The sequence below is a fragment of the Limnobaculum eriocheiris genome (assembly GCF_021010575.1).
Taxonomy (GTDB): domain Bacteria; phylum Pseudomonadota; class Gammaproteobacteria; order Enterobacterales; family Enterobacteriaceae; genus Limnobaculum; species Limnobaculum eriocheiris.
In genome coordinates this window covers 1-115343 of the sequence record NZ_JAJNAG010000002.1, presented here as the reverse complement: position 1 = coordinate 115343, position 115343 = coordinate 1, and the positions used below count along the sequence as shown (strand labels likewise).

Genomic DNA, 115343 nt, shown 5'->3' with positions numbered 1-115343 from the left:
TTGCTGTTTGATGACTTGAAGGTCACTGTAATTAAGCCCAGTTGCTTGTTACGATCGTTGATCTTCATGCCCACACTTTCCAGCACCGTTGGCAGACGTTCCCAAACGTTAGTATAAGGCGCGCGTACAATCACGACCGGCAGACCGGTATCGTCATGAGCAGATTGCAGAACAATACTGCCACCCGCTTTTGCTGCCTGCCGGGAACTCAAATTGCTCTGAGTTTTATCTAATCCTTCAGTAATGGCATTCAACATACTGATGCTGTAACGCTGCATAGACGCCGCGTCAGACACTGTCTTATCGCCCGCTTTCAGTTCCAGCACTTTGACTGATAGCTGATTCTGATAGCCTTGAGGCTGAACCGCTATCTGATAACGAGCCGTGTGCGCAACGTTTTCATCACTACGCTGCCAGTTAACCCAGTCAGTCGTCAGCGTCTGATTGGCATCCTGGCGATCGGCAATGCGATAACCTTTCTGCTCAAGAACGGCAATAACCTGCGACCAAAGTGCCTGATTCTTGCTGCTGTTCTCTAATGAAAGCGTGGCGGTATTGGCGCTGTACTGTACTCGTGACCCGGTCATCAGAGCCAAAGGCTGAGATGGCGGACGAATATCCAGTGCTAAACCAACGTTGCCCGCTGAAACAGCGCGGTTACTTACCGCATATTGACCGTTCTGGACAGGCAATATCATTCCTGCCGGCGCGCGTAATTCCTTTAACGCAGGGGCTTTTAAATAGTCTTCATCGCCACTTACCTGATGCTTATATGTTTGATCGTTAGAACAAGCAGCCAGCAACACAACCAGCGAGACACCAACTATTTTCTGTAATGAATGAACCATTAATTTTTCCTAAAATTTATAGCAAACCAGCAGACTTTAACGCCTGTTCAACTATCGGCCGGGCACTTTGCGCCAGCGGAGTCATTGGTAACCGCATTGTATCATCAGCAATTAAACCCAAACGGTAACATGCCCACTTCACTGGAATTGGGTTGGATTCAACAAACAATTTCAGATGTAAAGGCATTATCCGTTCATTAAGACAACGGGCTTCAGCAAAGTTTCCTTGTGCAGCCAATTCACATAATTTCGCGATTTCACGCGCAGCAACGTTTGCCGTAACGGAAATCACACCGTGACCACCCAACTGCATAAACTCTAAAGAGGTCGCATCATCGCCGCTGAGTAATTTAAAATCATTTCCTACCAGTGCCTGAGTCTGGCTAACCCGGCTTAAGTTACCGGTTGCATCTTTCAATGCAACAATGTTTGGCACTTCCGCTAAACGGGCAACGGTTTCAGGTAACATATCACAACCGGTACGACCAGGAACATTATAAAGGATTTGAGGCAAATCAGTATGCTCGGCAATCGCTTTAAAATGCTGGAATAAACCTTCCTGAGTTGGCTTATTGTAATAGGGTGTTACGGACAAACAACCGATAACACCGGTATCGTTGAAATGCTGAGTCAAAGAAATGGCTTCTGCCGTCGCGTTAGCGCCCGTTCCGGCGATAACAGGAATACGACCATCGGCTAATTCTAACGTTAATTTCACCACATCAACATGCTCATTATGATTAAGCGTGGCTGATTCCCCGGTGGTGCCTACGGAAACTATTGCGACAGTGCCGCTAGCCACATGATAATCAATCAGTTTTTTCAAACTGGCGCGGTCAACTGAACCTGTTGAGTCCATTGGCGTAACCAGTGCAACCATACTTCCCGTAAACATAAGCGATTCCCCTTAATAGACATATCGAACATGGTACTTTTGACCAATAGCGAAAAGCAAGCAACAACATCACTCTAACTGCTTGTCTGGGTGATTTTTTTATGTTTACCATAGTATCACCATTTTCAGACAGGAAGTTTTAACGTGCCACAGCAATCTGAATATTACCTTGTCATTACCGCCTTGGGTACCGATCGCCCGGGAATAGTCAACACTATTACCCGGCACGTCAGTAGCTGCGGCTGTAATATAGAGGATAGCCGTCTGGCACTGTTGGGTGAAGAGTTTACTTTTATTATGCTGCTTTCCGGTGGATGGAGCGCCATGATGCTGCTCGAATCTACTTTGCCACAAAAAGGGGTGGAATTAGAGCTATTGATTGTGATGAAGCGCACAACTCAACATCCTCGCCCTCCCATGCCGGTTACGATGTGGGTAAAAGTAGAGGTAAAAGACTCCCCCCACTTAATTGAACGATTTACCAACTTATTTGATGCAGCAGAAACCAGCATTGCTGAACTTACTTCCAAAACCAGCATTTGCGAAATAACAAAAGAAGCTAAGCTTTATATTGAGATTACATTACACAGTGCCCTGACCGGCACGCATAAAAAGGTTGAACAAGATTTCTATTGCCTCTGTACAGAACTAAATGCACAAGGCAGTATTAACATCGTAATCAATCCACAAGCATGAAAAAAGGACGGAACTAGTGATAAACCCATTAAAAGCCGGTGATACCGCCCCTGAATTTACACTCCCGGATCAAGATGGTGAAGATATCAGCCTGAGTGATTTCCAAGGGCAGAGAGTTCTTATCTATTTTTATCCAAAAGCTATGACACCAGGCTGTACCGTACAAGCCTGCGGATTACGGGATAACATGGATGAACTGAAAAAACTTGGCGTGGACATTCTGGGTATCAGCACAGATAAACCAGAAAAGCTGTCCCGCTTTGTTGAAAGAGACCTGCTGAACTTTACGCTACTTTCTGACGAGGAACATCAAGTTTCCGAACTGTTTGGCGTTTGGGGTGAGAAAACCTTTATGGGTAAAACCTATGACGGTATTCATCGCATCAGTTTCTTAGTTGGCACTGACGGAAAAATTGAAAAAGTCTTTGATGATTTCAAAACCAACAACCACCACGAGATTGTACTTAACTATCTGAACGGTAAAGGTTGACGGATTTTTATAGCAACGGCTACCCCATCAGGGGAGGTAGCCGTTGTTTGTTTCGCCTTTATTAGCGCAGGTTCTCGGCAATCAGATCGTCGGGCCAGACATGAATGACCGCTTTAACCAGAGTGGCCAGAGGGATGGCAAAGAACACCCCCCAAAAACCCCACAGCCCACCAAAAATAACGACCGACAGAATAATCACCAACGGATGCAGGTTAACTGCCTCTGAGAATAAAAATGGCACCAGCAAGTTACTGTCCAGCCCCTGCACCACCAGATAGGCAATGACCAGCGTCCAGAAATCAGGCCCAATCCCCCACTGAAACAGTGCCACAATAAACACCGGTATGGTGATCAGTACCGCGCCAATGTAAGGAATTAACACCGATATCCCGACCAGCACTGCCAGCAACAGGGAATAACGCATATCCATAAACCAGAACACCAGATAAGTCGCCACACCCACGATCACAATCTCAACCACTTTACCGCGAATATAGTTAGTGATTTGCTGATTCATCTCCAGCCAGACCTTGCCAGCTAATCCACGGTTGTGGGGTAATATGCGGTGTACTGCATAAATCATCTGCCGCTTATCTTTCAGCAAAAAGAAGGTCATCAGCGGCACCAGGATCAAATAGATCGCCAGCGTTAACAGCCCCATGAGTGATGCCATAGAGTATTTCACTACCGAATCTGCCAACCCGGCCAGTTTGGTACGCAGATTCTCCGCAAACAAATCAATGATACCGGCATCAACCAATGCCGGATAACGGGCAGGAAGCGTTGCGGCAAAATCATGAAAGCGATTAAGCATCTTCGGCATATCCGCCACCAGATTAACCCCTTGCTGCCATGCTGCCGGCATCACCACCAGAATGGCGACACACATGATTCCACCAAACAGGATAATTACGCTGGTGGCGGCTAACCCACGAGAAAGCCCCATATCCTGTATTTTGGTGGTTGGCCATTCCAACAAATAGGCCAGTACAATCGCCACCAACAGCGGAGCCAAAATGCCATGGAAAAAATAGATAATACCGAAGCCTACGACTAAAATAATTAGCAATGCCACGGCCTGGGGGTCAGTGAAACGCCGGCGATACCAGCGAGACAACATCTCCAACATAACAACCTCCGGGGGAGAAAACCTTTCATTGAATCTGTTTCAGTGCTTCATATAGATTCAAATCAAAAAACCTATAGGAAGAACAGAAATAGACAGGACAAAATATGATATTCGTTGTCTACATAATCAGGCGAGTAAACCATCACTCGGAAATGCCTCAACATAAGCTTCAGTTATTCGGTGCAACCGCCGCATAACAGTGATAATTTATCATGTATTGCATACTGAAGAATGGTTAACCGGAGCTATCGCTATAATAGCAACAAACCGACTGTTAACACGATAAGATTTAAGGTAACCCGATGGTTTTCTCGGGAAAATACAGGCAAATGTAAATTTAGGGAAAACAGCTCTTACTGCACCAGCATCAGAGTGTGTTCTGTAGGTTAATATAACTTCTGGAATTGATATCGATATGTCTACCCGTTTTGGTAAATCCTTACTCGTCACCCTATTAGGTAGTACGCTGCTATGCAGCCCGGTCATTCCTGTTATTGCCGATACTACCAGCGACCTGCCGGACATTGGTACCACTGCCGGTGGTACCCTCAGTATTAATCAAGAACTGCTGATGGGTGACTTTTACCTGCGGCAGCTGCGTTCCGGTGCACCACTGATTTACGATCCCCTGTTGACGGATTACATTAACAGCCTGGGCCAGAAGCTGGTTGCCAAAGCCGATGCGGTAAGAACGCCCTTTCACTTTTATCTCATTCAAAATAATGAGATCAACGCCTTTGCTTTTTTTGGCGGTAATGTGGTGCTGCACTCTTCACTGTTTCGCGAAACGGATAACGAGAGCCAGCTGGCTTCAGTCATGGCTCACGAAATCTCCCACGTCACTCAACGCCATTTAGCTCGGGCCATGGAAGAGCAACAGCGTAATGCGCCGCTTACCTGGGTAGGCGCTTTAGGCTCTATTTTACTGGCCATGGCCAACCCTCAGGCGGGTATGGCGGCATTAAGCACCACCATTGCAGGAACCCAACAGGGCATGATTAGTTTTACCCAGTCCAATGAGCAGGAAGCCGACCGTATTGGCATCCGCGTACTGCAACGTGCCGGTTTTGACCCCATGGCCATGCCGGACTTTATGCAAAAACTGGCAGACAAATATCGCTATGCCAGCAAACCACCAGAAATGTTACTGACGCACCCCATGCCGGACAGCCGAATGTCAGATACTCGCACACGAGCCGAACAGCTGGGTCATAAAGTCGTTGCCTCCTCTCAGGATTATCTGTTTGCTAAACTGCGCGTATTGGGCATGTACGGCGATATGGATGGGTTAAGCCAGTTTATGCTGGACGACTATAAAAAAGGCAACGCCCGTGAACAAATGGCTGGAAAATATGGTCAGGCTATTCTCTATTACAAATCCAAGCAGTACGATGCAGCTCGCAACATTATTCAGCCACTGTTAACCCAACAACCCAATAATATTTGGTTTCTGGATCTGGCCACCGATATCGATCTGGAGCAAAACCGCGCCCCACAAGCCGTTAGTCGCTTAGAACAAGCGATTAAGAGCCAGCCAAACAGTGCGGTGTTACAGCTCAATCTGGGTAATGCCTATGTCGAAGCGCGTCAGGCCGCTAAAGCTACCACGCTGCTTAACCGTTATACCTATAGCCATCCGGAAGACCCTAACGGTTGGGACTTGCTGGCTAAAGCCGCGGCCGATCAGGGATTACGAGATGAAGAGCTGGCTGCCCGAGCTGAAAGCATGGCATTGGTAGGACGCCTCGATCAGGCAATTAATATGCTGACTACCGCCAGTTCCTCAGTTCAGGTTGGAAGCCTGAAGCAGGCACGTTATGATGCGCGTATCGACCAGCTGCGCCAGCTACAGCAGCGCTTTAAGCAGTTTGACCGCTCTTAAAAACGATCTCAGGAGAACAATAACAATGACTAAAAATATCACTATCTTTCATAACCCTCGTTGCAGTACCAGTAGAAAAACACTGGAACTGCTGGAAGAAAAAGGGATTAAACCTGATGTTGTTTTGTATATGGATACACCACCTGACAGCACACAGATTCACCGCCTGCTAAAACAGTTGAATTTCAGCTCCGCTCGTCAGCTTATCCGTACTAAAGAAGATTTGTATAAAGAGTTAAATCTGGCAGATACCTCAGAACAGGCGCTAATTGACAGCATGGTCGCTAACCCTAAGCTGATTGAACGACCCATTGTGGTTGTTGGTGAACAGGCTCGCTTAGGCCGACCACCAGAAAACGTTCTGGAAATTATCTGAATATACACCCGCGTTATTTAAGGATGAATAATGAAAAAGCCACATTTACACTCATTATTTATGGCTAGCCTGTTCTCTGCCGGGTTGATGATGTCCGGCAGCGCTTTCGCCGCAGAGTACATTCCTTCGCTGGAGAAAACCAGACTGTTTACCGAAATAACCCATGACTGTCGGGATGTTGTACTGAAAGACTGGAAGCCAGCAACCCGGGATGTTTTAGCCAAATATGGTATTGATGTCACCGCGGCTAAACTATGCAATAACAGCGATTACCCGATATTTTATGTCAGCCTCAAATACGATCCTCAGGGGCAAACCACTGATTTTTACCAGCCGTTTTATGAAGCGATGAAAAAAGCCAATAAAGATCTGCCCTATTCGATGGTCTCCGATCTTGATGAGCTGATTATTAATGTGACATATGGTCAGATGGGTGAAACCAGAACCGATTTCGAACGTTTTCAGCCCTGAGTACTCCAAAGTAGAGCATAAAGCTATAGCTGCAACGCTTCCTTAACAAAAGGAATGGTTAACTTACGCTGGGCCGCGATGGATGCCGAATCTAAACGATCCAGCGTTTCAAACAGGGTGCGCATATCCCGCTCAAGTCGCTTAAGCAAAAAACGCCCCACGTCCTCCGGTAGTTCAAAACCGCGTAGCTTTGCCCGCAAAATCAGCGTCTGAAGCTTATCTTCATCTGACAGTGGATGTAACCGATAGATTTGCCCCCAATCCAGACGTGAAGCCAAATCGGGCAGTGACAGATTAAGCTGGCGGGGTGGAACATCACCGCTAATCAACAACCGGGTAAATCCGGTTTCAAGGATACGGTTATACAGGTTGAAGATTGCCATCTCCCACTCGCTGTCACCGGCGATACATTCAATATTATCAATACAGACCAGCGCCAACTGCTCCATACCATCCAGCACTTCAGGTACAAAATAGGTTCGCTTATCCAACGGCACATAACCTACCGCCATCCCCTTTTGAGAGAGTGCTGAACAGGCGGCACTCAGCAAATGGCTCTTTCCGCTGGCATCACCAGACCAGAAATAGATATAAGTGCTGTGTTCCTGTTCCAGTGCAGAATGGATAGCAGAAAGCAGCGACGCATTTTCGCCGGGATAAAAACTGGCAAACGTCTCGTCATCAGAAAGATAGAGAGGAAACGATAGCTGCGTCGATGTATTCAGAAACACCTCAAACTAAAAAAATCGAAAACCGGATCAGTCTATCATACCGAGGTAAGAGGGAAAACCGACAACACAAGGTTGCCGGTAGCCAAATTAATGGGCTGATTTCTCTGAGTCGTGATGAACCGGCGCTTTAGGCAGAATCAGGTTTAACAGGATCGCAATCACACCACACAGGCTAATACCCTGTAGTGAATACTGACCAAAGTTAAACACCATACCTCCGATACCAAACACCAGAACGATAGAGACAATACACAGGTTGCGCGCAACGGACAGGTCCACGCGGTTTTTCACCAGGATATTGATGCCTACTGCGGCAATCGAACCAAACAGCAGAACCATAATGCCGCCCATAACCACCGATGGAATGGTATTCAGGAAGGCGCCAATCTTACCGATAAATGACATAAACACCGCCCAACAGGCGGCAAATGTCATGACGAGTGGATTAAAGTTACGTGTCAGCGTTACTGCACCAATAACCTCTGCATAAGTAATACATGGAGGACCACCAAAACAGGCTGCCGCCGAAGTAGCCAGGCCGTCACCCGCCAGAGTACGGTGCAAACCGGGATCTTTGGCATAATCTTTACCGGAAACCGAACTAATCGCCATAATATCACCAACGTGCTCAATAGTTGGTGCGATAACTACCGGCAACATAAACAGAATGGCCTGCCAGTGGAATTCCGGCGCGGTAAAGTTAGGAATAGCAAACCAGGGTGCATCTAATACCGGTTGAAAGTTAACAATCCCCATCATCAATGCGGTAACATAACCAACCACAATACCGGATAAAATAGGGATTAAACGGAAAATACCTTTAGCCCAAACCGCAACCAACAACGTGGTTAACAGTGACAGCATGGAAATAAACAGCGCGGTACGGTAATCCCCCAGAATGACTGAACCACCATCACCGCTTTTGCCTAATGCCATGTTTACTGCCGCAGGCGCCAGCGTCAGGCCGATGATAGCAATCATTGGGCCGGTAACAACCGGCGGCAGCAACCTTTCAATAATATTCGAGCCACGCAGCTTAATCAGGCCACCAAAAATCATGTACATCACGCCCGCAGCAAACAACCCACCCATGGTCGCCGGGATTCCCCAGGTTTGAACGCCGTAACTGATAGGAACAATAAAGGCGAAAGAGGACGCCAGAAACACCGGCACCTTACCTTTTGTACAGAGTTGAAACAGCAAGGTACCAAAGCCTGCGGTAAACAGCGCTACGTTGGTGTCTAACCCTGTGATCAGCGGTACCAGTACTAACGCACCAAATGCCACAAACAGCATTTGTGCTCCCACCAGAACGTTCTGCCAGGCAGGTGGCTGTGCGCCGGTCATTGACGGCTGTTGCATAAAATAAACCTCTAGTTTGAAATGATGATGTTGTTATCCGGCGCGGCTACACTTAATGCACAAACGCCGGTCGTCTTGCCTGTTACTAATTTCTTATGACTTATTTATTACTACTGCAGGCTAATTTTTTTAGCCTGATAACACTCGAATGCTTAGTAAAACCTGCATACTATTATCCAACTTGCAGCCATAAATATGGGCGATCCTGTCGCCCATATTTATCTGTTTATTGCTCAGTCATCCTGAGTTCCGCCACGATGGGGAGATGGTCACTGACCGATGGCCAGTTAATACCTGCCCATTCACCCGTCGCATTTGGAATAGTCAGATTATCCAGATGCCAGCGCTGCGCATTACCGGTAAAGATATAGTCTACCTTGATTTTGGCATTTTCCGCAGGCCAACTGCGGCCATCTTTGTCACCCGGTTGAATATCATTCCAGTAACGATTTAACTCCTGCCAGGTTACGCTCTGTGGTACATCATTCATATCACCGAATAACAGCTTGATACCGCGGATTTCAATGGTGCGATCGTTCAACTCTCGCACCTGATCCAAACGCATGGCTGGATCTTCTTTGGTATCCAGATGGGCATTCACTACGGTAACCGGTACCGCAAAATTAGGTACCTCTACCTTAGCAACAAACGCAATACGTTGTTCCCGCTGACCGGAAGGCAGTGGATAAATAACCTGATCTTTAATGGGGTATTTAGACAGATATGCCAGACCGTATTCGCCACCATCATAATCGATAGCCCGACCAAATACACCGTACATACCGGTTAGCTTCATTAACTCAGTCAGTTGATCCACTTTGCCGCTGCGAGCGGTGAGTTTGTCCACTTCCTGCAAAGCGACAATATCAACATTCATGGCTTTAATGGCTTTGGCTATCGCCGTCATATCGCTGACTTTACCGGCAGCCATATTGAAAGAAGCCACCTTGAGTACCGGTGCTTCTTTTAAGGAAAATGTCTTGTTGGTAATACCACCCAGCGCACTGGCCACTTCGCGGCTATTGGCATTGCTGTTGGCATGATTAACCGGGGCTGCACTACTCCATACCGGAGAGGCGAAAGACAGAGAGAATATTGCAGCTAAAAAATAATTGTAACGTGGCATACGACACACCTTATTTTTATTAATAACTAAACGGGTACCGGCTACTGATGCTCTGCCATAATTATCAGAGGTAGAGTGGGTAGCGCAATCAACACCGGCCCCGGCGCAACATCCTTGTTATATATCAGTAAAGTAGTCTGATGATTACTTAGTACCGAAAATCTTATCACCTGCATCACCCAGGCCCGGGATGATATAACCTTTCTCGTTTAAGCCCTGATCGATAGAAGCGGTATACAGTTCAACGTCCGGATGCGCTTTTTCTAATGCAGCAACACCTTCAGGCGCAGCAACCAGTACCAGAACCTTGATTGACTGACAGCCCGCTTTTTTCAGCAAGTCGATGGTTGCAATCATCGAGCCGCCCGTTGCCAGCATAGGATCAACCACCAACGCCATACGCTCTTCAATATTGGAAACCAGTTTTTGGAAATAAGGCACCGGTTGCAAGGTTTCTTCATCACGATACACACCCACTACGCTGATGCGCGCGCTTGGAACGTGCTCTAATACCCCTTCCATCATGCCCAGACCGGCACGCAGAATTGGCACTACGGTGATTTTTTTACCTTTGATTTGCTCGATTTCTACCGGGCCATTCCAGCCATTGATGGTAACTTTTTCAGTTTCTAAATCTGCGGTTGCTTCATAAGTCAGTAAACTACCAACTTCTGAAGCTAATTCACGAAAACGTTTAGTGCTGATATCTTCTTCGCGCATCAGGCCTAACTTATGTTTAACCAGTGGATGCTTAACTACAACGATCTTCATTTATTCCTCTCCCATATCGCGGATGGTGCACTGTCGCCCTCAAAAAAATCGGCAAATTATACCTGATAATGCGTGAGCCGTAACAAAGAAATGCATGATTCGGATCATGATAGGCTATAGATTGTGCTAATACTGTTAACAGAGCGCTGTTTTTTCAATTAATCGTTAACGGCAACTAAAAACTTTATGTCAGCCATCAGGGAGTTCAAATTCAGGGATATGAAGACACCATTTAATATCAACCCAAAGTGGCTACAGATTGCGATGACTTGTTTAGGTAAAAAGCCTGATGATGAGAGCTAGTGACTTACCGGTTTTACTCATTGAATGCCTCATCATTCATTCCCGGTATCGATTATTCTGACCATCTGCACTACTGGAAGCGGGGCTTTCCGGCGGTAATGAACCGATACGGCATTTTACCGAAATCACCACCATCACGAATCTAACGGAGATACCTGAGAGCAGTTGGATTATCAACGAATGGCAAAAGTAGTACAGGGCGTTTATGCCACGGTTCAGAACCTGGATTAACGTCAGATGCGCAAAGGTAAGCCGTGGGTTTATACGTCAGAGATAAAAACCATAGGCAAACGTTTGCTATAACTGATAGAATTACGTTGTTTCTGTTAAATATCACCTATCTCCATGGGGAACCCCGCAGTGACCGATAAAACTTCTCTAAACTACAAAGACGCTGGTGTTGACATTGATGCTGGTAACGCTTTAGTCGATAGAATCAAAGGTGTAGTAAAACAAACCCGTCGCCCAGAAGTTATGGGTGGGCTCGGTGGGTTTGGAGCACTTTGCGCGCTGCCGCAAAAATACCGCGAACCAATTCTGGTTTCCGGTACCGATGGTGTAGGCACTAAACTTCGGTTAGCCATGGACTTAAAACGCCACGATACCATTGGTATCGATCTGGTTGCCATGTGTGTTAACGACCTGATTGTGCAGGGTGCAGAGCCATTATTTTTCCTCGACTATTATGCCACCGGCAAACTGGATGTTGATACCGCCGCTCGCGTCGTCACCGGCATTGGCGAAGGCTGTAAACAGTCCGGCTGCGCACTGGTTGGTGGAGAAACTGCCGAAATGCCCGGCATGTACCACGGTGAAGATTATGACGTGGCCGGTTTCTGCGTTGGCGTGGTAGAGAAATCCGAAATCATTGACGGCAGTAAAGTCTCCGAAGGTGATACTCTTATCGCTCTGGCCTCCAGTGGCCCGCACTCCAACGGCTATTCGCTGGTGCGTAAAATTCTGGAAGTCAGCAAAACCGATCCGCAAGCGACGATACTGGCTGGTAAATCACTGGCGGATCACCTGCTGGCCCCCACTAAAATTTATGTGAAATCCATTTTGCAAATGCTGGAGCAAATAGAAGTTCATGCTATCGCTCATATCACCGGCGGCGGCTTCTGGGAAAATATTCCTCGCGTATTGCCGCAGGGCACTCAGGCGGTTATCGACGAGTCCAGTTGGCAATGGCCAGAAGTGTTTAACTGGTTGCAGCAGGCCGGTAACGTCAGTCGCCATGAAATGTACCGGACCTTTAACTGTGGTGTTGGTATGGTGATTGCTCTGCCAGAAGCTCAGGCCAATGCGGCCATCGCGCAATTACAATCCACCGGTGAAATTGCGTGGAAAATTGGCACCATCAAAACCTCCACGTCTGACGAGCAGGTGGTTATTGGCTAATGAAAAGTATTGTTGTACTCATCTCCGGTAGCGGCTCCAATCTTCAGGCCATTATTGATGCCTGTGATAGTGAGCAAATCAACGGAACTATCAGTGCGGTGTTCAGCAATGTTCCCGAAGCTTATGGTTTGGTACGGGCACAACAGTCTGGCCTTGTCAGTGAAGTTATCGAGCCTAAGTATTTTACCAGCCGTACCGATTATGACTTAGCGCTGGCAGATACCATCGATCGCTACAAGCCCGACCTGATTGTTCTGGCTGGCTATATGCGTATTCTGAGTCCGGTATTCGTTAATCGCTATGCGGGTAGATTATTGAATATTCACCCTTCTCTGCTGCCTAAATACCCGGGTCTGCATACCCACAGCCAGGCATTAAACAATGGCGATAAGCAACATGGCGCAACCATTCACTTTGTTACCGAAGAGCTGGATGGTGGTCCGATTATTCTGCAAGCGGCAGTACCCGTATTACCACAGGATAGCGAAGCCGAATTGATCAAGCGGGTACAGGTTGAAGAACATCGCATCTACCCGCTGGTTGTCAGTTGGTTTATGGATGGCCGACTGGCTATGCGCGATGGCAAAGCCTGGATGGATAATCAACCATTACCGCCTCAGGGCTACACCGAAGCCTGATAAATGGTGTGATGGCTACGATATTGATTACCGATATTGTAGCCTTATCGCCCGCCCTGAACCTGAAATAGTGCTTGCCCGCAACACATTAACCTGACTAAGCTAGTAGAGCTGTAACCATGTTACAGCTAATTATGTCCAAACAGATAGCTATCAGGAGTTCCCATGTCGGGTAAACCCAGCGTCAAGCTACGTCCGCTTGAACGTGAAGACCTCAGATTTGTCCACCAGCTTGATAACAATGCCAGCGTTATGCGCTATTGGTTTGAAGAACCCTACGAAGCCTTTGTTGAGCTGTCGGACCTGTACGATAAACATATCCATGACCAGAGCGAAAGGCGCTTTATTATTGAAGCGGACAATAACTCTGTAGGGCTGGTTGAACTGGTAGAAATTAACCATATACACCGCCGGGCTGAATTTCAGATCATTATCGATCCAGCCTGGCAGGGGCACGGCTATGCCAGCGCCGCAGCACAATCCGCAATGGAATACGGCTTTTCTGTGCTAAACCTGTATAAACTCTATTTAATTGTTGATAGAGAAAATGAAAAAGCCATTCATATTTACACCAAACTGGGGTTTGAAACCGAAGGTATTCTTAAGCATGAATTCTTCATTAACGGAGAATATCGCGACACCATCCGTATGTGTATTTTTCAGCCTCAATATTTGGCCAGATTAAAACCGCAAAATTAATCAATAAAGGAGAGCAATTTATTCCGTGCTCTCCTGCTTATTTATTCATCTTTAACCCCTTATTCCATTTGATAAAGATAATCCCCCTTTCCGGCTATTCTTATTTATAATGTGTCCAAAATAAAAATAGCGTCGGTTGTTATTCAACAAAATATTCAGCGCGATGTAACAGATTGAATATTTAACCAAAAAATAAGATAAACTGTATGAAAAATAACGGTATTCTTATAGCAGAAGCTCAGAGAGGTTCGACTATGCGCCCATCAACAAAACTAAAACAACAAAAAATTATTGAGGTAGCAACCCAACTCTTTCTCAAGCAGGGATATCACCAAACTAATCTCGATCAGATTATTGAGCAATGTGGGGGCTCCAAGCAGACTATTTACAGTTATTTTGGTGATAAAAGAGGCTTGCTGATCGCAGTTATTGGCCGTTGTATTGAAGAGGTTGAATCCATATTCAACTTTAAAAACGATGACAATAAAACGTTAGAACAGCAATTGATCCAATTTGGTACCAACTATCTGGATACTATCCTGTCGCCTACGTTGCTAAATACGTTTCGTATCTTACTTAGCGAATCTCAGCACGATCAGGAACTGGCTGATTTTTATTTAAATCAGGGCCTCTATCGTATAACCGATTATTTAAGACAGTTTTTACTCTCCCATATGGAACAAGGACATCTTAAACACGGCGATCCATCGGTCGCCTGCGGCCATCTGCTGAGTTTATTAAAAGGCTACATTCAACATGAAGTGCTGTTTGGCGTAAAAGTGCCACCTAAAACAGTAATCAGGCAACATGTACGGTCAGCAGTAGATTGCTTCCTTAACGGTTATCGCACGGTTTAACCTATTATTATCAAGACAGATAATAATGGCGATCCGGAAAAATGCTGAAGTTTACAATCTGGATGGACAACGGATACGCCACTTTACTTTAGGCGACGGCATTGAAGATATTAACATCACTGCTGACGGAGTCATCTGGGTTAGCTACTTTGACGAAGGCGTATTTGGCAATTACGGCTGGGGACAACCTCTCGGCCAATATGGTTTGGTGAAGTTTGATGCGGAAGGTAATATTCTCTGGCAGGCTGAGCAGTTTAATATTTGCGACTGCTACGCGGTGAATGCTGAAAGTGAACACTCATTCTGGTTTTATTACTATTCTGATTTCCATCTGGTTCATTTAAACAAGCTGCAAGCAACCTCTTATCGGGTTCCCGTTCAGGGCAGCCACGCCTTTGCGCTATGCCATCCTTATCTGGTAATGGGTGGAGGCTATGGGAAAAATGATAATTTCCACGTATTTAAATTCAACGCATCTACATTAAAGGAGACGGCGGAACTGATATTTACCGATTCCGACAGCAACCCCCTGAAACAGTGCGTTTATAACATGCGCGGCAATCAGGTTATCGCCTTTAACCAAAGCGGAATTTATTACACCCAGCTGACGCCGGAATGCTGCCAGTAACCGAGTGTTGAATGCCGGTTACCAGCCAAATATGCTCCCCTGATCGGTAGATTTATCCGCCGTGCCCTGATCCCGGACCCGTTCCATACGGCGGTCCCGCTTCATGCTATCTGAGTCGGGATCATAGTTATAAATCGGTCGCGCCCGATCGTTAACAATACAGCCTGAACCTCGCGGGCAAGGCTCAGTGTAAGACTCGGTAGTACATCCCAGTAAAAACAGGGCAAGACAAGAGATTAACGATAGTCTAATCATAAAGGCTCCAACATCATCGCTACGGTATAATTACTACAGTTAATTATAATTTATAGCATTATACAAGGATGATATTAGCACGCTTTACACCAGCACCTTAAGTCTGTCATCTTGTTGATTATCTCCTGGCATCAGCAGCGCTATTATCTCCGGACTGACTATTGATATTGTGATCTCACAACACTCACATTTCTTTGCATTACATTATGCTAATCATCCGGCATGATAACGAACAATAAAGGTATAACATGACCATCCGAGTAGCTATTAATGGCTTTGGCCGTATTGGCCGCAGCGTTTTACGCGCTTTGTATGAATCAGAACATCATAAAAAAATCAGCGTGGTGGCAATTAATGAACTGGCCGACCCCAACGGTATGGCGCACTTATTGAAATACGATTCAACCCACGGACGCTTTGCCCGTCGCGTTCGTCAGGAAGGAAGGATGCTTTGGGTGGATGATGATGCCATACAGTTATTCCACCAAAAAGAGATTGTCAACCTGCCATGGAAATCATTAAACGTTGATATCGTACTGGATTGCAGCGGCGTTTACGGTAGTCGTGCAGATGGTGAAGCGCATATTGCAGCCGGTGCCAAAAAGGTGCTGTTCTCTCACCCAGGAGACAACGACCTGGATGCCACTATTGTTTATGGCGTCAACCACCATGAATTAAGGGCAGAGCATCGCATTGTTTCCAATGCCTCCTGCACCACTAACTGCATTATTCCGGTAATCAAGCTGCTGGATGATGCCTTTGAGATTCGCTCAGGCACAGTAACCACCATTCACGCCGCGATGAACGACCAGCCGGTCATTGACGCTTATCACAAAGATTTGCGCCGTACCCGCGCCGCTAACCAATCAATCATTCCGGTGGATACCAAACTGGCAGCGGGAATCACCCGTATCTTCCCTAAGTTTTGCGATCGGTTTGAGGCAATTTCGGTGCGTGTGCCCACTATCAACGTAACGGCCATTGACCTGAGCGTTACGCTGGAAGTCCCCGTCAGCGTACAGGACATCAACCAGTTGCTGGAACATGCGGCGAACAATACCTTCCAGGGCATTGTGGATTATACCGAATTGCCACTGGTCTCTACTGATTTTAACCATGACCCACACAGTGCCATTGTTGATGGCACACAGACCCGTGTCAGCGGTCAGCATCTGGTAAAAATGCTGGTATGGTGTGATAACGAATGGGGTTTTGCTAATCGTATGCTGGATACCACAATGGCAATGGTTGCCAATGAGCAGCTATCAGAAGATAGCTACGCTGAAAAAATCACGGAGCAAAGCTTGTAGCATTCGCTGTGTTTGTTACCTGACGGAAAACCTGATAAATAAGCTTCAATGGACATTCCGGTCGTAAAACCTAAAGCGCGTATATTGGTTTCGTGCCCGACCGGAAGACCATCTATACTTAGCCATAAAGTGCGCCGGACCTGGCCCGCCCAGGGGCCTCCGGCGGCTAAAGCTGCTACGACCCCAACGGCGGCCTCTTCCGATGATTAACTATGTTAAGGCATCAATCTAGCCCGTTAGTTAATTACAGAAGATTTTATTTTCACCACCAGCGATGAAAATGATGCACCGGGCCAATGCCGTGCCCCACTTCCAGGCTGTCTGCCATCACCAATGCCTGTTGCAAATAATCTTTAGCTAACTGTACCGTCTGCTCCCAACTATTACAGCGAGGACGCAACGCAGCCAGCGCAGCAGAAAGCGTACATCCGGTTCCATGGGTATGTTTAGTGGCGATCCTTTGGGCGCTAAAGCGTAACGTTTGATGCGGGGTAATCAACCAGTCGGGGCTTTCCGCTTCACTTAAATGCCCCCCTTTCATTAACACCGCCGGGCAGCCCATTCCTGACAGCGCTTTTCCCTGCTCCAACATTTCAGCTTCAGTGGTGGCAATAGAGCAATCAAGCAGAGCGGCAGCTTCCGGCAGATTAGGAGTGATCAAAGAAACAATCGGCAGTAATTGACGACGAATTGCCTCTACCGCATCCGGATCCAGTAACGGATCGCCACTTTTCGCTACCATCACCGTATCCAGTACCACATAAGGAATGGGATAACGTTTTAATGACTCGGCCACCACCTGCACAATATCCGATTCAGCCAGCATACCAATTTTGGCACTGTCGATACGCACATCATCCAGTACCGAGCTAAGTTGGGCAGCCACAAAATCAGGTTCAATGCGGTAAACAGACTGCACACCGCGAGTATTTTGTGCAACCAGCGCGGTCATCACGCTGGTGCCATAGGCTTCCAGTGCAGAGAACGTTTTTAAGTCTGCCTGAATACCCGCTCCGCCGCTTGGGTCGGTACCGGCAATAGTTAATGCATTAATTCTCATAGCGTTTTACCCATCAGATGTTCTGGTTGCAATTGATATAGCAAATCAAGAAAACGGGGAACAAAGCTCCCCGGCCCGGCAGACTCTTTAGCAGCAGCACCGCCACAAAAAGCCATTACCATACAGGCGCAGGCAACCAGCTCGAGCCTCTTTCCTTTATCCAGCGATAAAAATGCAGCCACTACCGCCGATAACGCACAGCCCGTTCCAACTACTCGAGTCATTAACGGATCGCCAAAAGGTAAGGCATAGCAGGTTTGGCCATCGGTAACATAGTCAATCGCGCCGGTCACGGCCACAATAGCTCCGCAGCGGTTAGCTAATTCAACCGCTGCCGGTAGCGCGTCCAGGGAATCATCAGTACTGTCAACGCCACGCCCTGCGGAACTAAAACCCGCCAGTGCCATAATTTCGGAGGCATTGCCACGAATGGCAGCAGGTTGCATGGTCAATAATCGATGAGCAAAGTCGGTACGATAACCCAATCCCCCCACTGCCACCGGGTCCAAAACCCAGGGAACACCCGCGCCATTGGCCGATGCCACTGCCAGTAACATGGCTTCTACCTGAGTTTCATTCAGGGTTCCCACATTAACCAAAAGCCCGCTGGCTATGGCGCTAAAATCCCCGGCTTCCTGTCGGGCTACCACCATTGCCGGTGAAGCGCCTAAAGCCAGCAGAACGTTTGCAGTAAAATTCTGTACCACCTGATTAGTCAGGCAGTGAACTAAGGGGGAAGCGGTCCGCAATTGCGTCAGCCAATGGGCCGCAGCAGAACCAGGAAAAAGTTGAAGGTTGTGAGGTGAATTCATAAAGCTCCCAACCGGCGTTAAAGAAGGCAGTACCGGTGGGATACCGTGACTTCCCTACGCTGGCATAATCCAGATCAGGTAATACGGGTGATATCTCAGCCGCTGTACCTATTGCACAGGGCACCCCGAGTCGAAGTTACATATTAGTCGATTGGGCAAAAGGATCAAGGAATTAACTACCGAAAAACAGCAGGAAAGGGTTTTGTAAAAAATAGATATAACTGGCTGAATTATCATTCAATTAGCCGATTGAATAGAATCTATACAAAAACAGACAAATCCGGGAAGTGTTTGATTAGTAAAAAGGGAATTGCTGATTTTATGTACAAATTCAGGCAAAACACACAACCATTAATACTGCTTGAGCTATACTCAATATACAAGCGGAGAGTTATAAATCATTATGGTTATCACACTTCTGTCATCTTTGTTTTAGGGTACTTAAAAAATTGATTCAGATCACATAATTGTCTGGCCACATCGGTATTCTAAAATCATATCTGACGGCAATTGACTGACAAAGAGGTAGGTTATATGACATTAAATATTACTAGCAAACAAATGGACATTACACCGGCAATCCGTTCACACGTCGAGGACCGTCTTAAAAAGCTAGATAAATGGCAGGCTCAGTTAATTAATCCGCATATTGTGTTATCGAAAGAACCTAAAGGTTTTGTGGCTGATGCGACAATCACTACGCCAAATGGTCCTCTGGTTGCAAGTGCTAAACATGAAGATATGTATGCCGCGATCAATGAGTTACTTCTGAAACTCGAACGGCAACTGAATAAAGTACAGCATAAGAGTGAAGCCCGGCGTACTGAGGGCAGTGTCAAAGAGGCTAATCTGCAACAACTTGAAGAAGATTAATCGTTTTTATTCTGTTTATCAACGCGCCTTCGGGCGCGTTTTTTTACTCTCAACCTTTACATCACTAAACGCGTGATAACTTACTAAACAATAATAGCGGTTGACAGAACCAAAACCGCGCGGTTAAGTTAGAAGTATCATTTACCGGAGTTTTGTTATTTATGTACCGTATACCGTTTTTCTTCGCTTTCTTTTTTAGCGTCCCCTGACCGGGAGGCGATTCGTCCGTGGCTTGGAAACGAGCAGAGAGAAAGCGAAGACGAACATTAAAGCCTCCCAACGGGGGGCTTTTTTATTGGATAAGATAAAAATAAGGTAAGACAACATCATGAGCGATAACCCATTATCAGGGCTGAGAGAACGTATCACCGCACTCGACCTTAAACTGCTGGAGCTGTTGGCAGAGCGTCGTGATTTGGCACTGGACGTAGCCAGAACCAAACAGTCAACCCATTTGCCTATTCGCGATAAAGAGCGTGAACGCGACCTGTTAAAGCGTCTGGTGGAAGAAGGGAAAAAGCATCGGCTTGATGGTCATTATATAACCCGTCTGTTTCAAATCATCATTGAAGACTCCGTTCTGACTCAACAGGCCCTGTTGCAGCAATATGTTAATCAGGACAAACTGAGCTCGGCGCGCATCGCTTTTCTTGGGCCTAAAGGCTCGTACTCCCACCTGGCGGCCCGTCAATATGCTGCCCGGCATTTTGATGCGTTAGTTGAATGCGGCTGCAATAAATTTGATGACATTTTCAGACAGGTAGAAATCGGTCAGGCCGACTATGGCATTCTCCCTATTGAGAACACCAGCTCCGGTTCAATTAACGAAGTATATGACCTGCTACAGTCCACCAATCTGTTTATCGTGGGGGAGTTAACCAATCCGATTAACCACTGCCTGCTATCGTCAGTGGATACCGATGTTAGCCAAATTGAGGTGGTTTACAGCCATTCACAACCTTTTCAGCAGTGCAGTCAGTACCTTAACGGCTTCCCGGACTGGAAAATCGAATATTGCGAAAGTACTTCAGCAGCAATGGAAAAAGTTGCCAGCCTGAAATCACCAAAAGCCGTGGCGCTGGGCAGCGAACCGGGTGGTGCGCTGTATAACCTTCAGGTACTGGAGCACAGTCTGGCGAATCAAAAAGAGAACATCACCCGCTTTATCGTAGTGGCACGTAAACCGGTTGAAGTGGCACCACAAATACCGGCGAAAACCACCATTATCGTTGCTACGGGTCAACAGTCGGGTGCACTGGTAGAAGCGCTGCTGGTACTGCGTAAACACAATATTGTCATGACGAAGCTGGAATCCCGCCCTATTAACGGTAATCCATGGGAAGAGATGTTCTATATTGATATGCAGGTGAATCTGGAATCAGAATCCATGCAAAAAGCGCTGGAAGATTTAACGCCGATTACCCGTTCAGTGAAGGTATTAGGGTGTTATCCGAGTGAGACGGTGGTGCCGGTTAAAGTAAATTAGTTGATTTGAGTATTAGTAAATCGGCTTTATTGGATATTCCGACCGTAATGGTAATGTGCCTGTATCACCTTCGGTGTGCGGCCGGAAGGTCCATATGCTTAGCTTCAAAATACGTTCGTCCTCTTGGGATGGTTATGAAGCACCTTACGGTGTTTCATAACCATCCCTAACCCAGCTTGGCCCGATGCGCTCTACAGCTAAGTACAGACGATCTTCCGGTCGAGCACAAAGTCGATATAAGCACTTTAGATTTTACGACCGGAATATTCATTGATGCCAATTTATCTGGTTTATCGGTAGTCAGACCGCTATCAAATATAAACGGCAATAATCTTAGTTACCCACCAAACATATCCCTCACCCAATCAGGAGCGCTGCTTTCGCTCTGCTGTTGCTGCTGTTCAACCGGCTGTTGCGGTGCCACACACAAACTTTCAGGGCTATCGGTCCAGACCGGTAACCGGCGGTCACCGCCGTTACAGACAAAGTTACCGTCACTGTTGGTGCCCATCATGCTGATATGTTCAGGAGGGGTTAAGGTGAGTGCCAGTGGCGTTTGGTTCTCCAGATAGCGACGGTACAGGGTTAATGCGCCGTTGGCCCCCGTCAGCTTCGCCGGGCCGTTATTATCACGACCAACCCAGGCAATGGAAACCTCTTTGCCGTCAATTCCTACAAACCAGCTATCGCGCAGGTCATTGGTCGTACCGGTTTTTGCCGCCAGATTATAGTTACCAAACTTACCGGCCAGTGAACGCGAGGTTCCGCGGGCAACCCCTTGCTGCATCGCATAAAGGGTCAGATAAGCGACCTGAGGCTCTACCACGCGCTGGGCCTGCGGCAGGCTTTGGAATAACACCGTATTATCTTCTGATATCACCGAGCGCAGAACCGAAAGCTTCGCCCGCTGGCCGCCGCTACCGATAGTTTGATACATCTGCGCAGCTTCCATTGGCGTGAGGCTGGTTGAACCTAACAACATCGCCGGTACGGTTTGAATTGAGCTATCCGGCACGCCCAAACGCTGAAGCATGTCTTTCACTTTATCCAAACCTAAATCCAGACCAAGGTTGACCGTTGGAATGTTCAGTGAATTTGCCAGCGCATCAACCAACATCACTCTGCCACGGAACTGACGATCGTAGTTTTGCGGCTGCCACGGCTTACCGCCGGGAATGTTGACCGACAGCGGTTCATCTTTCAGTAATGTGTTTAAACGATAATTGCCGGGCTCACTCAACGCCGTCAGATAGGTTGGTGGTTTAGCTAAAGAACCAATAGAACGACGGGCCTGAACCGCGCGGTTAAAACCGGCATACTGTGGCTGTGAGCCGCCCACTACCGCTCGAACTTCTCCACTAAAGCGGTCAACAATCACCATTGCCGCCTCTAAATCTTTTACATTACGTGCCGCACGCAATGCAGGAACACCCTCTTCCACTGCTTTTTCTGCCGCATTTTGCGACACCGGATCCAGGGTAGTGAAAATCTTCACGCCGGACAGATCGTTAACCTTGTCCCCCAGCTTTTCCTGCAATTCATTATGAACTAACTGCATAAACGCAGGTTGAGGGGTAATCACACCACCACGCGGCTGAACGCCCAAAGGACGTGCGCTTAATACGCCGTAAAGTTCCTGATCGATAACGTTTTGCTGCTGGGCTAAACGTAATACCAGATTACGCCGTTCCAGAACGATATCCGGGTTTTTCCACGGGTTATACAGGGAAGCCCCTTTTACCATACCCACCAGCATTGCCTGCTGATCGACACTTAACTCATTGATTGGACGACCAAAGAAATAGATACTGGCTAACGGGAAGCCACGAATCTGATCGGCACCACTCTGCCCCAGATAGACTTCGTTCATATACAGTTCAAGAATGCGTTCTTTGCTGTATCGGGCATCCAGAATAACGGCCATATAGGCTTCGCGTAATTTACGCGACAGGGAACGCTCATTGGTTAAAAACAGGTTCTTCACCAATTGTTGCGTTAAAGTACTTCCCCCCTGAACGGTGCGGCCTGCCGAAAGGTTAGCTAATACTGCACGTCCAATAGAGAACAGACTGATACCGTCATGACTATAGAAATTACGGTCTTCAGTGGCAATAAGCATATCGGCCATTGGATAAGGGAAGCTTTTACCGGCTACAAACAGGCGCTGTTCGCCGTTAGGTGCCTGCAACATAGTAATCAGCTTAGGATCGAGACGGAAGAAACCAAACTCTCGTCCGGAATCCAGATTCACGATACGAGACAATCCGGCGTTATTAAACTCCAGACGAGCACTAATCTGCTCTTCTTTGGCATCAGGGAAATCAAACGGACGGCGCAGCATCTCGATATTATTACTCTGAACGGTATACTCGCCGGGACGGGTAATTTTCGTGACATTGCGGTACTGCATGCCATTAAGCAAATCCACCATCTCTTTCTTGCTGTAGGACATGCCCGGCTCAAGGTTTACCATGCGTCCATACACTGCCGCCGGTAAATTCCAAACCTTTCCATCGATACGACTACGAATTTGCGAGTCAAGATAGATGCCATAAAACACCAACAGGGCAATAGCCACGATAGCCAGCTTGATACAAAGGCCAAAGGTACGGCGTAACCAGCTCGGCTTACGGGATTTTTTTACTTTAGGCGGCATGAACAGCTCCCGATATCATTGCGCTTTTCCTCTTGATTCCAGTCATCATCGTTTAGCTTCACTACGGGTAATAAAATTGCGGACGTATTGTACCCTAATTCGCCAACAGGGTAGACCATTGGTTTTTGCCCGCCAATAAATATCACTCACCCATGATGAAAACGTTTAGTTTTACGGGTGGGCTGCGCATTTGCCGGATCGTCAGGCCACACATGTTTTGGGTAGCGGCCCTTCATCTCCTTTTGCACCTCTTTATAAGCCCCCTGCCAAAAAGCGGCTAAATCCTGAGTAATTTGTAGCGGCCGGTGTGCCGGAGATAGCAGCTCAACTACCAGCGAAATTCGACCATCGGCAATCACCGGCGTCTGCTTCTCACCAAACATTTCCTGTAAACGAACCGCCAGCACCGGTGGCCGTTCGCTATCGTAACGTATTGGCAAACGCGAACCCGTTGGTACGCAATAGCTGACGGGCAATTCACTGTCCAGACGCTGACGCTGTTGCCAGTCTAACTTGCGCTGTAGTGCTTCAGAGAGATTAATTTGTTTAAGGCCCTTAATATCTCTGACGCCCTTTAATGAAGGTAATAGCCAGAACTCCAGAGTTTCCAGCAGTTCGCTGTCATCCACCGATGGCCAATCATACTGAGGCAACCATTCCTGAGCGCGTTGAATACGGGTACGCAATTGCTCCGCCTCTTCATCCCAGGCTAACGCCGGAATGCCCTGAGTTCTTACCCATTCCAGTAACGCGGCCTGTAATTGCTCTTCAGAAGGCTTATTTAACGGTTTGGCTTTTAGCACCAGACGACCAATTTGTTGGCGCTGCCAGGCGCGCAGGGTTCCTCTCTCTTCATCCCACTCAATGGCGCTTTGTTGCGTAACCAATCCCGGCATTCGTTGTGCTAATGCTTCCGGCTCGATTTTAGCTGCCAATAACATGCGGGCATCGGGGCTGTTGGCCCCCTGCAATAGCGAAGCCGCAATCAACCACTCGGAACGGCACAAGCCATCATCGGTATCAATTTGAGCGCCCATTCCGTTAGCCAACAGATAGCGTCCTTCTTCCCCGCGCTTTTGAGCAATGCGATCGGCAAAGCCTGTAGCCAGTAAAAAAGGCACTTCATCACCGTCTGGCGTGCTATTACGACATTTTAATCGCTGCCCCAGTTGTCTGGCACGTTTTGTCCATGCTCCCTGAGGATGCATCAACCAGTAGCTAATATCTTTATGACCATTCCTTGGGGGTTCTTCTATGATGGCGGTCAATAACAGGGCAGTAGCTAATGATTCTGGCCCTTGTTTTGTAGCATAAACCAGCATGGCCGCTAAGCGCGGTTCACAACCGGTTTCTGCCATCTGACGGCCTGTTTGGGTCATATTACCCTGCTCGTCAATAGCGTTAAGTAGAATCAACAGGCGTCGGGCGGCGGCCAGAGACGTAGCCGGAGGGGCATCCAACCAGCGCATTTGCTGAATATCGCGACATCCCCATTGCAGTAATTCCATGGTCAGGCCAGATAAATCACTTTGCATAATTTCCGCTTCACCCTGTTCCGCGGCGCGCTCCCCCTGCTCGCGGGAAAACAGATGCCAACATGCGCCAGCGGATAAACGACCGGCCCGTCCGGCCCGCTGCGTCATGGAAGCTTTGGAAATACGCTGGGTGATTAAGCGAGTCAGCCCGGTTCGCGGATCGAAACGGGCTACCCGCTCAAGGCCACTGTCGACCACCAGATTAATACCGTCGATAGTCAGGCTGGTTTCGGCAATGTTAGTAGCCAGCACTATTTTTCGACGCCCTGAAGGCGAGGGAGAAATGGCTTTTTGCTGCTCCGCCAGAGACAGGGCACCATACAGCGGGCAAAGGTCGATATCATCGGCCAGACTACCGGATAACAAATCATACACCCGACGAATTTCTGCCACTCCGGGCAAAAACAGCAGCATCGACCCCGGATGTTGATTCACTATTTGTCTGACGGCCTGAGCTACCTTATCTTCAAAATACCCACTGACGGGCAATGACAGATAGTGACGCTCAACGGGAAAACTGCGCCCCTGAGCCGAAATCACCGGCGCATCCGGTAAAAACTGCTGCAACCGCTGATTATCCAGCGTCGCCGACATAATCAACAGTTTCAAATCATCCCGCAGGCCATTCTGAACATCTAACAATAAGCTGAGGGCCAAATCCGCCTGTAAGTTACGTTCATGAAATTCATCCAGAATCACCAGCGAAACCCCTTCCAGCATCGGATCCTGCTGTAGCATACGGATCAATACCCCTTCGGTTACCACTTCCAGACGCGTCTCCGGTCCACTCAAACTCTCAGAACGCATCCGATAGCCAATACTCTCTCCCACCGGTTGGTTCAACTGCTGTGCTAACCGCTGCGCCACACTGCGAGCCGCCAGACGACGCGGTTCCAGCATAATAATACGCCCCGACAGCCAGGACGACTGCTCAAGCAACTTCAACGGCAACCAGGTCGACTTCCCCGCACCGGGCGGCGCCTGCAACAATACACAGGGAGAATGCTGCAAAGCATCAAGCAATGGCTGAAGAACTTCACTTACCGGCAGAGACACGCATAACCTCAATCAGATAACTTAGGTATCAAAATAAATTTTATCGGCCCATAGTGTACCAGCCACCAAAACAACCGACAGGATAACTTTCATTGATTTACCAAACTGGACACATGGTGAATAATAAGCCGCGTTAAAATCGACTCCGCGTAAATGAATAGCTCTATCTGTTCACAATATTAATCGTTGGGAGAGACGGGCGTGGGGGTCGACTTGGCGTAAGCCAACGAAGCGCCCGTAGCCCGGCCAGGCCCAACGCACTCCTGAGCTAAGTATATGGCCCTTCCGACCGCGCACTGGAGACGATATAGGTATACTGCCATTACGGTCGGAATATTCCCGAATGATAATTTTAACGGTTACCCGATATCGTTAATCCCAAACCAGGATCTTCCATGAACTTCACCACCCCACTGCAACCCGCCACGCTAATCAAACGCTACAAGCGTTTCCTTGCCGATGTCATCACCCCGCGGGGGGAAGAACTCACACTACACTGTGCTAACACCGGAGCCATGACCGGCTGTGCCGAACCCGGCGATACCGTCTGGTACTCCACCTCGGATAACCCCAAGCGAAAATATCCTCACTCATGGGAACTCACCCAAACTCAGGCTGGCGATATGATTTGTGTTAATACATTACAGGCCAATGTGCTGGTGAAAGAAGCTCTGGAAAACCAGTGGATTGCAGAGTTAAGCGGTTACAGTTCGCTGCGCAGTGAGGTTCGTTACGGTGATGAAAACAGCCGTATCGATTTTCTGCTGGAACATCCTGAACGCCCCAAATGCTATGTTGAAGTGAAATCGGTCACCCTGATACAGCAAAATTGTGGCTATTTTCCCGATGCCGTCACAACCCGGGGTCAAAAACATCTGCGTGAATTACAAATAATGGCAGAAAATGGACATCGGGCTATGCTTTTCTTTGCCGTGCTACACAGTGGAATTGATAGCGTTAAAGTGGCACAACATATTGACCCAATTTACGCAAAGCTTTTTGAACAAGTTAAGAAACACGGTGTCGAAGTCGTCTGTTATAAAGCCAGACTATCGCCAACAGAGGTGATACTACAAAGTCCGGTATCCGTCACAGGTTAAATTTTCAGGTAAAAAGTTATAAAGAAGATATTTTTGGTCAAATAACCAGCAGTTACACCAGTATGAACATGCGTTTCTTCACAGCATTGTCATACTTAAGGCAGGAAAAATTGCTAACTTCATCTTCATCTGTTATTTATAGCGGCCTGATTTTTTCTCTAGTGTAAAACTACAACGCGTATTTTGTAGGAGAAGCAAAATGCAAGAAGGGCAAAAGCGTAAAACATCGTCCTTAAGTATCCTGGCTATCGCAGGCTTAGAGCCTTATAAAGAGAAGCCGGGAGAAGAATATATGAACGAAGCCCAGCTTAAACATTTCAAGCTGATTCTTGAAGCATGGCGTGGCCAATTGAGAGACGAAGTCGATCGTACTGTCAGCCACATGCAAGACGAAGCGGCTAACTTCCCCGATCCTGCTGACCGCGCGACGCAGGAAGAAGAGTTTAGTCTGGAGCTACGTAACCGCGATCGTGAGCGTAAACTGATCAAAAAAATCGATAAGACTCTGCAAAAAATCGCAGAAGACGATTTTGGTTACTGTGAATCCTGCGGCGTTGAAATCGGTATTCGCCGCCTTGAAGCCCGTCCTACTGCCGATCTTTGCATCGACTGTAAAACGCTGGCTGAGATTCGCGAAAAACAAATGGCAGGTTAATCTGTTCGTTACATCTGATTCCCTTATTGGTTCTGCCAACTTTTGATGGCAGAACAAGGGAGTCGCAATGACGGATTCAGGCTGTTCAACCACATTAATGACTAATCGTTATGTGGGGCGTTTTGCTCCCTCTCCTTCCGGAGATTTGCATTTTGGTTCCCTGATTGCCGCGCTAGGCAGTTTTTTGCAGGCACGGTCAAATCGCGGGGATTGGTTCGTTCGTATCGAAGATATAGACCCTCCCAGAGAAGTAGCCGGCGCAGCTTCCCGTATTTTAGCTACCCTGGAACATTATGGATTGCATTGGGATGGTGAAGTCCTCTACCAGTCTCAACGCAGTGACATCTATCGCCAGATTCTGCATCAGCTTTATCAGCAAAATCGTTGCTACTACTGCCACTGCACCCGCGCCAGAATTCAACAGTCCGACGGCGTTTATGATGGACACTGCCGTAACTTATCCTTGCCTTCTCAGGATGCCTCTTTACGACTACATGTGGCACAACCGGTTTATCAATTTCACGATAAACACCTGGGCATATTAAAAGCCGAACCTGCTTTTGCCAGTGAGGATTTTATTATCCATCGTAAAGATGGGCTGTTTGCTTATAATCTCGCCGTGGTGGTGGATGACCACTTTCAGGGAGTAACAGAAATTGTACGGGGTGCAGATTTAATTCAGCCAACCGTGCGACAGATTGCCCTGTACCACCAGTTAGGCTGGAAGGAGCCCGACTATTTCCACCTGCCGCTGGCGTTAGATCATCTGGGGCATAAGCTGTCAAAGCAGAACCATGCCCCACCGTTATCCCTTGACCATCCCCTGACAATACTGGCGGAAGCTATGCTGTTTTTAGGGCAACCTCTGCCTGATGATTGGCAGGATGCATCCATTGAAGCGTTACTGACATGGGGAATTGACCATTGGGACCACAACCGCATACCCGTAACGCCGGAGCTGACCACACACTTTCCATTCTCAAATGATTCAGTGTGAGCTATTATAGACCGCCGTTTACCATATATGGTTTACTGACTACTATTTGATTATTTGATGAGTATCCTGAACGGCGCCGCTCATCACTGACAGATACACTATGACCGAGGTGTCCTATTTTTACCCGCGTAGCTAATTTTTGCCGCAAGGTACTCACCCGAGAGTCTGATTCAGACATACAGGAACAGAACCACAGCACTGATGATGTGGTTGTGATTCCACGTGCCCAGCACAACATTTCTCGTAAGGACATTAGCGATAATGCCCTGAAAGTCCTGTACCGATTAAATAAATCGGGATATGAGGCCTATCTGGTCGGCGGCGGTGTCCGCGACCTGCTGCTAAATAAAAAGCCAAAAGATTTTGATATCACCACCAATGCGACACCCGAGCAGGTACGCAAACTGTTTCGCAACTGCCGTCTGATTGGCCGCCGTTTCCGTCTGGCTCACATTATGTTTGGGCCAGAGATTATCGAAGTAGCGACTTTCCGCGGCGTACACAGCGATAACAATGATAAAAATGAATCTCAACAGGCTAATAATGGCATGTTGCTACGTGATAACGTCTACGGTTCCATTACTGAAGATGCCCAGCGTCGCGATTTTACCGTTAACAGCCTGTACTACAGCGCCGATGATTTCACCCTGCGCGATTTCACCGGAGGGCTGCAAGATTTACAACAGGGCATTATTCGTCTGATTGGCGATCCGGAAACCCGCTATCGTGAAGATCCGGTGAGAATGCTCAGAGCAATTCGTTTTGCCGCCAAGCTTGATATGCGTATTGAGACAGCAACAGCAGAGCCGATTACCCGTTTAGCTCATTTGCTGCGTGAGATTCCCCCTGCCCGACTGTTTGAAGAAGCGTTAAAGCTATTACAGGCCGGACACGGTTATCCCACTTATCAATTGTTACGTGAACACCATCTGTTTAACGCTTTGTTCCCGCTCATTGATAAGCACTTTACGCCGCAGGGCGACAGCAATATGGAGAAGATCCTCGGCCAGGTGCTGAAGAACACTGACCAACGGCTGCAAAACGGCAAGCGCGTCAATCCAGCGTTCCTGTTTGCAGCCATGCTGTGGTACCCGCTGGTTGAGCATGCTCAAAAGCTCACTCAGGAAAGTGGTCTGGCCTATTATGACGCTTTTGCCCTTGCTATGAATGATATTCTGGATGAACAGTGCATGACGCTGGCCATTCCTAAACGTATTACTTCGTTAGTGCGTGATATCTGGCAATTGCAGCTACGTCTGCCGCGCCGTCAGGGCAAAAAGGCCTATAAACTGATGGAACACCCTAAATTTCGGGCTTCGTTCGATTTATTATTGCTCAGAGCCGACATTGAAAAAGGTGAAGTGCAAAAACTTAGCCACTGGTGGGATGAGTTCCAACAGGCCGATATGCAACGCCAGAAGACCATGCTTAACGCGCTGGGAGATGAACCATCTCGCCATCGCCGGTCGCGGCGGCCACGCAAGAATACGGCCAAACCGCAATAACTTTCTGATTTAAGCCTCCTAACGGAGGCTTAATCGCATAATGGACAGAGATCATGACTCAGGTATTTATCGCATTAGGCAGTAATCTTAATCAACCGCTGACACAGGTTGAAGCGGCATTGGATGCTATAAAGCAGATCCCTCAAACTCGTCTGATTGCCTGCTCGCCGTTATATCGAACCAAACCATTAGGACCACAAGATCAACCTGACTATCTGAATGCCGTAGTAGAACTGGATACCCAACTCTCTGCCGAAAGCCTGCTTGATGCAACTCAGGCCATTGAGCTGAATCAGGGGCGCGAAAGAAAAGCGCATCGTTGGGGGCCACGCACTCTGGATCTGGATATTTTACTGTTTGGTAATCAGACCATTAACACCTCACGTCTGACCGTGCCTCACTATGATATGCACAATCGGGGGTTTATGCTTTACCCACTGGCGGACATTGCCCCGGACCTGATTTTTCCTGATGGCGTCACGCTTTCTTCACTTCTGTCTCAGGTATCCGCTGACGGTTTAGAGCGCTGGTTTGCTGAATAAACAATTTCGTTGCACAGCTATAACAGTGGCGATAAACACTTATCAGGCGGGGTATTGAGATAATTACCTGCCTGTTTCTTATATAACATCAAAATATTACCCATAATTTCGTTATGGCTTTTGCAAAAATCCACTACCTATCTATGCTTATAATATGAATTTCAATTATTCAATATAAATATAAATTACCTCCGGTATTTGGAACTTTGCTATGTTTTTTGACGGTATCATTATTAATATCAGCATTATGCTGACTGGGTTTTATTTTATTTCTAAACTGACTACATCACCTCTGGATGCCTGCCTTTCTCTGAGTAAAAAAATACAGATTGGTTTATGTAACGGCTTGTTATGCTTTGTTTTAATGAAGTTTGCTATTCCCACCATACATTATACTTTTATCGACCTCAGACATATTCCACTGGTGATTATCGCCTGTTATGTTGGTCCACTTCCAACGCTTATCACCGCATTGATTATTTCAGTTTCTCGTCTGGCCATCAGTTTTAACGACACCGCGGTACTCATTTCTATGATTTATGGTTTGCTGGGAACCACACTGGCACTTTGCTCACATTATGTTCAACGCTCGTTGTTATATCGGGCCATTTTGTTCAGTATGATTAGCCTGGTATTTATCTGTTCAGGCTCTTTTCTGATTACACAAGATATTAATAAAATCATGAAATTCAGCGTAATGATGACCTTTTCATCATTTCTTGGCATACAGTTTTCCCTTATGTTGTTAAAAGATATAAAACAACAAAAGTTAGAAATGATCACTTATCAGGGGCAGGCACAGCGGGATTTTCTTACCGGTTTACTCAATCGCAGGGTGTTCGATCAGGCCATGCAAGGCGTCAGCCAGTCAAAAAGAGGCACTGCCCTGCTGTTGATGGACATCGACCACTTTAAACATGTCAATGATAACTATGGGCATGATGCAGGGGATAAGGTATTAAAAGATATGGCCCGCATACTGGATTCTTATACGGCTTCCGGACAAAAATTCTTCCGCATTGGCGGAGAAGAGTTCGCCGCTATTCTGACGGATTTCTCCATCCCATTAGCCCAAAAAATAGCAGAAGAGATCCGTCAGAAAATAGAGCGCAATGTATTCAACCTGCCCAATGGGCAACAGATCAATATCACCATCTCCATTGGTATCAGCAGCAGTGAACAGCGCTATGACAATAACCGTCTGTCACTGTTCCAGCGCGCCGATCTGGCGTTATACCAGGCAAAATCAAACGGGAGAAATCAAACCCGTTACATGACCGATACTATTGCACTGACACTGATACCCAACTAATAGACTATTGCTTTGTCACCATGGGCTTAATATCTGAGCGAGTATTGGCAATGCGTTCCGCCATTGCCTGAATGCTATCAGAACTCAGGATATATAAGCGTTTTAAAGTAAAAGGATTATCCCCCGGCTTGACCTTTCCTCTTACGGTGGTCACCGCCAGACGGTAACCTGCCAGTTTGGCCGCCTGAATAGCATTATCGTTATATCCACCAAACGGGTAAGAGATATACTGTACCCGTGGATTAAATTGCGTTAGCGCCCGCCGGGAACGCTCAAAATCCAGCTCAATATTATGCTCATCACGACTTAATAATACCGGACGTTTATCATCGGAGTAACGATGCAGGAAATGAGTATGCGATTGAATATCAAAAACATCCTGAATCTGTTTTAATTCACTGATGCTCATAAACTGCAACGTATTAGGATCCCAGGTTTGAGGATTGTGCTTAATTCTTGATGAAATAATAAAGGCCGTTGCTTCAAGCTCATATTTTTTCAGGATGGGGTAGGCGTAGCGGTGAACCGATTTCAATCCATCATCAAACGTTAATACTACTGCCTTTGCAGGAATATTGACGGTATTATCCAGATAGCCTTCTAACTGATACAGGCTGATAGTTTCATAATTTTCTTGCTTCAGATAGGCCATTTGACTATCAAATGCCGCCACTGAGGTTGTGGTTGACGTATGGCGGAAGTATTTATTCTCACTGTCCTGCAAAATATGGTGATAAGTCAGTACCGGAACACCGTTATCCAGCTCACAGTCATCCGCCTGAATATATTTAGCATCATCACCGATATTAATTTCATACCAGAGAGAGCCATCCTCCCCCCTTAAACGACCAAGAATCGGATAGCGTAAATTCTCATTCAATACCCCAAAAACTTTGCTGGTATCTTTTGGCTGGTCGTAAAGCGTTGTTGTGCGAATGGTAATCAGGTTCTGATTTAGCTTCTGCAGATCGGTTAGTGCCAACCCCAGCACTTTTTTGGATTTACTGAGAGGTAATACCGCATCTTTTGGGATCAACCCATGGGCATTACCAAAAGTAAACTCATAATAATTCGGACTTAGAGGGTAAACCATCATCTCCTGATCTTTATTCAGGTTACCCACGTTAATAATGTCATTGCCAACCTGAGCCATGATCTGGCTGTCACGAATAATGCGTACCTGGACTGGTTTTATATCATTGCCTTGCGGTTCATCTTCCGCCAAAGAACAGGCCGAAAAGATAAATAAAGGTAATGTAATCAGCGTAATGAGAAGAGACTTAAGGCGCATAAGTTATATTTTTCTTATAGGAATACAAAAACACCAGAAATAGTAGAACTGAATAATAAAATTTTTCTTATGTAATTATGAAATAAAACACCCTATTACAGGCTTGGCACACCACACATAGCACTAATTATTAAAATAGCGATAATGCCCATTAATTTTCCATAAAAACAGAATATCTTCAGCCCGAGCTCCGGAACCTATATTGTGAACAACCAACGGCCTGCCTTCGCGAGTATAACGGTCGGTCACAATACCTATATGGGGTAGTCCATTATCCAAACGCCAGGAAACAATGTCACCGGGTAAGTAATCCCTTGCATTGAGTGAGACTGGCTGCTCCATTTTATGCCGTTTAAAATAAGTTTCAAGATTCGGCACACGTCGATGATCAATATTTGTGTCGGGTTTCTTCAATCCCCAGATACGAGGATAAGACGAAAAATTCGTTTTCATATCCTGATGAACCCGTTGTTGTAAATCCGCCCCCTGCTGACGTAAAGCCCGGATCACAACATCAGAACAGACACCCCGTTCAATATCAACATCCCCACCGGGATAGGACAGCGAAACATAAGCCGGATCGTAATAGCGCGTTTTTCCTATCTGGTCTTCGGCGCTTAATGCCAGCGCTTGATTAGTCTGCTTTTTAACTGTAACCGGGGGCGTTTCTGTTGGCAGCGGTACCTGACCATCAGACTGAAGAGAACCGCTGAAAAAGATAAAAATGCCAGACATAAACAGAAGCACTATTAGGGTACTGAAAATCCTCATCCCTGAATCCTTTTCTGACCGGCTTTTATGGCAGAACCCAAAGATAAATGTGATTTGATTCAGACCGCATTTAAATTTGGGTTCAGCACAACCTCAAAATCGTTAGCTACGCAGACCACGCCCACGTGAAATTAACCACCAGCTTAACAGATAAAATGCCACAGTAAACGCAATCAGCACCCCAAAAGTCAGGATCAGCGATACGTCCGAAATACCGAGAAAACCGTAACGGAAACCGCTTATCATATAAACGATTGGGTTTACCTTCGATATCATCTGCCATACCGGAGGAAGCAGCGTTAACGAATAAAACACGCCACCCAGATAGGTCAACGGGGTCAACACGAAGGTAGGGACAATGCTAATATCATCAAAGGTTTCAGCGAAAATAGCATTCACCAAACCGCCTAATGAAAACAGCACTGAGGTTAACAACAGCGTTACAGCAATGACCCACCAGGAATGAATCTCCAGCGAGACAAAAAACAGTGATACCAAAGTAACCAACACACCCACGCAAATACCGCGGGCAACACCGCCCCCCACAAAACCTAAAATAATAATGTGCGTCGGTACCGGAGCAACCAGCAGCTCTTCAATGCTGTGCTGATATTTTGCACCGAAGAATGATGAGGCTACGTTGGAATAGGAGTTGGTAATCACTGACATCATAATCAGACCGGGAACGATAAACTGCATGTAGTCTACGCCCTGCATATCACCAATACGTGAACCAATCAGGTTACCAAAGATAATAAAATAGAGCGTCATGGTGATCACTGGTGGAACCAGAGTCTGCACCCAGATACGGCCGAAACGAGTGACCTCTTTTATCCAGATACTTTTTAACGCTATCCAGTAGAGATTCATCATTCCGCCTCTTCCTTATAATCATTAACCAGATGAACAAATAACTCTTCGAGCCGGTTGGCCTTATTACGCATACTCAACACAGAAACACCCTGAGCGCTCAATTGAGCAAATACGCTATTCAAACCCTGCTCTCTTTCTACTTCCACTTCTAATGTGGAAGTGTCCAGCAAACGGCTGATGTAGCCCTCCAGATGAGGTATGGGGCTCTTTGGCGCTAAGTCGAGAATAAAGGTTTCTGATTTCAGTTTCGCCAGCAGCTCGCGCATTGAGGTATTTTCCACCAGTTCACCCTGACGAATAATACCGATATTGCGGCACAGCATTTCTGCCTCTTCCAGATAGTGAGTGGTGAGAATAATGGTAATCCCCTGCTGATTCAGCTCCTTCAGGAACTGCCACATTGAGCGGCGCAGTTCAATATCAACACCGGCGGTCGGCTCATCAAGAATTAATAGTTTTGGTTGATGCATTAACGCACGGGCAATCATCAGCCGGCGTTTCATTCCGCCGGAAAGGCGCATGGCTTTCTCATTGCGCTTTTCCCACAGTTCTAAACGTTGCAGATAAATTTTAGCCCGGGCCAACGCTTCCTGACGGGGAACGCCATAATAACCCGCCTGGGTTATCACAATCTGCATAACCGTTTCGAACGGGTTAAAGTTAAATTCCTGAGGAACCAGGCCCAACTGGCGCTTGGCATTCACTAAGTCATTATCAATGTCATAGCCAAACACACGCACATGACCTGCGCTTTTATTCACCAGAGAGCTGATAATGCCAATTGTTGTGGATTTACCGGCTCCATTAGGGCCAAGCAGCGCATAAAAATCGCCGGCTTCCACGTTCAGATTTATGCCTCGCAACGCCTTTACGCCTCCGGCGTAAACTTTACTTAATTGCGATAACTCCAACGCGTATGTCATAAATTAGGGATTACCTTGTATCAGTGTAAAAAATAGCAACCGACCGCAAAATGCAATCGTTCTTTATAGTGCCAGCTTAATCGTTACATCAAAAGTTAACAAATTAAAAATTAACACTTTTGAAACATATCAATCGGGTATAACATAATCCTATTGCTGTTATCTCACTGCCCCAACCGGATCGAGCAGACTATTTTTCACTGAATGGCCATAGACGCCCGCACCATCGGCATGAATAACCTGCAACACCATAAACGATAGTCAATCCGTGGTTCTGTTTTGACAAGTTCCACCATTACCTTAATATTAACGCCATTAAAAACTACGAGCTATTAAACTGTATGAAAGAAATAGAACGACTAATGCATAATAATGAGGTCTGGTCAGCCAGTATCAGCAAGGACGACCCCGAATTTTTTGAGCGTTTGGCATTAGCACAACGGCCACGCTTTTTATGGATTGGTTGCTCGGACAGTCGTGTTCCTGCAGAACGGTTAACCGGTCTGGAACCTGGCGAACTGTTTGTACACCGTAATGTTGCTAACCTGGTCATCCATACCGACCTTAACTGCTTGTCCGTAGTCCAGTACGCCGTTGAAGTTCTGGAAGTGGAACACATTATTATTTGCGGTCACTACGATTGTGGTGGTGTAACAGCAGCAATTAACAACCCGGAACTGGGCCTGATTAATAACTGGTTACTACACATTCGTGACCTCTGGTATAAACACAGTTCACTGATTGGTGAACTACCACCGGAAAAACGTGCCGACCTGCTCAGCGAAATTAACGTGGTTGAACAAGTGTATAACCTGGGCCACTCAACTATCGTTCAATCTGCCTGGAAACGCGGGCAAAAAGTGCTGATTCATGGATGGGTATACGGTATGCAGGACGGCAGATTACGCGATCTGGAAGTCAGCGCTAATAGCCGTGAATCGCTTGAATTACTGTATCGCAAAGCGATATCTAATTTGCTCCTGACAGACGCTAAATAGTCTTCAGCGCTAATACGATAAAAGCGGAATGGCTAAACAATGGCTATTCCGCTTTTATTTTACCGGAAATTACTCATCCAGCAGCACAACCTTACCCACATAAGGTAAATGGCGATAGCGCTGCGCGTAATCAATACCGTAGCCAACCACAAATTCGTCTTCAATAGAAAAACCAATATAGTCAATGGGTACCGGGACTTCACGGCGGGATGGCTTATCCAACAGGGTACAAAGCGCAATCGAGTTAGGCTCACGCAACTGCAAAATTTCACGTACTTTGGTCAGGGTATAACCGGTATCAATGATGTCTTCAACAATCAGCACATCTTTACCACGAATATCTTCATCCAGATCTTTCAGAATTTTAACGTCACGATTGCTGTTCATGCTATTGCCATAGCTGGAAGCCGTCATAAAATCGACTTCGTGATTTACCGTGATCATACGGCACAGGTCTGCCATAAAGATAAAAGAACCCCGCAATAGCCCGACCAGAACCAGCTCTTTGCCGCTATCGCGATAATGTTGATTAATTTGGGTGGCGAGTTCAGCAATACGTGCTTTTACGTCTTGCTCGGAAATCATAACTTCAACAATGTGTTTCATAGAAAAATCCGATCAGTTTGCCTGAACGTAGATCCTTTGGCTGAAAGAAAGCACCGGAGTTTATCACAACTCTTCCGCTGGCGCGATGCGCGCTTTGGCTACCGCTCTTGTTGAATTAAGCGATTTATGTATAAAAAACAGCCAGTTAACTAAGGAATCAACCGGCCTGAAAATTAATTTTTTAACCCGGCATCTTCTTCTACCTGACGAACAATGGCTTTTCCCATCCATTGAACGATATCCTGAATTTGGTCTGATTCCAGGTTCCAGATATCCTTAAACACCAGAAAAACTTCCGAGCCATAAATGAGCGAAAAGGCATGTTTCATACGATTCAAATCCGCTTCCGCTATCTGGTTCTTCAGCGGTTCAGCCGCCATTTCCACTAAACGTTTACGGTTACCCCGAACAAACAGTTTCTCTTTATCCACTTCTTTATCCAGCCGCCGGGCGCGTAAATCAGCCCACTGCTGCAAAGAGACCCGTAGCGCTGCCCGCAATGCACCTTCATGCTTTTCCATCTGAGGGTAGGCAAACGACAATAAAGCAGAAATTCTTTCACTGACAGTATCTTGTTGAGGACGCCACTCTTGTATTGGCCCTAAACTTTCATCGACAATCGTCGAGACCAGAGCACTTTGAGTCGGAAAATAGCGATAAGCAGTAGCACGGGATACACCCGCAGCATGCGCCAACTCGGTAATAGAAGGAAACCACCCTTGCTCAAGCATTTCCAGCGCGGTGGAAATCAGCTTATTTAATGTACGGGCCCGAGCACGAGTTAATGTTGATTGCCCTTCATTTGAAGCGACTTTTTTTTCATTTTGTAAGTCATTTCTCATTTTTAATATGATACTTTAGTCTCATTATGGCTATTTTACATACATGGGGTACAGTATGTGACGTTTACTAACCTATTACCTCGTCTAAATAAATTCAGAGCCAAGGAAGTGTTACGATGAAAAGAAAAACTGTTTATGTTGCAACGACTTTTGATACAAAAAGTGAAGAAGCTTTTTACATTCGCGACCTGATTAATGCAACTGACCTTTTAGTCACTACCGTTGATTTATCAACCAAATCTCCAGATAGCCATTTTGACACGACCTTTTCTGCCGGGGAAATTGCCAATCACCATCCTCAGGGGGCTGCCAGTGTGTTTTGCGGCGACCGTGGAAAATCGATGGTGGCTATGGCACAAGCTTTTGAAAAATTTATGTTATCCCGGGATGATGTAGCAGGAATTATTGGACTGGGCGGCTCGGGCGGTACATCGCTAATTACCCCGGCGATGCAAGCTCTGCCCATTGGTTTGCCTAAGTTAATGGTATCCACCATGGCTTCTGGCGATGTATCAAACTACATTGGTGCCAGCGATATCGCTATGCTCTATTCGGTTACCGATATTGCTGGCCTGAATCGCATATCCCGTCAGGTGCTGGCAAATGCGGCCCATAGTATTGCCGGTGCAGTGAAATTTGTTATTCCTGAAGTAAAAAATGAGAAACCGGCTCTGGGTTTAACCATGTTTGGCGTAACAACCCCCTGTATGCAAACTATTTCAGCCCAATTAATCGATAAGTTTGACTGCCTGACTTTCCACGCAACCGGAACCGGCGGCACCGCAATGGAAAAACTGGCTGCCAGCCATTTGCTGGATGGTCTGCTGGACATCACAACCACCGAAATCTGCGATCTGCTGTTTGGCGGAGTACTAGCCTGTGGCCCTGACCGTCTGGATGTTGTGGCCCAAACCGAGCTGCCTTATGTAGGTTCTTGTGGCACACTGGACATGGTTAATTTCGGCAACCCCAAGACCATACCGGCCCACTATAAAGATCGTCTGTTCTACCCTCACAACGCTCAGGTAACGCTAATGCGCACCACCAAAGAAGAGAATCAGCAAATGGGTGAATGGATTGGTCGCAAGCTGAATGCCTGTAATGGCGAAGTTCGTTTTCTGATACCTGAAGGTGGGGTTTCTGCTCTGGATGCACCGGGCCAGTTATTCTGGTCACCGGAAAATGATGCCGCCCTGTTTGAGGCGCTGGAAAAAACCGTAATCCAGACTGAACGTCGTCGCCTGATACGCGTTCCTTACAATATTAACGATCCGCGTTTTGCCGATGAAGCGGTTAACCATTTTAATCAAATCTGGAACAAAAAATAAGGAGTCCCTATGTCACGTTTCACTCGTGAAGAGCTATTGCAAAAATTCCACGCCATGATTGCACGTAAAGAACCCATTATCGGCGGTGGTGCCGGTACCGGGTTGTCTGCTAAGTGTGAAGAAGCGGGAGGTATTGACCTGATCGTTATTTATAACTCAGGGCGCTATCGCATGGCGGGTCGGGGATCTTTAGCGGGCTTACTGGCCTACGGTAATGCTAACGATATCGTGATGGAAATGGCTAAAGAGGTATTACCGGTAGTGAAAAATACCCCGGTTTTAGCCGGCGTTAACGGTACTGACCCTTTTGTTAATCTTGATGTATTTTTAGATGACGTTGCACGGGTTGGCTTTTCTGGCGTACAAAACTTCCCTACTGTGGGTTTAATTGATGGTAATTTCAGAGCCAATCTTGAAGAAACCGGCATGGGATATGGACTGGAAGTTGAGATGATCCGCAAGGCGCATCAAAAAGGCTTGCTGACTACCCCATATGTATTCAGTGAGGCGGACGCCATTGCCATGACGGAAGCCGGTGCAGATATCATCGTTCCTCATATGGGCCTGACTACCGGTGGTAACATTGGCGCAGAAACCGCCATGAAGCTGGAAGATTGCGTCCCGGTGATCAATGCCTGGGCTAAAGCGGCTAAAACCATACGCAAAGACATTATTGTACTTTGCCATGGTGGCCCAATCTCCTCTCCGGAAGATGCACACTATATTCTGGCAAACTGCCCGGATTGTGACGGTTTCTATGGCGCCAGCTCAATGGAACGTCTGCCAACGGAAGTGGCACTAACGGATACCACTCGTCAGTTTAAAAACATCACTCGATAACCACTAAAAAGCCCGCCTACACCGGCGGGCTTTATTATCACCAAATTCTTAACTACTTATAAATTTCAGCAGAAACCTGCCAGTAAGGCGAAGTATCAAAAGAGCGAGCACCTATAACACGAAAATAGGACGCTCCGGCTTTTTCTGCCTTTTCTCCTATGGCCTGCACCGCCTGATCTAACGTTTCAACTCTTACCATATCACTGATCACACCCAAACTAATCAGATTCATCTTTTCAGCTTGTCCGGTGTTAATAATTTCAGTAATGGCATAAGCAGAGTTAAGACTAAAAGCGAGCAGTGCAGCAGTCAGTATCGAAGATAGCTTCATGGCTTTCATCCTTCAGGATATTACATTTTGCTTATCATACGCTGGATTTTCAGGAGGGAGAAGCTATCACTAAGCCGGATACCTGTCGGGCGGCAGGTTATCCATCGCGAGGTTTAACCATCAGAGATTAACGGTAAATCTCTGCGGCAATACGCCAGTTATTTGAATCATCGTTAGAGTTAGCTGCAATAACACGATAGTAAGAAGCATGTTGGCTACCGACTTCTTGTAGCAGCATAAGCATAAGCAGAACCAACTCATTTCAATAAATTCACACACTTATCCTCTTTTGATTTTTAGTGCTATTACAGTTGATTCTTTCTTTTCAATAAAATACTGTACCGTACAGTACAGTACAGTACGAATATGAGGGGAAAATGGGACCGCACAAAGAAGATCGTCGAACTTATATTCTTCAGAAAGCAACAGATATCTTTCTGAACAATGGCTATGAGCGCACTTCCATGGATGAAGTTAATGAGTGTATTGGTTGTTCCAAAGCTACTCTGTATAAGTACTTCTGCTCTAAACAAGAGTTGTTTATGAATGTAATTGACCATGCGGTTCATACCTATACTCAGGCCATTATTAACACCACTGCACAGTTACAAAACCGGGAAATCGATTGCTGAAAGGCGTTACACAATTTTGGCATCAGCTATCTGAATCTGCATCTGTCACCAGTGATGATGAGAATTACCCGCATGATCATTGCCGAGTGTGAACACACCGGTATTGACGAACTGATATATCAACAAGGTCCACAAAAGGGCTGGATGGAGATATCAACGCATCTTAAATCGCTTATGGAACACGGCATTTTGCGTCGTGCTGACCCTTTCACTACCGCCGTGCAGTTTAAGGGGTTACTTGAGTCCGGGCTGATTGATAAACAGCTACGTGGAGCGCTCTCTGATGTCCGTGAAGAAGAGGTTCAGCGTCAGGCAGAAAACGCTCTCGACACGTTTCGACGCGCCTATGAAGTTAAACAGGTTGCAATATCCATAAATAACAAAATGGAAGGAAATAAATCATGATTCAAACCAGCATTATTCAGGATCTGGTTTACTGGATTGAAAGTCATCTGGAAGAACCACTTAATGTAAAACGCGTAGCGTCAAAATCAGGTTATTCCCAATGGCATTTGCAGCGGCTATTTAAAGATATTACCGGCGACTCTCTGGCTTATTATATCCGCAAAAAACGCTTACAAAGCGCGGCCTCAGAGCTAAAACAGAGTAAAAGAAGCATTGCAGAAATCGCCTATCAGTATCAGTTTGATTCCCAACAAAGCTTTACCCGGGCATTCAAAAAAATGTTCTCTACCACCCCTTCCGACTATCGCTACCATAGTTAAGTAGTGCTGTCTGAATGCTTTCAGGCAGTAACTTTTGTCAGTTTGTGAAAATCTTATAAAGCGGATAGTAACAATTAAAATTGTGCCTTAACTGGACAAAACCGCAGGTTCTCTATCAGAATGAATAGATAGAATTCGCTGTATCACAACGGTATAAAAAGATTTGTCATCCTCTAACTGTATGATACCGTCATTACCTTAATGAACTTATTAGCTAGCCAATGAACAACAAATCTCGTTTTAATTTACCATTATTATTGCTGTCGCTTATTGGGTTTTCATCTACCTGTCAGGCATTAACAGAATCAGAAGCAGAAGAGCTTGCCGATCTTACGGCGGTATTTTTCTATCTGAAAAAAGAGTGCGGGTATAAAGATCTGCCTATCCCTGAAATAAAGCGAGCTTTGATCTATTTTGCTCAACAAAATCATTGGGATCTGGCGAACTACAACCAAATAAATATGGAGCAATTAGGCCAGTCAAGTTATGACGATTTGAGCCATATCCCGGTTGATAAAGATAAGAAGTGTGCCGCATTAGCCAAAGACTCATTTGGTATCATGAATAATTAATTCAGGTAAACCACGCATTTAAGTTTATCGGTCGTATCCATCTTCTGATTTCCCTTTCCACCGTTTTTCCCGGCGGAAGTAATCGCGTTTCCCAATTAGCCAGATTCTAATTAATTTCCTTATTAAAACAATTAAATAGCCATTAATCGTGCATAATACCCATCAGTTCGCTATTATATTGCGCTAACTTTTTTCATCCGGCCCGGAGGATTAGCGGTGATGTCAGATAAAAAAACCTGGTTTGAAACCCTGTACAGCGGCTTTGGTCAGTTTTTTTCTATTAATAAAACGTTATATCACAGCAAAACGGAGCATCAGGATTTGATCATTTTTGAGAATGACCTGATGGGCAGAGTGATGGCGCTGGATGGCGTGATACAAACCACCGAGCGCGATGAGTTTATCTACCATGAAATGATGGCCCATGTCCCTATTCTGGCTCATGGTAAAGCCAAGCGGATTTTGATTATCGGCGGTGGTGATGGTGGAATGTTGCGTGAAGTATGCCGCCACCAGAGCGTTGAACATATCACCATGGTGGAAATTGACGAAAACGTCGTTGAATTTTGCCGGGAATACCTGCCAAACCACAACGCCGGGGCCTATGAAGACCCTCGTTTCAATTTAGTGATTGAAGATGGCATAAACTTTGTTAACCAAACCGATCTGAAGTTTGACGTCATCATTTCTGACTGTACCGATCCAATTGGTCCGGGAGAGAGCCTGTTTACCTCTGAGTTTTATCAGGGCTGTGCTCGCTGCCTGAATGAAAACGGCATCTTTGTTGCCCAAAACGGCGTGTGCTTTTTACAGCAGGACGAAGCGGTTAACAGCCACCAGAAGCTTTCTACCTATTTTGAAGATGCCAGCTTCTATCAGGCGGCAATTCCTACCTATTATGGCGGCATTATGACTTTCGCCTGGGCCAGTCAAAATCCGCTGTTACGTCAGCATGATTTGGCGACGCTGGAGTCACGTTTTAAAACGCTGGGGATTCATTGCCGTTACTATAATCCAGCCATACACGTTGGCAGCTTCGCCCTGCCCCAGTATCTACTGGATGCCCTGAATAAATAACACAGCTTTCTTTAACCATAAAACATAAGGCGGTGAACCAAATTGCATAAGCTAAAACTGCACGGCTTCAATAATTTAACCAAAAGCCTGGGTTTTTGTATCTACGATATCTGTTATGCCAAAACGGATTATGACAGAGAGCAATACATTGCTTATATTGACGAACAATATAATGCAAATCGGCTGACTGAAATTCTGACGGAAACCTGTTCTATTATCGGGGCTAATATTTTGAATATTGCCCGTCAGGATTATGACCCGCAAGGGGCCAGCGTCACTATTTTGATCAGTGAAGAACCAATGGATCCGAGCCTGGTGGATCAGTCAGAACACCCTGGTCCTTTGCCTGACTCTGTCGTGGCCCATTTAGATAAAAGCCATATCTGTGTCCATACCTATCCTGAAAGCCATCCTCAGGGCGGCCTGTGTACCTTTCGGGCCGATATTGAAGTTTCAACCTGTGGGGTGATCTCTCCGCTTAAAGCGTTGAACTACCTTATCCACCAGTTGGAATCAGATATTGTGACGCTGGACTATCGGGTTCGCGGTTTTACCCGTGATATCAACGGGGTAAAATACTATATCGACCATAAGATTAATTCGATTCAGAACTTTATGACGGATGACATTACATCCCTCTATCATATGGTGGATGTGAATGTGTATCAGGAAAATATCTTCCATACCAAGATGATGCTAAAAGAGTTCGATCTTGACCATTATCTGTTTAATGCCAGACCGGAAGATCTGGATCAGCACGAACGTCAACATATCACTCGTTTACTGCGCAAAGAGATGCAGGAAATTTACTATGGCAGAAACATGCCGGAAGTCATGGTATAACGAGAAATGCGCCACGCCGGACCGGCGTGGCGATAAAGAAAGATCGTTTTGACTTACTGCCTACTATCGTTGGCCTGACGTAACAGCGTTCGGCTTTCGTTTAAGAAGCGCGCCGCATAATCACCAAACCAGCTCTTCACCTGATTAAAGCTCTCAATAAACTCGCTCTTATCACCGGTTTCAATTAATTTAACCGCCTCGCCAAAACAGTGATAATAGCGCTTAATCAGTGCCAGATTGTCCTGCGACGACATAATAATATCCGCATACAGTTGAGCATCCTGAGCAAATAAGCGACCAATCATGGCCAGTTCCAAACGGTAAATGGGAGAAGACAACGATAATAGCTGCTCCAGATTTACTTTTTCCTGAGACAGGTTTAAGCCATAGGTGAAGGTTGCAAAGTGGCGCAATGCCTGAATAAAGGCCATATTTTTGTCATGTTCTACGGCATCAATGGCATGCAGCTTTGCCCCCCAGACCTGAAGCTGTTCCAGCAACCACTGGTAGCTTTCCGGCTTCCGACCATCGCAGTATGCAATCACCTGCTTTGCCAGACTGCCAACATCAGGTCCAAACATGGGATGCAGGCCTAATACCGGCCCCTGATGCACTTCCAGCATTGCCTGTAGCGGTTGATTTTTTATCGACGCAATATCCACCAGAATGCAATCATCAGGCAGCTTTGGTAAACGCTGGATAATATGTTCGGTAATGTGAATAGGCACACTGACGATCACCATACCGGCACCGGAGAGAATGAGCTCGGCTCTCTCCCAGTCTTGCTGTTCCAGTACCCGAACCTGATAACCGGAAAGTTGAAACAGCTTACTGAACAACTGCCCCATCTTGCCGTTACCACCCACAATCACTATTGGCCCCATCTCCGGCTTTAATGTTTTAAAACCTTTATCGTTTTCACTGGAATAGGATTCACGCATAATCCGGCGCAGTACATCTTCAATCAAATCGGGAGGAACACCTAAATCAGCGGCCTCTTTGCGGCGGGAAGCCAGCATACTGCTCTCACGCTCAGGCACGTAAATAGGTAACCCATGCTGGTTTTTTACTTCACCTACTTCTGCTACCAAATCTAATCGTTTAGCCAGTAGCTTTAGCAGGGCTTTATCAACCTCGTCGATCTGATCGCGCAGTGTTGTTAGTTCCGCCACCATTGTGTGTAGTTCTCCTGGGGTAAGGATGTGGTCTTGTTTTTATAAGCACTCAACTTCAGAGAATATTCCGGCCGTAATAACATGATGCCCATATCATCTATGTGCCCGGCCGGAAGACCATTTGTACTTAGCATTAGAGTGCGTCGGGTCGGGTCTTCCTACAGGTAGTTATGAAACACCTTGCGGGCCAGCGCTTGCGCCAAGTCGCCCCCCACGGAAGCCCCTCCCTCCGATAAACTATTTTAAAACATAAAACTGAATCATCAGACTTCGCCATCAAACAATAATTACGTCGCCCAAAGGCGACGTAATATAGCGGGTTAATATATCAACAAATATCACTACAAATCACGGACAAACTAAGGTTTTCTCTTTGAGTTCCTGATGAACTTTGCGTAGTAAGGTATCGGTCGTTTCCCAATTGATACAGGCATCGGTTACCGAAACTCCGTAGCACATATTGGCTCTTGGTTGTTCCGATGATTGATTACCTTCATTGATGTTACTTTCCAGCATCATGCCAATGATAGAACGGTTACCGGCCTTAATTTGCTCCAGTATGGAGTAAACTACGTCAGCCTGACGGCGGAAATCTTTATTGGAATTACCGTGGCTACAGTCAATCATTAGCGCCGGGTTAAGCCCTGCTTTACGCATCTGCTCTTCACAAGCCTGAACGTGTTCCGCTTCGTAGTTTGGCGTCTTACCACCACGCAGAATAATATGACCGTTTGGGTTGCCCTGAGTCTGTAGCAGACAAACCTGACCAGACTGATTAATCCCCATAAAGCGATGCGGCATAGAAGCGGCTTTCATCGCGTTAATTGCGGTTCCCAGGCTACCGTCGGTACCGTTTTTAAAGCCCACCGGCATTGACAGACCAGAGGCCATTTCGCGGTGGGTTTGTGATTCTGTAGTACGCGCACCAATAGCTGACCAGCTGAACAGATCGCCCAGGTATTGCGGACTATTTGGATCTAATGCTTCGGTTGCCAGAGGTAACCCCATGTCAACCAGCTTCAGCAATAATTGGCGGGCAAGGTGTAGGCCATGCTCCACATCAAATGAGCCGTCCATATGAGGATCGTTAATCAGCCCTTTCCAGCCGACGGTAGTTCTTGGCTTTTCAAAGTAAACCCGCATCACAATGTACAGGCGATCCTGTATTTCATCCGCCAGTTTCTTCAGGCGATGTGCATAGTCGATTGCCGCATCCGGATCGTGAATAGAACAAGGGCCACACACCACTAGCAAACGATCGTCACGGCCGTGTAAAATATCTGCTATTGTCTGACGCGCAGCAGAAATATTGACTTCGTCACTGGTACTCAGTGGGTATCGTGCTTTCAGTTCTTCTGGTGTAATTAAAACCTGCTCTGCACTGATATTGACGTTATTAAGTACATCTTTCTGCATAATCATATTAGTTCCTTAAATCACCGCTCCAGTTAGCGGCAAAAACACCAGATAGTTATAGAAATAGAATAGCACAAACAGAGTGTAAACTTTTAAATCCAATTTTGTAAATATATTTTTACTCTACAAATCTCTCCCTGAAAAACTAAAAAAACCTCTGCTGAAGACTGTCTTCAATGACGAGAATTCGCAGATAACCTCCATCATGTTAAACTAAGAGAAATCAATGGAGGGTTTATGCTTAGAGCAATTATTGTTGACGATGAACAGCCTGCCCGAGAAGAGCTGGCCGAGCTACTTTCAGAAGTAGACGATCTCACCGTCATTGGTGAGTGCAGCAATGCTTTAGAGGCGATTCAGACCATCCATCGTTTACAACCGGATGTGGTTTTTCTGGACATTCAAATGCCCAAAATTAACGGTTTAGAAATGGCTACCATGCTCGATCCGGCCAACATGCCCCACATCGTTTTTGTCACCGCATTTGATGAATATGCGATAAAAGCGTTTGAACAACACGCTTTTGATTATCTGTTAAAACCCGTCGACCTTCAGCGTCTTTGTAAGACCATTGCACGGTTAAAAAACGCCAAATACGTAAATAATAATTTACAGCTAATCACTGATACCACTCTAAAACATATTCCCTGTTACGGGCATAACCGCATATTTTTACTTCGTCTGGAAGAGGTAGAATATTTAAGTTCCGAACTCAGCGGTGTTCACGTTGTAGGGACGACACAAAGTGGCTACACTCAGCTTACGCTGAAAATTTTGGAAGAAAAGACCTCTTTTATCCGCTGCCACCGCCAGTATTTAATCAATCTCGATCAGGTCAGAGAAATTCAGCTGTTAGAGAATGGTTCTGCCGAAGTTATCACCCGTACTGGAAAACATATTCCGGTTAGCCGCCGTTATCTGAAGCCACTAAAAGAACAATTAGGTCTGTCATAGTCCCGGGTAAGGTTTTCAATATGATGTCCAATCCTGATATGATGCGCCGGAATGTTAAGACAAAGGCAATGTGATGAAACATATGATAACGATATTTTGTACCCTGCTGTTTATTAGCGGCTGTTCCGGTTCACCAGACGGTATGCCTGACAGTTCAGATAACAGCGGGCCACCATCTAAATGGTTTGAAATCGGTCACTATGAAGCCATCACAGGTAACGGCGTTAAAGATAATACTGTTTTATCTGAATGGTATGGCGAAGCGGAAATTAACCGCACTGCTTACTTAGAGGGTTTTGCCAAAGGGCAGGATGAGCTGTGTCAGCCAGAAAAAATTGCAGATATAGCTAAAGCCAATAAAGATTTTCCGGCCAGTTGCAACAGCGTCCCTAATGCGGAACAGCTAAAAAACAGTTGGCAACAGTTAATTGAGAGATAAGATTTCCTTCCAGCTCTCGCCAAAATGCAGCTCATCCAACACTATGGTTGGATGAGCTATTTTAAATTAAGCTGACAGAAACAGATTACTCTTCAACCGGAATATAATGGAAATACAGAGGTGAATCGTTATTTACCAGGCAAAAAATAGTTCCTAATTTTTCCTGAGCGCTATTAATTTTAGCCGTCACCTCAGTACTAACAAACTGTTTCCCAACTTTACCGTCGAAACGTTCAACCATAACGCTTGATGGATCAATTTTGGCTTGTTTTAACAAATGCACCATATCCGGATTATCTTTCATTACCTTTTTACCGTAATTCAGACAGCTTTGTTCAACAGACGCGGCCATTGCACCAGCACTGCATGATAACGCGCCGATCATCAAAAAGAGCTTTATCGCTTTCATTTACAACTCCATGTTTTGGTATATTACAGGCGTTACCTGTTTATATTCACGCTATTTGGAACTGACCTGAGGCCCAGTCTGGTTTCAATAAACAAAAACCTCATGCCAGATTCTCATTCATGCCGCTCGAAAATAATGGCACCGTTGAATATTGCATGAGGCAATTAAAAATAATCAATATGATTATTAATTTTAATATAGTTAAATTGATAACTATTTAATTCAATATATCGATAACTCTCTCAATTCATCAGGTTAGAATACCAGGATTTCCTTTTTGAGTTTAATAAAGTGCCTGTGTCTGTTCCGGTTTAATCCTATTTTCAACATAATAACTCTGCTGATGATTGAAAAAACCGTGGTGTTTAACCGTTATCATCAGTTGCCCTTGTAATCATCCCCGATTGACGACCTGAGTTACAATACAGATGCAGCGTATCATCTTTATTGCTTATCTGACTGGCAATCTGTTCTTTCAGCTATCTCAGGAGGATATTTTTAGCCACGCTGGCGCGCAGTTTGGTATGTTGCTGATTCTGGTGTTGTTACCGTCACAGATGCTACCCGGCGGCAGTACGCCACGGGAGAGTAGCCTGAGTTTGTACAGGATATTATGTTACTGGCACCCACTACCCACTTTGTTGAACTGGGTCAGAGGATTCTGTTCCGCGGGGCGGGAATTGATGTGGTTTCGACTTCGTTTTTGGCGCTGTTTGTGATTGTGTGTGTTATTTGCCACTTCGCTGACGCGGTTCAGGAGGACGATTAGTCAGATTGCGCAGCCGGTGCCTGCACAATTTAGTAAAGTTATAACCAATCATCCGGCTCACCAACAATCTCGCCAGCAACATACGACCCCATTTTAAAGCACCCCCTGTTTTTATATCATCAAAAATTACGGTATTCTTGCTGACCATCTCTGGACTTCCCCGGATGTAACAGAAACAAAAAAGCCAGCTATCATAATGATAAAACTGGCTTTTTTAGTCTTTACGGGACTTAATGGAACGTTATAAAACTATTCCCACTCAATCGTCGCCGGTGGTTTACCTGAAATATCATAAACCACACGAGAAATACCATTTACTTCATTGATGATGCGATTAGAAACCCGGCCAAGGAAGTCATACGGTAAATGTGCCCAGTGAGCGGTCATAAAGTCGATAGTTTCTACCGCACGCAGCGAAACAACCCAATCATACTTACGGCCATCACCCATCACACCAACAGAACGAACCGGTAAGAACACGGTGAATGCCTGACTAACTTTATTGTACAAGTCCGCTTTATGCAGCTCTTCAATAAAAATGGCGTCAGCACGACGCAGCAAATCACAATACTCTTTCTTCACTTCACCCAGTACGCGAACCCCTAAACCCGGGCCAGGGAATGGATGGCGGTACAGCATGTCATACGGCAAGCCCAGCTCTAAACCAATCTTACGCACTTCATCTTTAAACAGCTCTTTCAGCGGCTCAACCAGCCCCATCTTCATCTCTTCCGGTAAGCCGCCCACATTGTGGTGAGACTTAATCACGTGCGCTTTACCCGTCGCAGATGCGGCAGACTCAATCACGTCAGGATAGATGGTGCCCTGTGCCAGCCACTTCACGTTAGTTTGCCTGGAGGCTTCTTCGTCGAATACTTCGACAAACACGCGACCAATCACTTTGCGCTTGGCTTCAGGATCGTTAATACCAGCAAGCGCGCTCAGGAAACGCTGCTCTGCGGGTACATGAATAATATTCAGGCCGAAACGGTCGCCAAACATATCCATCACCTGCTCTGCTTCATTCAGACGCAGCAGGCCGTTATCCACAAATACGCAGGTTAAGCGCTTGCCGATGGCACGATGTAACAGCATCGCCGTTACCGATGAGTCAACGCCGCCGGACAGGCCGAGAATCACTTCATCTTCACCCACCTGCTGACGAATACGCTCAATAGCGTCATCAATAATGGATGCCGGAGTCCACAGCGCTTCGCAGCCGCAGATGTCCAACACAAAACGTTTTAACAAGCGTAATCCCTGATTGGTGTGGGTAACCTCAGGGTGGAACTGCAGACCGTAAAAATGTTTTTCTTCGTTTGCCATAATGGCAAAAGGACAGGTATCAGTGCTGGCAACCGCAGTAAAACCGGCAGGGATAGCAGTGACTTTATCCCCATGGCTCATCCACACATCCAACTGTGATTTGCCTTCTGCTGACAGAGAGTCGTGAATATCGCGAACAAATTCGCTGTCATTAATAATATCAACTTTGGCGTAACCAAATTCACGCTCGTCGGAGCCCTGAACCTTACCACCCAGCTGCATTGCCATGGTTTGCATGCCATAGCAAATACCCAGAACAGGCACACCGGCGTTAAAAACGTATTCCGGTGCGCGCGGGCTTCCGGCTTCGGTGGTGCTTTCCGGGCTGCCGGACAAGATAATGCCGGTTGGATTGAATTCACGAATTTGCGCTTCGTTGACGTCCCATGCCCAAAGTTCGCAATAAACGCCGATTTCACGGACGCGGCGGGCAATTAACTGAGTGTACTGAGAACCAAAATCCAGAATCAGAATGCGTTGCTGATGAATGTTTTTTGACATGTATCGCTTTCCAAAAACGGTAATGTGAGGCCTGATAGCAGACCGGACAAGAAGAAATTGCCCGGTATTATAGCGTTGTTGGCAAGAAGAATACGAGAGGTGAATATGGATAACTCACACTCCCGCTTCAATTTATTGGCATTCAGAGGCGATCTGAATTAGCCCATACGGTAGTTTGGTGACTCTTTAGTGATGGTCACATCATGCACATGACTTTCCTGAATACCAGCACCGGTAATACGAACAAACTCCGCTTTGGTACGTAGTTCATCGATAGTGCCACAGCCGGTCAGCCCCATACAGGAACGTAATCCACCCATTTGTTGGTGGATAATCACTTTCAGCAGGCCTTTATAGGCCACACGACCTTCAATACCTTCCGGCACTAATTTGTCTGCCGCATTATCGGTCTGGAAGTAACGGTCTGAAGAACCTTTAGACATCGCACCCAGCGAGCCCATACCGCGATAAGATTTAAAAGAGCGGCCCTGATACAGTTCAATTTCCCCCGGGGACTCTTCAGTACCGGCTAGCATCGAACCGACCATGACGCAGGCAGCACCTGCCGCAATGGCTTTAGCAATATCACCAGAGAAGCGAATACCACCGTCGGCAATCACCGGAATACCCAAGTGACCCACCGCTTCCACCGCATCAGCAATAGCGGTAATTTGCGGTACACCGACGCCGGTAACAATACGAGTAGTACAGATAGAACCTGGGCCAATACCCACTTTCACTGCGTTAACACCGGCCTGAGCCAGCGCCAGTGCACCCGCAGCGGTCGCTACGTTACCGCCAATAATTTGTAAATCAGGATAAGCAGCACGCGTTTCACGAATGCGCTGTAATACCCCTTCAGAATGACCGTGAGAGGAGTCGATCAACAGAACGTCAACACCAGCTTCAACCAGTGCAGCAACACGCTCTTCATTACCGGCACCGGCACCCACGGCGGCACCTACGCGTAAACGGCCCAGTTCGTCTTTACTGGCGTTAGGTTTACGTTCGGCTTTCTGGAAATCTTTCACGGTGATCATACCGCGCAGATGGAATTTATCGTCAACCACCAGTGCTTTTTCTACGCGCTTTTCATGCATTTTTTGGAATACGGTTTCACGATCGGTAGCTTCAGTTTCATTAACCGTTACCAGACGCTCTTTTGGCGTCATCCATGCGCTAACCGGTTGGTTAAGATCGGTGACAAAACGTACATCACGACCGGTGATAATACCTACCAGTTCATTATTTTTTGCCACCACCGGATAACCGGCAAAGCCATTAATCAACGCCAGCTCTTTTACTTCACGAACGGTAGTTTCCGGCGTTACGGTGATTGGATCGCTAACAATACCGCTTTCATGTCTTTTCACCCGACGAACTTCTTCCGCCTGGCGTTCAATTGACATATTTTTGTGAATAAAACCGATACCGCCTTCCTGTGCTAGAGCGATTGCCAGGCTGGCTTCAGTTACGGTATCCATAGCCGCAGAAAGCATAGGAATATTTAAACGAATTGTTGAGGTCAACATCGTTGATAATTCGGCAGTATTGGGTAATACCGTGGAGTGAGCAGGGACGAGCAAAACGTCGTCAAATGTCAGGGCTTCTTTAGCAATACGTAGCATGGGCAATATCTCACCGGGTTAGGGGTTTAGAAACAGATAAAATATTGCCGAGGAAGTATACAGAGATATATACCTCCACACCATACTTTTTTCAAAAAAACTTGATTAGCGCAAATAGCTATGTAGTATCGACTAATTAAGTTGCTGTTATTGAGTTTGATCTTCGTCACATTATGCCGCTACCTTCATCTCCTCCAATCTTTACCGTTAGCCGTTTAAACCAGACGGTTCGCCAGCTATTGGAAATGGAGATGGGCCAGATATGGCTATCCGCAGAGATCTCTAACTTCTCTCAGCCCTCTTCCGGTCACTGGTATTTCACCCTAAAAGACGATAAATCTCAGGTACGCTGTGCTATGTTCCGCACCGCCAACCGCAAAACCACCTTCCAGCCGCAAAATGGTCAGCAGGTTCTGGTACGGGCATCAATAACCCTGTATGAACCTCGCGGTGACTATCAACTGATTGCCGAAAGTATGCAGCCCGCCGGTGATGGTTTATTACAACAGCGATTTGAACAACTTAAACAGCGTTTGTCTGATGAAGGGTTATTCAATCCGGCGCGTAAACGCCCTCTTCCTTCTCCGGCAACCTGCATTGGTATTATTACTTCAGCTTCTGGCGCAGCGCTGCACGATATGTTGCAGATCCTTCAGCGACGTGACCCTTCTCTGCCGGTGATCATCTATCCAACCATGGTTCAGGGGAATGAGGCCACATTACACATTGCGCGAACCATAGAGCTTGCCAATCAGCGCAATGAATGTGACGTATTGATTGTCGGGCGCGGCGGCGGTTCCCTTGAAGATCTCTGGTGCTTTAACGAAGAACTGGTGGCCCGCGCTATTTTTAACAGTCGGATCCCTGTTGTCAGCGCCGTGGGCCATGAAACCGACGTTACCATTGCTGATTTTGTAGCAGATTTGCGAGCCCCTACGCCATCCGCAGCGGCAGAGCTTATCAGTCGCAATCAGCCCGAATTAATACGTCGTTTACAGTCGCAGCAGCAGCGTTTGGAAATGGCAATGGATTATTATCTGACTCATTTGCGTCAGCGTCTTACCCGTCAGGACAGCCGTCTGCAACAGCAGCATCCACAACTAAGATTATCTCGCCAGCAAACGGCGTTATTAAAATTGCAAAATCGGCTGGAAGAAGAAATGCAAACCCGCCTGCGTTTAGCAAGCCGCCAGACAGAACGCTTACAGCAGCGTTTGTTACACACCCAACCGCAGGTTAAAGTTCATCGTTATCAACAACAACTGCAACAGTACCAATATCAATTACAGCAGGCGCTGGAACGGCAACTTAACACCGCCCGTCAGCGCTTTAGCGTTGGTTATTCACAACTGGAAGCGGTAAGCCCATTGGCAACGCTGGCCAGAGGTTATAGCGTAACCACCGCTTCTGATGGAAAAACGCTGAAAAAATCAAAACAGGTGAAAACCGGCGATATATTGAAAACTCGTTTAAGTGATGGCTGGATTGAAAGTCAGGTAAGCGATATTTATGCTGACAACAGTAAACCCTGATTCTGAACTAAACATAACTCCGTTTATCATGATTTTCATACACAAGCTATTTGCCTTAATCGGTAGATAAACTGGCTTCAAATACCACTGGCAACAATATAGTTATATTGTGTTACTATAATTAATATGTCTATTTATGCTGATTAATGAAATATGAATACTTGCCAAAAATTGGCAATTCACAATCAGCATATATGGAGGTATGAAATGAAAAATCTACTTGTTGTTATAGCGCTCGCTATGGCATCGACATCTGCTATTGCAGCTTCAGCACAAAAAACCACCAGCTATAGCTGCGACGATGGTGGCTATACCTTTGAACTGACCCACATAAATTCAAATAAGGTTAAGTTTGTAGACGGAGCTGGCAATACAGCCACATTAAAAGCACAGCCATCAGCTTCCGGTGAACAATATGTAAGCAGCCAATATACCCTTTCATTAAAAGGCGATATGGGTATGCTGGTGTATAAAGATAAAAGCAATAAGAAGTCATATCCTCATAATGACTGTAAATTGCAATATTATTTGAATCATAAAAATGGGCGTTAAAATCGCCCATTTTTATATTGATAGCTATGAAGTTAAAGATCCTGTGAATTCCCAAACACCTTCACCTATTTCTCTTCAACATACTTCAGCGTAATACGCTTCTTTGATATCAATCCATGCCCATGCTGGCAGAAATAATCTACCGCACCGCAGGCCTGCATCTTTTCCAGTGGTTTATTGCAATCAGGGCAGAGAGCAATCTGCTGATAAGCCTTACGGCATCCTTCACAATAGAAAATATTACCCTGTTTCCAGAGCATGGCACGATGACAGTGGGGACAGAGTACATCCATTATGGTTCCTCGCTAAACCAGTCCGCTCCCTCTTAACAAGAATAAACCAAGAGCGGTGGTGAAAAATGATGTCAGAGTGGTCAGCGCAATAATGTTGGCTGCTAAGGTCGGGTTTCCCCCCATCGCCCGCACCATAACATAACTGGCCGCGGCCGTCGGGGTGGCCGACAGTAAAAATATAACGCCTAACGGCGCACCGCGGAAGCCGTATAACCATCCACCTAAGAACAGCAATAATGGAACCACGAGAACTCGGGCAATACAGGAGAGTATGGCAACATTCGATGAACGAAACATCGCGCGAAAATCCAGGCTGGCACCGGTACACAACAATGCCAGCGGTAGCGCTATACCAGAGATATAATTCCCGGTCTTGGTTAATGCTTCAGGTATATGAATAGAAAAAGCAGAAAACGGTAATGCTAACAGAATACCAATAATCAACGGGTTAGTGACTACTCCGCGAATAATGCTGGCAAAACCGGGCCTGCCATTAGAGCCGGTTGATAAACTGCGGGCAAGCGTAATGACAGACAAAACGTTATACAGAATCACCGTCACGACAATATAGAACGATGCAACAGAAACGCCCTCGCTACCAAATGCCATTGAAGCATATGCAACACCTAATATTGCAGCATTTCCGCGAAAACCGCCCTGAACAAAGATCCCTCTTTCTCTGCGATCTTTAACCAAATAAGGCGCCACCAGTTCCAACAATAAAAAACTGCCAAGTGTTCCAATGGCTGCGTGCATCATCATTGGTAAATGATTTTGAAAATCGTCATGATTTCCTGCAATACTAAAAAACAGCAGGCAAGGTAGTGCGACATTAAATACCACTCTGCTGGCAGTATCGCAGAAGCGGTCGTCAATCAAACGAAGATGCCGTAAGAAAATGCCAAGTAGCATCATTAATAAAGTAGGAACCGTTACGCTAAAAGCGAAACTCCATGTTTCCCATGACATCATTTCTGTTTATTCCTTTAAACAGCTCATTAGAGCCAGAAAAGATTTATATAATATTATTATTCTATCGGACTAAGACTAAGATCTTACCATTCTATTCTTCAAAATAAATAAGTAAACTCCACCCTTTTAAAAGGTGCTTTAATATAAGGTATCATAAAGTATTATTGTCATAATAATTATAACAAATGAAAATATTTTCAGGCTATTTTAATTAGTTTATCGCAATGAATAAATTCATCTGCGATAAATGGTAACTGTTGAGTATAATAATTATTCGGACGTTAGTGTTTACGGGCTTACTCTCCTCCTCAGCCCTGCGTGATACAACACTTCAAATATGAAACCTAACGATAAAACTGATGATAAGGAATATCTTTCTATGGAGAAACGTACTCCCAATAGCCGTACTTTGCCGGGCAACGGCCACAGGAAGCATGCCTGATGAATGAGCCTTTATTGCTACTGACTATTATCCTGTTTGTTGCGGCGGTTACCGTTACGTTGTCGAAAAAGATCGGATTGGGTTCCATTCTTGGCTTACTGATCACCGGTGTCATTATCGGACCCCATACGCCGGGCCAAGTGATCCATAAAGAATATGTTGATAATATTCTTCATGTTTCCGAATTTGGTATCGTCCTGCTGCTGTTTATTATCGGCCTGGAAATGCAACCTAAACGCCTTTGGTCAATGAGAAGGGTCGTTTTTGGCCTGGGTTCGCTGCAAATTTTACTTTCTGGCGCCGCTATCGGTACCTATTTCTATTTGCTTGGCAATTCAGTTAATGCGGCCATCATTATTGGCTTAACGCTGGCGCTCTCTTCCACCGCCTTTGTAATTCAAATTTTGCAGGAATATAACGAATTCTCCAGCGAACACGGGCGTATTGGTTTTGCTATTCTGCTGATGCAGGATTTAGCTATCGTTCCGCTGTTGGCGCTGGTTCCATTGCTATCCGATAAAATTGCGGTACTGCCAGATGATTCACCTATGTGGATGCAGACCATTTCTGTTATTGGTGCTCTGCTGCTGGTGATTATTTTTGGTCGCTATGTGGTGCCATGGTTACTTAACCGAATGGCAAACAAAGGCTATCGTGAAAGCTTCTCGCTGTTTGTGATGTTTGCCGTAGTGCTGGCAGCTTATGTGATGGAACACTTTGGTTTATCCATGGCGCTGGGTGCATTCATTATGGGTATGATGCTGTCTACCTCTAAGTATGGTTTCCAGATTCACGCCAGCGTTGAATCCGCCAAAAGCCTGCTGATGAGCATTTTCTTTATTTCAGTTGGTATGTCCATCGATTTCGTCACGCTGACGCAGACTCCGGTGCTGTTTGTCAGTAATGTTGCAGTTATCCTACTGATTAAAATTATTATTCTGTTTTTACTGTCGCTGCTGTTTGGTACCTCAAAAGAGGCGGCAACTAAAGTTGCTTTCCTGCTCTGTCAGGGCGGTGAGTTCGGCTTTGTATTATTCGGCGTCGCTAAAGCCTTCGGCGTGATTGACGATACAACCTTTATCATGGGTATCGGTGTTATCTCGGTCAGCATGGCATTTACTCCAAGCCTGTATGCCTTCGGCTGTCGCCTGACCAGAAGAGGTGTACTGTCTGAAATTGATCAAACGTTAACCCCTGACGAAACGGCCAATAATGCGCGAGTCGTGGTAGCTGGTTACGGTGATACCGGTTATGTATTAGCGCAAATGCTACAGGATTCTTCAATTCCTCATATTGTGATCGAAAAGAATCCTGAAGTGGTGAGGAAAGCTCAGAAAGCCGGTATTCCAGCCTATTTTGGTGACATCACCGACCCAAAACTGCTTAACGTGATTGGCGTGGAGCAGGCACAGATGGTGATTGTCTCTATCGACCATAACGCCAGTGCGTTAAAAGCAGTCTCAACACTGCGTTCACTTTATCCAATGCTAAAAATACTGGCCCGGGTACTGGACAAAGATCTGAAAGACCAATTACAGGAAGCTGGTGCCAATTGGGTGGTGATTGAAACCCTGGAAAGCAGTCTGCACATTGGAGCCGAAGCGCTGAAAGTTCTGGGTGTCGCCGATGATGAGGTTTCTGAACTGGTCGATTCTCTGCGTAAAGATGAGATGATGACAATAGTAGAAGAGCCGGAAACTGATGATGCAAAAGCTGAATCGAATACCGACAGTGATCCTATCGTGACCAATACAGATTTTGAGCCTACTTCGGATGATAACAATACTCTGGCGGCCGGAAGCAAATTAATCATAAACCATCGTTTATAGAGTACGATGAATAACAAAGGGGGCGCATATGCGCCCCCTTTGCTTTCTCTAAAGCTTACTTACCGCGGCTCTTAATATGTTGCATCAACCGGCGACGTTTGCGCTGTTGGGTTGGCGTCAGCTTATTCCGGCGGCCTGCAAATGGGTTATCACCCTCTTTAAACTGAATGCGAATTGGTGTGCCCATCACTTCCAGTGAACGACGGAAATAGTTCATCAGATAACGTTTGTAGGAATCCGGCAGGTCTTTTACCTGATTACCATGGATCACAACAATCGGCGGGTTATAACCTCCCGCATGCGCATATTTTAGCTTCACGCGACGACCACTCACTAACGGCGGCTGATGATCGTCCTGCGCCATTTGCATAATGCGCGTCAGTAAAGAGGTACTCACTCTGCGGGTTGCACAACGATAAGCTTCCTGTACTGACTCAAACAGGTTACCCACTCCGCTACCGTGCAAAGCAGAGATAAAGTGAACGCGGGCAAAATCAACAAAACCTAAGCGCAGGTCCAACGTCTCTTTCACCTGTTCTTTTATTTCCTGCGATAAACCATCCCATTTGTTTACCGCAATAACCAGCGAGCGCCCACTATTAATAATGAACCCCAGTAGGGAAAGATCCTGATCGGAGATACCTTCACGGGCATCGATCACCAGCAACACAACGTTGGCGTCTTCAATGGCTTGTAAAGTTTTAATCACGGAGAATTTTTCTACAGTTTCCGTAACTTTCGCCCGCTTCCGCACCCCGGCGGTATCAATCAGGATATATTCCCGTTCATCACGGATCATTGGAATATAGATACTGTCGCGGGTTGTTCCCGGCATATCGTATACCACCACCCGTTCTTCACCCAGAATACGGTTAGTTAGCGTTGACTTACCCACATTAGGACGGCCAACAATGGCCAGTTTGATTGGTAAGTTTTCCAGATAAGAGGAGTCTTCTTCTTCATCTTCCGGGGCGTTTTCATCAAACTCTTCATCCCAGATATCGGTGTCAATATCGGTAAATTCGTCGTCCTGATTTTCTGATTCAGCAGACTCATCGTCTTCAACCACCGGACCCAGCACTTGCTCAATTAAAGAGGTGACGCCACGTCCGTGGGAAGCAGCAATTGGGTAGACTTCGCCTAATCCCAGCGCATAAAAATCGCCTACGGCACTATCCGGATCCAGACCATCGGTCTTATTTGCCACCAGGAAAGTCGCTTTCTCGCGCATCCGCAAGTGTTGAGCAATTCCCTGATCTGCTGGCATCAGCCCGGCGCGGGCATCCACCATAAACAGAACAACATCGGCTTCTTCAATCGCCAGTAACGACTGACCCGCCATATGGGTTTCAACGCCGTCTTCAGTTCCATCAATACCACCGGTATCGATAACAATAAATTCATGACCGGCGGATTCGGCTTTGCCGTATTTTCGGTCGCGGGTTAACCCCGGGAAATCAGCAACCAATGCATCACGAGTACGCGTTAAGCGGTTAAATAGCGTGGACTTACCCACGTTGGGACGCCCGACCAGCGCGATAACAGGGATCATTATTAAAGCCTCTTTCTTTGTAACTCTATGATTTTAAGATGGTTAGTTAAAAAACATCACCAGCTTTATAGAAGACGAAACGGCCCCTGGTGTCAGGAGCCGTTTTTCAACAGACATAATTAAACCACATCATGCCTTTGGATAACGATTAACTCAGCGGCTATAGGAGTAGACGCTACCGCCACGAGCCTGAATCACCAGTCGATCGCCAGCCACGATCGGCGAGGACAAGAACCCATCACTATCAACTTTATTTTGTGCAACAAACTGACCGGTTGAGCTATCCATCCAGTGCAGATAACCTTCCGAGTCACCAACAACAACATAACCATTAAACAGCACTGGTGCTGTCAGTTGGCGATGCAGCAGATCGTTTTGTGTCCACAGAATGGTGCCACCGTTCAGCGTCAGAGCGACCACTTTATCATCCTGATCCACCAGGAAAACGCGACCGCTGTCGATGAAGAAATCATTGACTGAACCCATGTCACGCTTCCAGATAATCTGGCCGGTACGCAGGTCCATAGCGGTAAAGCTACCGTTGTAACCCTGAACATAAACCACGTTATCCAGAATGACTGGCGTACTATCTACGTCAGCTAAACGGTCAATTTCAGTTACACCGCTTGGCTGAGAAATACGCTGTTGCCAGATTAGCTGGCCCTGATCTAACAGTACCGCATTGACACGACCATTATCACCACCAACAACCGCTGCACCATGTGCAACCGCTGGCGCTGATTCACCGCGCAGAGAAAGCAACGGCATACCCAGGTTGGCGCTCCACTTAATGGTACCATCCGCTTCGCTTAACGCCTGCAGCATACCGTTAGTGGTATGAACCAGCACTAAGCCATTGCTAACCACCGGACGAGATAACATTTCACCAGCAACCAGCGTTTTCCATGCCAGTGTGCCATCGGCACTGTTGAGGGCATACACGACCGCATTTTCACTACCCACATAAACATGTGCACCGGCTGCCGTTACCCCACCGGACAACATAGGCGATTTAGCAGAAGAAAAGAACCCTGCGCTTTCAGTCACGTCAGTTTTCCAAATTTGGCTGCCGCTATCGGCATCCATCGCTTTAACCTGACCATTGCGTGCTGCCGCATAAATACGACCATCCTGCCATGATGGACGCAGGTGAGAATAGTATTCACCAACACCGTTACCCACCGAAGTACTCCACTTTTTATTCGGCGAGAACTGGTTATTAACCTGTGGCAGTGGTGACATTTTTACAGCATCATCATCGCCGCCAAACAGCGAACAACCACTTAACATAGTGACAGACAGCAAGCCTACGCAAAAAATTCTACGTAATTTCATTCAAATCCCCTTAGGCGGCCAGATTATTCAGTTTAATGCGTAGTAACTCTTTCAGTACCGGTGATGGATTATCTTCAAAAGCCTGCGTATATGCATCACGCGCACCTTTTACATCACCTTTAGCTACTAATACATCACCACGAATTGCCTGAGCCTGTGCAAACCAACCACCTTTTTGTACGGCATCCAGCGTTTTCAGCGCATCGTCAAACTGCTTCTCTTGCAGTTGAATACGCGCCAAACGCAGATTGATGGTTGGCAATAGATTATCGTCCTTGGTATGAGTCTGCGCCCACAGCAGCTGTTGCTTAGCTTTGGCAAAATCACCCTTTTCAACCAGATCCTGAGCCAGTTTCAGCGCACCAAAAACACCATAAGTGTTGTCATTGGCCTGAATAAATGTCTCCAAACCGGCAGTATTCTCGCTTTGCAACATAGCATTATCAAAGGAGACCGAAGCAGTCGTTAAGCTGGCATGCTGATGTGACTGCCAATAACGCCAGCCAAACAAACCACCAATACCTAAAACGACACCCACCACGATGGCTTTACCGTTTTCACGGAAAAAATTACGCACCGCATCCAACTGCTCGTCTTCATTGTTATAGATTTCCACGGTGTCCCTCTTGATTAACCGATCAATGTTGCTAAATACGCAGCGGCTTCAGCCTGCGCCACAGTTTGTTGTTCGCCATTACGCAGATCTTTCACGACCACCTGCCCGGCTGCTACTTCATTTTCACCCAGAACCAGGGCCACCTGGGCACCCCACTTATCGGCACGGGCAAACTGCTTTTTAAAGTTACCGCCACCGTAGTTGGTCATCAGACGCAACTCCGGTGTTGTATCACGAATAGTTTCTGCCAGCTTCATGGCCGCAATTTGCGTACCTTCACCGGAAGAGACCAGATAAGCATCCACTGCACGTGCGGCCTTAAACTCAGGATTAACCGCCTGAACTAACAGAACCAGACGCTCCAGCCCCATAGCAAAACCAACGCCAGGGGTTGCATGCCCACCCAATTGTTCAACCAGACCATCATAACGACCACCGGCACAAACTGTACCCTGAGCACCCAGACTGGTGGTTACCCATTCAAATACCGTGCGGTTGTAATAGTCCAAACCCCGAACCAAACGTGGGTTAATTGTATAACCAATACCGACATTATCCAAAAATGCGCACAGTCCGGCAAAATGTTGTCTGGACTCTTCATCCAGATAATCCATCAGTGTCGGCGCATCATTTAGCAAAGCCTGAACGCCAGCGTTTTTTGAGTCCAGCACCCGCAGCGGGTTAGAGTACATACGGCGTTTACAATCTTCATCCAACTTATCTTTGTGCTGCTCCAGAAACGCAACCAATGCTTCTTTGTAATTGGCTCTGGCTTCCAGTGAACCGATAGTATTCAGTTCCAGCGTAACGTGCTCTGTAATACCCAGCTCACGCCACCAGCGCGCCGTTAGCATAATCAGCTCGGCGTCAACATCCGGCCCGGCAAGGCCAAACACTTCAGCGCCCATTTGATGGAATTGACGGTAACGGCCTTTCTGTGGGCGTTCGTGGCGAAACATCGGCCCTAAATACCACAGACGCTGTTCCTGATTGTAGATAAGACCACGTTCGATACCGGCACGAACGCAACCTGCGGTTCCTTCCGGACGCATGGTTAACGATGTAACCTCCTCACCATCGCGTTCGCGATCGTTAAAGGTGTACATCTCTTTCTCTACCACATCGGTAACTTCACCAATAGCACGCTTAAACAGTGGGGTTTGTTCAAGAACCGGCGTGCGAATCTCACTATATCCATAAGATTCAACAACACGCTTAATAATGTCCTCTACTCGCTGCCATACTGCGGTGTCTTCTGGCAAATAGTCATTCATACCACGTACAGATTGAATTTTCTTTGACACGTCAATTCTCTATATTCTTTAAAATTTTGATGATTATAGGAGGTATTCCCTCTCTACATCAATGCAAACAGGCGGTTATTACACAGTAACACCGCCCGATTCATCTGTTTTTTTACTGACCGTCACTCATATTGTCACGATTTCTCATTAATCCTGACTGACATCAATACGCTTAGATTTATCCAGCATGCTGGCTCTGGCACGAATTTTCGCTTCCAGTTGATCGATCATATTATCGTTATCAAAGCGTTCTTTCTGACGTTCGCCATTTTCATAGTAACCGCTCTTATTATGGCCGCCAGTAACACCGATATCGGATACCAGCGCTTCACCCGGCCCGTTAACTACACAACCAATAATAGATACATCCATTGGCGTGATGATATCTTCCAGGCGCTGTTCCAGCGCATTCACTGTACCAATAACGTCAAACTCCTGACGGGAACAGGTTGGGCAAGCAATAAAGTTGATCCCTCTGGAGCGAATACGTAACGCTTTCAGAATATCAAAACCAACTTTTACTTCTTCCACCGGATCCGCCGCCAGAGAAATACGCAATGTATCGCCAATGCCTTCTGCCAGCAGCATGCCTAAACCAATCGCCGATTTCACCGAGCCGCTACGGGCTCCCCCTGCTTCCGTAATTCCCAAATGCAAAGGTTGTTCAATCTGTTTTGCTAACAGGCGATAAGATTGCACCGCCAAAAAGACATCGGAAGCTTTAACGCTAACTTTAAATGCATCAAAGTTCATACGATCAAGAATTTCGACGTGACGCAGAGCAGACTCAACCAGCGCTTCGGGGGTTGGTTCCCCGTACTTTTCCTGGATATCTTTTTCTAACGAGCCACCGTTAATACCAATGCGGATAGGAATATTTTTGTCCCGTGCGCAGTCAACTACGGCACGAATGCGGTCTTCACGTCCGATATTACCAGGGTTAATACGCAGGCAATCAACGCCATACTCAGCAACCTGTAGCGCAATACGATAGTCAAAATGAATATCCGCTACCAAAGGAACAGAAACACGCTGTTTAATCAGCTTAAATGCTTCTGCGGCTTCCATAGTTGGTACAGAAACCCTGACGATATCTACACCAACCCGCTGTAGCGATTCAATTTGCTTTACCGTCGCCTCTACATCCGTAGTGCGGGTATTGGTCATTGATTGCACGGCGATGGGTGCACCATCACCAATAGGCACATTACCTACATAAATACGTTTTGATTTACGACGAACAATCGGCGTTTCATTATGCATTATAAGCTCTCCCCGAAAACTACCACGACTGGTTAACCTTGTTTGTTATTCAGCCGCTAACGTCAGGCGAGCAGGACGATTTGAATTTTTATACTGACTCATATCGACAGGTTTGCCTTTATAGCTAATTTCTACTGCTGCCGGTACTCCCACTTTTACCCGATAAGGGGCTTGTCCGGAAAGCGACAACTTACCATCTTTTCTCTGTAAACCGCTGTACAGGTTCTGACCACGGGCATCAATTACCTCAACCCAACAGTCCTGAACAAACGTCATATGGATATCATTAACATCTTGTGCCGACTGGGCAGTCGCCCCGTTGGCGCTCTCAGCTTCAGCAACCTGTGCAGCAACCGCTTCTTCCAGCGTTGGCGCCGTATTTTGAACCGGTGTCTGACCCGCATTATTGGCAACTGGCGTACTGTTAGCAGAATCCGGACTCACTGATGTTGAAGGGCTATTATTCGCAGGTGACTGAGTCGTGCTGGTATTAGAAGATGTTGTCTCTGGCTGATTCGCCGGCAGAAGGATTTGGTTTTGTTCATGTTCACCAGACGATGGTATGAGATCGTTTTGCTGCGCTTTATGGTTCTCCCACCACCAGGCACCGGTTAAGCCGAGCACAACAAACAAAATCAGCCAGGTAAACAGGGTTAACCAACGGTCAATTTTTTTACGTGGTTTACCCAGCGTAAAACCTTTAATCCGGTTAGTTTCAATAATGTTTTTTTCTACGCTATTTTTCGGCAGTAACGCAATCAGCTCATCCTCTGGTACCTGTACCAGCTTGGCATAAGAACGGATATACCCCTTGATAAAGGTTGGCGCCAGATCCAATGGATTTAAACCATCCTCCAGTTCTCTGATGGTACTCACCTTCAAACGCAGTTGCTCCGCCACCGAACGCTGGCTTAAGTTCAATGCTTTTCTGGCTTCGCTGAGTCGGTAACCGATTTCAGCCAGTGGTGTTTCTCTTTCTTGCGGTGTATCAGTATTCATGAGCTAAGAATAATTGGTATTGTTTTGATTGTGAAAAACCTTGCGCCAGCTGCTTACCGTAACGTTTTATATCGTTTAAGCGATTATCCGACGCCGCAAATTGAATCTGTATCCATAAACTTTCAGCACTGACAGGAAGTACCTGCTGGTAGAGGTTAAGCAATGCCTGAGCCTCTTCGCGCTTGCCCTGCTGCCAGTAACGAGCCGCAGTATTTAATACTCGCGCGCCCTTTTCTGGATTCTGCTTTAGTGCCCGGCTTAATTTTTTATCTGCTTCATCTGGTTGCCCGGCCTGTAATAAACAATAACCTGCATACTCAAGGCTATTGGAAACATCATCGAGACGTTTAGTGGCTGCTGCCAGCTCAAAATAACGTTGTGCTGCATCATACTGCCCTAAACTACAGAGAAACGCACCGTAATTATTTAACACATCGCCATTCTCTGGTGCTAACTGCAAGGCTAACTCATAGCGGGAAGCTGCCTGTTCATTCTCCCCGATGCCCTGTAGGTACAGCCCCATACCTAACTGTGTTCTGTAGTCCTGAGGAGCATAATTCACTGCCCGCTCAAGATTAGTTCGGGCAGCAACAGTATCACCTAGCGATAAATAGGCCATACCTAAGGTTAGCCGAATCTCTGCAGCCTGCCCCATATCGGCGGCACGTTCTTCTGCTTTCTGGCTGTTACATCCCATTAAAATTCCAGCCAGTAACGGTATAGATAACAATATCTTCTGCATTGGTTTTACAGTCCCTGTATTCCCAACGCTCTATAATACAACAATAATTCACTTTCATATATTGTTGTAACACATCGTATTTTAGAGCGTTTTAATTGAAATAGGTTCCCCATTCATTTTCTTTTTTAAAGTACGTTTGGTTCTGTCGATAACTTCACCCGCTAATTGACCGCAAGCCGCATCAATATCATCTCCACGGGTCTTACGTACAATGACGGTAAAACCGTATTCCATCAATACTTTAGAAAATCTGTCTACCCGACTATTGGAACTGCGCCCATAGGGAGCTCCGGGGAATGGGTTCCACGGAATTAAATTAATTTTTGAAGGAGTGTTTTTCAAACACTCTGCTAACTGGTGAGCATGCTCTGTTCCATCATTGATATGATCAAGCATCACATACTCAACGGTCACCCGCCCCTGGTTAGCGTTAGACTTGTCCAGATAACGGCGCACCGCCTCCAGAAAGCTCTCGATATTATATTTACGGTTTATCGGCATAATTTCATCGCGAATTTGGTCGTTAGGCGCATGCAGAGAAATCGCTAACGCTACGTCGATCATTTCGCCCAACTTATCCAGCGCAGGCACAACACCCGATGTTGATAATGTCACCCGACGTTTAGACAGGCCGAAACCAAAGTCATCCAGCATAATTTCCATTGCCGGTACCACATTGGATAAATTCAGCAGGGGTTCCCCCATGCCCATCATCACGACGTTCGTAATTGGACGCTGACCGGCAACCCGAGCAGGTCCGATTACTCTGGCTGCGCGCCAGACCTGACCGATAATTTCTGATACCCGTAAATTGCGGTTAAAACCTTGTTGTCCGGTCGAGCAGAACTTACATTCCAGTGCACAGCCAACCTGTGAGGAAACACACAGCGTTGCCCGATCGTCTTCTGGAATGTATACCGCTTCAACCTGTTGATCGCCAACGGCCAAAGCCCACTTAATAGTACCATCCGCCGAACGCTGCTCCGTCACCACTTCCGGGGCGCGAATCTCTGCAACTTGCTGTAAACGGGCGCGCAGGACTCTATTGATATCCGTCATCTGCTCAAAGTCGTCATAACCGAATTGATAAATCCATTTCATGATTTGATCGGCACGGAATGGTTTTTCACCCAAAGAGACAAAAAACTCACGCATTGCCTGTCGGTTAAGATCTAATAAGTTAATTTTTTCTGACGGATTGACTGGTAAAACAGGCGCGTCAGATGACGTTAAAATCTGCTCGGACATGGTATTTAAGGCCTCGTTATTACACTTTATGGCGCTAGAAAATCTAGAGAATTTAAAGGGTATTAAAGTTATCTCTGCGATATTTTATTTGCAGAACGTTATGCGGGCAGCATTGTACTGCTTTTAGTGAAACGTTTCTATGCACATCAGTATAGTTAAAAATGAATATTCAGTCATGAGCCAACAGGTTCAAAAATACTGTTTGATATTAAAGGAGTTTTAATATCGCCCCGGTGATTTTGTCATTAACTGATACACTTATTTACCGCTGAAATAAACCTGAAATCAGTAAAAAGCCAGAAGGTTAACTCTCTGGCTTTTATCATTAAATTGTGCAGGTTATCGGGTGCGTGGACAAACTTCATCATCACTGAAGAAGTAAGCGATTTCGCGCGCGGCTGAGGCGGGAGAATCAGAACCATGAACTGCATTTTCAGTCATGCTATCCGCATAATCAGCACGTAGCGTTCCGGCTAACGCATTCGCAGGGTTAGTCGCCCCCATCAGGTCACGATAGCGCTGGACCGCATTTTCACTTTCCAGCACCTGTACCACTACCGGGCCAGAAGTCATAAAGTCCAACAAACCATTGAAGAACGGCTTTCCATCATGCTCCGCGTAAAAACCAGCTGCCTGATCTCTGGTCAGGTGTAGCATTTTTGCAGCAACAATGGTGAATCCTGCATTTTCAAAACGCGAGTAAATTGAACCAATCGCATTCTTAGCAACGGCATTAGGTTTAAGGATGGAAAAAGTACGTTCGATAGACATATTCACCTCGGGGTTACTGATAACTGTTCTATATATTTCAATTTATAGGGTAAATCATTGTAGCCAGACGTAATTCGCGGCTGATTATACGAGCAGATATCAGGCTTGCCTATCTCGGATGTAACATTTTTTTAAAATAAACCGAAGTTAATACACATTTTTGGAGGTATGCCGCATTTTTGGAGTGAAATAACAGCAAATTGAGACTTGAGATGCAATTTTGAAGGGAAATACGATGAATTTAGTATCGAGGAAATTTCGTCCATTAACCGTACTGAGTCTAAATTAAAAAATGTGTGAGTGGCCCGAGCAGGAGGCGTTAAGACGAAGCAGTACCTCTCTCAGTTATTGGATGAATTCCAGTGCTCTAAGAGAGGCCAGGGACCTAAATATTACTCTAACACAAACCCGACACTATTGACCTGCCCACTCTCATCCAACACGCTAATCTGGTATTTACCGGAGTTTGTCAGAGTATGAATCATCGGTTTATCTTCTTCGGTTTCCATCAGGGATTCACCGTTGATAAACCACCAGCGCTTGCCCCTTCCTCCCTGAGTATCGAGGCGTAAGTCGAGTGATTGCGTTCCCGGAATTCGTTTAAGAATGGCGCCATCCTTTAACCCCAAAATCAATAGCGGCGGGCTGACGTCATAGCTGATAGGCGGGCACGCTGTATCACGTTCAGGCAGGCGGCTGGCTCTGCGTTCCGATAATGGTAACCAGGTCTCTAATGCTATTGGCCACAGCGCAATTCGACGTGATATTGCACCACTACAGTCCGGAGCGACACGCTTTCCTTCAGCATTAATCCAAAGATTCAACCAGCCGCCAATACCGGTATCCTGTCCGATAGAAGGCAGCGTTGGCGGTATAGTGCCATCCAGAATCCACGCCTGACGACGCTGACGGCAGTTAGTATCGTCCGCTTCCAAACTTTGCCCCTGAGGCCAACAAATGACTGCACGACTGACCGAGTATGGACGTGGATCCTTCGGCCAATTTTTTGCCAGCTGGCTATTACGGTTTATCAGCAAATGGTTAATTTGATGCAATATCGGCACCGCGGTAGCATAACCAAACTGGCCCGCTACCGGCGTTCCATCCGGGCGCCCAACCCAGATACCAATCAGATAGCCGCCGTTCATCCCTATGGTCCAGGCATCACGATAGCCATAACTGGTACCGGTTTTCCAGGCCAGAGGGGTGATGTCTGAAATCTGACTATCGGGAACCGGCCGCCCTTCTCCCGCCATAATTCGGCGGACAATCCATGCCGCACCGGGAGAGACCAGTTGCCGCTCTATCAGCGGGTCTTCCGGTCGAAAACGTAATGCAGCAACTTTACCCTGACGAACAAACGCGCTGTAACCGCTAACCAACTGATCCATACGCATGCCGGTTCCACCCAGAATCAGGGATAGATTAGGATCGCTATTAAGAGGGAAACGTAAAACAATACCGGCATTACGCATATTGCCGGTAAAACGCTTAGGGCCATAGGCTTCCAGAACCTGAACTGCTGGCAGATTAAGTGAGCGAACCAACGCATCAGAAGCGCTTACCGGGCCGCTAAATCCGGTATCAAAATTTCCGGGACGATAATCACCAAACTGACGGGGAACATCCTGCAACAGCGATTCCGCATGAATCAGCCCTTCATCCAGCGCCATAGCATAAGCAAAAGGCTTCAGCGTTGAGCCAGGAGAACGCCATGCGGTAATCATGTCCACATGACCAAATCGGCTGCGATCGTTGAGATCTACCGAGCCGATATAGGCTTTCACCGACATGGTTGAATGGTCAACCACCAAAATTCCCATAGACGTGCTGGGAGGTAACTGGCTTTTCCAACCCATCACCATATCTTCCAGGCGCCGCTGTAGTGAGGCATCAATCGTGGTATGAATCACATCGGTGCTGCTTTCAGCCAGCAAACGTCGGGAAAGCAGCGGTGCCAGTTGTGGAGCCTGACGTTCTGCCAACCAGACACTCTCTTGCTTAATATCCTCTACTTGTGCTTTATCCCAAACGCCATACTCTTCAAGGCGATCGAGAACTTTATCTCTGGCGGCCTGCGCCCGCTCAGGGTAACGATCGGGCCGTAAACGGCTGGGGGCCTGAGGTAATACCGCTAATAACGCCGCTTCTGAACGAGTAAGTTCTGATGGAGGTTTATCCAGATAGGCCCAGCTTGCCGCACCTATTCCCTGTAGCGTTCCGCCATAGGGCGCACGATTGATATAAATCGTCAGAATCTGATCTTTGGTGTAATGCCACTCCAGTTGCAGTGTACGAAACACCTGCCGTAGCTTACCGGTAAAAGTTTTATCATGGGGTTCAATCAGGCGAGCCACCTGCATGGACAGAGTACTACCGCCAGAAACAATGCGCTGATTAGTCAGGTTCTGCCACAAAGCCCGCATAATGGCTAACGGGTTTATTCCCGGATGAGAATAAAACCAGCGGTCTTCATAGGTCAGTAAGGCTTGCAGATAGTAAGGAGACACTTCCTTCAGCGAAACCGAATAGCGCCACACCCCTTCCGCATCGGCAAACCGCCACAGTGGCGAACCATCCTCCGCCACCACCACCTTCGCTACTTGCACATCCGGCGCAGGCAATGGCCAAACCTTATCCGCCAGCCACAGCCCCGACGCCGTAACGGCAATCAATACCACTACGACAGCGGTTAGCCTGCGCCAAAAACGAAATGTGAACAATCGGGAAAATAAACTACGCAATTCAGTTACTCATACAAAGCGGAAATTAGCTCGACAACGACAACAATATCAAACCAATATTATTAGCAGAGTTAAACGGAGGGAGACCTTTCCGTTGGGGTCGACTTGGCGTAAGCCAACGACAAACAGGCAAAGCCTGTTTGAACAGCGCTTGCGCTGACCCGGAGGGTGAAACACCATAAGGTGTTTCATAACCGCCCCTAGGGAAGGTAGGCCCGACGCACACCAGTGCAAAGTACAGATGGTCTTCCGGCCGCACACATAAAATAATATAGGCACCATGTCCTTACGGCCGGAATATTCTCTAACGCCAATTTAAATAAGCATAGGGGGCGATGCTCATCGCCCCATTACACCCTTATTTAATCTCCAACCTCGCCGGCGTCGACCCAATCGCATGCCACTCTGGCTTATACATTGACTCGACCTGCGGAGCAGGAACGCTATAGGTACCCGGTGTTACAGCGCGAACCAGATACAGCAGTGTTACCGGATTGCTCTTGGAACCATCCACTTTTACTGCTGCAACATAGCGGTCATCACGGTACTCCTGATACTTGATTTCAGCACTTTGCATTTTGGTTTGTAATGCCATCAGCTCACCGGCACTTTCGCCCAGGCTGGCACTGCTGCTACCTAAGTTCTGGTTTTCCAGTTCAAAACCGGCCGGTAACAGATCCACCACCAACGCATCATTCACCTGATTTTCAGCCCACAGATTTAAATGCACCACTAACAGCTGACCACTGCTTACACGATCAAGAGAAGCGGAAGAACCATCCAGATTCAGGAAGTTACGTTCAATGTGTAAACGGTTACTAACCGGCGCAGGCTGCTTCAATGGATACCCGGTGATATCAATACGCGGATACACCGTTACACTACCGCTGTTAGTCAGATTAATGCCTTTTGCTAACTGAGTTGCATCATACAGTGAAGAAATTGACTTAGTCTCTTCATAGTCCTTGCTTTCAACTCCAGAGACTTCCACTTCCCACTCTGCTGACTCACGTTTTGGTAAATCACGACCCGCCAGATAAACCGCATTACGTTCTTGCGTTGACAGATAGCGGTTTGAAACCAGTGCATCTGACAGCGACATTAAAGCGCTATCCTGCTGCTGAGGTAACAAGTGATATTCATTCAACAGAGCCAGAATTAAGGCATTATCACGCAGATCACTACCATAATCACCTAACCAGGTATTGCGATTAGCACCGCCCATAGAAACGCCCTGCTGAATCAGTTGAGTCGCTTTTGGCATATCACCCATTAATTGCAGTGCAACACCTAACTGAACCAGTGGCAGGCCAGACATCGCCTCACCGCGACGCTCATACAGTTGACGCAATGCCCCTAACGGAGCCTGCTGTTGACGAGCCAGCACCAGTCCGGCGTAAGCCTGTACGCTAAACTTAGCCGCATTAGTTGCCGAAGCGTTAGATATATATTGAGGTTCAATTTGATTGCGATCCTGCAAATAACGCAGCAGACGCTGATTGGCTTTATTCAATGCATCTTCACGTACTGAATAGCCTTGCTCACGCGCACGTACCAGGAAGTCGGTAACGTATGCGGTTAGCCAATATTCCTCACTGCCTTCGCGTTCCCACAGAGAGAAACTACCGTTATCTTTCTGCATACCTAACAGGCGCTCAATACCAACATCAATATTGCGACGACGTACATCGTCACTGTCACTCTTAATACCTAATGCGGCCAGTTGAGCCTGATTACTATACAGCGATGGATATAACCCACTGGTGGTTTGTTCCAGACAGCCATACGGGTAGGCAAACAATTCACGAATATGTTGAGCCACATTCAATGGAGGTACGGCAGTTAATGACATCTGGCCTTCCACCGTTGGTGTGGATAGCCCCAGCAATGCATCCTGCGGCAATGCCCAGCTTTCACCGGCACGTAACGTCATAGCATAACTGTTGGTCTTCGCCGGAGTTGCCGGGCTGACACCCAACGTCCAGTGACGTTCAAACGCAGTTGAAGGCTCTCCCGGTAACACCAGACCATTAACCCGAACGGTAACATCACCCTGACCAAAGCCATTCAATGCTTCAACCGGAATACTTAGCGTTTTACGCTGGCCTTTAGTGAGTTTAACGGTTTGCTGTGCAGCGCCCGTTTGTTTCACCAGACCTTTAGTTTCCACCGTCACATTAAGAGACTGTTCACCATCAGTAAGATTGCTAAGGTCCAGCGCCAGAATGCTGCGGTCACCACCGGCAATAAAGCGCGGCATAGACAGCTCGGCAATCAACGGTGCCGCAACGATCATTTTACGTTCTGCGCTACCAAACTCTTCATCGCTCCAGGCCTGGGCCATCAGTCTGAGCTCACCGTTAAAATCAGGGATCGGCATCTGAATCTCGCCTTCACCCTTATCATTCAACACTACCGGCATAGCCTGTTGAGCAACAATTTTCACTACGGTAACCGGCTTCTTACCACCACGAGCCAGTGCATCATCTTCACCATCACCACCAAAGCTCAACTTGGCAGTTTTACCTTTTCCTTCAATTAACTGGCCATAGATATCCATCTGGTCAACGCTATAACGTTTACGACCAAAGAAAGCTTCATAAGGATCTGGCGTGACATAGTTGGTGATGTTTAATACACCACTATCTACCGCAGACATCAGCACGTTAATCGACTTAGGTAATTCACCATTTTTAACCGAGGCTTTGACTTTTACCGTCAACGTCTGATTAGGACGCATACGCTCTGGAGCATCCAGCGCCAGAGTAATCTTACGGTTTTCATCCACCAGCGGCAGATGCAACAGTCCTACCGCACGTTTTGGCGTAGCCTGTAGGTTCTTATCACCGGGGCGCACCACTAACGCACTCAGGTAAAGATCGTGGCGATTCCACTCTTCATTAATAGGTACATTAAAGTTCGCGCCACCAACCGGCACGTCAATCTCTTGCCACCATAAAGGACCATCGCTGGATTCCAGCATCAGATAGCCTTTACCGGCAGTTGGTGCTTCAACGTGCAGATTCACCTTCTCCCCCGGACGATAGGCAGGCTTATCCAGTTTCAGTTTGACCTGATCCGGGCGTAATGCGCCGGTACCATCGGTATTGTCCTGCCAGCTGTAACCGGCCCAGAAACGCAGGCTGGTTACCATTCCACTATGAGGATCTTCAACTTCAAGACGATATGAACCCCATTCTACCGGATAGCTAACTTTAGCTACCTGATCGGCACCGATGGATAACGTTTCCTGATTAATAATTAAATCTTTTTGATCGTAACGGGAGCTCCAACCATCGCTGGAAGACCATTCCCAGTAATAATCACGACGCTCGCGGACCAAACGTACATTCAGTCCATTAGCTGACAGTTTATTACCTTTAGCATTGGCATAAACAATATCGAAACCGGCTAAACTGTCAGAATCCACCATAAACTGAGGTTTATAGTTATTGGTTTTATAGTCGTACACTTCTTTTTTGTTAAACAGCGGGCGAATACCCGGCATATTCGTCGCTGGCCAGATAGCCTGCTCGGCACGACGCGTTACCGGGCGACCGCCGGATTCCATCAGGCTGGCCTGAATAATCACCTTCATTGGTGATTTACTCTCGGCCCAGTCACTCGGTACCGTTACGCTGGTTAGCCCTTCAGAATCTAACTTCAGGTCAAATTCATTTAACGAACGGCTCAGGTTAGTGTCCAGAACGGAACCAAACTCGTAGCCAGGCAGTTTAGCTACCGCATCACGAGCCGGGCGCAGGAACATTTGCCCTTGCAGGCGGTTGCCTGATGCCGGAGCACCGTATAAATAACGGCCAGTTACATCAAAGGTAATTTCCTGAGAAGGCGAAACCGGAACATCTTCAACCGATTTCAGTTCCAGCGCCATACGCTCGGGCAGAAAGTCTTCTACTTTAAACTTATAGAAACGGGGCTGTTTATCCCCTAAGTTGATGCGTAATGACCATTCACCGGTTGCCGCATTGTTAGGAATGTCATACATAAACTGATAGAAACCGTTCTTTTTCGGCTGCCAGACAAAACTGCGTGTAACCTGATTATCCGGCTTAAGCACATCAACTTTTACCGGCTGGTCAGGCAGCCCGGCACCGTCAGAATCACGCAGTAATCCGTTAACAATCAGCGTTTCGCCAGGGCGATATAAATCCCGGGGGCCAAAAGCAAAGAATTGAGTGGCAAAGCCTTCTGGTCCGGCAATATCAAATTCCGACAGATCGAGAGCCGCTTTGCTCAGATCGATTAAGCTGGTTTGCCCATCTTTAGTGGCCAGCATAATTTTTGCTTTTTCATCTTTAATCAGTTGAGCGTGACCATCCGACGAGGTTTTAGCCTGTGCCAGTGAGTTGCCTTTTTCGTCAAACAGCTCAACTTTAACGCCGGATACACCTTCACCACCTTCCAACGCCTGAGTAAACACATCCAGACGATCGTGATAGCGGTGTAAAGAGATACCAATATCGCTCAGGGTAAAAATAGTGACCGGATTACTGTATTGATAAGCACCCGCCTCCTGCATCACGGCCAGATATACACCCGGCTGTTGCAGCTCTTTAATGCTATTCAGTGGCAGTAGTACCTGCTCACGGGTATTTTTTTGCGGGCTTAAGTCAAAACGTCCGGTATAGACCAGATCAACTTTTTTCAGAAACTCCTGAGATTCCCAGTAGCTTTTGGCACCTGTTCCTTCCCAGTCAGCCAGAAAACCGGAGAGCATTTCTGGCTTAATGCGGTAAAAGTTAACATCAACTTTATTCACATTCAGCGCAATAACCGGTAACCCGGTAATCACTTTGCTCGGCAACAATGAACCACGGCTGGCAAAGCCGATAGAAGGTTCAATATCGCGGGTGGTTAACTTTTGCTGAAATTCTTTGTCCAGCTTCATTCCGTTAACACCACTCAGATTTTTATTAACGGTCAGAATCAGTTTACGGGAAGGATCCAGATGACGGAGACGCAACTCCATCATATTGTCCGACATTTCCCATGCCCCATCGACTTTACCGCTGGCTTCATCCACCAGATTCAGTAAAGAGGCAAAATTCTGATTAGCTGCCAGCGGAATGGAAAAGGTCACCACCATTGCACTGGCACCGTCCAGTTGGACTTCAGAGGCGTCAAGGATAGTAAATGACTTACCGGCATAGCGAGACGCTTGCTGCTCTGCAGTTTGCGTAACCTGTGGCGTTTCCGGTGCGGCATGAAGAGGTAAAGAAGCGAAGCCAAAACAGAAGGCCAGAAGTAGCCCTTTCAGCCTCCCAAAATCAGAATTTCCCTGACGCATAAGCGATTCTCTCTGAAATGAAGATGATTTATTAAACGGACCTGGGACGACATCTTAGCCGGAATATGGCTAAAAAAACAGATGAGTGTGTGAAACAAAAATAGCTTATTTTTAGTAGGGGAAAGCACCTTGTGCAAAGGCATAACGCTATGAGGTTAGCTTGATAGTAGTCACCAAAAAGAAAAGCCAGCCTTAAGGCTGGCTCTATCTTAAGCATAGTCGAACGGAGGGAGAGATTTACAGGCTAACGCTGGCCCGTAGGGTGAAACACCGTAAGGTGTTTCATAACTGCCCGTAGGAAATCCAGGCCCGAAGCGCACCAGAGTTGAGTACAGATGGTCTTCCGTCCGAGCATAAAAGTTATATTCGCTCAATTGTATTTACGGCCGGAATGTCCACTGAAACCAATTGACCAGACTTACTTACCCTGCTTCAGCAGCAAATTCGCTATCGCACGAACCCCTAGCCCCGTTGCGCCTGCTGACCACTGATCAACAGCACCTTTACGATAAGTTGCCGAGCAATCGATATGGATCCAGCCCTGCTGATAATTTTTCACAAAATGGGACAGGAAAGCCGCGGCGGTGCTGGCACCTGCGGTATAAGCTGCACCAGCCATATTATTTAATTCGGCAAAGTTTGATGGCAGTTGGCTACGATGAAACTCGGCCAGCGGTAAACGCCAGAATGGCTCATTTTCACTATTCGCACTGTTTAACATTTCGTTTGCCAGCACATCGTCGAAACTAAACAGCGCATGGTAATCATTGCCTAACGCCATTTTGGCGGCGCCAGTCAGAGTGGCACAGTCGATAATCATCTGTGGATTTTGTGCTTCCGCATCAATCAGTCCATCCGCTAACACCAGACGACCTTCTGCGTCAGTATTCATGACTTCAACGGTTTTACCATTGCGATAACGAATAATATCACCCAGTTTGAAAGCATTACCGCTCACCAGGTTATCGGCACAGCACAGAAACAGTTTTACACGCTGCTTCAGGCCACGGCCGATCGCCAGTGCCAGCGCACCGGCAATCGTTGCTGCACCGCCCATATCGGATTTCATCGAGTCCATAAAGGCACTTTGCTTCATGCTGTAACCGCCGGAGTCAAAGGTGATCCCTTTACCCACCAGACTGGCGAATACCGGTGCATCCGGATTACCGGTTGGGTTGTAATCCAGAGCCAGCAGTGCAGGTTCACGCTCTGAGCCACGGCCTACGGTATATAGCCCCATATAGTTTTGCTCACGCAGCGCTTCACCTTTAATAATACGGTAGCTCACCGCATCGCAGGAGATATTGCAGAACAGGTCAACCGTGCGTTTAACCAGTTGTTCAGGGCCCAGCTCTTCCGCCGGCATATTGATAGTGTCACGCACCCAGTCAATAATTTGTAAACGACGCTCCAGCTCTTGCTGTTCTTGCTGCTCCAGCGCTGCCCACTCAACTTTTCTTTCACCCTTTGGTCCGCGAAAGCCTTGCCAGAAACTCCAACTGCGCTCTAAATCCCAGCCGTCGCCTGCCAATTTAACGTTTTTGATACCCTGACCGTCGATTTTACGGGCTGCCCGTTGAATAGCGCCCAACTTGCCATTTCCATTAAGGTGAATAGTCATTCCTTCACTGCTAGTGCTCAACAGGGCTTTCTCTCCCCAGACTGCGTCCGCAGATTCATGGGAAAGATAAACCGGCATAAATTGATTTGTCATCGTTATGGCTCCCGCTATTTTTATATTTAGTTAAACCAATAAAATAAGGGCCCGCCAAAGGGGCCCCATTAATGATTGCTATTCTGCTTCGTCCAACCAGACTAACAAAATCGCCTCAAGAATTTTTTCATTTGAGGCATTGGGGTCATCTTCAAAATCTTCCAGCTCACACACCCAGCGGTGTAAATCTGTGAAGCGAACTGTCTTCGGATCGGTATCAGGAAACTGATCGTACAGCGCTTCGCCAATTTCGCGACTGTCTTTCCAGGTTAAGCTCATCTTTTATATCCCGTTGTTAATTAATGCTCGCGGGCATGGTTAACCGTATAGCGAGGAAGTTCAACCACCAGATCTTCATCGGTAACTTTCGCCTGACAGCTTAAGCGACTCTCCGGTTCCAATCCCCAGGCTTTATCCAGCATGTCGTCTTCCAGCTCACTGCTTTCTGCCAGTGAATCAAATCCTTCACGCACAATGCAGTGACAGGTGGTACAGGCGCAGGACATTTCACAGGCATGTTCCACTTCAATACCGTTACGTAACGCGGCATCGAGTATGGTTTCACCCTCTTTTGCTTCAACAACCGCACCTTCCGGACATAAGTCCTGATGGGGCAGGAATACTATCTTAGGCATGCTTAAACCTCATCTACGGAATGACCCGCCAAAGCGCGGCGTATTGATGAATCCATACGGCGGGCGGCAAAATCTTGAGTTACAGAATCCAGTGTCTTAATTGATGCTTCTATCGTGGCAGTATTACTACCCTGCACCGCCGCCTGTAGCTGGCTAATGGCGCTATCAATTTCAACCCGTTCAGTTGCAGTGAGCAGATCGCTATCGCTGTTCAAAGCTGCGTTCAGGCTTTCCAACACGCGGGCAGCCTCTACTTTTTGCTCTGCCAGCATACGTGCGCTAACGTCTTGTTGGGCGTTGGTCATCGAATCTTTAATCATGGTGGCAATTTCATCATCGCTCAGACCATAAGAGGGTTTCACTTGAATCGATGCCTGTACGTTGGTGGATTTTTCCATCGCCGTAACGCTGAGTAAACCATCCGCATCAACCTGATAGGTTACGCGAATATGTGCCCCACCGGCTGGCATAGGCGGTAACCCTCGCAGAGTAAAACGCGCCAGTGAACGGCAGTCGTCAACCAGCTCACGCTCGCCCTGCAACACATGCACCATCATCGCCGTCTGACCATCTTTAAAGGTGGTGAACTCTTGCGCTCTGGCGACCGGAATGGTGGTGTTGCGTGGAATGATCTTTTCAACCAATCCGCCCATGGTTTCAATACCCAAAGAAAGCGGAATAACATCTAATAATAAAATGTCGGAGTCTGGTTTATTACCAACCAGGACATCGGCCTGAATAGCTGCGCCAATCGCCACTACCCGGTCAGGATCGATACTGGTTAACGGGGTGCGGCCAAAAAACTCACCCACTAAAGTACGTACCAATGGCACGCGGGTAGAACCGCCTACCATCACCACTTCCAGTACTTCGTCTGCACTGACGCCAGCATCTTTTAGTGCCCGGCGACAGGCTAATAATGTCTTTTTCACCAGTGAAGAAATCAGATCGTCGAACTGCTCGCGGGTAACCGTACCCTGCCAGTTACCGATATTAACTTCAGCACTATGACTGTCGCTAAGGGCTATTTTAACTGCTATCGCTGCATCCAGTAGCTGACGCTGAAGCTGGTGATCGCCATGGGCGCCAAATCCAGCCTGTTCACGCAACCAGTCTGCCAGTAGGTGGTCAAAATCATCACCGCCCAGCGCAGAATCACCGCCTGTTGCCAGCACTTCAAACACGCCACGGCTCAGACGCAGAATAGAAATATCAAAGGTACCACCGCCCAGATCATAAACGGCAATAATGCCTTCCTGACCCGAATCCAGACCATAAGCAATGGCCGCCGCAGTAGGTTCATTCAGCAGACGCAGCACATGCAGACCTGCCAGTCGGGCAGCATCTTTGGTGCCCTGACGCTGAGCGTCATCAAAATAGGCAGGAACGGTAATCACTACACCGTCAAGATCGCCGCCTAATGTCTCCTGAGCGCGCTTCGTCAACGTCATCAGAATCTCAGCAGAAACCTGAACCGGATTAACCATTCCACCCGCGGTGACAATAACCGGCAAGCCATTTTCGCTGGCCTGTAGTTGATAAGGCAGATTGGGATAACGTTGAACAATATCGTTCAGAGAACGCCCCATCATTCGTTTCACCGAACTCAGGGTATTGGAGGGATCGACAGCGGCCTGAGCGCGTGCGCTCCAGCCAACATCCGTTCCTTCATGTTGATAATGCACTACGGAAGGCAGTAAATGGCGCCCCTGATCGTCGGGTAACGTTTCGGCTTGCCCACTGCGAACGGTGGCAACCAGAGAGTTAGTGGTACCTAAATCGATACCTGCTGCGAGCCGACGCTGGTGGGGTGCAGCCGTCATTCCTGGTTCGCTAATTTGTAATAATGCCATGTTCAGTTTCCGTCAGGCGTCGAATAACTTCTCTTCCAGTTGTTCGACCTGCTGTTGAAGCTTATCCAGAAAACTCAGTTTACGTACGGTATCTGCCGCACTTTTCCAGTTCTGGTTATCCAGTTCTTGTTTTAGTTGTTCACTGCGCTGCCGGGTCATTTTTTCTACTCGTTGGCGAAAGGCAGACAGTGCTGATTCGGTCTCTTTCTGACTGGTATTATGATGTTCAATACCATCCAGCTCTTCACGCAGCTCCAGTTGTTCCATCAGGAACGCGGTATCATGCATGGTTTGTTGTTCGTTTCTGACATCTATCCCGTTAAGAGACAACAGGTATTCTGCACGACGCAGCGGATCTTTCAACGTTTGATAAGCATCATTAATTGTTGCCGCCTGTTGAACCGACTGAAGGCGTTCACTTTCAGAAGCCGTTGCATAACGATCGGGATGGTATTGACGCTGTAATTCCTGATAGCGGGATGAGAGCGATGACGTATCCACGACATAGTGGACCGGCAGGTTGAATAGTGTGAAATAGTCCATGACGTGCTCTGATGATATAAGTTAGGCGAAAACTCCCTTACCAATTATTAGCAAGGGAGCGTTTTTCAAAGTCGACATTTTCGAATGCTGTATTTAATCTACAAACGTTACGATAGCAGACTAGACGTTAAAACTTTCGCCACAACCACATTCACTTGAAATGTTCGGGTTATTAAACTTAAACCCTTCATTCAGACCTTCTTTAACAAAATCCAGCTCGGTGCCGTCCAGATAGACCAGACTTTTTGCATCCACAATTACCTTCACGCCCTTGTCTTCAAACACCGTATCTTCATCGTGTAATTCGTCAACAAATTCGAGAACATACGCCATTCCTGAACAACCCGACGTTCTTACTCCCAGACGTAGACCTACGCCCTTGCCCCGATTAGATAAGAATGTCTGAACTCGTTGTGCAGCACTGTCGCTCATGGTAATCGCCATAACCAAACCTCAATCGTTTATTGCTTATTTACTACTATGTTTATTTTTATAATCCGCAATAGCTGCTTTGATGGCATCTTCTGCCAAAATAGAGCAGTGGATTTTCACCGGCGGTAACGCCAGTTCTTCAGCAATTTCAGTATTTTTAATTGCTTCAGCCTGATCTAAAGACTTACCTTTAACCCACTCGGTAATCAGTGAGCTGGAGGCAATGGCAGAACCACAGCCATAAGTTTTAAAACGGGCGTCTTCAATAATACCCTGATCGTTAACTTTAATCTGCAATTTCATTACGTCGCCACAGGCTGGCGCACCCACCATACCACTACCAACGGTAGGGTCTTCATTATCAAATGAACCAACGTTACGAGGATTCTCGTAGTGTTCAATAACTTTTTCGCTGTAAGCCATGTTTATTACTCCTGCTGCTTATCGCGCCCGGTAACGCGGCGCGATATCAAATCATTAATGATGAGACCACTCAATGGTACTGATATCCACACCCTGTTTGAACATTTCCCACAGTGGAGAAAGGTCACGCAGGCGGCCAATCGACTTCTTGACTAAATCAATGGTGTAATCGATCTCTTCTTCAGTAGTAAAACGTCCCAGAGAGAAGCGAATTGAGCTATGTGCCAATTCATCACTCATACCTAAAGCGCGTAACACATAAGACGGCTCCAGGCTTGCAGAAGTACAGGCTGAACCAGAAGAAACAGCTAAATCTTTCAGAGCCATCATCAGAGATTCACCTTCAACGTAGTTAAAACTTACGTTAAGAATGCTGGCTACACCTTGCTCCAGGCAGCCATTCAGATGAACTTCTTCGATATCTTTCAAACCGTCCCACAGACGATCCCGTAATGCCCGAAGGCGAGGGATTTCGGTACCCATCTCTTCTTTGGCAATACGGTAAGCTTCACCCATGCCAACAATTTGATGCACCGGTAAAGTACCAGAACGCATACCGCGCTCATGGCCGCCACCGTGCATTTGAGCTTCAATTCTTACCCGTGGTTTACGACGAACATATAAAGCACCAATACCTTTTGGCCCATAAATTTTATGGCCGGAGAAAGACATCAGATCAACTTTAAGCTGAGACAGGTCAATCGGCAGTTTACCCACGCTCTGGGTGGCATCCACATGGAAAATAATACCGCGGCTACGGCACATTTCACCAATGGTTGCGATATCCTGAACCACGCCAATTTCGTTGTTAACGTGCATGATAGAAACCACACAAGTATCATCACGCATGGCTGCTTCCAGCTCGCTTAAATCGATAATACCGTTAGCCTGTGGCGCTAAATAAGTTACTTCGTAACCTTCGCGCTCCAGTTGACGGCAGGTATCCAGAACCGCTTTATGTTCTGTCTTACTGGTAATGATGTGCTTACCTTTCTTTTGGTAAAAGTTAGCTGCACCTTTAATCGCCAGGTTGTCCGCTTCCGTTGCACCAGAGGTAAAAACAATCTCGCGAGGATCGGCACCCACCAGCTCTGCAATCTGGTTACGGGCAATATCGACTGCCTCTTCTGCCTGCCAGCCAAAACGATGAGAACGCGAGGCCGGGTTACCGAAAATGCCATCGAGGGTCAAATACTGCATCATCTTCTCGGCAACGCGCGGATCGACCGGTGTTGTTGCTGAGTAGTCCAGATAGATAGGTAATTTCATTCTTTGCTCCGTACACGACTTCTAAATAATGCAATCGCCACTGCCAATTAAGCGCGCAGATTGATCTTTTTTGCCTCATCAAATGCACGATGAGTGCTGGTAACCGAACCTTGAGTTTCGTTATTTTGACGGTCGGCTACATCCAGAATTTCTTGATTTTTTACCAATTCAGACAGCGTAATTTCATTAAGAAAGCTGCTGATGCGTTCACTGAGATCGTGCCACAGAGTATGGGTCAGACAACGAGTACCGCTCTGGCATCCACCACTTCCCATACAGCGGGTAGCATCGACAGATTCATCAACAGCACTGATAACTGAACCAACGGCAATATCACCGGCATCTTTGCCCAGCAAGTAGCCACCACCAGGACCGCGAACGCTGGTCACTAAACCATTCTTGCGCAAACGGGAGAACAATTGCTCAAGATAAGACAAAGAAATCCCCTGACGTTCGGAAATATCAGCTAAAGGGACCGGTCCTTCTTGTGAGTGCAAAGCCACGTCCAACATGGCTGTTACTGCATAGCGACCTTTTGATGTCAGTCTCATTGTTAATGCCCATCTGTTTGTGAAGATGCAGATAGTTTGGCATTCCCAACTATTTCAGTCAACTATTTAGTTGAGTAATTTAGTCAAGTATTATTGAACCGAAAAAATATCACTAAATCGTGATATACCCGCTATTGTCGCCCGTATTGTAACAATTGAAAAGGTGTTAATTCAGGATTATTTCTGCCTATTTCTTGTATCGGGGTTTTCTATAGCGCTTAAAATCCCACGCAGAATGTTTAATTCCTGACTTTCCGGGCGAGCGCGATTAATTAAGCGACGCAGTTTATTCATTACCTGCCCCGGATGAGCCGCACGAATAAAACCGATATTCAGCAGTACGGATTCCAGATGCTGATAGAAACGCTCCAAATCTTCCGCCAGTGGATAAACATCATCTTCCACGACTGCGGGTTGCGGTTTATCGCTTTCTTGCTGATCTAACCAGGCAACACGAATTTCATAGGCCAGAATCTGTACTGCCATCGCCAGATTTAATGAGCTGTAATCCGGGTTGGCCGGAATCGCTACATGATAGTGGCATTTTTGTAGCTCATCATTGGTAAGCCCGACACGCTCGCGGCCAAATACCAAGGCTACCGGTGCCTGAACTGACGCCTGAGACATTTTGACTCCGCATTCCCGCGGCTCCAGCATTGGCCATTGCAGAGTACGGGAGCGAGCGCTGGTTCCAACCACCAGACGGCATCCTTCCAGTGCCTGATCTAAAGTATCCACAATAGTAGCATTACCAATAATATCGCTGGCACCGGCGGCCAGAGCAATGGCCTGCGAGTCAGGTTTTACTAATGGATTAACCAGATATAAGTTAGTCAGCCCCATGGTTTTCATGGCTCTGGCGGTAGAACCCATGTTGCCGGTATGGGAGGTTTCGACCAGTACAATACGGATATTATCCAGTCCAATTTTCTCGGAGATAAGCTCTGACATAAAAAACAAAATTCTGTGGGCTAAAAGTTATGAGGATGAATAGTAACACAACCTGTATATTTTGCCGATCCTCTGGTATACTTCGCCCGCTTTATATTTCTCTGTTCTTTAACATTTAGTGGAAGATACCCATGCATCCTATGCTGAACATCGCCGTACGTGCTGCACGTAAGGCCGGTAACCTGATCGCCAAGTTTTATGAAACACCTGACGCCGTTGAAGCGAGCCAAAAAGGTAACAATGATTTTGTCACTAACGTTGACCGCGAAGCAGAACATCTGATTATTGATGTTATTCGTAAAGCTTATCCTCAACATACCATCATCAGTGAAGAACGCGGTGAACTGGCCGGAGAAGACCAGGATGTACAATGGGTTATTGATCCACTGGATGGCACCACCAATTTTATCAAACGACTCCCTCACTTCAGCGTATCTATTGCTGTGCGCGTTAAAGGCCGCACGGAAGTCGCTGTGGTTTACGATCCAATGCGTAATGAGCTGTTTACCGCGACTCGCGGTCAGGGCGCACAGCTAAACGGTTACCGTTTACGCGGTTCAAACGCCAAAGATCTTTCTGGTACCGTTCTGGCTACCGGTTTTCCATTTAAAGCAAAACAGCACTCTGCAACCTATATCAATATGGTTGGCAAACTGTTTACCCAGTGTGCAGACTTCCGCCGTACTGGTTCAGCCGCGTTAGATTTGGCTTATGTTGCCTCTTCCCGCGTCGACGGTTTCTTTGAAATTGGTCTGAAGCCATGGGATTTCGCTGCCGGTGAGCTGCTGGTTCGCGAATCTGGCGGTATTGTGACTGACTTCGTTGGCGGGCATAACTCTTATGTTTCAGGTAACGTTGTGGCGGGTAATCCACGGGTGGTTAAAGCGCTGCTGTCAACTGTACGTGATGAATTAAGCGATGCATTAAAGCGTTAATCATCGGATACCGGGTAGTCTGCTTTAAGATTACCCGGTTATATTCGCTCGTTGATATTACGCCCTCTGCACACAGCTAATTTCACGCTGAAAGATCTTTGCAAAAGCCATCTTAAATATCAGTTCGGATAAGCTATCCCAAACCTGTGATGTCTTAATCTTCCTGATATTTCGACAAAAAATTCTGCGGAAAGTCGGTGAATATGCCATCCACTCCCCAGTTAAACAGCTGATTTGCGCGATCTTTCGCATTCACTGTCCAGACATTCACCTGATAGCCTTTGCTTTTAAAGCGCTGAACTTGCTGTTGGGTTAAACCTTCATTTTGAGGATGAATATACTCGGCGCCGGTCCATTCCATAATCACGTACCAGTCGTCGTTTAGCGTATGGTTTTCAAACAGACAGGCCACTCGTGCCTGAGGCCGTAGCCGTTTAAATTCCGCCAGCAGCATGGGATTAAAACTGGAAATAATATATTCCCGCCCGTCATCCAGCTGATTTAACGCACAATCTAACCCGGCCAGTAAACGACGGCAGACTTCGGCGCTGACATCGCCGGATTTAATCTCAATATTGGCATTGAGCTGGTACTGATTCATTAGCGCAATCAGTTGCTCCAGAGTGGGAATAGGCTCACCGCGATATTCATCACTAAACCAGCTTCCGGCATCAATTCGCTCCAGATCCTGTCGATTTAATTCAAATAACGTACCAGAACGATTGGTGCAGCGATCGAGCGTCGAGTCATGGGATAGCACAATGGTATCGTCCTGAAGAATATCAATATCACACTCAAACCAGCGTACCTGATAATCAACGCATAGCTTAATGGCGGATAATGTATTTTCTGGCGCCAGTGATGACACGCCCCGATGGGCGAAAATGGTTTTCATGACCTCTCCCCGTAAATAAACTCAAATACCATCAACCGAAAGCGCGTAATCCACCGGAAGCGGCTGGCGACACACCATAGTACAGAATCAGACCAAATAAAATCAGCAATACACCGCCCAATAATGAAAAGGAAATCAACGCGACTTTGCTCCATTTTGAACGCTGGCGGTTTGCCGTCACTTTTTCCGCTAACCGCCGGGCATAGTGAACAAACAGCGCTAACAGTGAAATTGTGGTGGCAGTTCCCAGCGCCATCACCATCGCTGCGGCTATTCCCCAAATATAAGCATCAATTACTTTAGAAAACAGCAATACCAGTATTGCGCCGGAACAGGGACGAATACCGATGGAAAGAATAATTGCCAGATTGGTTTTCCAGCCGCCGGAAACGTCGAGCTCGTCGGCATCAGGTAAGTGGCGATGACCACATCCACAGTCTGCGCTATGTACATGCCCCGGCGTCAGGGAATTTATTTTAATGGCTGGTGGCGCAGGATTTTGTTTCGTCATACGGCGTAGCTGTCGAACTGCCCGATAGCAGAGCATTCCCCCCACCAGCACAATCAGTAAATAGCTGCCCTTCTCCATCCAGAAATTACTTTGGTGAATAGTGCGGGTTGAAAGCTGAAACACAGAAAGCACCACGGTAACCAGCAAAATAGCCACCATACCCTGCACCAACGAAGCGGCTAAGGTTAACAGCAGGCTGGCGCGCAATTTTAAGGGGTGGGTGGCCAGATAGGCGGTGATGATTACCTTGCCGTGCCCCGGACCAGCAGAATGGAGTACACCGTAAATAAAACTGAATAGAATCAGCATTCCACCGGTTTCCAGCGGATGTTGCTTAACCTGCTGTAGTAACGAAACCAGTTGTTGATGCAGCTGTTTTTGCCACATGGAACTCTGTAACAAAAAATCCGGCCATTTTAGCCAGACCACTCCTGCCAACAGTACAAGCACTATCAGACAAAGATACAGTGGCCAAAAGCGGCCAGAAAAATTCTCAGGTTTATTATCAATCAATGGCATTTCAACGTCACGATTTGGGCAAATTTGCTGCCCAACATCATATCTTCTCCCGGAGAATCATTTTTATCTAATGAGCGGGCATAAGCCATCAAAGAAGCGTCCGGTTCAGGCGAGGTCAACTTAACGCTACATATTTCAGCTATATCATCAGGCAGATGAATCGACTTTTCAGAGGGATAACGCATATCCACATAGAAACTCTGCTCGTAGGTCGATAACGTAATGGTACTATTTTTCAATGGAATCGGACTGGCTATCGGCAGAACAAAAGTAAATACCGCTTTATTACCATGTCGTAACAGCGAATAATTATCCGCCTTCTCAGCAAACTGAACGGGTTTACCATCAGACTTCATATAACTGAAATAAAGTTGGTTACGGGTATTTTCCATTAGCTCATCCGCCATACTCTGCCAGACGGTAGGCGAATCTTTTGCCGTAGCGGCATCCAGCAATAACTCTGCTGATGTTAGTTCATCCATCTCCCATACCATACGAACGCCAACCAGATTCTGGTTTTGAATAACCATACTGGAATCAAGATCAATAAAACTATGGGGGTGAGCGCCTGCTAATGGACTCAGCAGGCACATCATGAAAAACAGCCGGGTTCGGGTTATCAGCGTCATGGAAATTCGCTTATTGGCTTACTCTTTTACCAACGGATAGTTCGCCTCATTCCAGCCACGGTATCCCCCGTCCATGGAAAGCACGTTGGTATAGCCCATCTTCTGGATACTTTCTGCAGCCAATGCAGAGCGATAACCACCACCGCAATACAGCACCAGCGGAGTCGCTTTATCAGGAACCACAGTTTCAATATCACGCTCTAAAACACCGCGCCCCAGATGTTTTGCGCCGGGGATATGGTCTTTCTGAAATTCGCTCTCTTCACGAACATCCAGAACCAGAGGAATTGTTCCTTTATCCATCATCTCTTTTACTTGCCGGACACTTACTTCATGAACATTTTGACGCGCCGCTTCACACAACTGCTCAAAACCTGGGTTATGCTTTTTCACACACTTCTCCTTGGTTATCATAAAGACACTGTAGATTATCAGTGTCTGTCGTGTCGATTTCCAGTAAAAAAACAGGCGCTATATTATCGATATAGCGCCCGCTATTAACAGCGTTGTTTCCAGACGCTGATTATCACTGTATATGAAAATCAGCGTTATTACTGTTGGAACTATGCGTAAACCGGATAGCGTTTACAAATATCCAGAACCTTGGCTTTTACTGCGGCAATTGCGGCTTCATCATTGATGTTGTCCAGCACGTCACAGATCCAACCGGCCAGTTCGCGAACTTCTGCTTCTTTAAAGCCACGACGAGTTACCGCAGGTGTACCAATACGCACACCTGAAGTGACAAACGGGCTTCTTGGATCGTTTGGTACGCTGTTTTTGTTTACCGTGATGTTGGCTCTGCCTAAAGCGGCATCGGCATCTTTACCGGTGATATCTTTATCTACCAGGTCCAGCAGCATCAGATGGTTTTGAGTTCCGCCAGAAACAATCTTATATCCGCGAGATTTAAACACTTCCACCATCGCTTTAGCGTTTTTAGCAACCTGCTGCTGATAAGTTTTAAACTCAGGCTCCATTGCCTCTTTTAATGCGACAGCTTTTGCGGCAATCACATGCATTAACGGACCACCCTGACCACCCGGGAATACCGCTGAATTCAGTTTCTTATACAGTTCCTCATCACCACCCTTGGCTAAAATCAGACCACCGCGTGGGCCAGCCAGGGTTTTGTGAGTGGTCGTCGTCACCACGTGAGCATGAGGAACCGGGTTTGGATAGACATCTGCTGCAATCAAACCGGCAACGTGTGCCATATCAACAAACAGATAAGCACCAATTTTGCCTGCGATTTCACGCATTTTTGCCCAGTCGACGATACCGGAGAAGGCAGAGAAGCCACCAATAATCATTTTTGGCTTGTGGATTTCAGCCTGACGAGCCAGATCGTCATAATCAATTTGACCGCTTTCATCAATGCCATAAGGCACGATATTATATAGCTTACCAGAGAAGTTAACCGGTGAACCGTGGGTCAGGTGACCACCGTGTGCCAGGTTCATGCCCAGTACAGTATCACCCGGATTCAGTAATGCCATATAAACCGCTGAGTTAGCCTGTGAACCGGAATGTGGTTGCACGTTAGCATAGTCAGCACCAAACAGCGCTTTAGCACGATCGATAGCTAACTGCTCAACAATATCAACATACTCACAGCCACCGTAATAACGCTTACCTGGATACCCTTCGGCATATTTATTGGTTAATTGAGTACCCTGAGCCTGCATTACGCGCGGGCTGGTGTAGTTTTCAGAAGCAATCAACTCGATATGCTCTTCCTGGCGAACATTCTCTTTTTGTATGGCCTGCCATAATTCGGCATCATAATCGGCAATGTTCATGTCTCGCTTTAACATCCGCATCTCCTGAGTAAGCTAATTAACTGGTAAAGGTGTAACTAAGTACAACATCGAACCAGTGTAATATGTTTTCATCTTGTTAAATAGACCCAAATTGAGGTTTTTACGCAAACGTTTGCTTTCTGTTCAATCAAGAGAAAAAAACACCGGAAAACACCGGCATCCTCTGACTTTCCGCCATTATCAAAGCCATCTTGCTGTTTTACTTACTCATTCAATTGTTATTTTTGTACAGGGTAAATCTGTTGACATAGATCAATTAAAACATGCATTTTAAATACATGTTAAATAATCCCTGTCAAAAGGATATGAGAATGCTCGACAATCAAACCATTGCCACAATTAAAGCCACCATCCCCGTATTAACCGCTACTGGTCCATCATTAACCGCTCATTTTTACGATCGTATGTTTCAACACAACCCTGAGCTGAAAGATATTTTTAACCTCAGTCATCAGTTCAGCGGTGCCCAGCGCGAAGCCCTATTTAATGCAATTTGTGCCTATGCCGTAAATATTGAGAATTTACCGGCGATTCTTCCCGCAGTTGAACGTATTGCTCATAAACACTCCAGCTTTAATATTCAACCGGATCAATATGCCATTGTTGGCAAACACTTACTTGCCACGCTGGATGAAATGTTAAACCCCGGCGAAGAAGTCCTCAATGCCTGGGGAAAAGCCTATCAGGTGCTGGCTGATGTGTTCATTAAACGGGAAAGTGAAATATATCAACAGGTTGCTAAAAAACAGGGCGGTTGGGAAGGATTACGTCCATTCCGTATTGCTAAAAAACAGCGGGAAAGTGAAATTATTACCAGTTTTGAGCTGGAACCCGTGGACGGTAAGCCAGTCGCCGATTTTATACCGGGTCAATATATTGCTCTCTACCTGCAAAGCGATAATCTGGAGTATCAGGAGATTCGTCAGTACTCATTAACTCATGCCCCAAACGGCAAATATTACCGTATCGCCGTTAAACGCGAGCCACAGGGTAAAGCCTCAAACTATCTTCATGATTTTGCTCAACAGGGTGACATTATCAATCTGGCCCCGCCTTATGGTGATTTCCATCTGGATGTTAAACCGGATGCCCCGGTCGCGTTAATCTCCGGTGGTGTTGGCCTGACCCCTATGCTGGGTATGTTAAACACGCTAAAAGCACAATCGCATCAGAGCCCGGTTTACTGGTTACACGCCGCTGAACGTTCAGGTGTTCATGCCTTTCGTCAGGAAGTCAGCCAGTTGCTTAATGCCATGTCCAATGCTGAAGCTCACGTTTGGTATCAGCATCCTCAGGATGGCGATCTAAATGAATCCAACCATTATCAGGGTTTGATGGACCTCAATAAACTAAAGCCTACGCTGAACCAGTCCGATATGCACTATTACTTCTGTGGGCCAGTGCCATTTATGCAGCACGTTGCTCAACAGCTAATCACTTGGGGAGTTAAACCACAACAGCTCCATTACGAGTGTTTTGGTCCACATAAGGTGTTATAACCAGTGGCATAAAACAGGATGAATAAGCCGTTGTCTTTACGGACAACGGCTTAAAAAAGAAGCGGTATCAGATAGCGTCTTCGTCTTGCTCGCCGGTACGAATACGCACCACGCGAGCCACATCAAATACAAAAATTTTACCGTCACCAATTTTACCTGTCTGGGCAGTATTCATAATCGTTTCTACGCAGGTATCAACGATGTCATCGGCAACGACAATTTCAATTTTCACTTTTGGCAGAAAATCTACCATATACTCAGCGCCGCGATACAGTTCAGTATGCCCTTTCTGACGACCAAAACCCTTTACTTCCGTTACCGTCATACCGGTAATACCCACTTCCGCCAGTGCTTCACGAACATCGTCTAACTTAAACGGCTTAATGATTGCGTCAATCTTCTTCATAAAAGTCAAACCCTTACCAGTTTTTACGGCCAAAGCCGGAAGTGATCGGATAACGCCGATCTTTGCCAAAGTTACGTGCAGTAATCCTCGGACCTACCGGTGACTGCCGACGCTTATACTCATTAATATCAACCAGACGGATAACCTTACGCACAATAGCCTCGTCGAAGCCTTCTGCCACCAGTTGATCCACAGACATATCCCGCTCCACATAACCATCAAGAATCTTATCCAGAACCGGATAAGGCGGCAGGCTATCTTCATCTTTTTGGTCAGGGGCCAGCTCCGCAGAAGGTGGACGATCGATCACTCGCTGAGGAATTACCGGTGAACGGGTATTGCGATATTCCGATAGTTTAAACACCAGCGTTTTTGGTACATCTTTTAATACATCAAAACCGCCCGCCATATCACCATAAAGCGTCGAATATCCTACGGCGATCTCACTTTTATTTCCGGTGGTCAACACCAGACTGCCTCGTTTATTCGATAACCCCATTAAGATAACCCCACGGCAGCGTGCCTGCAGGTTTTCTTCTGTGGTATCACGGCGAGTGTTAATAAACATGGGTGCTAACTGAGTCATGAAAGCATCAAAAATCGGCTCAATGGAGATGATATCAAACTCAACGCCCAGCGTTTCCGCCTCTTCCCGCGCATCTTCAATACTGATTTCTGCGGTATAACGAAACGGCATCATCACCGCTTGCACCTGATCTTTACCCAGCGCATCCACCGCAATCGCCAGCGTCAGGGCTGAATCAATACCGCCGGATAAACCAAGAATAGCCCCTTTAAAACCATTCTTGTTAGCGTAATCACGTACTGCCAGTACCAGAGCATCATAAATCAGCGAGAGTTCTGATGGCTGTGCTGGCAATACCATAGATTCAATATGATAATCATGAAACTTAACTAACTGTGTCTGCTCTTTGAATGCCGCCAGTTTATGCGTCATATTGCCCGTGGCATCAAAAACCTTAGAGCAGCCATCAAAAATCAGCTCATCCTGACCGCCGACCTGATTTAAGTACAGCAGCGGTAAATGGGTACGATGGCAATGCTCTGCCAGCAGCTGATTGCGGATATAAGGCTTTTCGCGGTTATAAGGTGAGGCGTTAATTGACAGGATCATATCAACATTAGCCACTTTCAGCGCATCAACCGGGCCGTTAAACCACAGGTCTTCGCAGATTAATAAACCAATACGATAACCTTTAAATTCAACATAACAGGTTCTGTCATCAGCACTGAAATAGCGTTTCTCATCGAATACGCCATAGTTAGGCAACTGTTGCTTGTAATAGCGGGTAACCAGATTCCCCTGCCAGAACATGGACAGTGCATTATATAAATGCCCATTGTCCCGCCACGGGTGCCCCACAATAACCGCCGTCTCAGAGGAAGCAGCCTGTAGTCGGGCTAACTGTTCATCACAACGCTGATAAAGATCGTCACGATAAAGCAAATCTTCCGGGGGGTAACCGGTCAGAGCCAACTCAGAAAACATCACCAGATCGGCTCCCGCCTGCTGCTGTTCACTGATGGTTTGTAGCATTCGGTTAGTGTTACCTTCAATATCACCAACCAACCAATTTAACTGCGCTAATGCGATAGAGAGAGCTTTGCTCATATCAATTCACTGTTCGCTATCAGGTTACAAAGGCGGCAGTATAAATGACTGTCGCCCGGATTAAAAAAGATTAAACGCTACTCTTTAAAATCGTTCGCATCTAATTCATGGCGTGACAACAATTTATAGAACTCGGTTCGGTTACGCCCGGCCATACGGGCAGCATGGGTAACGTTACCTTTGGTCATCTGTAACAGCTTGCGTAAATAGAGCAGTTCAAACTGATTGCGCGCTTCAACAAAGGTTGGCAATGCGGTATTTTCACCATCCAAAGCCTGTTGAACCAATGCTTCATTGATAACCGGTGTGCTGGTCAGCGCAACACACTGCTCGATTACGTTAACTAACTGACGTACATTGCCCGGCCAGCTGGCGGCCATTAAGCGCTTCATCGCATCGGTGGAAAAACTGCGTACAAAAGGCTTATGGCGCTTTGCAGACTCACGTAACAGATGGTCAGCTAACAGCGGAATATCTTCTGCCCGTTCATTTAGCGCAGGAATTTTTAAGGTAACCACGTTCAGGCGATAGTAAAGGTCTTCACGAAACTCCCCTTTCGCCATCGCTTTTGGTAAATCACGGTGAGTCGCCGAAATAATTCGCACGTCAATATCCAGATCGCGATTGCTGCCTAAAGGACGCACCTTACGTTCCTGTAATACCCGCAGCAGTTTTACCTGTAGCGGTAGTGGCATATCGCCAATTTCATCCAGAAACAGTGTGCCGCCGGTAGCCGCCTGAAACAGGCCATCACGGCTGCTAACCGCACCGGTAAATGCGCCTTTAGCATGGCCAAATAATTCAGACTCCAGCAGTTGTTCCGGCAGTGCACCACAGTTAATCGCAATAAAGGGTTTATTTCCCCGCGGGCTGGCGCTGTGTATCGCTTTGGCCAATACCTCTTTACCGGTTCCACTCAGACCGTTAATCAACACGCTCACATCCGACTGGGCCACCATTTTAGCCTGTTCAAGCAGGCGTAGCATCAGTGGACTACGGGTCACAATATTTTCCCGCCAGCTGTCATCTCCTGCGGGCACTTTCATCACCAGCGCATCATCAATGGCTTTATACAACGCATCACGATCCACCGGTTTAGTCAGGAAGCTAAATACCCCCTGCTGCGTTGCAGCAACCGCATCGGGAATAGAACCATGAGCGGTAAGAATAATAACCGGCATACCTGGCTGGTGTTTTTGAATCTCATTAAACAACGCCATACCGTCCATTTCATCCATGCGCAGATCGCTGATCACCAGATCTATCTGTTCACGACCTAAGCGGCGTAATGCCTCTTGTCCGCTCTCCGCCGTTGTGACATTGAAACCTTCGCTGGTTAAACGCATTCCCAGTAGTTTTAACAAACTGGGATCGTCATCAACCAGTAATAAATTGGCAGGCTTACGTGATGTCATATCAACTAAACTCCTTAATAACGGCTGGTCTATTTTTTATCTGCTACTGGAGTATCCACTTTAGCCGGAGCAGCTGTGACCGGTGGCTGAGCTGGTTTTGCACTCTCTTTTTCCGCTTTACTCTGAGGCTCTGCTGGTTTATCTGCCGTTGGGGCAGCAGCTTTTGCAGGTTCCACCGGTTTATCGCTTACCGTGGATTTAACTTCTGTTGCGGGCTTGACTGGTTCAACCGCCTTTTCACTGGTCGCTGGTTTGGCATCATGCGTTACTTTTTGAGTACCGGTTACAGGTTGTGTTGCCCCAGCAGGTTTTTCAGGTGTCACGGGAGGTGGAGGAATAATAACGGGTGTAGATTCAGCCTTTGATGCGCTGCTGATAGTGCTATCCGCCGGAAGGTTTTTACGTGTTGAGAGCTGGCGCTCGATATCCGTCAGATTCTCCAGCTTGCGCGTCATCTCATTAAGCTGATGTTTCGTCTCCTGTAGCTGAGCACGCAACACATCCATTTGCGTATCATTATTTTCTTTTTGGCGCTGATGGCGAACTCTTTCATCCGACAGACTAAGCTCCATGGATTGTTCATCGGTCCAGAGCTGAACTAACGAATAGACTGTATCCGGGTACATAGCGCGAAAATTCTTTAACTGTTCCAGTGAACGACGTCGTTCTGAGTTATTGATCTCAACGCGCGACAATAAAACCGCGCGCTTCATGACGCCATCCCAGGTTGTTGTTTCATATTCGGCAGATTGTGCCTGAGCCCGGGAAGCGGGAAATGACTGGGAACAGGTAATCAGGCGCAGCCAATACAGAGAATTGGCATAGGTTTCGCTATCCTGAGCCTTCCAGATATTACCATCGCAGCTGACGCGAGAATAATCACTGACTTTACGATTTGGTGTTTCATATCGGATTTCACCCAATACATTTTCAGTAAATGGCTGATAGCTACATCCGGCCAACATCACCGGCAGTATAAAAGCAGAAAGCGCCAGGGTTTTCTGCCATCGGGCCGTTGTCCCGGCGGGGTTCACCGGACTAAGCGTAGAATGATAATTTAAATCTTGTTTGGAAAACCTTTTAGGCATTATGCATTACTTCTCGGCAGTTAACGGTAATTCAATTCGAAAGCACACATCTGCATAGTCTACATCGACCAGCAACAATTCACCGTCCATCTGGCGGATACAATCACGGGCAATGCTCAGTCCTAAGCCACTGCCTTTTACCGCCCCTTTTCTCTGGCGGCTCCCCTGATAAAACGGCTCAAACAGCATCGTTTTTTCCTGGGGCAGGATTTTTTCTCCGGTATTGGCGATATCTATCTGAATAGACTGCCCAACCTGACGGCTAATAACCCAAATGGTACCGGATTCCGCGCCATAGTGCACTGCATTGGAATAGAGATTATCAAGAACACGCATTAATAATACCGATTCCGCCCAACAATGGCTCAATGCTAACTGACATTCTGTGCGCATAAGTTTAGCCCGAGCTGGCAAACTATGGGCGGAAATTACCGCTGAAACCATAACCTGTAGCTCGAGATGCTCTTTTTCTGTGCGAACATCGGTCTGGTTACGGTTGTAGTCCAGTAGCTGTTCAATAAGCTGCTGCAAGTGTCGGCTACTGTTATCCAGTATAGACACCACCTCTTTTTGGTCGTCCGTTAATGGCCCAACAACCTGATCGAGTAATAACTCCGTACCTTCGCGCATACTGGCCAACGGTGTTTTCAGCTCATGAGAGATATGCCGCAAAAACTCATGACGTTGCGACTCCAGCCACGAAAGGCGTTCACTCAGCCAGACAATACGTTGTGCCAACGACTGGATTTCACGCGGACCTTTAAATGCGGTGAGGCTGCTCAGGGATTTTCCTTCCCCCAGACGGTTAATCATACGCTCAACTCGCTTCACTGGCCCGATAATCATGCGGGTAAACAGGAAGACTAAAAACACGCTGAGTAAGAAAAGCAACAGAGCCTGTTGCCCGAAGAAGTAGCCTTTATCAGCAATAGCTTGCTGTAATTTCTCACCGCGAGAGAAGATAATTGCTCGCGTAGCCTGAACCATATCCGCGTTTGCTTTGGAGAATTGCTCCAATAATATCGATGATTCCTCATTTGGCCCGCTATTCTTACAGTGAATCTCCGCCAACCCGGTCTGTTGTTGTTTAAGGGTTTTATAATAATTTTGGTCAGGGATAATTGCTGCGTGCATATCTAACATTTCAGCGTACTGCTGGCGCTGGTTGAGATAGAGCGTCTCTAACGTTTTATCACCCAGTACACAATATTGCCGATAGCTGCGCTCCATACTTAAGGCCAGATTAGTCATTGCTTCGCTACGTCGCGCATCTTTCAGAGTAGTATTGTTAATATCCGCTGCCTGCTCACTGAGCAAATCCAGGCTTTTATAGGCTTGATAAGCCAAAATCAGCAATGGTAATAGCACCAGCAAGAATGCCAGTAACACCAGTTGACGAAGGGAATGAGGAAAACGGCTCAAATTTTTCAACCTGATACTCTCACGATAAATCAATCGGTAACGATGCTAACTGACCCTGAGGAAAGAAAATAGTTCTTTAACCGATTTTGCCAAAGATTTTCTTACATTAAGGTAGTTATGCATTTATCCATTAGCGGCATAATAACTCAAAAACAACTTTCAAGCTTTTCTGCATTAATCCGTTTGCCAGGCAGATCGCAACCCAAAAAAAAAGCACTTAACCAAGTATGGTAAGTGCTTAACGAATTTCGTTTACTTGTTGATACGTGAGTTCCCGAAGGATGGGAAACATCCTTCGGAAGAAATACGTGGATGTCCTGAATTTTCGTCTTCAAAGTGATGGAGGTATAACCTGGCATCGATAGACCTGACGAATAACATCCATATGTGTCAATAATTGATGAAATGCTGTTAATAACAGAAAACTCATCACAACCTGACACAGGCTGGCACCTCACTCAACGTGTCGTCTGATGTTTGATAAGCTGCCGAAGCAGTGAATATCGGGTTGGTAGACGATAGGTACCATGGCTTTGGCATCATTCTAAGGCTTATGTAGTACCGCAAATTGGGTTCTGACATAAAAAGGTGAATGAGCGACGCATAAGATAATGCACATAGCGTGCCACATTTAAAAAAACAACCATAATTAATTGATAAACAACAGGTTATATTTTAATTCTATTATGCGCACAATTTCACGACACTAGCCTTAAGGTGAATATTTGTCCGATCTGTCTCTAAAAACCGACACTGTTTCACATGCATTTTATTATCCAATAAAATCAAATGATTATATGTCTCTTATTTGAGACAGCTTATTGCATCAATTGTCTGCATTTACCAACAGTAATAAGAGAACCCTTATTTTTCATGCGATTAAAAAGGCGACTTTGTCGCCTTTCCGTTATTCGATGATGCGCGATTAACCAAGCTGCTTCCGCGCATTACGGAATAATCGCATCCATGGACCATCTTCGCCCCATTCCGCAGGATGCCAGGAGTTGCTCACCGTACGGAAAACACGCTCAGGATGAGGCATCATCAGGGTAATGCGCCCATCCCGATTGGTGATGGCCGTAATTCCTTTCGGTGAGCCATTCGGGTTAGCCGGATAGTGCTCCGTCACCTGACCGAAATTATCCACATAGCGCATAGAGACAAGACCGGATTGATCTAACGCCGCCAGATGCTGCGCATCACGCACTTCGACCCGACCTTCGCCATGAGATACCACAATCGGTAAGCGCGAACCTTCCATCCCCTGTAATAGTAATGATGGACTACGGGTCACTTCTACCAGGCTAAAGCGCGCTTCAAACCGTTCTGATAAATTGCGAACAAAACGCGGCCAGTGTTCAGTGCCCGGGATCAACTCACTCAGATTAGACATCATCTGGCAGCCATTACATACGCCAAGAGAGAGCGTATCCTGACGATTGAAGAACGCATCAAACTGATCCCGCACCCGGTTATTAAACAGGACTGATTTCGCCCATCCTTCTCCGGCTCCCAGGACGTCACCGTAAGAGAAGCCACCACAGGCTACCAGCGTATGGAAGCCATCCAGTTGAATACTTCCCGACAGTAAATCGCTCATATGTACGTCAATGGCATCAAATCCTGCACGATGGAAAGCGGCGGCCATCTCAACATGAGAGTTCACCCCTTGTTCACGCAACACCGCAACCCGAGGGCGCGCCTGTTTAGCAATATAAGGTGCTGCAATATCATTCTTAACATCAAAGCTCAGATTGATATTCAGACCAGGATCATTCGCCAGTTGTTTTGTCTGATGCTCCATATCGGCGCAGTCAGGGTTATCACGCAGCCGTTGCATCTGCCATGTTGTTTCCGCCCACCATATACGCAATGTCTGGCGACTTTGCTTATATACAGACTTCTCGCCATAACAAATATCGATCTCATCGCCTGACACTGCGCAACCAATATGATGCACACAATCAGTTAATCCAAACGATGCCAGGCAAGCCTGAACTTCCGCAAGCTTCTGCTGAGAAACCTGAATCACCGCGCCCAGCTCTTCATTAAACAGCACAGATAACATATCGCTATCCAGCGATTGCAAATCAACGTTTAATCCACAGTGACCAGCAAATGCCATTTCCGCCAGCGTCACTATTAATCCACCGTCAGAGCGGTCGTGATATGCCAGAAGTGAACGACTGGTAACCAACGCCTGCATAGCATTAAAGAAAGCCGCCAGCTTGTCTGCGTTGTGTACGTCTGCTGGCTTATCACCTAATTGACGATATACCTGCGCTAATGCTGTTGCACCCAGCCCATTTCGCCCTTCACCAAGATCGATAAGCAGTAATGCATTATCTTCACCAACATGCAATTGTGGAGTCACGGTACTACGTACATCCTCCACTCGGGCAAAAGCCGTGATCACCAGAGACAGTGGCGAAGTCATCTCAACGGTTTCACCCGCCTGCTGCCAGCGGGTTTTCATTGACATCGAATCTTTACCCACCGGGATAGTGATGCCCAACGCCGGGCACAACTCCTCGCCAACAGCTTTTACCGCAGCATACAGCCCGGCATCTTCCCCCGGGTGACCCGCGGCGGCCATCCAGTTAGCGGAAAGCTTAATACGCTTCAGTTCACCGATTTGAGTCGCCGCAATATTGGTTAAAGCTTCCCCCACGGCCAAACGAGCTGAAGCTGCAAAATCCAATAATGCAACCGGTGCGCGTTCACCTAAAGACATGGCTTCGCCATAATAGCTGTCGTAGCTGGCTGTAGTTACCGCACAATCTGCAACCGGAATTTGCCATGGGCCAACCATTTGGTCGCGGGCAACCATACCGCTTACTGAGCGATCGCCAATAGTGATCAGGAAAGTTTTCTCTGCTACCGTTGGCAGGTGCAATACGCGATTAACCGCCTCTTCCAACGATATCTTTGCTTTTACCAGCGGTTGAGACGAGTTATTTAGTGTTTTGACATCCCGAACCATCTTCGGAGTTTTACCCAACAGGACATCTAATGGAAGATCGATAGGGTCGTTATCAAAATGACAATCGTGAAGGGTAAGCTGCTTTTCTTCCGTTGCTTCACCGATTACCGCATAAGGCGCGCGTTCGCGGCGACACAGGCTATCAAACAGCGCTAATTTTTCTGGCGCTACTGCCAGAACATAACGTTCCTGTGATTCGTTACACCAAACCTCTAATGGGCTCATTCCCGGTTCATCGTTAAGGATGTCGCGTAGTTCAAACTTACCGCCACGGTTACCATCGCTGACCAGTTCAGGCATTGCGTTAGATAAGCCACCGGCACCAACATCATGAATAAACAGAATGGGGTTGTCATCACCCTGTTGCCAGCAGCGATCGATCACTTCCTGACAGCGACGCTCCATTTCTGGGTTATCACGCTGCACTGATGCAAAATCCAGATCTGCATCAGACTGGCCAGAAGCCATTGAGGAAGCCGCGCCGCCGCCAAGGCCAATATTCATTGCGGGTCCACCCAGCACAATCAGTTTGGCACCAACGGTAATTTCACCTTTTTGTACATGGTCGGCCCGAATATTACCAATACCACCCGCTAACATAATGGGCTTATGGTAACCACGCAGTTCCAGACCATTATGGCTATTCACCTGCTCTTCATAGGTGCGGAAATAACCTAATAAAGCCGGACGACCAAACTCATTATTAAATGCGGCACCACCAAGCGGCCCATCGGTCATAATATCCAGCGCGTTAACAATACGGTCCGGTTTCCCGAAGTCCTGCTCCCATGGTTGTTCAAAACCAGGGATACGCAGGTTAGAGACCGAAAAACCAACCAGGCCCGCTTTTGGTTTCGCCCCCCGACCGGTTGCACCCTCATCACGGATTTCACCACCGGAACCTGTTGCCGCCCCCGGCCATGGTGAAATAGCCGTCGGGTGGTTGTGAGTTTCTACCTTCATCAATATATGCGCCGCTTCCTGATGATAGTCATAAACCCCACTATCAGGTTTAGCAAAGAAACGCCCAACTTCGGAACCTTCCATTACAGCGGCATTGTCTTTATAAGCAGACAGAACATAGTCCGGCGTCTGCTCATAGGTATTCTTAATCATTTTAAACAGTGATTTTGGCTGAGTTTTACCATCAATCACCCAGTCAGCATTAAAGATTTTATGCCGACAGTGCTCAGAGTTAGCCTGAGCAAACATATAAAGCTCAATATCGGTTGGATTACGCTGTAAACCAGTAAAAGCATCCAATAAATAATCAATTTCATCAGGAGCCAGCGCCAGCCCCAGCTTTTCATTTGCCTTTTCCAGCGCCTGTCGACCTTCATTAAGTACATCAACCACGATAAATGGCGCAGGCTGATGCTGAGAAAACAACGCTTGCGCTTGCTGCGGTTGCGTAAACACGCATTCCATCATCCGATCGTGGAGTAAACCGGACAAAATGTGCCATTGAGATTCAGAAAGATCTTTTGCCTGAATATAGTAGGCAATACCCCGCTCCAGACGGTGGATCTGCGATAGCCCACAGTTATGTGCAATATCCGTGGCTTTTGATGCCCAGGGCGAAATCGTTCCCGGCCTTGGTGTCACCAATAACAGTCGACCTTGTGGCTCATGTTCTGCCAGTGATGGACCATATTTCAGCAACCGTTTTAACTTTGTCAGTTCATCTTCTGACAGTGGTGTGATCAAGTCCGCAAAGTGCACATATTCAGCATAGATATCGCTAACCGGCAGTTGGTGGTCCTGACAAAGTGACAGTAACTTATTGATACGAAAAGCAGATAACGCAGGTGAGCCACGCAAAATTTCCATAGTAGAATTTCTCTGGTCTAAAGAAGCCATCACAATAGGGACTTTAATCGCAATCGGTCTCATATTCAGTACAACCCCGGAAAACCGCCTATTGTGATGGCCTCTAAGGCTTAAGCGGAAAAAACTGCGCCTATTATAGAGAATCAAACTCAATGACGAAACCGTTTGCGTAGCTATTATTTTTAACCCGAATAACCAATCCGATAAAACATAGTATTTGCTATGTTGTCTTTAGTTAAGCAAAATGCCTGTCTATAGATTCAGGCTTATCTTTTTCCTGATACAAAATTAACCGAGAATTCCATTTATTATCAAACGATAAGCAGCTATACGAGATAACCCAAATTAGAGTGATTTCAAAGCCCATGAATGTTTAACTCTATTCGTATTCAGCAAAAAAATTCACCTGATTTAGAGAACCCTATTTGAAGCCATTAAAGATTAACTATCTGTTTATTGGTGTTGTAACTCTGCTACTGGCGCTGGCCATGTGGCCAACGCTGCAATGGCGCGGCGATAACAGCACTCAATTACAGAAAATTAAGCAACGAGGCGTACTCAATGTTGCCACGCTCAACGTGACTCCCTACTACTATCAAAGTAGTACCGGGACGGACGGCCTTGACTATGAGCTGGCTAAACTGTTTGCCGACTATCTTGGCGTTAAATTAAATATAGAAACCGAACACAACGTTACCAGCCTGTTTACTCAGTTAGAAAGTGGTGAAACCGATATGCTGGCTGCGGGTCTTATCTTTAACCCTGAACGTATGAAAAACCTGAATGTGGGCCCCGCCTACTATTCTGTTTCACAACAGTTGGTCTATCGACAAAACACCCCTAAACCTCAATCGCTGAATAATCTTAAAGGTAAGCTAACCGTAGTGGCCGGTGCTGCCAGCATATCTACCATGCATCAATTGAAAAAGAGTAAATATCCAAACCTTAGCTGGGGTGCAACGCAATCCGACTCTTCTGTCGATCTGTTAAAACAGGTAGCAGACGGAAAACTGGACTATACCATTGCCGACTCAGTCACTATTGCTATGGTTCAGCGGGTCTACCCTAACCTGGCTGTCGCTTTCGATATTACGGAAGAAGAGCCTGTCATGTGGTATGTGCGTAAAACGGCAGACAATAGCCTTGATGCTGCCATGCTGAACTTCTTCAATCAGATTAATGAAGATGGCACACTGGCCAAGCTGGAAGAGAAATATCTGGGGCACGTGGGTGAATTTGATTATGTGGACACCAAAACCTTTTTAAATGCTATTGATAATACGCTTCCCGGTTTAAAGCCTCTGTTTGAGAAATATGCCAAAGGAATAGACTGGCGTCTGGCGGCAGCCATTGCTTATCAGGAATCCCATTGGAACCCGACGGCGACGTCGGCAACTGGTGTACGTGGTATTATGATGCTTACCCGTAGTACCGCCGACTCGTTGGGTGTTACCGATCGTCTGGATCCCGAGCAAAGCATTCGTGGGGGGCTAACTTATCTGGAACAACTGATGACAAAAATTCCGGATCGCGTCCCCGAAGAGGAAAAAATCTGGTTTGCCCTGATTGCCTATAACATGGGATATGCTCATATGCTGGATGCCCGAAGCCTGACGGCGCAGCAAGGGGGAAATCCGGACAGTTGGGTGGATGTAAAGAAACGCCTGACCATGCTGACGCAAAAACAATATTACAGTAAAACCCGCTATGGCTATGCGCGCGGCTATCAGGCTTATCAGTTTGTTGAAAATATTCGCCGTTATCAACTTAGTCTGGAAGGCTATCTGCAGGAAAAAGACCGTCAGCTCGCAAAAGCACAGGAAATCTCAAAACAAGACGCTGAGTTGGGTAAATCTTATCCTGCCATTAAGCCCAATCAAGTTCAGCTCAGGCAACCAATACCTGAGGAACCAAACTGACAGTTAATACGCTAGTTAACTCAGCCCCTGCCGCAGCATTTTTTGTTGTTTTATCTGTTCCCGTCTGCGTTTAAAAAAGTCACTCAATCTTGCCGAGCACTCTTCCGCCAGTATACCGGCGGTCACTTCAACATGGTGATTCATTCCAGGATGCCCCAAAATATCCATCAGAGAACCAGCAGCACCGGTTTTTAAATCGCTGGCACCATAAACCAAACGTTGAATACGGCTGTGTACCATTGCTCCGGCGCACATCACACAGGGTTCTAACGTGACATATAATGTCGTATTTAGCAGCCGGTAGTTTTGCAGTACTAATCCCCCTTGCTGTAGCGCCATAATCTCTGCATGGGCCGTCGGATTATGGGTACCAATGGGCCGATTCCAGCCCTCAGCAATCACCTGATTATCCTGAACTAATACCGCACCAACCGGAATCTCCCCTTCTCTGTCGGCGCGTTCGGCCAGCTCCAGCGCATAGCGCATCCAGTCTTCGTCACTGTAATGCGTCATCATCATTGATTACTCTACCTTTTATATTAATTACTACCATCGGTAACCGATGGCTATTCCAGCTCTTTAAGATTACCCTGCTCATCCACTCGCCAGCGGTGTTGGCAGCAGGCAAGCACCGGATCGTCCTGAATACTGTCACTATAACCACTGTATAGCGACAGCGGTTTACCCAAACGCTGTTCCAGTTCAATAACTTTCTGCTTGCCTAAACAGCGCATATCAATAACCCAGCCGCCATAGCGACTTGTCATCTGACTACCGATTAAAATCACTTTTTCCAGAAAAAAAGAGTCCGCATAAGCCGCTTCAACCAGACGCTGAGGCGAACCCGTCAATAGCCATACCTGCGTGTTCTCATCGTTCAGATATTCCGCCAGACGCCCCTGCACAACGGGAAAAGGTACAACATCCTGACGAAAATTTTGAATAAACTGCTGCTCCAGCCATTTCAGCCGAGCTTCATTTTGGCCTGCGGTTATCGCCCACAACATCAGGCTCATTGGCCAGCGGCTATTGCGTCCTTTAATCAATAATCCTAAAAGAATGATCGGCAGCAGAGGTATCAGAATAACCAGATTAGCCGGCAGGCGACGAATCATATAGCGAAGGAAACAACCAAACAGATCCTGCTGGTGCAATGTTCCATCCAGATCGAAAAATACGTTCCTCTGTTGTGATTGATTCTCTGACACACTGACTCCTGAAAATTTTCTGGCTAAAAAACGAGTCTGCTGCCTGTGAATATCCCGCGATTCAGCAACATGTGTAGTGAGTATACCGTTTATTGCACTTTTTATCGCTGATGAAAAAGAATAAACCATTGGTATCAACCTGGGGCAAGCGTATAATCCCCCGTCCGAACTTAAGATATTTATGGCATGGCTTTACTGATCACAAAAAAATGTATCAACTGTGATATGTGCGACCTTGACTAATAAATCTATATATTACAGTCAATTAAATTGACGTATTACTGTTTGCCGCTCTTATAATATTGATATTAAATCAGGTTGATTACATAAAATTATCTGCTTACTATTGCGCCCCTTAAATACTGATTTTATATACAGCAACCAATGATTTTTGGTAGAAAGATTGACTGGATAGACTAGTTTTTGGAAAATAGATAAACATTAAGCCCCAATAAGGGGCTTTTTAGTTGCTAGTTAATTAGCTCTACAGTCGATTTATACACAATACTACGCGTTGTGTTTCCACCCGGCAGGATAAACTTCATAAGTGTTGTACTTGGCACTTCCAAGAGACCTAACCCTTGAGGTAAACCACCTGCACCAACTGAATATGCTTCACACTTATGCAGGTTAAAACCTGAAGGAGATGCAACCCATACTACACCATAGGCATCTAGCGCAGTTGTTGTCCATGATTTCTGTTCATATAATCCTCCTCCGACATAATACCAATCAACTCCCGGTTTAAGTGCGTCAGAAAGACCATTGTTCCGCGTAAAATCAAGCACTCTTTTGTTAGTTCTGGTTACCTTGAGGTAGTTAGTACATACGACATTACCCCCATTGAAAAACAATCTATTTCCTGACAGGGCTGAATATAGATATTTATTAACTAACTCAAGGTTGTTGAATGAGTTAGCCGACGCAGACATATTCATACCATTAACTGTAATGTCATTACCCGTGTTGTTAAATGAGAAAATGGCTCGCGTGGCTGCCGGAATTGTTACTTCGGTCTGAGAGTACTTATTAGCAATGGTATATCTTGCCGTGTGATTACCGCTAGAGTTCATGTAGGTTATACTATAAACGAAACCAAAATTTGCCGTTATATTCTTATTATCCTTATCCGCCAGAAAAAGAAGCCCATTGTAAAATTCAACACCTAATTCAAACGTCAGATACTCGCAGTTCTGCCCCAGTTGTACCGCAATTGGTGTTTCATTCGCCCTATCCCAGATAGCGCCTTCTGTATCATTCAGAACTTCAATATATCCACGGAAAAAACCATACTGGCATTTATCGAGATAAATAGGGAATGGACAACCACCGATCTCCACTCTCAAGTCAAATGATGTTGTTGAACCGGTCACACCGACTGGAGAGGTATGCTCAGGGGTTGAAGCAACAGGATCAAAGTAAATTCCCTTATGGCAACTGAGTACTCTCAATGTACCGACCATTCCCCAGCATCCATATCCATATACGCCAAATTCACCACCCCAAACGCTCACATCAATCTTTGCTTTGATGGCATCATTCATATGCAGACAGACAGATAGGTCGCCTTTAACCGCCGACATCCATGGCACGTTAGCCCACTCAAGAGAAAAACCCTGAAATACTACACCGTTTATAAATCCATTTACTGAAGCTGTATCTGATACATTTTTAACCTTAACGATACATATATCACCAATGTTAGTTGATGATGTTGTTGCTGGTTTATCTTTGCTAATCATCGTGCCGTGAAAATGGTCTGACTGTGGGCCGGCAATGAAACAACTATTGATATCCAACATCAAAGTATCCAAAGATGAAAACCTATACTTTTTCAGCGCTGGACAGCGAACGGAACATTTTAATTCCCTGGCAACCGTATCGGATTTTTGCATGGCTGCCCAATCAATAGACTGTGACAGGCTAGTTACCAGTGGATAGATAGCTTGCGCCTCTGAGAGGGTATTAAATTTCTCTGAAAGGCGATGCAGCGTTCCATCACCGATAGCACCAAATTGTTCGGGAGTGACATAGTATAGTGCCTGAGATAGATTTCCTGATGGCAATACCTTCACTCTTGTTGGATCGACAAGCGTTGCACCCTGAGCGTTAAGTTGCTCCCTTAAAGTCGCATTACCAACACTGAGCCAAGCCCCCGTACCAATTCCACCAGCAGTTGATGGAATAGAACCTGATGGAACCACCTTAGGGAATACGCCATCCCAGCGGAAATATTCCCCGGTATCTGTATCTCTTAACACTTGGTTTGGCTGCGTTAGAGTATTGCCAGTTTGAAATGAATCCATTGTGATATAGCCAATCTCAGCTATTGCCTGCTGAGTGAGATAATTATTCCCCTCAATGGTGGAATTTTCTTTAGTAACATTATTGACTGGATTTTCAGACATAATTTATTTCTCTTTTTAATTGTAATCAACCAAACAACTGTTTGGATATACAGTATATAAAAAGATAATACGCCCAGCTAATTTCTAGCTAAATTATTTTTAAATTTAATTATTTATTTATCAATATGTTATATAAATAATCTATCTAATATCTATCAGGTAAATTAGACTAAAATCTCACTTTATTGATATGTTAATTCTCTTTTTCAGTGCTTATAGTCCTTCTCTTTCGGCTTGCCAGTCCCTGTCTGGTGGGTATTTAACTTCATTTTGGAGTAAAAAACGCACCCCCAAATACTTTTTCATATCTCTTTATTGGTTGTTTTTAAACTAAAATTCACATGATAATGACTCAAAAGATAAACTCAACTTTCTTTATATAAGCAGAAAGTCGTCCGATGGTCAGATAAATAAAACGTTTATATATTAAAAACAGTTAGATAAAGAAATCTACTTATCCACCATGAGGGTATTTTCAGGTCGGGTACTAATTGAAAAATTCGGGTGTTATCTAAATACCGAATTGAAGAAAAAGCCTAACGCAATAAGAAAGTGTTAGCGGCAGTAACACAGATTTTAATATTCTGGTTCGTATAAGGGCTACAATTATCCCATTTTGCAATGCGTTCATTAATTCGACGTTATCAATCAGGATTTGGTTCACTCTATGCTACATAGTGCAACCTCGAAAACCTCATTAAAACTACAAGCTCACACACTATGCATTTTTAATACGCAAAAAAGCTTGTGTTGCTGTTTTGTGTTACTGATATGAGTTTTTCAATGTATTATGTACTGGTTAAATATACAAGACGTGCGTGCGTGTGCGCATCAGTAATGGGCTGATATTGAAATGGCATTATTAATTACTAAGCGCTGTATCAACTGTGATATGTGCGAACCAGAGTGTCCAAATCAGGCAATTGCTATGGGTGCTGAGATTTATGAAATAAATCCAGACCTTTGTACTGAATGCGTCGGTCACTACGATGAGCCAACCTGCATGAAAGTCTGCCCGATTGATAACACCATCATTCATGATCCTGCACATAAAGAGAGTAATGAACAGCTATGGGATAAGTTCGTATTACTGCATCATGCAGATAAACTTTGATAAATGAATATATCAATCAGCAATAAAAAAGAGCGCAATGCGCTCTTTTTTAGTTTTGGTGTTCAGTCGCTATTAGCGAGAGGCATTTTGACGCCACCACTCCGCCAGTAAAATACCGGTAGCAACAGAAACGTTCAGGCTTTCAACATTGCCTGTTCCTGTAATTGACACGCTCATATCGCTTTGTTTCATGGTGACATCTGACAGGCCGTCACGTTCTTCACCCAGCACCAACACGGTTTTTGCTGGTAAAACGGATTCCGACAGAGGTGTTCCTTTATGGCTGGAGGTAGTAACAATGGTATAACCCGCCCGGCGGAACATATCTAACGCCTGAGGGAAATCATCAATACCAATAGCGGTTAAATGCTCTGCACCACCTTCGGCAGTACGAATGGCAGCACCGGACTCAAGCATACCTGGCTCGCGCAGCAGAACACCTTTCACACCAAAGTGAGCGCAGGAGCGCATCATGCCCCCCAGATTATGCGGATTACCTACGTTTTCCAACGCCAGCACACAATCGCTTTTTCCTGCTTTAGCTAAATAGTCAGCCACGGTTAAGCCACCGCGTTTTTTAATCAGGAAACAGACACCACCATGGTGCTCAGTACCCGAAACGCGAATAAGTTCTTCTTCATCAACAACATGATAAGCTTTGCGATTAGCGGCCATCCAGCGTAAAGCTTCGCGGAATCTTGGGGTTACCGACTGAATAAAATAGGCGCGAACAATAGCATCCGGGCGACTTTGAAACAGTGCCTGACAGGCATTTTCGCCATACACCTTAGTCTCTTCATCACGCTGACGACGCAGTTGAGCCGGGTCTATCTGGCTCTTACCGCTAATGCCACCATGATCAAAAGGTTCTGGCTCACTGACATCCTGTAGTTTAGCCTGCCATGGGGAACGAGGTGGTTTTTCATCGGCACTACGGACGGGACGATGCGGAAGATCTTTATCTCCCCAACGTGCATTTTTATCGCCCCGATCGTTACTTCTGTTCGCCGGGCGCTTTTTATCTGAGCGACGGTTATTCTTATCATCTTTGTTGTCGTCACCGCGGACGTACATTACTTTAACTTTGCCGTTCTTACCGCTAAAAGAGTCATTCATACCTATATCTCCACTTCCACATCGCATCCGGCGCGCAGATTACCTGATGTTATGCCGGTAAGCCACTATCATCTGCCAAAAGACTAAATCTATTATAACTATCGACGAAATCACATTGTTGATAGTTAATCATTTGTACATAATAAGTGAAATCAATGTGTAATTTCACTGAGGTAACAGCATGAATACCCTTTGTCCTTCTTGTCTGACTACAAATCGAATTCCTGAAGACCGTATTCAGGAAGATGCAAAATGTGGCCGCTGTGGACATGAGCTTTTTGATGGCGAAGTGATTAACGCTAACAAAGCTTCTTTTGATTCACTATTAAATGACGACCTTCCTGTCGTCGTTGATTTCTGGGCTCCATGGTGCGGCCCATGCGTCAACTTTGCCCCGATCTTTGAAGATGTCGCTCAGGAAAGGGAAAGAGAAATCCGCTTTGTAAAAGTCGACACCGAAGCCGAACAGGAACTCAGTGCTCGTTTTGGTATCCGTAGTATACCTACCATTATGGTATTCAAGAAGGGACAACGTATAGATATGTTGAATGGGGCCCTTCCAAAAGCCTCATTTGACCAGTGGCTGAGTGAAGTTTTAGCTAAAAATCGCTAACGCTCTGCGGTAAATCTGAAGGTTTCGCTAAAAAATTATCCCGGGGGCGCTGAATACGATATCATGCGCCCCTTTATTATTTATCGATCCCAACAGATTACTTCAGGTTACCTTCATGGCTTCTGATATCGCATCCCCTTCACTTCCTGATAATGCCGTACTGCAATTAAGGGAACTGCGGCTGGCTCAATCCACGCGACCTTTTCGCGCCAGAGGGTGCAGAGTCATTCGTTGCCATCGTTGTTTATTACCCAAGGTTCACTGCTTGTGTCACTCTTTTTCCGCAACCCTTGCTGAAAGCACGTTTTGTCTGTTGATGTATGATACTGAGCCGTTAAAACCAAGTAACACGGGTCGTCTGATTGCCGATATTTTGCCCGAGACTAAAGCATTCCTCTGGTCGCGGACCAATATTAATCCACAACTGTTGGCGCTGCTGTCCAATCCGGATTATCAGCCTTATGTCATTTTTCCAGCTTCATATGCGTCACCCGACAGGGTTGTTACCTGCGTTGAAAAACAAAATAATAAACGCCCGCTGTTTATTATTCTTGACGGCACCTGGACCGAAGCCAGAAAAATGTTCCGTAAAAGCCCCTATCTGGACCGTTTTCCGGTGCTTTCCATCGATAACGACCAGAATTCAGATTATCAACTGCGGGAAGCCAGCCGCAAAGAGCAACTCTGTACTGCCGAAGTTGCTATTCAAATCCTGAGTCAGGCTGGAGAACAACATGTTTCAGAGAGCCTGGAACACTATTTCGCTGATTTTCGTCAACGTTATCTTGCCGGTAAAGCAAATCGTTCACTGGAGAGCTTTATCGCTTTTACGGCCGGAGAATGTGAGAAAAGCCAGAATACATAGTTTTGAATGCTATTCAATATCAATCAGTTAAAAAAATGATTGGCGAAAATCTGTTATATCAGCGACAGTTTTGCGATATTAGCGCGGTTTTTTAGTCACAATCTTGGTTAGTGGTGGTAGTATTACCAGATCCTACTGATAATAAATTTGCACGTTATGGCCTGTTGCCATAACCCAACAAGAGAAGAATGCTTTGTGATGTTGTCATCATTTAAACGAAAGAAATCTCAACAACACCTTGCACAACTGCCGAAAATTTCCCAACGGATTGATGATATTAAAATATTATCAACTCCAGGTGATTATCGTTCTACTTTACTTGACTTGATTAGTCGCGCAGAACAACGCATATACCTGATTGCGCTTTATCTTGAGCATGACGATGCAGGTATCGATATCTTGTCTGCAATTTATCAAGCCAAAATGCGTCGCCCCGAGTTAGAGGTCGCTATATTAGTAGACTGGCATCGTGCTCAACGGGGGCGGATTGGTGCCGCTGCAGAAAGTACCAATGCAGATTGGTACTGTAAAATGGCTGAACAGCATCCCGGGGTAGAAGTTCCTGTTTACGGTGTTCCGGTTAATACGCGTGAAGCCCTCGGTGTGCTGCACTTAAAAGGTAGCGTTATTGATAATACCGTGGCTTATACCGGTGCCAGCGTCAATGATGTCTATCTGCATCGCCATGATAAATACCGTTATGACCGCTATCAGTTCATCACCAATGCCGCATTAGCGGATAGCATGATAGCTTATGTCAAACAGTTCCTGTTGCCTGCGGAAGCCGTGCGCAATTTAGATTGCCAGAACCGGCCTCGTGGTCAGGAAATTAAAAATGACATCAAAAAATTCAGACAAAGCCTGCGTATTCATGGATATGAATTTGAAAACAGTGCGACTAATGAGGAGCTTTCCGTTGCTCCATTCGTTGGTTTAGGCCGTCATAGTCCACTGAATAGAGTTATCGACCGGCTGATGAACAGTACTGAGCATAAGCTGACGTTATGTACTCCCTATTTCAATTTGCCTGCCCCATTAGTGAAGAATATCATTTCATTATTACGTCAGGGCAAGCAGGTTGAGATTATCGTTGGTGATAAAACTGCCAACGACTTCTATATTCCTGAAGATCAACCATTCAAAATTATTGGCGCACTGCCCTATCTGTATGAAATTAACCTTCGCCGTTTTGTTACACGATTACAGCGCTATGTAGATCAAGGCCTGCTAACCGTCCGTTTGTGGAAAGACGAAGATAATACTTACCATTTGAAAGGGATGTGGGTTGACGACGACTGGCAACTAATAACCGGTAACAACCTAAACCCACGGGCATGGCATTTAGATCTTGAAAATGCGATTTTGATCCATGATCCTAAGGGAGAGTTAAAAGAAGCTCGCCAGCATGAGCTGGATTGCATTAAAACACATACGTTTGTGGTTAATCACTACCAGCAGCTGCAAAGTATTCAATTCTATCCGGTCAAAATACGTAAACTGATTCGCCGATTGCGGCGTATTCGTATCGATAAGTTAATTAGCCGTATTCTGTAATCTTAAAGCCCCGAAATTTGGGGCTTTTTAATACCCATTCAATCAACCTTTCAACTTATTTTCATTTTGTATTGTATTTCTCCTTCAATACGATATTTATTGCCATTCTAAAACACACACCTTTAAGTGATTTTCCTGTCTTTTGCTGGCGTTCCGTTATGGATTGATGTTAATTAATAACACACATCAAATCACAAGGATAAAAAATGAAGTCTAAATTATTGGTTGGCACCGCATTAATTCTAAGTTGTTTACAGGTTCAGGCCCGTACTATGGATGCTATTCAACAGTCAGGAACGCTTAAAGTGGGCGTGCCGGGCGACTACGCGCCATTGGCATACCGCAATGCTTCAGGCGCACTTGAGGGGTATGACATCGATATGGCTAATGCCTTAGGTAAATCATTAAATCTGAAAGTCGATTTCGTTATTACCAGTTGGCCAACGCTGTCAGATGACCTGAGTGCAGATAAATTTGATGTTGCTATGGGTGGAGTTACCGCAACAGCAAAACGTGAAGCTGAATTTGGTTTAACCAAACCAATTGTTGCTAATGGGAAAATTGCGTTAGCCAGCTGTTCCGTCGCCAAAGAATTGCCTGACTTAGAAAAGATCGACCAGCCTAAAGTGAAAGTGGTTGTTAACCCTGGTGGTACTAATCAAACTTTTGTAGATAGTCACATCAAAAAAGCACAAATAATCCGGGTTAAAGATAATTTCGATAACCTACAGGCCCTGAGAGATAAAACCGCTGACATTATGGTAACCGATCTGATTGAAGGCGATTATTATCAGAATAAAGAGCCAAATGTACTCTGTATGGCAACAGAAAAGCCTTTTTCTGGTACAGAGAGTCACAAGGTATACATGGTTAAAAAAGACAACACTAAGCTGCTGGAAAGTATTAATACCTGGTTACAGGGAGAAACTAAATCTCAGTTAGCTAAACAATGGAAAATTCGTGAGTAAGTGACATTTACCTTTTCTGAGAGATAATGTAGATATTCAGAATTTTTCACGTAATTTGGGTGAGTGAGCAGCATGATGCAAGAAGGCAATCTGAACTCATGGCTTCAATTTGCTGGTAAACCTGACAAATGGACTTGAGCGAATATTCCGGCCGTAACAGCTATGTGCTTATATCACTACAGTGCCTGGCCGGTAGGGCCTGTCTCTGAATATTTCATAGTCCGCATAAGCAAAAAACCCTCAGCTTTCGCTGAGGGTTTCTCCTAATTAAAGCCTGGCAGTTCCCTACTCTCGCATGGGGAAGCCCCACACTACCATCGGCGCTACGGCGTTTCACTTCTGAGTTCGGCATGGGGTCAGGTGGGACCACCGCGCTATCGCCGCCAGGCATATT

The 115343-nt window shown here is 46.4% G+C and carries 102 protein-coding genes, 1 rRNA gene, 3 pseudogenes, 1 riboswitch and 1 other annotated feature (1 of these 108 running past the window's edge); of the genes and pseudogenes, 42 read left to right on the top strand and 64 right to left on the bottom strand.

Going from position 1 to position 115343, the window contains the following annotated elements:
• Positions 1-848, bottom strand: partial view of an outer membrane protein assembly factor BamC gene (gene bamC, locus LPW36_RS01585; protein ID WP_230607754.1) — the 5' portion only. The gene continues 190 nt to the left of window position 1, outside the view; only the first 848 of its 1038 coding nucleotides appear in the window; it begins with the start codon at positions 846-848; the stop codon falls past the left edge of the window.
• A gap of 16 nt (positions 849-864) precedes the next feature.
• Positions 865-1743: a 4-hydroxy-tetrahydrodipicolinate synthase gene (gene dapA / locus LPW36_RS01580; RefSeq protein ID WP_230607753.1), complete on the bottom strand. Its 879-nt coding sequence runs from the start codon at positions 1741-1743 to the stop codon at positions 865-867.
• A 144-nt stretch (positions 1744-1887) separates the two neighbouring features.
• Between dapA and LPW36_RS01575 the strand changes: the two genes are divergently transcribed.
• Together LPW36_RS01575 and bcp are read left to right on the top strand one after the other, a co-directional pair.
• Positions 1888-2439, top strand: a complete 552-nt coding sequence (locus LPW36_RS01575) for a glycine cleavage system transcriptional repressor (protein ID WP_130592933.1) — start codon at positions 1888-1890, stop codon at positions 2437-2439.
• A gap of 19 nt (positions 2440-2458) precedes the next feature.
• Entirely contained in the window at positions 2459-2929 is a 471-nt protein-coding gene (bcp, locus tag LPW36_RS01570; RefSeq protein WP_230607869.1) for a thioredoxin-dependent thiol peroxidase, read from the top strand.
• Between the two features lie 61 nt (positions 2930-2990).
• Here the strand turns inward: bcp and LPW36_RS01565 are convergent, their stop codons facing one another.
• Positions 2991-4058, bottom strand: coding sequence for an AI-2E family transporter (locus tag LPW36_RS01565; protein WP_230607752.1), 1068 nt, complete (start codon positions 4056-4058; stop codon positions 2991-2993).
• Between the two features lie 415 nt (positions 4059-4473).
• Between LPW36_RS01565 and bepA the strand changes: the two genes are divergently transcribed.
• Genes bepA through LPW36_RS01550 form a run of 3 tightly spaced genes read left to right on the top strand, consistent with a single transcriptional unit; the run spans position 4474 to position 6787 of the window.
• Positions 4474-5940 carry a beta-barrel assembly-enhancing protease gene (bepA, locus tag LPW36_RS01560; RefSeq protein ID WP_230607751.1) on the top strand — a complete coding sequence of 489 codons (1467 nt, stop codon included), beginning with the start codon at positions 4474-4476 and terminating at the stop codon, positions 5938-5940.
• A gap of 25 nt (positions 5941-5965) precedes the next feature.
• A complete protein-coding gene (arsC, locus tag LPW36_RS01555) occupies positions 5966-6316 on the top strand; it encodes an arsenate reductase (glutaredoxin) (RefSeq protein ID WP_230607750.1) in 351 nt (116 codons plus the stop codon).
• Between the two features lie 30 nt (positions 6317-6346).
• Positions 6347-6787: a hypothetical protein gene (locus tag LPW36_RS01550; protein ID WP_230607749.1), complete on the top strand. Its 441-nt coding sequence runs from the start codon at positions 6347-6349 to the stop codon at positions 6785-6787.
• Positions 6788-6810: 23 nt separating this feature from the next.
• On the opposite strand, the gene hda is transcribed toward LPW36_RS01550, so the two are convergent.
• The 4 genes from hda to upp all read right to left on the bottom strand — a co-directional run bounded on the left by hda (position 6811) and on the right by upp (position 10777).
• Positions 6811-7518, bottom strand: a complete 708-nt coding sequence (gene hda / locus LPW36_RS01545) for a DnaA inactivator Hda (RefSeq protein WP_230607748.1) — start codon at positions 7516-7518, stop codon at positions 6811-6813.
• Positions 7519-7605: 87 nt separating this feature from the next.
• Positions 7606-8880: a uracil-xanthine permease family protein gene (locus LPW36_RS01540; protein WP_230607747.1), complete on the bottom strand. Its 1275-nt coding sequence runs from the start codon at positions 8878-8880 to the stop codon at positions 7606-7608.
• Between the two features lie 226 nt (positions 8881-9106).
• The gene (locus LPW36_RS01535) at positions 9107-10006 is read right to left on the bottom strand and encodes an endonuclease/exonuclease/phosphatase family protein (protein WP_230607746.1); all 900 of its coding nucleotides are present in this window, start codon (positions 10004-10006) and stop codon (positions 9107-9109) included.
• Between the two features lie 144 nt (positions 10007-10150).
• Entirely contained in the window at positions 10151-10777 is a 627-nt protein-coding gene (gene upp / locus LPW36_RS01530; protein WP_230607745.1) for a uracil phosphoribosyltransferase, read from the bottom strand.
• Positions 10778-11440: 663 nt separating this feature from the next.
• On the opposite strand from upp, the gene purM reads away from it, so the two are divergent.
• The 5 genes from purM to LPW36_RS01500 all read left to right on the top strand — a co-directional run bounded on the left by purM (position 11441) and on the right by LPW36_RS01500 (position 15300).
• Positions 11441-12478: a phosphoribosylformylglycinamidine cyclo-ligase gene (gene purM, locus LPW36_RS01520; protein WP_230607744.1), complete on the top strand. Its 1038-nt coding sequence runs from the start codon at positions 11441-11443 to the stop codon at positions 12476-12478.
• Complete coding sequence (gene purN / locus LPW36_RS01515) at positions 12478-13116, top strand: phosphoribosylglycinamide formyltransferase (RefSeq protein WP_230607743.1); 639 nt, start codon at positions 12478-12480, stop codon at positions 13114-13116. Before purM ends, purN begins: the two co-directional genes overlap by 1 nt.
• Positions 13117-13281: 165 nt before the next feature.
• On the top strand, positions 13282-13815 hold the full coding sequence (gene speG / locus LPW36_RS01510; protein WP_230607742.1) for a spermidine N1-acetyltransferase: 534 nt from the start codon (positions 13282-13284) through the stop codon (positions 13813-13815).
• A gap of 254 nt (positions 13816-14069) precedes the next feature.
• On the top strand, positions 14070-14672 hold the full coding sequence (locus tag LPW36_RS01505) for a TetR/AcrR family transcriptional regulator (RefSeq protein ID WP_230607741.1): 603 nt from the start codon (positions 14070-14072) through the stop codon (positions 14670-14672).
• A gap of 25 nt (positions 14673-14697) precedes the next feature.
• Positions 14698-15300, top strand: a complete 603-nt coding sequence (locus LPW36_RS01500) for a hypothetical protein (protein WP_230607740.1) — start codon at positions 14698-14700, stop codon at positions 15298-15300.
• A gap of 18 nt (positions 15301-15318) precedes the next feature.
• Here the strand turns inward: LPW36_RS01500 and LPW36_RS01495 are convergent, their stop codons facing one another.
• The gene (locus tag LPW36_RS01495; RefSeq protein ID WP_230607739.1) at positions 15319-15555 is read right to left on the bottom strand and encodes a hypothetical protein; all 237 of its coding nucleotides are present in this window, start codon (positions 15553-15555) and stop codon (positions 15319-15321) included.
• A 248-nt stretch (positions 15556-15803) separates the two neighbouring features.
• Between LPW36_RS01495 and epd the strand changes: the two genes are divergently transcribed.
• Positions 15804-16865, top strand: coding sequence for an erythrose-4-phosphate dehydrogenase (gene epd, locus LPW36_RS01490; protein ID WP_230607738.1), 1062 nt, complete (start codon positions 15804-15806; stop codon positions 16863-16865).
• A 262-nt stretch (positions 16866-17127) separates the two neighbouring features.
• Here the strand turns inward: epd and thiD are convergent, their stop codons facing one another.
• Together thiD and thiM are read right to left on the bottom strand one after the other, a co-directional pair.
• Entirely contained in the window at positions 17128-17925 is a 798-nt protein-coding gene (thiD, locus tag LPW36_RS01485; RefSeq protein ID WP_230607737.1) for a bifunctional hydroxymethylpyrimidine kinase/phosphomethylpyrimidine kinase, read from the bottom strand.
• Positions 17922-18737: a hydroxyethylthiazole kinase gene (thiM, locus tag LPW36_RS01480; protein WP_230607736.1), complete on the bottom strand. Its 816-nt coding sequence runs from the start codon at positions 18735-18737 to the stop codon at positions 17922-17924. Before thiM ends, thiD begins: the two co-directional genes overlap by 4 nt.
• A 34-nt stretch (positions 18738-18771) precedes the next feature.
• Positions 18772-18875: riboswitch (TPP riboswitch) on the bottom strand.
• A gap of 396 nt (positions 18876-19271) precedes the next feature.
• Between thiM and raiA the strand changes: the two genes are divergently transcribed.
• On the top strand, positions 19272-19610 hold the full coding sequence (gene raiA / locus LPW36_RS01475) for a ribosome-associated translation inhibitor RaiA (RefSeq protein ID WP_130592956.1): 339 nt from the start codon (positions 19272-19274) through the stop codon (positions 19608-19610).
• Between the two features lie 160 nt (positions 19611-19770).
• Positions 19771-19907 (top strand) — a sequence feature (Phe leader region).
• Positions 19908-19938: 31 nt separating this feature from the next.
• Positions 19939-21096, top strand: coding sequence for a bifunctional chorismate mutase/prephenate dehydratase (gene pheA / locus LPW36_RS01470; RefSeq protein WP_230607735.1), 1158 nt, complete (start codon positions 19939-19941; stop codon positions 21094-21096).
• 337 nt (positions 21097-21433) lie between these two features.
• Here pheA and mrcB read toward each other — a convergent pair.
• Together mrcB and hrpB are read right to left on the bottom strand one after the other, a co-directional pair.
• Positions 21434-23752: pseudogene (mrcB, locus tag LPW36_RS01465) on the bottom strand (bifunctional glycosyl transferase/transpeptidase); the annotation flags it as partial.
• A gap of 146 nt (positions 23753-23898) precedes the next feature.
• Positions 23899-26343, bottom strand: a complete 2445-nt coding sequence (gene hrpB, locus LPW36_RS01460; RefSeq protein WP_230607734.1) for an ATP-dependent helicase HrpB — start codon at positions 26341-26343, stop codon at positions 23899-23901.
• 395 nt (positions 26344-26738) lie between these two features.
• Between hrpB and sfsA the strand changes: the two genes are divergently transcribed.
• The 6 genes from sfsA to LPW36_RS01430 all read left to right on the top strand — a co-directional run bounded on the left by sfsA (position 26739) and on the right by LPW36_RS01430 (position 32454).
• Positions 26739-27443, top strand: a complete 705-nt coding sequence (gene sfsA, locus LPW36_RS01455; RefSeq protein WP_230607733.1) for a DNA/RNA nuclease SfsA — start codon at positions 26739-26741, stop codon at positions 27441-27443.
• 199 nt (positions 27444-27642) lie between these two features.
• Positions 27643-28098 (top strand): RNA polymerase-binding protein DksA, encoded by a 456-nt coding sequence (gene dksA, locus LPW36_RS01450; RefSeq protein WP_108901630.1) that lies wholly within the window; start codon positions 27643-27645, stop codon positions 28096-28098.
• 67 nt (positions 28099-28165) lie between these two features.
• The gene (gene gluQRS, locus LPW36_RS01445) at positions 28166-29095 is read left to right on the top strand and encodes a tRNA glutamyl-Q(34) synthetase GluQRS (RefSeq protein ID WP_230607732.1); all 930 of its coding nucleotides are present in this window, start codon (positions 28166-28168) and stop codon (positions 29093-29095) included.
• A 116-nt stretch (positions 29096-29211) separates the two neighbouring features.
• Positions 29212-30600 carry a polynucleotide adenylyltransferase PcnB gene (pcnB, locus tag LPW36_RS01440; RefSeq protein ID WP_230607868.1) on the top strand — a complete coding sequence of 463 codons (1389 nt, stop codon included), beginning with the start codon at positions 29212-29214 and terminating at the stop codon, positions 30598-30600.
• A 53-nt stretch (positions 30601-30653) separates the two neighbouring features.
• Positions 30654-31142, top strand: a complete 489-nt coding sequence (gene folK, locus LPW36_RS01435; RefSeq protein ID WP_230607731.1) for a 2-amino-4-hydroxy-6-hydroxymethyldihydropteridine diphosphokinase — start codon at positions 30654-30656, stop codon at positions 31140-31142.
• Positions 31143-31353: 211 nt separating this feature from the next.
• The gene (locus LPW36_RS01430; RefSeq protein WP_230607730.1) at positions 31354-32454 is read left to right on the top strand and encodes a GGDEF domain-containing protein; all 1101 of its coding nucleotides are present in this window, start codon (positions 31354-31356) and stop codon (positions 32452-32454) included.
• A 4-nt stretch (positions 32455-32458) separates the two neighbouring features.
• Here LPW36_RS01430 and LPW36_RS01425 read toward each other — a convergent pair whose 3' ends face one another.
• The 4 genes from LPW36_RS01425 to LPW36_RS01410 form a co-directional block, all read right to left on the bottom strand.
• The gene (locus tag LPW36_RS01425; protein ID WP_230607729.1) at positions 32459-33745 is read right to left on the bottom strand and encodes a polysaccharide deacetylase family protein; all 1287 of its coding nucleotides are present in this window, start codon (positions 33743-33745) and stop codon (positions 32459-32461) included.
• A gap of 123 nt (positions 33746-33868) precedes the next feature.
• Positions 33869-34516 (bottom strand): DUF1287 domain-containing protein, encoded by a 648-nt coding sequence (locus LPW36_RS01420; RefSeq protein WP_230607728.1) that lies wholly within the window; start codon positions 34514-34516, stop codon positions 33869-33871.
• A gap of 102 nt (positions 34517-34618) precedes the next feature.
• On the bottom strand, positions 34619-35389 hold the full coding sequence (locus tag LPW36_RS01415; protein WP_230607727.1) for an ABC transporter permease: 771 nt from the start codon (positions 35387-35389) through the stop codon (positions 34619-34621).
• Positions 35386-36312 carry an ABC transporter ATP-binding protein gene (locus LPW36_RS01410; protein WP_230607726.1) on the bottom strand — a complete coding sequence of 309 codons (927 nt, stop codon included), beginning with the start codon at positions 36310-36312 and terminating at the stop codon, positions 35386-35388. Before LPW36_RS01410 ends, LPW36_RS01415 begins: the two co-directional genes overlap by 4 nt.
• Before the next feature lie 341 nt (positions 36313-36653).
• Here LPW36_RS01410 and can point away from each other — a divergent pair, with 341 nt between their 5' ends.
• Positions 36654-37310: a carbonate dehydratase gene (gene can, locus LPW36_RS01405; RefSeq protein WP_230607725.1), complete on the top strand. Its 657-nt coding sequence runs from the start codon at positions 36654-36656 to the stop codon at positions 37308-37310.
• A 69-nt stretch (positions 37311-37379) separates the two neighbouring features.
• Here the strand turns inward: can and hpt are convergent, their stop codons facing one another.
• Together hpt and LPW36_RS01395 are read right to left on the bottom strand one after the other, a co-directional pair.
• Positions 37380-37916 (bottom strand): hypoxanthine phosphoribosyltransferase, encoded by a 537-nt coding sequence (gene hpt, locus LPW36_RS01400; RefSeq protein WP_230607724.1) that lies wholly within the window; start codon positions 37914-37916, stop codon positions 37380-37382.
• A 173-nt stretch (positions 37917-38089) separates the two neighbouring features.
• A complete protein-coding gene (locus LPW36_RS01395; protein WP_230607723.1) occupies positions 38090-38758 on the bottom strand; it encodes a TetR/AcrR family transcriptional regulator in 669 nt (222 codons plus the stop codon).
• Between the two features lie 116 nt (positions 38759-38874).
• Between LPW36_RS01395 and LPW36_RS01390 the strand changes: the two genes are divergently transcribed.
• Both LPW36_RS01390 and LPW36_RS01385 read left to right on the top strand, forming a co-directional pair.
• The gene (locus LPW36_RS01390; protein WP_230607722.1) at positions 38875-40086 is read left to right on the top strand and encodes a Tm-1-like ATP-binding domain-containing protein; all 1212 of its coding nucleotides are present in this window, start codon (positions 38875-38877) and stop codon (positions 40084-40086) included.
• Positions 40087-40095: 9 nt separating this feature from the next.
• Positions 40096-40926 carry a phosphoenolpyruvate hydrolase family protein gene (locus LPW36_RS01385; RefSeq protein ID WP_230607721.1) on the top strand — a complete coding sequence of 277 codons (831 nt, stop codon included), beginning with the start codon at positions 40096-40098 and terminating at the stop codon, positions 40924-40926.
• 52 nt (positions 40927-40978) lie between these two features.
• Here LPW36_RS01385 and LPW36_RS01380 read toward each other — a convergent pair whose 3' ends face one another.
• Together LPW36_RS01380 and LPW36_RS01375 are read right to left on the bottom strand one after the other, a co-directional pair.
• Complete coding sequence (locus LPW36_RS01380) at positions 40979-41257, bottom strand: YdgH/BhsA/McbA family protein (RefSeq protein ID WP_230607720.1); 279 nt, start codon at positions 41255-41257, stop codon at positions 40979-40981.
• 127 nt (positions 41258-41384) lie between these two features.
• Positions 41385-41501 (bottom strand): YdgH/BhsA/McbA family protein, encoded by a 117-nt coding sequence (locus tag LPW36_RS01375; RefSeq protein WP_230607719.1) that lies wholly within the window; start codon positions 41499-41501, stop codon positions 41385-41387.
• A gap of 133 nt (positions 41502-41634) precedes the next feature.
• Between LPW36_RS01375 and LPW36_RS01370 the strand changes: the two genes are divergently transcribed.
• From LPW36_RS01370 to speD, 6 genes and pseudogenes are all read left to right on the top strand, one after another.
• Entirely contained in the window at positions 41635-41889 is a 255-nt protein-coding gene (locus LPW36_RS01370) for a TetR/AcrR family transcriptional regulator (RefSeq protein WP_230607718.1), read from the top strand.
• A 15-nt stretch (positions 41890-41904) separates the two neighbouring features.
• Positions 41905-42294 (top strand): annotated as a pseudogene (locus tag LPW36_RS01365) (TetR/AcrR family transcriptional regulator C-terminal domain-containing protein); the annotation flags it as partial.
• On the top strand, positions 42291-42614 hold the full coding sequence (locus LPW36_RS01360) for a helix-turn-helix domain-containing protein (RefSeq protein ID WP_230607716.1): 324 nt from the start codon (positions 42291-42293) through the stop codon (positions 42612-42614). The pseudogene LPW36_RS01365 and the gene LPW36_RS01360, both read left to right, overlap by 4 nt.
• 221 nt (positions 42615-42835) lie before the next feature.
• Positions 42836-43186, top strand: coding sequence for a YacC family pilotin-like protein (locus tag LPW36_RS01355; protein ID WP_230607715.1), 351 nt, complete (start codon positions 42836-42838; stop codon positions 43184-43186).
• Between the two features lie 219 nt (positions 43187-43405).
• Positions 43406-44263 carry a polyamine aminopropyltransferase gene (gene speE, locus LPW36_RS01350; RefSeq protein WP_230607714.1) on the top strand — a complete coding sequence of 286 codons (858 nt, stop codon included), beginning with the start codon at positions 43406-43408 and terminating at the stop codon, positions 44261-44263.
• Between the two features lie 42 nt (positions 44264-44305).
• Positions 44306-45106 (top strand): adenosylmethionine decarboxylase, encoded by an 801-nt coding sequence (gene speD / locus LPW36_RS01345; protein ID WP_230607713.1) that lies wholly within the window; start codon positions 44306-44308, stop codon positions 45104-45106.
• A 53-nt stretch (positions 45107-45159) separates the two neighbouring features.
• Here the strand turns inward: speD and tyrA are convergent, their stop codons facing one another.
• Together tyrA and LPW36_RS01335 are read right to left on the bottom strand one after the other, a co-directional pair.
• The gene (gene tyrA / locus LPW36_RS01340; RefSeq protein ID WP_230607712.1) at positions 45160-46281 is read right to left on the bottom strand and encodes a bifunctional chorismate mutase/prephenate dehydrogenase; all 1122 of its coding nucleotides are present in this window, start codon (positions 46279-46281) and stop codon (positions 45160-45162) included.
• Positions 46282-46629: 348 nt separating this feature from the next.
• Positions 46630-47697 carry a 3-deoxy-7-phosphoheptulonate synthase gene (locus LPW36_RS01335; protein ID WP_230607867.1) on the bottom strand — a complete coding sequence of 356 codons (1068 nt, stop codon included), beginning with the start codon at positions 47695-47697 and terminating at the stop codon, positions 46630-46632.
• A gap of 237 nt (positions 47698-47934) precedes the next feature.
• Here LPW36_RS01335 and btsR point away from each other — a divergent pair, with 237 nt between their 5' ends.
• Both btsR and LPW36_RS01325 read left to right on the top strand, forming a co-directional pair.
• Positions 47935-48651 (top strand): two-component system response regulator BtsR, encoded by a 717-nt coding sequence (gene btsR, locus LPW36_RS01330; RefSeq protein WP_230607711.1) that lies wholly within the window; start codon positions 47935-47937, stop codon positions 48649-48651.
• Positions 48652-48724: 73 nt separating this feature from the next.
• On the top strand, positions 48725-49090 hold the full coding sequence (locus LPW36_RS01325; RefSeq protein WP_230607710.1) for a DUF2799 domain-containing protein: 366 nt from the start codon (positions 48725-48727) through the stop codon (positions 49088-49090).
• An 85-nt stretch (positions 49091-49175) separates the two neighbouring features.
• Here LPW36_RS01325 and LPW36_RS01320 read toward each other — a convergent pair whose 3' ends face one another.
• Positions 49176-49499: a hypothetical protein gene (locus LPW36_RS01320; protein WP_230607709.1), complete on the bottom strand. Its 324-nt coding sequence runs from the start codon at positions 49497-49499 to the stop codon at positions 49176-49178.
• 515 nt (positions 49500-50014) lie between these two features.
• Here LPW36_RS01320 and LPW36_RS01315 point away from each other — a divergent pair.
• Positions 50015-50278 (top strand): annotated as a pseudogene (locus LPW36_RS01315) (ABC transporter permease); the annotation flags it as partial.
• 239 nt (positions 50279-50517) lie between these two features.
• Here LPW36_RS01315 and guaA read toward each other — a convergent pair.
• Both guaA and guaB read right to left on the bottom strand, forming a co-directional pair.
• Positions 50518-52095 carry a glutamine-hydrolyzing GMP synthase gene (gene guaA, locus LPW36_RS01310; RefSeq protein WP_230607708.1) on the bottom strand — a complete coding sequence of 526 codons (1578 nt, stop codon included), beginning with the start codon at positions 52093-52095 and terminating at the stop codon, positions 50518-50520.
• Between the two features lie 158 nt (positions 52096-52253).
• Positions 52254-53723, bottom strand: a complete 1470-nt coding sequence (gene guaB, locus LPW36_RS01305; RefSeq protein WP_230607707.1) for an IMP dehydrogenase — start codon at positions 53721-53723, stop codon at positions 52254-52256.
• A 173-nt stretch (positions 53724-53896) separates the two neighbouring features.
• Between guaB and xseA the strand changes: the two genes are divergently transcribed.
• Together xseA and LPW36_RS01295 are read left to right on the top strand one after the other, a co-directional pair.
• On the top strand, positions 53897-55255 hold the full coding sequence (xseA, locus tag LPW36_RS01300; protein WP_230607706.1) for an exodeoxyribonuclease VII large subunit: 1359 nt from the start codon (positions 53897-53899) through the stop codon (positions 55253-55255).
• 207 nt (positions 55256-55462) lie between these two features.
• Positions 55463-55807 (top strand): MliC family protein, encoded by a 345-nt coding sequence (locus LPW36_RS01295; RefSeq protein WP_230607705.1) that lies wholly within the window; start codon positions 55463-55465, stop codon positions 55805-55807.
• A gap of 65 nt (positions 55808-55872) precedes the next feature.
• Here LPW36_RS01295 and LPW36_RS01290 read toward each other — a convergent pair whose 3' ends face one another.
• Together LPW36_RS01290 and LPW36_RS01285 are read right to left on the bottom strand one after the other, a co-directional pair.
• Positions 55873-56100, bottom strand: a complete 228-nt coding sequence (locus LPW36_RS01290) for a zinc ribbon domain-containing protein (protein WP_230607704.1) — start codon at positions 56098-56100, stop codon at positions 55873-55875.
• 12 nt (positions 56101-56112) lie between these two features.
• Positions 56113-57069, bottom strand: a complete 957-nt coding sequence (locus LPW36_RS01285) for an AEC family transporter (protein ID WP_230607866.1) — start codon at positions 57067-57069, stop codon at positions 56113-56115.
• Positions 57070-57513: 444 nt separating this feature from the next.
• On the opposite strand from LPW36_RS01285, the gene LPW36_RS01280 reads away from it, so the two are divergent.
• A complete protein-coding gene (locus LPW36_RS01280; protein ID WP_230607703.1) occupies positions 57514-59343 on the top strand; it encodes a monovalent cation:proton antiporter-2 (CPA2) family protein in 1830 nt (609 codons plus the stop codon).
• Positions 59344-59398: 55 nt separating this feature from the next.
• Here the strand turns inward: LPW36_RS01280 and der are convergent, their stop codons facing one another.
• The 21 genes from der to trmJ form a co-directional block, all read right to left on the bottom strand.
• On the bottom strand, positions 59399-60895 hold the full coding sequence (gene der / locus LPW36_RS01275; protein WP_230607702.1) for a ribosome biogenesis GTPase Der: 1497 nt from the start codon (positions 60893-60895) through the stop codon (positions 59399-59401).
• A 153-nt stretch (positions 60896-61048) separates the two neighbouring features.
• Positions 61049-62230 carry an outer membrane protein assembly factor BamB gene (gene bamB, locus LPW36_RS01270; RefSeq protein ID WP_230607701.1) on the bottom strand — a complete coding sequence of 394 codons (1182 nt, stop codon included), beginning with the start codon at positions 62228-62230 and terminating at the stop codon, positions 61049-61051.
• A 10-nt stretch (positions 62231-62240) separates the two neighbouring features.
• Entirely contained in the window at positions 62241-62846 is a 606-nt protein-coding gene (locus LPW36_RS01265) for a YfgM family protein (protein ID WP_230607700.1), read from the bottom strand.
• A gap of 14 nt (positions 62847-62860) precedes the next feature.
• Positions 62861-64150 (bottom strand): histidine--tRNA ligase, encoded by a 1290-nt coding sequence (gene hisS / locus LPW36_RS01260; RefSeq protein ID WP_230607699.1) that lies wholly within the window; start codon positions 64148-64150, stop codon positions 62861-62863.
• 147 nt (positions 64151-64297) lie between these two features.
• Entirely contained in the window at positions 64298-65413 is a 1116-nt protein-coding gene (gene ispG, locus LPW36_RS01255; RefSeq protein WP_230607698.1) for a flavodoxin-dependent (E)-4-hydroxy-3-methylbut-2-enyl-diphosphate synthase, read from the bottom strand.
• 45 nt (positions 65414-65458) lie between these two features.
• Complete coding sequence (gene rodZ / locus LPW36_RS01250; protein WP_230607697.1) at positions 65459-66412, bottom strand: cytoskeleton protein RodZ; 954 nt, start codon at positions 66410-66412, stop codon at positions 65459-65461.
• Positions 66402-67154, bottom strand: coding sequence for a type IV pilus biogenesis/stability protein PilW (gene pilW, locus LPW36_RS01245; RefSeq protein WP_230607696.1), 753 nt, complete (start codon positions 67152-67154; stop codon positions 66402-66404). Before pilW ends, rodZ begins: the two co-directional genes overlap by 11 nt.
• A gap of 81 nt (positions 67155-67235) precedes the next feature.
• A complete protein-coding gene (rlmN, locus tag LPW36_RS01240; RefSeq protein WP_230607695.1) occupies positions 67236-68402 on the bottom strand; it encodes a dual-specificity RNA methyltransferase RlmN in 1167 nt (388 codons plus the stop codon).
• A gap of 339 nt (positions 68403-68741) precedes the next feature.
• Positions 68742-69173: a nucleoside-diphosphate kinase gene (gene ndk / locus LPW36_RS01235; protein WP_230607694.1), complete on the bottom strand. Its 432-nt coding sequence runs from the start codon at positions 69171-69173 to the stop codon at positions 68742-68744.
• A 392-nt stretch (positions 69174-69565) separates the two neighbouring features.
• Positions 69566-71917: a peptidoglycan glycosyltransferase PbpC gene (gene pbpC / locus LPW36_RS01230; protein WP_230607693.1), complete on the bottom strand. Its 2352-nt coding sequence runs from the start codon at positions 71915-71917 to the stop codon at positions 69566-69568.
• Between the two features lie 358 nt (positions 71918-72275).
• Positions 72276-77225 (bottom strand): alpha-2-macroglobulin family protein, encoded by a 4950-nt coding sequence (locus LPW36_RS01225; protein ID WP_230607692.1) that lies wholly within the window; start codon positions 77223-77225, stop codon positions 72276-72278.
• A gap of 418 nt (positions 77226-77643) precedes the next feature.
• The gene (pepB, locus tag LPW36_RS01220) at positions 77644-78939 is read right to left on the bottom strand and encodes an aminopeptidase PepB (RefSeq protein ID WP_230607691.1); all 1296 of its coding nucleotides are present in this window, start codon (positions 78937-78939) and stop codon (positions 77644-77646) included.
• A 78-nt stretch (positions 78940-79017) separates the two neighbouring features.
• Entirely contained in the window at positions 79018-79218 is a 201-nt protein-coding gene (gene iscX, locus LPW36_RS01215) for a Fe-S cluster assembly protein IscX (RefSeq protein ID WP_108901592.1), read from the bottom strand.
• Between the two features lie 20 nt (positions 79219-79238).
• Positions 79239-79574, bottom strand: coding sequence for an ISC system 2Fe-2S type ferredoxin (gene fdx, locus LPW36_RS01210; RefSeq protein WP_130593009.1), 336 nt, complete (start codon positions 79572-79574; stop codon positions 79239-79241).
• Between the two features lie 2 nt (positions 79575-79576).
• Entirely contained in the window at positions 79577-81427 is a 1851-nt protein-coding gene (hscA, locus tag LPW36_RS01205; protein WP_230607690.1) for a Fe-S protein assembly chaperone HscA, read from the bottom strand.
• A gap of 12 nt (positions 81428-81439) precedes the next feature.
• Positions 81440-81970, bottom strand: a complete 531-nt coding sequence (hscB, locus tag LPW36_RS01200; RefSeq protein WP_230607689.1) for a co-chaperone HscB — start codon at positions 81968-81970, stop codon at positions 81440-81442.
• Between the two features lie 120 nt (positions 81971-82090).
• Positions 82091-82414, bottom strand: coding sequence for an iron-sulfur cluster assembly protein IscA (gene iscA / locus LPW36_RS01195; RefSeq protein WP_130593012.1), 324 nt, complete (start codon positions 82412-82414; stop codon positions 82091-82093).
• Between the two features lie 24 nt (positions 82415-82438).
• The gene (iscU, locus tag LPW36_RS01190; RefSeq protein ID WP_130593013.1) at positions 82439-82825 is read right to left on the bottom strand and encodes a Fe-S cluster assembly scaffold IscU; all 387 of its coding nucleotides are present in this window, start codon (positions 82823-82825) and stop codon (positions 82439-82441) included.
• A gap of 54 nt (positions 82826-82879) precedes the next feature.
• Positions 82880-84094: an IscS subfamily cysteine desulfurase gene (locus LPW36_RS01185; protein ID WP_230607688.1), complete on the bottom strand. Its 1215-nt coding sequence runs from the start codon at positions 84092-84094 to the stop codon at positions 82880-82882.
• A gap of 47 nt (positions 84095-84141) precedes the next feature.
• Positions 84142-84645: a Fe-S cluster assembly transcriptional regulator IscR gene (iscR, locus tag LPW36_RS01180; RefSeq protein ID WP_230607687.1), complete on the bottom strand. Its 504-nt coding sequence runs from the start codon at positions 84643-84645 to the stop codon at positions 84142-84144.
• A gap of 177 nt (positions 84646-84822) precedes the next feature.
• A complete protein-coding gene (gene trmJ / locus LPW36_RS01175; RefSeq protein ID WP_230607686.1) occupies positions 84823-85596 on the bottom strand; it encodes a tRNA (cytosine(32)/uridine(32)-2'-O)-methyltransferase TrmJ in 774 nt (257 codons plus the stop codon).
• A gap of 131 nt (positions 85597-85727) precedes the next feature.
• Between trmJ and suhB the strand changes: the two genes are divergently transcribed.
• Positions 85728-86531 carry an inositol-1-monophosphatase gene (gene suhB, locus LPW36_RS01170; RefSeq protein WP_230607685.1) on the top strand — a complete coding sequence of 268 codons (804 nt, stop codon included), beginning with the start codon at positions 85728-85730 and terminating at the stop codon, positions 86529-86531.
• Between the two features lie 154 nt (positions 86532-86685).
• On the opposite strand, the gene LPW36_RS01165 is transcribed toward suhB, so the two are convergent.
• The 5 genes from LPW36_RS01165 to glyA form a co-directional block, all read right to left on the bottom strand.
• Positions 86686-87426: a glycerophosphodiester phosphodiesterase family protein gene (locus LPW36_RS01165; protein ID WP_230607684.1), complete on the bottom strand. Its 741-nt coding sequence runs from the start codon at positions 87424-87426 to the stop codon at positions 86686-86688.
• Between the two features lie 31 nt (positions 87427-87457).
• Positions 87458-88456 (bottom strand): nickel/cobalt transporter, encoded by a 999-nt coding sequence (locus tag LPW36_RS01160; RefSeq protein WP_230607683.1) that lies wholly within the window; start codon positions 88454-88456, stop codon positions 87458-87460.
• On the bottom strand, positions 88447-89052 hold the full coding sequence (locus tag LPW36_RS01155; RefSeq protein ID WP_230607682.1) for a DUF1007 family protein: 606 nt from the start codon (positions 89050-89052) through the stop codon (positions 88447-88449). Before LPW36_RS01155 ends, LPW36_RS01160 begins: the two co-directional genes overlap by 10 nt.
• A gap of 51 nt (positions 89053-89103) precedes the next feature.
• Positions 89104-89478, bottom strand: coding sequence for a rhodanese-like domain-containing protein (locus LPW36_RS01150; protein WP_230607681.1), 375 nt, complete (start codon positions 89476-89478; stop codon positions 89104-89106).
• Positions 89479-89648: 170 nt separating this feature from the next.
• On the bottom strand, positions 89649-90902 hold the full coding sequence (gene glyA, locus LPW36_RS01145) for a serine hydroxymethyltransferase (RefSeq protein ID WP_230607680.1): 1254 nt from the start codon (positions 90900-90902) through the stop codon (positions 89649-89651).
• Between the two features lie 317 nt (positions 90903-91219).
• Between glyA and hmpA the strand changes: the two genes are divergently transcribed.
• Positions 91220-92407, top strand: a complete 1188-nt coding sequence (hmpA, locus tag LPW36_RS01140) for an NO-inducible flavohemoprotein (RefSeq protein WP_230607679.1) — start codon at positions 91220-91222, stop codon at positions 92405-92407.
• Positions 92408-92474: 67 nt separating this feature from the next.
• Here the strand turns inward: hmpA and glnB are convergent, their stop codons facing one another.
• The 6 genes from glnB to purL all read right to left on the bottom strand — a co-directional run bounded on the left by glnB (position 92475) and on the right by purL (position 103184).
• Positions 92475-92813, bottom strand: a complete 339-nt coding sequence (glnB, locus tag LPW36_RS01135; protein WP_108901578.1) for a nitrogen regulatory protein P-II — start codon at positions 92811-92813, stop codon at positions 92475-92477.
• Between the two features lie 13 nt (positions 92814-92826).
• Positions 92827-94446, bottom strand: coding sequence for an NAD+ synthase (locus LPW36_RS01130; RefSeq protein WP_230607678.1), 1620 nt, complete (start codon positions 94444-94446; stop codon positions 92827-92829).
• 77 nt (positions 94447-94523) lie between these two features.
• Entirely contained in the window at positions 94524-95861 is a 1338-nt protein-coding gene (glrR, locus tag LPW36_RS01125) for a two-component system response regulator GlrR (RefSeq protein WP_230607677.1), read from the bottom strand.
• Between the two features lie 29 nt (positions 95862-95890).
• On the bottom strand, positions 95891-96949 hold the full coding sequence (locus LPW36_RS01120) for a hypothetical protein (RefSeq protein ID WP_230607676.1): 1059 nt from the start codon (positions 96947-96949) through the stop codon (positions 95891-95893).
• Positions 96950-96955: 6 nt separating this feature from the next.
• Entirely contained in the window at positions 96956-98380 is a 1425-nt protein-coding gene (locus LPW36_RS01115) for a sensor histidine kinase (RefSeq protein WP_420844695.1), read from the bottom strand.
• A 916-nt stretch (positions 98381-99296) separates the two neighbouring features.
• Positions 99297-103184 (bottom strand): phosphoribosylformylglycinamidine synthase, encoded by a 3888-nt coding sequence (purL, locus tag LPW36_RS01110; RefSeq protein WP_230607865.1) that lies wholly within the window; start codon positions 103182-103184, stop codon positions 99297-99299.
• A 425-nt stretch (positions 103185-103609) separates the two neighbouring features.
• On the opposite strand from purL, the gene mltF reads away from it, so the two are divergent.
• On the top strand, positions 103610-105103 hold the full coding sequence (gene mltF / locus LPW36_RS01105; protein ID WP_230607674.1) for a membrane-bound lytic murein transglycosylase MltF: 1494 nt from the start codon (positions 103610-103612) through the stop codon (positions 105101-105103).
• A 15-nt stretch (positions 105104-105118) separates the two neighbouring features.
• Here mltF and tadA read toward each other — a convergent pair whose 3' ends face one another.
• The 3 genes from tadA to LPW36_RS01090 form a co-directional block, all read right to left on the bottom strand.
• The gene (gene tadA / locus LPW36_RS01100; protein WP_230607864.1) at positions 105119-105616 is read right to left on the bottom strand and encodes a tRNA adenosine(34) deaminase TadA; all 498 of its coding nucleotides are present in this window, start codon (positions 105614-105616) and stop codon (positions 105119-105121) included.
• Between the two features lie 53 nt (positions 105617-105669).
• The gene (yfhb, locus tag LPW36_RS01095) at positions 105670-106311 is read right to left on the bottom strand and encodes a phosphatidylglycerophosphatase C (RefSeq protein WP_230607673.1); all 642 of its coding nucleotides are present in this window, start codon (positions 106309-106311) and stop codon (positions 105670-105672) included.
• Between the two features lie 470 nt (positions 106312-106781).
• The gene (locus LPW36_RS01090; RefSeq protein ID WP_230607672.1) at positions 106782-108719 is read right to left on the bottom strand and encodes a tail fiber/spike domain-containing protein; all 1938 of its coding nucleotides are present in this window, start codon (positions 108717-108719) and stop codon (positions 106782-106784) included.
• 853 nt (positions 108720-109572) lie between these two features.
• On the opposite strand from LPW36_RS01090, the gene LPW36_RS01085 reads away from it, so the two are divergent.
• Positions 109573-109833, top strand: coding sequence for a YfhL family 4Fe-4S dicluster ferredoxin (locus tag LPW36_RS01085; RefSeq protein WP_230607671.1), 261 nt, complete (start codon positions 109573-109575; stop codon positions 109831-109833).
• Between the two features lie 72 nt (positions 109834-109905).
• On the opposite strand, the gene LPW36_RS01080 is transcribed toward LPW36_RS01085, so the two are convergent.
• The gene (locus LPW36_RS01080; protein ID WP_230607670.1) at positions 109906-110949 is read right to left on the bottom strand and encodes a tRNA/rRNA methyltransferase; all 1044 of its coding nucleotides are present in this window, start codon (positions 110947-110949) and stop codon (positions 109906-109908) included.
• 181 nt (positions 110950-111130) lie between these two features.
• On the opposite strand from LPW36_RS01080, the gene trxC reads away from it, so the two are divergent.
• The 4 genes from trxC to LPW36_RS01060 all read left to right on the top strand — a co-directional run bounded on the left by trxC (position 111131) and on the right by LPW36_RS01060 (position 114949).
• Complete coding sequence (gene trxC / locus LPW36_RS01075) at positions 111131-111562, top strand: thioredoxin TrxC (protein WP_230607669.1); 432 nt, start codon at positions 111131-111133, stop codon at positions 111560-111562.
• Between the two features lie 115 nt (positions 111563-111677).
• On the top strand, positions 111678-112427 hold the full coding sequence (locus LPW36_RS01070) for a tRNA-uridine aminocarboxypropyltransferase (protein ID WP_230607668.1): 750 nt from the start codon (positions 111678-111680) through the stop codon (positions 112425-112427).
• Between the two features lie 198 nt (positions 112428-112625).
• The gene (pssA, locus tag LPW36_RS01065) at positions 112626-113981 is read left to right on the top strand and encodes a CDP-diacylglycerol--serine O-phosphatidyltransferase (protein WP_230607863.1); all 1356 of its coding nucleotides are present in this window, start codon (positions 112626-112628) and stop codon (positions 113979-113981) included.
• 206 nt (positions 113982-114187) lie between these two features.
• Positions 114188-114949 (top strand): transporter substrate-binding domain-containing protein, encoded by a 762-nt coding sequence (locus LPW36_RS01060; protein ID WP_230607667.1) that lies wholly within the window; start codon positions 114188-114190, stop codon positions 114947-114949.
• 272 nt (positions 114950-115221) lie between these two features.
• Here the strand turns inward: LPW36_RS01060 and rrf are convergent.
• A 5S ribosomal RNA gene (gene rrf / locus LPW36_RS01055) occupies positions 115222-115337 on the bottom strand.
• Positions 115338-115343 lie beyond the last annotated feature (6 nt).

Bases quoted from the DNA above. Each gene is read 5' to 3' on its own strand.
- LPW36_RS01420 (WP_230607728.1), bottom strand. From the start codon at position 34,516: ATGAGGATTTTCAGTACCCTAATAGTGCTTCTGTTTATGTCTGGCATT.
- LPW36_RS01120 (WP_230607676.1), bottom strand. From the start codon at position 96,949: ATGCCTAAAAGGTTTTCCAAACAAGATTTAAATTATCATTCTACGCTT.
- LPW36_RS01410 (WP_230607726.1), bottom strand. From the start codon at position 36,312: ATGACATACGCGTTGGAGTTATCGCAATTAAGTAAAGTTTACGCCGGA.
- LPW36_RS01360 (WP_230607716.1), top strand. From the start codon at position 42,291: ATGATTCAAACCAGCATTATTCAGGATCTGGTTTACTGGATTGAAAGT.
- LPW36_RS01415 (WP_230607727.1), bottom strand. From the start codon at position 35,389: ATGATGAATCTCTACTGGATAGCGTTAAAAAGTATCTGGATAAAAGAG.
- guaB (WP_230607707.1), bottom strand. From the start codon at position 53,723: ATGCTACGTATTGCTAAAGAAGCCCTGACATTTGACGACGTTTTGCTC.
- LPW36_RS01085 (WP_230607671.1), top strand. From the start codon at position 109,573: ATGGCATTATTAATTACTAAGCGCTGTATCAACTGTGATATGTGCGAA.
- pepB (WP_230607691.1), bottom strand. From the start codon at position 78,939: ATGACAAATCAATTTATGCCGGTTTATCTTTCCCATGAATCTGCGGAC.
- bamB (WP_230607701.1), bottom strand. From the start codon at position 62,230: ATGAAATTACGTAGAATTTTTTGCGTAGGCTTGCTGTCTGTCACTATG.
- LPW36_RS01355 (WP_230607715.1), top strand. From the start codon at position 42,836: ATGAACAACAAATCTCGTTTTAATTTACCATTATTATTGCTGTCGCTT.
- ndk (WP_230607694.1), bottom strand. From the start codon at position 69,173: ATGTCTATCGAACGTACTTTTTCCATCCTTAAACCTAATGCCGTTGCT.
- LPW36_RS01130 (WP_230607678.1), bottom strand. From the start codon at position 94,446: ATGAGCAAAGCTCTCTCTATCGCATTAGCGCAGTTAAATTGGTTGGTT.
- iscR (WP_230607687.1), bottom strand. From the start codon at position 84,645: ATGAGACTGACATCAAAAGGTCGCTATGCAGTAACAGCCATGTTGGAC.
- iscU (WP_130593013.1), bottom strand. From the start codon at position 82,825: ATGGCTTACAGCGAAAAAGTTATTGAACACTACGAGAATCCTCGTAAC.
- LPW36_RS01395 (WP_230607723.1), bottom strand. From the start codon at position 38,758: ATGAGAAATGACTTACAAAATGAAAAAAAAGTCGCTTCAAATGAAGGG.
- hmpA (WP_230607679.1), top strand. From the start codon at position 91,220: ATGCTCGACAATCAAACCATTGCCACAATTAAAGCCACCATCCCCGTA.
- hscA (WP_230607690.1), bottom strand. From the start codon at position 81,427: ATGGCATTATTACAAATTAGCGAACCAGGAATGACGGCTGCACCCCAC.
- LPW36_RS01335 (WP_230607867.1), bottom strand. From the start codon at position 47,697: ATGCAGAAAGATGTACTTAATAACGTCAATATCAGTGCAGAGCAGGTT.
- LPW36_RS01295 (WP_230607705.1), top strand. From the start codon at position 55,463: ATGAAAAATCTACTTGTTGTTATAGCGCTCGCTATGGCATCGACATCT.
- LPW36_RS01160 (WP_230607683.1), bottom strand. From the start codon at position 88,456: ATGCCATTGATTGATAATAAACCTGAGAATTTTTCTGGCCGCTTTTGG.
- glrR (WP_230607677.1), bottom strand. From the start codon at position 95,861: ATGACATCACGTAAGCCTGCCAATTTATTACTGGTTGATGACGATCCC.
- speG (WP_230607742.1), top strand. From the start codon at position 13,282: ATGTCGGGTAAACCCAGCGTCAAGCTACGTCCGCTTGAACGTGAAGAC.
- xseA (WP_230607706.1), top strand. From the start codon at position 53,897: ATGCCGCTACCTTCATCTCCTCCAATCTTTACCGTTAGCCGTTTAAAC.
- LPW36_RS01535 (WP_230607746.1), bottom strand. From the start codon at position 10,006: ATGCCACGTTACAATTATTTTTTAGCTGCAATATTCTCTCTGTCTTTC.
- glnB (WP_108901578.1), bottom strand. From the start codon at position 92,813: ATGAAGAAGATTGACGCAATCATTAAGCCGTTTAAGTTAGACGATGTT.
- rodZ (WP_230607697.1), bottom strand. From the start codon at position 66,412: ATGAATACTGATACACCGCAAGAAAGAGAAACACCACTGGCTGAAATC.
- LPW36_RS01060 (WP_230607667.1), top strand. From the start codon at position 114,188: ATGAAGTCTAAATTATTGGTTGGCACCGCATTAATTCTAAGTTGTTTA.
- LPW36_RS01375 (WP_230607719.1), bottom strand. From the start codon at position 41,501: ATGCTTATGCTGCTACAAGAAGTCGGTAGCCAACATGCTTCTTACTAT.
- fdx (WP_130593009.1), bottom strand. From the start codon at position 79,574: ATGCCTAAGATAGTATTCCTGCCCCATCAGGACTTATGTCCGGAAGGT.
- der (WP_230607702.1), bottom strand. From the start codon at position 60,895: ATGATCCCTGTTATCGCGCTGGTCGGGCGTCCCAACGTGGGTAAGTCC.
- btsR (WP_230607711.1), top strand. From the start codon at position 47,935: ATGCTTAGAGCAATTATTGTTGACGATGAACAGCCTGCCCGAGAAGAG.
- upp (WP_230607745.1), bottom strand. From the start codon at position 10,777: ATGAAGATCGTTGTAGTTAAGCATCCACTGGTTAAACATAAGTTAGGC.
- dapA (WP_230607753.1), bottom strand. From the start codon at position 1,743: ATGTTTACGGGAAGTATGGTTGCACTGGTTACGCCAATGGACTCAACA.
- LPW36_RS01285 (WP_230607866.1), bottom strand. From the start codon at position 57,069: ATGTCATGGGAAACATGGAGTTTCGCTTTTAGCGTAACGGTTCCTACT.
- LPW36_RS01090 (WP_230607672.1), bottom strand. From the start codon at position 108,719: ATGTCTGAAAATCCAGTCAATAATGTTACTAAAGAAAATTCCACCATT.
- thiD (WP_230607737.1), bottom strand. From the start codon at position 17,925: ATGAGAATTAATGCATTAACTATTGCCGGTACCGACCCAAGCGGCGGA.
- LPW36_RS01320 (WP_230607709.1), bottom strand. From the start codon at position 49,499: ATGAAAGCGATAAAGCTCTTTTTGATGATCGGCGCGTTATCATGCAGT.
- glyA (WP_230607680.1), bottom strand. From the start codon at position 90,902: ATGTTAAAGCGAGACATGAACATTGCCGATTATGATGCCGAATTATGG.
- LPW36_RS01540 (WP_230607747.1), bottom strand. From the start codon at position 8,880: ATGCAACAGCCGTCAATGACCGGCGCACAGCCACCTGCCTGGCAGAAC.
- trxC (WP_230607669.1), top strand. From the start codon at position 111,131: ATGAATACCCTTTGTCCTTCTTGTCTGACTACAAATCGAATTCCTGAA.
- LPW36_RS01380 (WP_230607720.1), bottom strand. From the start codon at position 41,257: ATGAAGCTATCTTCGATACTGACTGCTGCACTGCTCGCTTTTAGTCTT.
- iscX (WP_108901592.1), bottom strand. From the start codon at position 79,218: ATGAGCTTAACCTGGAAAGACAGTCGCGAAATTGGCGAAGCGCTGTAC.
- dksA (WP_108901630.1), top strand. From the start codon at position 27,643: ATGCAAGAAGGGCAAAAGCGTAAAACATCGTCCTTAAGTATCCTGGCT.
- LPW36_RS01565 (WP_230607752.1), bottom strand. From the start codon at position 4,058: ATGTTGGAGATGTTGTCTCGCTGGTATCGCCGGCGTTTCACTGACCCC.
- LPW36_RS01280 (WP_230607703.1), top strand. From the start codon at position 57,514: ATGAATGAGCCTTTATTGCTACTGACTATTATCCTGTTTGTTGCGGCG.
- LPW36_RS01430 (WP_230607730.1), top strand. From the start codon at position 31,354: ATGTTTTTTGACGGTATCATTATTAATATCAGCATTATGCTGACTGGG.
- speE (WP_230607714.1), top strand. From the start codon at position 43,406: ATGTCAGATAAAAAAACCTGGTTTGAAACCCTGTACAGCGGCTTTGGT.
- purL (WP_230607865.1), bottom strand. From the start codon at position 103,184: ATGGAAATTTTGCGTGGCTCACCTGCGTTATCTGCTTTTCGTATCAAT.
- LPW36_RS01185 (WP_230607688.1), bottom strand. From the start codon at position 84,094: ATGAAATTACCTATCTATCTGGACTACTCAGCAACAACACCGGTCGAT.
- LPW36_RS01425 (WP_230607729.1), bottom strand. From the start codon at position 33,745: ATGCGCCTTAAGTCTCTTCTCATTACGCTGATTACATTACCTTTATTT.
- LPW36_RS01500 (WP_230607740.1), top strand. From the start codon at position 14,698: ATGGCGATCCGGAAAAATGCTGAAGTTTACAATCTGGATGGACAACGG.
- LPW36_RS01390 (WP_230607722.1), top strand. From the start codon at position 38,875: ATGAAAAGAAAAACTGTTTATGTTGCAACGACTTTTGATACAAAAAGT.
- pilW (WP_230607696.1), bottom strand. From the start codon at position 67,154: ATGCAGAAGATATTGTTATCTATACCGTTACTGGCTGGAATTTTAATG.
- tadA (WP_230607864.1), bottom strand. From the start codon at position 105,616: ATGACGCATTACAGTGACGAAGACTGGATGCGCTATGCGCTGGAGCTG.
- LPW36_RS01495 (WP_230607739.1), bottom strand. From the start codon at position 15,555: ATGATTAGACTATCGTTAATCTCTTGTCTTGCCCTGTTTTTACTGGGA.
- pheA (WP_230607735.1), top strand. From the start codon at position 19,939: ATGAGCGATAACCCATTATCAGGGCTGAGAGAACGTATCACCGCACTC.
- ispG (WP_230607698.1), bottom strand. From the start codon at position 65,413: ATGCATAATGAAACGCCGATTGTTCGTCGTAAATCAAAACGTATTTAT.
- LPW36_RS01165 (WP_230607684.1), bottom strand. From the start codon at position 87,426: ATGAAAACCATTTTCGCCCATCGGGGCGTGTCATCACTGGCGCCAGAA.
- sfsA (WP_230607733.1), top strand. From the start codon at position 26,739: ATGAACTTCACCACCCCACTGCAACCCGCCACGCTAATCAAACGCTAC.
- epd (WP_230607738.1), top strand. From the start codon at position 15,804: ATGACCATCCGAGTAGCTATTAATGGCTTTGGCCGTATTGGCCGCAGC.
- folK (WP_230607731.1), top strand. From the start codon at position 30,654: ATGACTCAGGTATTTATCGCATTAGGCAGTAATCTTAATCAACCGCTG.
- LPW36_RS01225 (WP_230607692.1), bottom strand. From the start codon at position 77,225: ATGCGTCAGGGAAATTCTGATTTTGGGAGGCTGAAAGGGCTACTTCTG.
- iscA (WP_130593012.1), bottom strand. From the start codon at position 82,414: ATGGCGATTACCATGAGCGACAGTGCTGCACAACGAGTTCAGACATTC.
- LPW36_RS01080 (WP_230607670.1), bottom strand. From the start codon at position 110,949: ATGAATGACTCTTTTAGCGGTAAGAACGGCAAAGTTAAAGTAATGTAC.
- tyrA (WP_230607712.1), bottom strand. From the start codon at position 46,281: ATGGTGGCGGAACTAACAACACTGCGCGATCAGATCGACGAGGTTGAT.
- LPW36_RS01550 (WP_230607749.1), top strand. From the start codon at position 6,347: ATGAAAAAGCCACATTTACACTCATTATTTATGGCTAGCCTGTTCTCT.
- LPW36_RS01290 (WP_230607704.1), bottom strand. From the start codon at position 56,100: ATGGATGTACTCTGTCCCCACTGTCATCGTGCCATGCTCTGGAAACAG.
- LPW36_RS01325 (WP_230607710.1), top strand. From the start codon at position 48,725: ATGAAACATATGATAACGATATTTTGTACCCTGCTGTTTATTAGCGGC.
- can (WP_230607725.1), top strand. From the start codon at position 36,654: ATGAAAGAAATAGAACGACTAATGCATAATAATGAGGTCTGGTCAGCC.
- hscB (WP_230607689.1), bottom strand. From the start codon at position 81,970: ATGGACTATTTCACACTATTCAACCTGCCGGTCCACTATGTCGTGGAT.
- LPW36_RS01385 (WP_230607721.1), top strand. From the start codon at position 40,096: ATGTCACGTTTCACTCGTGAAGAGCTATTGCAAAAATTCCACGCCATG.
- guaA (WP_230607708.1), bottom strand. From the start codon at position 52,095: ATGTCAAAAAACATTCATCAGCAACGCATTCTGATTCTGGATTTTGGT.
- trmJ (WP_230607686.1), bottom strand. From the start codon at position 85,596: ATGTCAGAGCTTATCTCCGAGAAAATTGGACTGGATAATATCCGTATT.
- LPW36_RS01505 (WP_230607741.1), top strand. From the start codon at position 14,070: ATGCGCCCATCAACAAAACTAAAACAACAAAAAATTATTGAGGTAGCA.
- gluQRS (WP_230607732.1), top strand. From the start codon at position 28,166: ATGACGGATTCAGGCTGTTCAACCACATTAATGACTAATCGTTATGTG.
- LPW36_RS01155 (WP_230607682.1), bottom strand. From the start codon at position 89,052: ATGATGTGCCTGCTGAGTCCATTAGCAGGCGCTCACCCCCATAGTTTT.
- thiM (WP_230607736.1), bottom strand. From the start codon at position 18,737: ATGAATTCACCTCACAACCTTCAACTTTTTCCTGGTTCTGCTGCGGCC.
- purN (WP_230607743.1), top strand. From the start codon at position 12,478: ATGAAAAGTATTGTTGTACTCATCTCCGGTAGCGGCTCCAATCTTCAG.
- suhB (WP_230607685.1), top strand. From the start codon at position 85,728: ATGCATCCTATGCTGAACATCGCCGTACGTGCTGCACGTAAGGCCGGT.
- raiA (WP_130592956.1), top strand. From the start codon at position 19,272: ATGACATTAAATATTACTAGCAAACAAATGGACATTACACCGGCAATC.
- pssA (WP_230607863.1), top strand. From the start codon at position 112,626: ATGTTGTCATCATTTAAACGAAAGAAATCTCAACAACACCTTGCACAA.
- LPW36_RS01070 (WP_230607668.1), top strand. From the start codon at position 111,678: ATGGCTTCTGATATCGCATCCCCTTCACTTCCTGATAATGCCGTACTG.
- LPW36_RS01370 (WP_230607718.1), top strand. From the start codon at position 41,635: ATGGGACCGCACAAAGAAGATCGTCGAACTTATATTCTTCAGAAAGCA.
- hpt (WP_230607724.1), bottom strand. From the start codon at position 37,916: ATGAAACACATTGTTGAAGTTATGATTTCCGAGCAAGACGTAAAAGCA.
- bepA (WP_230607751.1), top strand. From the start codon at position 4,474: ATGTCTACCCGTTTTGGTAAATCCTTACTCGTCACCCTATTAGGTAGT.
- rlmN (WP_230607695.1), bottom strand. From the start codon at position 68,402: ATGTCCGAGCAGATTTTAACGTCATCTGACGCGCCTGTTTTACCAGTC.
- arsC (WP_230607750.1), top strand. From the start codon at position 5,966: ATGACTAAAAATATCACTATCTTTCATAACCCTCGTTGCAGTACCAGT.